Origin of the sequence: Vibrio sp. SBT000027 (genome assembly GCF_963894355.1) — a bacterium.
GTDB classification, from domain to species: Bacteria; Pseudomonadota; Gammaproteobacteria; order Enterobacterales; family Vibrionaceae; genus Vibrio; species Vibrio splendidus.
The window spans coordinates 1,038,090-1,153,432 of sequence record NZ_CAWQGD010000004.1 but is presented as its reverse complement, the minus strand read 5'-3'; the positions used below and the strand labels follow the sequence as shown (position 1 = coordinate 1,153,432).

The 115,343-nt window shown below is 44.3% G+C and carries 94 protein-coding genes (2 of these 94 cut by a window edge); 41 read left to right on the top strand and 53 right to left on the bottom strand.

The window, feature by feature from the left end:
• From AACU28_RS15025 to speA, 3 genes are all read right to left on the bottom strand, one after another.
• Nucleotides 1–2,535 carry the start of a retention module-containing protein gene (locus AACU28_RS15025; RefSeq protein WP_121603147.1) on the bottom strand. 22,788 nt of this gene lie to the left of the window's left edge, so only the first 2,535 of its 25,323 coding nucleotides appear in the window; it begins with the start codon at nucleotides 2,533–2,535; its stop codon lies beyond the left edge, outside the window.
• Nucleotides 2,536–3,200: 665 nt separating this feature from the next.
• Nucleotides 3,201–4,130, bottom strand: a complete 930-nt coding sequence (gene speB, locus AACU28_RS15020; protein ID WP_121603146.1) for an agmatinase — start codon at nucleotides 4,128–4,130, stop codon at nucleotides 3,201–3,203.
• Entirely contained in the window at nucleotides 4,130–6,037 is a 1,908-nt protein-coding gene (speA, locus tag AACU28_RS15015; protein ID WP_121603684.1) for an arginine decarboxylase, read from the bottom strand. Before speA ends, speB begins: the two co-directional genes overlap by 1 nt.
• 561 nt (nucleotides 6,038–6,598) lie before the next feature.
• Here speA and AACU28_RS15010 point away from each other — a divergent pair.
• The 4 genes from AACU28_RS15010 (at nucleotide 6,599) to AACU28_RS14995 (ending at nucleotide 11,982) form a co-directional block, all read left to right on the top strand.
• Nucleotides 6,599–8,035: a coniferyl aldehyde dehydrogenase gene (locus AACU28_RS15010; RefSeq protein ID WP_121603145.1), complete on the top strand. Its 1,437-nt coding sequence runs from the start codon at nucleotides 6,599–6,601 to the stop codon at nucleotides 8,033–8,035.
• Nucleotides 8,032–8,610: a TetR/AcrR family transcriptional regulator gene (locus AACU28_RS15005; RefSeq protein WP_108151148.1), complete on the top strand. Its 579-nt coding sequence runs from the start codon at nucleotides 8,032–8,034 to the stop codon at nucleotides 8,608–8,610. Before AACU28_RS15010 ends, AACU28_RS15005 begins: the two co-directional genes overlap by 4 nt.
• A 443-nt stretch (nucleotides 8,611–9,053) precedes the next feature.
• A complete protein-coding gene (locus tag AACU28_RS15000) occupies nucleotides 9,054–10,628 on the top strand; it encodes an ATP-binding cassette domain-containing protein (RefSeq protein ID WP_121603144.1) in 1,575 nt (524 codons plus the stop codon).
• Nucleotides 10,629–10,743: 115 nt separating this feature from the next.
• Nucleotides 10,744–11,982, top strand: a complete 1,239-nt coding sequence (locus AACU28_RS14995; protein ID WP_121603143.1) for a leucine-rich repeat-containing protein kinase family protein — start codon at nucleotides 10,744–10,746, stop codon at nucleotides 11,980–11,982.
• 140 nt (nucleotides 11,983–12,122) lie between these two features.
• Here the strand turns inward: AACU28_RS14995 and AACU28_RS14990 are convergent, their stop codons facing one another.
• The 7 genes from AACU28_RS14990 to AACU28_RS14960 all read right to left on the bottom strand — a co-directional run bounded on the left by AACU28_RS14990 (nucleotide 12,123) and on the right by AACU28_RS14960 (nucleotide 17,491).
• Entirely contained in the window at nucleotides 12,123–12,572 is a 450-nt protein-coding gene (locus tag AACU28_RS14990) for a hypothetical protein (RefSeq protein WP_121603142.1), read from the bottom strand.
• 69 nt (nucleotides 12,573–12,641) lie between these two features.
• A complete protein-coding gene (gene yqfB / locus AACU28_RS14985) occupies nucleotides 12,642–12,956 on the bottom strand; it encodes a N(4)-acetylcytidine aminohydrolase (RefSeq protein ID WP_017086672.1) in 315 nt (104 codons plus the stop codon).
• A 228-nt stretch (nucleotides 12,957–13,184) separates the two neighbouring features.
• On the bottom strand, nucleotides 13,185–13,538 hold the full coding sequence (gene rplT / locus AACU28_RS14980) for a 50S ribosomal protein L20 (protein WP_004733517.1): 354 nt from the start codon (nucleotides 13,536–13,538) through the stop codon (nucleotides 13,185–13,187).
• 42 nt (nucleotides 13,539–13,580) lie between these two features.
• Nucleotides 13,581–13,775, bottom strand: coding sequence for a 50S ribosomal protein L35 (rpmI, locus tag AACU28_RS14975; RefSeq protein ID WP_004733518.1), 195 nt, complete (start codon nucleotides 13,773–13,775; stop codon nucleotides 13,581–13,583).
• Between the two features lie 104 nt (nucleotides 13,776–13,879).
• Nucleotides 13,880–14,431, bottom strand: a complete 552-nt coding sequence (gene infC / locus AACU28_RS14970) for a translation initiation factor IF-3 (protein ID WP_076646145.1) — start codon at nucleotides 14,429–14,431, stop codon at nucleotides 13,880–13,882.
• Nucleotides 14,432–14,433: 2 nt separating this feature from the next.
• Nucleotides 14,434–16,362, bottom strand: a complete 1,929-nt coding sequence (gene thrS / locus AACU28_RS14965; protein ID WP_029222173.1) for a threonine--tRNA ligase — start codon at nucleotides 16,360–16,362, stop codon at nucleotides 14,434–14,436.
• A 385-nt stretch (nucleotides 16,363–16,747) separates the two neighbouring features.
• Complete coding sequence (locus AACU28_RS14960; protein ID WP_121603141.1) at nucleotides 16,748–17,491, bottom strand: sporulation protein; 744 nt, start codon at nucleotides 17,489–17,491, stop codon at nucleotides 16,748–16,750.
• Between the two features lie 181 nt (nucleotides 17,492–17,672).
• Here AACU28_RS14960 and hutC point away from each other — a divergent pair, with 181 nt between their 5' ends.
• From hutC to AACU28_RS14930, 6 genes are all read left to right on the top strand, one after another.
• Complete coding sequence (hutC, locus tag AACU28_RS14955) at nucleotides 17,673–18,386, top strand: histidine utilization repressor (protein ID WP_102488256.1); 714 nt, start codon at nucleotides 17,673–17,675, stop codon at nucleotides 18,384–18,386.
• A gap of 113 nt (nucleotides 18,387–18,499) precedes the next feature.
• Nucleotides 18,500–19,750: an imidazolonepropionase gene (gene hutI / locus AACU28_RS14950; RefSeq protein WP_121603140.1), complete on the top strand. Its 1,251-nt coding sequence runs from the start codon at nucleotides 18,500–18,502 to the stop codon at nucleotides 19,748–19,750.
• Nucleotides 19,737–20,783 carry a formimidoylglutamase gene (hutG, locus tag AACU28_RS14945; RefSeq protein WP_121603139.1) on the top strand — a complete coding sequence of 349 codons (1,047 nt, stop codon included), beginning with the start codon at nucleotides 19,737–19,739 and terminating at the stop codon, nucleotides 20,781–20,783. The genes hutI and hutG overlap by 14 nt, the downstream gene beginning before the upstream one ends.
• 84 nt (nucleotides 20,784–20,867) lie before the next feature.
• A complete protein-coding gene (gene hutU / locus AACU28_RS14940; RefSeq protein WP_102492569.1) occupies nucleotides 20,868–22,562 on the top strand; it encodes a urocanate hydratase in 1,695 nt (564 codons plus the stop codon).
• Between the two features lie 14 nt (nucleotides 22,563–22,576).
• A complete protein-coding gene (hutH, locus tag AACU28_RS14935) occupies nucleotides 22,577–24,109 on the top strand; it encodes a histidine ammonia-lyase (protein WP_017085756.1) in 1,533 nt (510 codons plus the stop codon).
• Between the two features lie 226 nt (nucleotides 24,110–24,335).
• Nucleotides 24,336–25,061 carry a DUF3581 domain-containing protein gene (locus tag AACU28_RS14930; protein WP_010438254.1) on the top strand — a complete coding sequence of 242 codons (726 nt, stop codon included), beginning with the start codon at nucleotides 24,336–24,338 and terminating at the stop codon, nucleotides 25,059–25,061.
• 128 nt (nucleotides 25,062–25,189) lie between these two features.
• On the opposite strand, the gene AACU28_RS14925 is transcribed toward AACU28_RS14930, so the two are convergent.
• A complete protein-coding gene (locus AACU28_RS14925) occupies nucleotides 25,190–25,651 on the bottom strand; it encodes a methyltransferase family protein (RefSeq protein ID WP_076646159.1) in 462 nt (153 codons plus the stop codon).
• 66 nt (nucleotides 25,652–25,717) lie between these two features.
• Nucleotides 25,718–28,753, bottom strand: coding sequence for a D-2-hydroxyglutarate dehydrogenase YdiJ (gene ydiJ, locus AACU28_RS14920; protein WP_102447706.1), 3,036 nt, complete (start codon nucleotides 28,751–28,753; stop codon nucleotides 25,718–25,720).
• A gap of 221 nt (nucleotides 28,754–28,974) precedes the next feature.
• Here ydiJ and AACU28_RS14915 point away from each other — a divergent pair, with 221 nt between their 5' ends.
• From AACU28_RS14915 to AACU28_RS14885, 7 genes are all read left to right on the top strand, one after another.
• Complete coding sequence (locus AACU28_RS14915; RefSeq protein ID WP_004733423.1) at nucleotides 28,975–29,658, top strand: DUF3334 family protein; 684 nt, start codon at nucleotides 28,975–28,977, stop codon at nucleotides 29,656–29,658.
• Between the two features lie 208 nt (nucleotides 29,659–29,866).
• Nucleotides 29,867–30,556, top strand: coding sequence for a DUF2786 domain-containing protein (locus AACU28_RS14910; RefSeq protein ID WP_004733422.1), 690 nt, complete (start codon nucleotides 29,867–29,869; stop codon nucleotides 30,554–30,556).
• A gap of 142 nt (nucleotides 30,557–30,698) precedes the next feature.
• A complete protein-coding gene (locus AACU28_RS14905; protein WP_004733421.1) occupies nucleotides 30,699–31,367 on the top strand; it encodes an OmpA family protein in 669 nt (222 codons plus the stop codon).
• Nucleotides 31,368–31,524: 157 nt separating this feature from the next.
• The gene (locus AACU28_RS14900; RefSeq protein ID WP_121603138.1) at nucleotides 31,525–32,610 is read left to right on the top strand and encodes a tetratricopeptide repeat protein; all 1,086 of its coding nucleotides are present in this window, start codon (nucleotides 31,525–31,527) and stop codon (nucleotides 32,608–32,610) included.
• 165 nt (nucleotides 32,611–32,775) lie between these two features.
• The gene (locus AACU28_RS14895) at nucleotides 32,776–32,964 is read left to right on the top strand and encodes a hypothetical protein (protein WP_004733419.1); all 189 of its coding nucleotides are present in this window, start codon (nucleotides 32,776–32,778) and stop codon (nucleotides 32,962–32,964) included.
• Between the two features lie 365 nt (nucleotides 32,965–33,329).
• Nucleotides 33,330–33,737, top strand: coding sequence for a SulA-like leucine-rich domain-containing protein (locus tag AACU28_RS14890; RefSeq protein WP_004733418.1), 408 nt, complete (start codon nucleotides 33,330–33,332; stop codon nucleotides 33,735–33,737).
• Between the two features lie 323 nt (nucleotides 33,738–34,060).
• Nucleotides 34,061–35,164: a phosphoribosylaminoimidazolesuccinocarboxamide synthase gene (locus AACU28_RS14885; RefSeq protein WP_121603137.1), complete on the top strand. Its 1,104-nt coding sequence runs from the start codon at nucleotides 34,061–34,063 to the stop codon at nucleotides 35,162–35,164.
• 191 nt (nucleotides 35,165–35,355) lie between these two features.
• Here the strand turns inward: AACU28_RS14885 and AACU28_RS14880 are convergent, their stop codons facing one another.
• On the bottom strand, nucleotides 35,356–35,733 hold the full coding sequence (locus AACU28_RS14880) for a hypothetical protein (protein ID WP_004733416.1): 378 nt from the start codon (nucleotides 35,731–35,733) through the stop codon (nucleotides 35,356–35,358).
• A gap of 203 nt (nucleotides 35,734–35,936) precedes the next feature.
• Nucleotides 35,937–38,315: a helicase-related protein gene (locus AACU28_RS14875; RefSeq protein ID WP_121603136.1), complete on the bottom strand. Its 2,379-nt coding sequence runs from the start codon at nucleotides 38,313–38,315 to the stop codon at nucleotides 35,937–35,939.
• 184 nt (nucleotides 38,316–38,499) lie between these two features.
• Here AACU28_RS14875 and AACU28_RS14870 point away from each other — a divergent pair, with 184 nt between their 5' ends.
• The 3 genes from AACU28_RS14870 to AACU28_RS14860 all read left to right on the top strand — a co-directional run bounded on the left by AACU28_RS14870 (nucleotide 38,500) and on the right by AACU28_RS14860 (nucleotide 42,771).
• Nucleotides 38,500–40,188, top strand: a complete 1,689-nt coding sequence (locus AACU28_RS14870; RefSeq protein ID WP_004733414.1) for an NAD-dependent malic enzyme — start codon at nucleotides 38,500–38,502, stop codon at nucleotides 40,186–40,188.
• 214 nt (nucleotides 40,189–40,402) lie between these two features.
• The gene (locus AACU28_RS14865; protein ID WP_029406252.1) at nucleotides 40,403–41,203 is read left to right on the top strand and encodes a SanA/YdcF family protein; all 801 of its coding nucleotides are present in this window, start codon (nucleotides 40,403–40,405) and stop codon (nucleotides 41,201–41,203) included.
• A 197-nt stretch (nucleotides 41,204–41,400) separates the two neighbouring features.
• A complete protein-coding gene (locus AACU28_RS14860) occupies nucleotides 41,401–42,771 on the top strand; it encodes an SLC13 family permease (protein ID WP_102450415.1) in 1,371 nt (456 codons plus the stop codon).
• 318 nt (nucleotides 42,772–43,089) lie between these two features.
• Here the strand turns inward: AACU28_RS14860 and AACU28_RS14855 are convergent, their stop codons facing one another.
• Both AACU28_RS14855 and AACU28_RS14850 read right to left on the bottom strand, forming a co-directional pair.
• The gene (locus AACU28_RS14855; protein ID WP_004733411.1) at nucleotides 43,090–43,440 is read right to left on the bottom strand and encodes a GlpM family protein; all 351 of its coding nucleotides are present in this window, start codon (nucleotides 43,438–43,440) and stop codon (nucleotides 43,090–43,092) included.
• Nucleotides 43,441–43,564: 124 nt separating this feature from the next.
• Nucleotides 43,565–44,860, bottom strand: coding sequence for a GGDEF domain-containing protein (locus AACU28_RS14850; protein WP_121603135.1), 1,296 nt, complete (start codon nucleotides 44,858–44,860; stop codon nucleotides 43,565–43,567).
• A gap of 304 nt (nucleotides 44,861–45,164) precedes the next feature.
• Here AACU28_RS14850 and AACU28_RS14845 point away from each other — a divergent pair, with 304 nt between their 5' ends.
• Complete coding sequence (locus AACU28_RS14845; RefSeq protein ID WP_017070245.1) at nucleotides 45,165–45,989, top strand: DUF2797 domain-containing protein; 825 nt, start codon at nucleotides 45,165–45,167, stop codon at nucleotides 45,987–45,989.
• Between the two features lie 245 nt (nucleotides 45,990–46,234).
• Here the strand turns inward: AACU28_RS14845 and AACU28_RS14840 are convergent, their stop codons facing one another.
• A complete protein-coding gene (locus AACU28_RS14840; RefSeq protein ID WP_121603683.1) occupies nucleotides 46,235–47,458 on the bottom strand; it encodes a sensor domain-containing diguanylate cyclase in 1,224 nt (407 codons plus the stop codon).
• Nucleotides 47,459–47,858: 400 nt separating this feature from the next.
• Complete coding sequence (locus AACU28_RS14835) at nucleotides 47,859–48,743, bottom strand: LysR family transcriptional regulator (RefSeq protein WP_121603134.1); 885 nt, start codon at nucleotides 48,741–48,743, stop codon at nucleotides 47,859–47,861.
• A gap of 234 nt (nucleotides 48,744–48,977) precedes the next feature.
• Here AACU28_RS14835 and AACU28_RS14830 point away from each other — a divergent pair, with 234 nt between their 5' ends.
• Complete coding sequence (locus AACU28_RS14830; RefSeq protein ID WP_121603133.1) at nucleotides 48,978–49,649, top strand: type 1 glutamine amidotransferase domain-containing protein; 672 nt, start codon at nucleotides 48,978–48,980, stop codon at nucleotides 49,647–49,649.
• A 193-nt stretch (nucleotides 49,650–49,842) separates the two neighbouring features.
• Here the strand turns inward: AACU28_RS14830 and AACU28_RS14825 are convergent, their stop codons facing one another.
• A complete protein-coding gene (locus AACU28_RS14825) occupies nucleotides 49,843–51,078 on the bottom strand; it encodes a cysteine desulfurase-like protein (protein ID WP_121603132.1) in 1,236 nt (411 codons plus the stop codon).
• Nucleotides 51,062–51,718 carry a 2OG-Fe dioxygenase family protein gene (locus AACU28_RS14820; protein ID WP_004733405.1) on the bottom strand — a complete coding sequence of 219 codons (657 nt, stop codon included), beginning with the start codon at nucleotides 51,716–51,718 and terminating at the stop codon, nucleotides 51,062–51,064. Before AACU28_RS14820 ends, AACU28_RS14825 begins: the two co-directional genes overlap by 17 nt.
• Nucleotides 51,719–52,834: 1,116 nt before the next feature.
• Between AACU28_RS14820 and AACU28_RS14815 the strand changes: the two genes are divergently transcribed.
• Nucleotides 52,835–53,731, top strand: a complete 897-nt coding sequence (locus AACU28_RS14815) for a hypothetical protein (RefSeq protein WP_102450586.1) — start codon at nucleotides 52,835–52,837, stop codon at nucleotides 53,729–53,731.
• Complete coding sequence (locus tag AACU28_RS14810) at nucleotides 53,731–55,407, top strand: RNA-directed DNA polymerase (RefSeq protein WP_121603131.1); 1,677 nt, start codon at nucleotides 53,731–53,733, stop codon at nucleotides 55,405–55,407. The genes AACU28_RS14815 and AACU28_RS14810 overlap by 1 nt, the downstream gene beginning before the upstream one ends.
• A 226-nt stretch (nucleotides 55,408–55,633) precedes the next feature.
• On the opposite strand, the gene AACU28_RS14805 is transcribed toward AACU28_RS14810, so the two are convergent.
• On the bottom strand, nucleotides 55,634–56,020 hold the full coding sequence (locus AACU28_RS14805; RefSeq protein ID WP_121603130.1) for a DUF6575 domain-containing protein: 387 nt from the start codon (nucleotides 56,018–56,020) through the stop codon (nucleotides 55,634–55,636).
• Between the two features lie 312 nt (nucleotides 56,021–56,332).
• Between AACU28_RS14805 and trxB the strand changes: the two genes are divergently transcribed.
• From trxB to AACU28_RS14785, 4 genes are all read left to right on the top strand, one after another.
• Nucleotides 56,333–57,292 (top strand): thioredoxin-disulfide reductase, encoded by a 960-nt coding sequence (trxB, locus tag AACU28_RS14800; RefSeq protein ID WP_012603688.1) that lies wholly within the window; start codon nucleotides 56,333–56,335, stop codon nucleotides 57,290–57,292.
• Nucleotides 57,293–57,453: 161 nt separating this feature from the next.
• Entirely contained in the window at nucleotides 57,454–59,238 is a 1,785-nt protein-coding gene (gene cydD / locus AACU28_RS14795) for a heme ABC transporter permease/ATP-binding protein CydD (RefSeq protein ID WP_121603129.1), read from the top strand.
• Entirely contained in the window at nucleotides 59,231–60,952 is a 1,722-nt protein-coding gene (cydC, locus tag AACU28_RS14790; RefSeq protein WP_121603128.1) for a heme ABC transporter ATP-binding protein/permease CydC, read from the top strand. The genes cydD and cydC overlap by 8 nt, the downstream gene beginning before the upstream one ends.
• A gap of 231 nt (nucleotides 60,953–61,183) precedes the next feature.
• A complete protein-coding gene (locus tag AACU28_RS14785) occupies nucleotides 61,184–62,587 on the top strand; it encodes a hypothetical protein (protein WP_121603127.1) in 1,404 nt (467 codons plus the stop codon).
• A gap of 91 nt (nucleotides 62,588–62,678) precedes the next feature.
• Here AACU28_RS14785 and AACU28_RS14780 read toward each other — a convergent pair whose 3' ends face one another.
• The 8 genes from AACU28_RS14780 to AACU28_RS14745 all read right to left on the bottom strand — a co-directional run bounded on the left by AACU28_RS14780 (nucleotide 62,679) and on the right by AACU28_RS14745 (nucleotide 73,773).
• Nucleotides 62,679–64,562 carry a methyl-accepting chemotaxis protein gene (locus AACU28_RS14780; RefSeq protein ID WP_121603126.1) on the bottom strand — a complete coding sequence of 628 codons (1,884 nt, stop codon included), beginning with the start codon at nucleotides 64,560–64,562 and terminating at the stop codon, nucleotides 62,679–62,681.
• Between the two features lie 322 nt (nucleotides 64,563–64,884).
• On the bottom strand, nucleotides 64,885–66,456 hold the full coding sequence (locus tag AACU28_RS14775) for a BCCT family transporter (protein WP_004733395.1): 1,572 nt from the start codon (nucleotides 66,454–66,456) through the stop codon (nucleotides 64,885–64,887).
• Between the two features lie 271 nt (nucleotides 66,457–66,727).
• Nucleotides 66,728–68,326 (bottom strand): BCCT family transporter, encoded by a 1,599-nt coding sequence (locus tag AACU28_RS14770; RefSeq protein WP_004733394.1) that lies wholly within the window; start codon nucleotides 68,324–68,326, stop codon nucleotides 66,728–66,730.
• A gap of 169 nt (nucleotides 68,327–68,495) precedes the next feature.
• On the bottom strand, nucleotides 68,496–69,134 hold the full coding sequence (locus tag AACU28_RS14765; RefSeq protein WP_004733393.1) for a response regulator transcription factor: 639 nt from the start codon (nucleotides 69,132–69,134) through the stop codon (nucleotides 68,496–68,498).
• A complete protein-coding gene (locus AACU28_RS14760; RefSeq protein ID WP_017078693.1) occupies nucleotides 69,127–70,482 on the bottom strand; it encodes a cache domain-containing protein in 1,356 nt (451 codons plus the stop codon). Before AACU28_RS14760 ends, AACU28_RS14765 begins: the two co-directional genes overlap by 8 nt.
• Nucleotides 70,483–70,586: 104 nt before the next feature.
• Entirely contained in the window at nucleotides 70,587–71,870 is a 1,284-nt protein-coding gene (locus tag AACU28_RS14755; protein ID WP_017083881.1) for a TRAP transporter large permease, read from the bottom strand.
• A 9-nt stretch (nucleotides 71,871–71,879) separates the two neighbouring features.
• A complete protein-coding gene (locus AACU28_RS14750) occupies nucleotides 71,880–72,467 on the bottom strand; it encodes a TRAP transporter small permease subunit (RefSeq protein WP_121603125.1) in 588 nt (195 codons plus the stop codon).
• 211 nt (nucleotides 72,468–72,678) lie between these two features.
• The gene (locus AACU28_RS14745) at nucleotides 72,679–73,773 is read right to left on the bottom strand and encodes a TRAP transporter substrate-binding protein (RefSeq protein WP_017070257.1); all 1,095 of its coding nucleotides are present in this window, start codon (nucleotides 73,771–73,773) and stop codon (nucleotides 72,679–72,681) included.
• Between the two features lie 435 nt (nucleotides 73,774–74,208).
• Here AACU28_RS14745 and AACU28_RS14740 point away from each other — a divergent pair, with 435 nt between their 5' ends.
• The gene (locus tag AACU28_RS14740) at nucleotides 74,209–74,379 is read left to right on the top strand and encodes a hypothetical protein (protein WP_183091195.1); all 171 of its coding nucleotides are present in this window, start codon (nucleotides 74,209–74,211) and stop codon (nucleotides 74,377–74,379) included.
• 24 nt (nucleotides 74,380–74,403) lie between these two features.
• Here AACU28_RS14740 and AACU28_RS14735 read toward each other — a convergent pair whose 3' ends face one another.
• On the bottom strand, nucleotides 74,404–74,796 hold the full coding sequence (locus AACU28_RS14735) for a hypothetical protein (RefSeq protein ID WP_004733388.1): 393 nt from the start codon (nucleotides 74,794–74,796) through the stop codon (nucleotides 74,404–74,406).
• A gap of 220 nt (nucleotides 74,797–75,016) precedes the next feature.
• Between AACU28_RS14735 and AACU28_RS14730 the strand changes: the two genes are divergently transcribed.
• Nucleotides 75,017–75,832, top strand: a complete 816-nt coding sequence (locus AACU28_RS14730; RefSeq protein WP_121603124.1) for a DUF2982 domain-containing protein — start codon at nucleotides 75,017–75,019, stop codon at nucleotides 75,830–75,832.
• A gap of 103 nt (nucleotides 75,833–75,935) precedes the next feature.
• Here the strand turns inward: AACU28_RS14730 and AACU28_RS14725 are convergent, their stop codons facing one another.
• The 15 genes from AACU28_RS14725 to nrfB form a co-directional block, all read right to left on the bottom strand.
• The gene (locus AACU28_RS14725) at nucleotides 75,936–76,589 is read right to left on the bottom strand and encodes an MBL fold metallo-hydrolase (RefSeq protein WP_004733386.1); all 654 of its coding nucleotides are present in this window, start codon (nucleotides 76,587–76,589) and stop codon (nucleotides 75,936–75,938) included.
• Between the two features lie 100 nt (nucleotides 76,590–76,689).
• Entirely contained in the window at nucleotides 76,690–77,238 is a 549-nt protein-coding gene (locus AACU28_RS14720) for a YcbK family protein (protein WP_004733385.1), read from the bottom strand.
• Between the two features lie 199 nt (nucleotides 77,239–77,437).
• Complete coding sequence (locus tag AACU28_RS14715) at nucleotides 77,438–78,976, bottom strand: L,D-transpeptidase family protein (RefSeq protein WP_121603123.1); 1,539 nt, start codon at nucleotides 78,974–78,976, stop codon at nucleotides 77,438–77,440.
• 80 nt (nucleotides 78,977–79,056) lie between these two features.
• Nucleotides 79,057–80,145: a DUF1513 domain-containing protein gene (locus AACU28_RS14710; RefSeq protein ID WP_004733383.1), complete on the bottom strand. Its 1,089-nt coding sequence runs from the start codon at nucleotides 80,143–80,145 to the stop codon at nucleotides 79,057–79,059.
• Nucleotides 80,135–81,196, bottom strand: coding sequence for an imelysin family protein (locus tag AACU28_RS14705; RefSeq protein ID WP_102442543.1), 1,062 nt, complete (start codon nucleotides 81,194–81,196; stop codon nucleotides 80,135–80,137). Before AACU28_RS14705 ends, AACU28_RS14710 begins: the two co-directional genes overlap by 11 nt.
• A gap of 158 nt (nucleotides 81,197–81,354) precedes the next feature.
• Nucleotides 81,355–82,743 (bottom strand): di-heme oxidoreductase family protein, encoded by a 1,389-nt coding sequence (locus tag AACU28_RS14700; RefSeq protein WP_029405782.1) that lies wholly within the window; start codon nucleotides 82,741–82,743, stop codon nucleotides 81,355–81,357.
• 112 nt (nucleotides 82,744–82,855) lie between these two features.
• Nucleotides 82,856–84,115, bottom strand: coding sequence for an imelysin family protein (locus AACU28_RS14695; protein ID WP_121603122.1), 1,260 nt, complete (start codon nucleotides 84,113–84,115; stop codon nucleotides 82,856–82,858).
• Nucleotides 84,116–84,291: 176 nt separating this feature from the next.
• Entirely contained in the window at nucleotides 84,292–84,888 is a 597-nt protein-coding gene (locus AACU28_RS14690) for a GTP cyclohydrolase II (RefSeq protein ID WP_121603121.1), read from the bottom strand.
• A 249-nt stretch (nucleotides 84,889–85,137) separates the two neighbouring features.
• A complete protein-coding gene (locus AACU28_RS14685) occupies nucleotides 85,138–85,314 on the bottom strand; it encodes a hypothetical protein (RefSeq protein WP_004733378.1) in 177 nt (58 codons plus the stop codon).
• An 89-nt stretch (nucleotides 85,315–85,403) separates the two neighbouring features.
• Nucleotides 85,404–85,844 carry a heme lyase NrfEFG subunit NrfF gene (gene nrfF, locus AACU28_RS14680; RefSeq protein ID WP_004733377.1) on the bottom strand — a complete coding sequence of 147 codons (441 nt, stop codon included), beginning with the start codon at nucleotides 85,842–85,844 and terminating at the stop codon, nucleotides 85,404–85,406.
• A complete protein-coding gene (locus AACU28_RS14675; protein ID WP_121603120.1) occupies nucleotides 85,841–86,395 on the bottom strand; it encodes a DsbE family thiol:disulfide interchange protein in 555 nt (184 codons plus the stop codon). The genes nrfF and AACU28_RS14675 overlap by 4 nt, the downstream gene beginning before the upstream one ends.
• Complete coding sequence (locus tag AACU28_RS14670; RefSeq protein WP_121603119.1) at nucleotides 86,376–88,292, bottom strand: heme lyase CcmF/NrfE family subunit; 1,917 nt, start codon at nucleotides 88,290–88,292, stop codon at nucleotides 86,376–86,378. The genes AACU28_RS14675 and AACU28_RS14670 overlap by 20 nt, the downstream gene beginning before the upstream one ends.
• Nucleotides 88,293–88,420: 128 nt before the next feature.
• Nucleotides 88,421–89,395, bottom strand: a complete 975-nt coding sequence (gene nrfD, locus AACU28_RS14665; protein WP_121603118.1) for a cytochrome c nitrite reductase subunit NrfD — start codon at nucleotides 89,393–89,395, stop codon at nucleotides 88,421–88,423.
• Nucleotides 89,396–89,397: 2 nt separating this feature from the next.
• A complete protein-coding gene (gene nrfC, locus AACU28_RS14660) occupies nucleotides 89,398–90,084 on the bottom strand; it encodes a cytochrome c nitrite reductase Fe-S protein (RefSeq protein WP_004733373.1) in 687 nt (228 codons plus the stop codon).
• A 3-nt stretch (nucleotides 90,085–90,087) separates the two neighbouring features.
• A complete protein-coding gene (nrfB, locus tag AACU28_RS14655) occupies nucleotides 90,088–90,672 on the bottom strand; it encodes a cytochrome c nitrite reductase pentaheme subunit (RefSeq protein ID WP_004733372.1) in 585 nt (194 codons plus the stop codon).
• Between the two features lie 481 nt (nucleotides 90,673–91,153).
• Between nrfB and nrfA the strand changes: the two genes are divergently transcribed.
• A complete protein-coding gene (gene nrfA / locus AACU28_RS14650; protein ID WP_017091593.1) occupies nucleotides 91,154–92,584 on the top strand; it encodes an ammonia-forming nitrite reductase cytochrome c552 subunit in 1,431 nt (476 codons plus the stop codon).
• 126 nt (nucleotides 92,585–92,710) lie between these two features.
• Nucleotides 92,711–93,055: a rhodanese-like domain-containing protein gene (locus AACU28_RS14645; protein ID WP_017078711.1), complete on the top strand. Its 345-nt coding sequence runs from the start codon at nucleotides 92,711–92,713 to the stop codon at nucleotides 93,053–93,055.
• Nucleotides 93,056–93,106: 51 nt separating this feature from the next.
• Here the strand turns inward: AACU28_RS14645 and AACU28_RS14640 are convergent, their stop codons facing one another.
• Together AACU28_RS14640 and gyrA are read right to left on the bottom strand one after the other, a co-directional pair.
• Complete coding sequence (locus tag AACU28_RS14640) at nucleotides 93,107–93,736, bottom strand: TPR domain-containing protein (RefSeq protein ID WP_121603117.1); 630 nt, start codon at nucleotides 93,734–93,736, stop codon at nucleotides 93,107–93,109.
• Between the two features lie 293 nt (nucleotides 93,737–94,029).
• Nucleotides 94,030–96,717, bottom strand: a complete 2,688-nt coding sequence (gene gyrA, locus AACU28_RS14635; protein ID WP_004733368.1) for a DNA topoisomerase (ATP-hydrolyzing) subunit A — start codon at nucleotides 96,715–96,717, stop codon at nucleotides 94,030–94,032.
• Nucleotides 96,718–96,975: 258 nt separating this feature from the next.
• Here gyrA and ubiG point away from each other — a divergent pair, with 258 nt between their 5' ends.
• From ubiG to yfaE, 4 genes are all read left to right on the top strand, one after another.
• On the top strand, nucleotides 96,976–97,719 hold the full coding sequence (gene ubiG / locus AACU28_RS14630; RefSeq protein WP_017078713.1) for a bifunctional 2-polyprenyl-6-hydroxyphenol methylase/3-demethylubiquinol 3-O-methyltransferase UbiG: 744 nt from the start codon (nucleotides 96,976–96,978) through the stop codon (nucleotides 97,717–97,719).
• Between the two features lie 508 nt (nucleotides 97,720–98,227).
• Complete coding sequence (nrdA, locus tag AACU28_RS14625; RefSeq protein WP_004733366.1) at nucleotides 98,228–100,510, top strand: class 1a ribonucleoside-diphosphate reductase subunit alpha; 2,283 nt, start codon at nucleotides 98,228–98,230, stop codon at nucleotides 100,508–100,510.
• Between the two features lie 101 nt (nucleotides 100,511–100,611).
• Nucleotides 100,612–101,745, top strand: a complete 1,134-nt coding sequence (gene nrdB / locus AACU28_RS14620; protein WP_004733365.1) for a class Ia ribonucleoside-diphosphate reductase subunit beta — start codon at nucleotides 100,612–100,614, stop codon at nucleotides 101,743–101,745.
• Nucleotides 101,745–102,023 carry a class I ribonucleotide reductase maintenance protein YfaE gene (yfaE, locus tag AACU28_RS14615; RefSeq protein WP_004733364.1) on the top strand — a complete coding sequence of 93 codons (279 nt, stop codon included), beginning with the start codon at nucleotides 101,745–101,747 and terminating at the stop codon, nucleotides 102,021–102,023. The genes nrdB and yfaE overlap by 1 nt, the downstream gene beginning before the upstream one ends.
• Before the next feature lie 179 nt (nucleotides 102,024–102,202).
• Here the strand turns inward: yfaE and napF are convergent, their stop codons facing one another.
• The gene (gene napF / locus AACU28_RS14610) at nucleotides 102,203–102,715 is read right to left on the bottom strand and encodes a ferredoxin-type protein NapF (RefSeq protein WP_121603116.1); all 513 of its coding nucleotides are present in this window, start codon (nucleotides 102,713–102,715) and stop codon (nucleotides 102,203–102,205) included.
• On the bottom strand, nucleotides 102,715–103,281 hold the full coding sequence (locus AACU28_RS14605; protein ID WP_121603115.1) for a molecular chaperone TorD family protein: 567 nt from the start codon (nucleotides 103,279–103,281) through the stop codon (nucleotides 102,715–102,717). The genes napF and AACU28_RS14605 overlap by 1 nt, the downstream gene beginning before the upstream one ends.
• 198 nt (nucleotides 103,282–103,479) lie before the next feature.
• On the opposite strand from AACU28_RS14605, the gene AACU28_RS14600 reads away from it, so the two are divergent.
• Genes AACU28_RS14600 through AACU28_RS14590 form a run of 3 tightly spaced genes read left to right on the top strand, consistent with a single transcriptional unit; the run spans nucleotide 103,480 to nucleotide 107,397 of the window.
• The gene (locus AACU28_RS14600; RefSeq protein ID WP_017089811.1) at nucleotides 103,480–105,918 is read left to right on the top strand and encodes a DmsA/YnfE/YnfF family dimethyl sulfoxide reductase; all 2,439 of its coding nucleotides are present in this window, start codon (nucleotides 103,480–103,482) and stop codon (nucleotides 105,916–105,918) included.
• A gap of 11 nt (nucleotides 105,919–105,929) precedes the next feature.
• Nucleotides 105,930–106,550: a DMSO/selenate family reductase complex B subunit gene (locus tag AACU28_RS14595; protein WP_004733360.1), complete on the top strand. Its 621-nt coding sequence runs from the start codon at nucleotides 105,930–105,932 to the stop codon at nucleotides 106,548–106,550.
• A gap of 1 nt (nucleotide 106,551) precedes the next feature.
• Complete coding sequence (locus AACU28_RS14590) at nucleotides 106,552–107,397, top strand: dimethyl sulfoxide reductase anchor subunit family protein (RefSeq protein ID WP_121603114.1); 846 nt, start codon at nucleotides 106,552–106,554, stop codon at nucleotides 107,395–107,397.
• 161 nt (nucleotides 107,398–107,558) lie between these two features.
• Here the strand turns inward: AACU28_RS14590 and AACU28_RS14585 are convergent, their stop codons facing one another.
• Complete coding sequence (locus tag AACU28_RS14585; RefSeq protein ID WP_004733358.1) at nucleotides 107,559–108,797, bottom strand: CinA family nicotinamide mononucleotide deamidase-related protein; 1,239 nt, start codon at nucleotides 108,795–108,797, stop codon at nucleotides 107,559–107,561.
• 209 nt (nucleotides 108,798–109,006) lie between these two features.
• On the opposite strand from AACU28_RS14585, the gene AACU28_RS14580 reads away from it, so the two are divergent.
• Nucleotides 109,007–109,918 (top strand): DUF3943 domain-containing protein, encoded by a 912-nt coding sequence (locus AACU28_RS14580; protein WP_004733357.1) that lies wholly within the window; start codon nucleotides 109,007–109,009, stop codon nucleotides 109,916–109,918.
• 254 nt (nucleotides 109,919–110,172) lie between these two features.
• Nucleotides 110,173–110,685 carry a glycine cleavage system protein R gene (locus AACU28_RS14575; protein ID WP_004733356.1) on the top strand — a complete coding sequence of 171 codons (513 nt, stop codon included), beginning with the start codon at nucleotides 110,173–110,175 and terminating at the stop codon, nucleotides 110,683–110,685.
• 111 nt (nucleotides 110,686–110,796) lie between these two features.
• On the opposite strand, the gene nspC is transcribed toward AACU28_RS14575, so the two are convergent.
• From nspC to AACU28_RS14560, 3 genes are all read right to left on the bottom strand, one after another.
• The gene (gene nspC / locus AACU28_RS14570) at nucleotides 110,797–111,930 is read right to left on the bottom strand and encodes a carboxynorspermidine decarboxylase (RefSeq protein WP_017085714.1); all 1,134 of its coding nucleotides are present in this window, start codon (nucleotides 111,928–111,930) and stop codon (nucleotides 110,797–110,799) included.
• Between the two features lie 211 nt (nucleotides 111,931–112,141).
• Nucleotides 112,142–113,392 (bottom strand): carboxynorspermidine synthase, encoded by a 1,251-nt coding sequence (locus AACU28_RS14565; protein ID WP_004733354.1) that lies wholly within the window; start codon nucleotides 113,390–113,392, stop codon nucleotides 112,142–112,144.
• An 8-nt stretch (nucleotides 113,393–113,400) separates the two neighbouring features.
• Nucleotides 113,401–115,343, bottom strand: partial view of a pyridoxal phosphate-dependent class III aminotransferase gene (locus AACU28_RS14560; RefSeq protein ID WP_183091194.1) — the 3' portion only. 1,009 nt of this gene lie beyond the right edge of the window; the window shows 1,943 of its 2,952 coding nt (coding positions 1,010–2,952); the start codon falls outside the window, past its right edge; the stop codon is at nucleotides 113,401–113,403.

The window sequence follows — 115,343 nt, the reverse complement described above, 5'->3', positions numbered from 1 at the left end:
GAAAGCAATCGTAAACACTGGGATTTCAGCGCCCGAACCGTTGGTAATAAAGCCAATGTAAGTACCCGGATTAGCCGAATCTTCTTTTATCTCAACCGCAAATCCATTCGATTTAAGTGCACCGCCCACATTAAACTCTGTTGGTTCAATACGGAAACTTGCTACATCGTCGCTGCCTGCGGTAAAGGTAATCGTCTCGGTTGCGCTAACTGTACTTCCGCTGGGAGCAGAGCCGTCATTAAGGTTGGTTTCAGAGATAGTCACAGGCGGGATCAAATCAATGATCGGATCTTGGCCATCGGTAATACTTAACTCAAGCGTCGAACTATCAGTATCCCCATCACCATCTTCGGCTAAAAATGAGAACTGTTTGACGATAGTTTCACTGCTTGAGTGGTCGATATCACGAGCGACTTCAAAACTGAAGTCACCGTTTAATGAGATAGTGACGACACCTTCAGTAAAACTGAAAGTCTGGGTAGCATCGGGGAGCAGGCTTTGATCGAGTGAGTAATCAACACCGTCATAATTAAATGACTGAATGGCTGAGCCATCAGCGCCTTCAAAATTAAATAGGTTGTACGAAACAACCGTATCACCAGCCAAAGTCGGTTCATCGACAGAAACAACATTATCGACTAATTCAACAACATCATCATTTACATTGACTAGGATCTCAGCGGCTTCTGGTGTACTTGAACCGCCAGATAGTGCAGAACGATCTCCATCCGCATCCACCGCATAAATTGGCAATGCAAAAGTTAGCAGCGCATCTTCAGCGCCTTGATGAGAAAGTTCTTCATAAAGATTAAACTCATAGTTGCCCAATGAAGGGCTATCAATTTTAACGTCAAAGACCGTAATTCTCGAACCATTGACCTCAACATAACCTTCGTAAGTTCTTACACCGTTGGTTTCATCAATCAACTCAAGTAGCACGGCCTCGCCATTTGAAACCAAGCTGCCACCAGTATTAAATTCTGCAGGTTCAAGTTCATAATGGTCAATGATGTCACTTTCAAAAATGTCCGCGGTGATACTGCCAGTGCCAGACACTGGCGCCGTGCCCTCTTGTGAGCCGCCAACAATACCCGCTTCATCAACATCAATACTGTCAACATTAGTGATAACAGGGCTATCGCCATCAGTAATGGCAATGTTGATCGTATTGGTTACAACATCTTGGTCAAAATCGGTAATCGTGATTGGCAAAGCGAACGTCAGTGAATCGGTACCCACTTGTTCTATTGGATTAGACTGCTCGAATTTATAGGTGCCACCGGTATCTAGAGAGATAGTGAGAACAACCTCACCTCGACCTTGGATGGACAGAGTAATCGTTGTTCCATCATCAGAAAGTCTCGCAAGCGTGTTTTGATTATCACTGAGCAACCCATCAAACTGGTCCAGTGCACTTGCATCAAATACGGCTGATTGAAGGTTATCACTACCAATATTTGAGAACGTCCCTTCGATTGCCGCGCTGCTAGTTTCAACGTTAGTGATATTGACACTTTCAACAGACGGATCTATCCCGTCAAACACTGAAACTTGTGCGTTAACGGGTGTTGCTAGCGGGTTCCCAGCGGTGTCTTCACCTTGAATATCAAAGGCAATATCTATTTGATCGCCAGTGTAAGAAACCTGACCACCGCCAACCGACGGTACATGATCAATCGGCTGGGAAATCGTTGTGGTTAGAGAAAGCTCAATGTTATTACCAACACTGACGGCATCAATATCGATGCTTAAAACTGTATCGGAGCCTTGGACACCAACGATAGAATTGGTCACCGCGTCATACGTGAAGGTGACGGGCAAACCACTTGACGTAATGTCGCTGTTTAATTCACTAAGCAGTGAAGCGAGGGATAGCGTTTCTGGAATGAAAGAGTCAGGGGCGAGAGCTAAACTACCAGCAATGATCGTTTCGGTAGTTGTTATAGATTGGGGATAGGTATTGCCAGATATGGAGCCTTCAGTCAGTGTTTCACTGATTGATTGACCACCGGATGAACGAGTAATTGACCTAAATTCTTCTCTGTCTTCATCAACGGTTTGTTCTGCTAGACCAGCGGTCTCAAAGAATGTCGATGGATGAGTTTCTGTGTAGTTATAATCTATCGTCACAAAGCCAGCGTTTGCAGAACCTTGTCCGCCACCAGCAGCTGTTGCCTCTAAAATTTGAGTCGGATCGGCACCACCTAAAATGGCTTCTTGAATAACAGCAAGATCGTCTTCGGTGAAGGTTTCTGCGTCTGCTTGCTGTAAATCAAAATTAACCTCACCGGCGATTGGAGCGTCTACCCATGCGGCAGTCTCATCAACACAGCCAACACAATTCTCTCCAACCGGTATCGAATCATTCTGAACGCCTAATACAAGCTCTGACTTGTTGCCCGTAATCACGATCTCATTTTCACGGATGATATCGCCAACTGAAATCTTTCTTGCGCTGCCGTCAGGCTTAACTACGACGACATCTCCACTAGTTGCTTCAACTACCGCAACCTGGCGCGAAACTTCGATATCCATATATCCCCCGTTGTCACAAAGCACTATTCTCTAGAGCTGTGAAAATTATTTGTAATAGCAATTTCAGGTTTTAATTAAACACATACTTAGCTCTCATCAATGGCAATCCATTGTTATGCCCAATCGGCTTGAAAAGAGAGAAGTATTTCACCTGTTTTTTTATAGTTTACGTACCCTTAAGCCTAGTCTTCCCCATAAAAAATGCCATGTCTGTGCGACGAGACGTCTTTTCAAAAATCTAGGGATTCTGGCTGGGGTTTGAAAATCTGAGTTAAAAGTTAGTAGGATGCTGATTTATATGCAAATAAACGCACAATGTAATTGCACCTCTTCGTTTTATAAATATATACAGTAATAAAGTTGATAAATCATTAGCGAATATGGGGCATTAATAGAGGTGAGATATGCGTTAACAGCAAAGCAGAGGTAAGTCCCATACTTGAGACAACAACCAGCGTAAAGATGATGTATTTCTACCCAGAATCAATTAAACGACTTGCATAAGGCACACCTGATAGCGCATTAATTCATAACAGGGAGAAGCTGCTCATTTCCAACGATGAGTTACTCTATTTGTCCACTACCAAAAATAAAAAAGCCCACTAAGTTGAACCTTAGTGGGCTTTAAAATCAGTATGTAGCGTTACGCTGTTAACAATCAAACACTATGATTTAGCGAGGCGATTTGCAGTCCAAACATAAAGCAGTTCAAGCGCAATCGTCGCGCCAGCCAATGCGGTAATCTCACTTTGGTCATACGCTGGAGACACTTCTACCACATCCATACCAACCATGTTGATACCTTGTAAGCCACGGATGATTTTGAGCACTTTATCTGAGTTCAAACCACCACACACTGGCGTGCCCGTACCCGGTGCAAACGCAGGATCCAGACAATCAATATCAAACGTTACATAAACAGGTTTGTCGCCAACAATATCTTTTACTTGAGCAATGATCTCATCCACGCTCATGTCATTCGCTTGCATCGCATTGATGACATTAAAGCCGTGACCTTCCTGCTTATACTCTGTACGAATACCAATTTGCACAGAATGCTCAGGCGATATTAAACCCTCATTTGGCGCATGGTAGAACATAGTGCCGTGATCGTAACGGCTGCCTTGACTGTAAGTATCAGTGTGCGCGTCAAAATGAATCAGAGCCATTTCACCGTACTTCTTGCCGTATGCTCTTAGCAAAGGCAATGTAATGAAGTGATCGCCACCTAATCCTAACAATGTTTTACCGCTGTTTAGAATCGCATCTGCGGCTGCTTCTAAACGTTGAGTTAAATCTTCAGCATCACCGCAATCAAACACAAGATCGCCAGCATCAATCACCGAGGTATGTTCAAATACATTGAAGTCCCAAGGAAACTTTTTGCCTTCCCACGCCAAGTTTACCGACGCACGACGAATCGCATCAGGCCCCATACGAGCGCCCGGACGACCCGAGGTCGCCATATCTAACGGCGCGCCCAACACAACCACATCAGCCTCGTTATCAATTGGGTTTTGTACCAATGGACGACGCATAAACGTCATCGCGTTGGAGTACAGCGAGTAATCTGGTTTGGTAAATAAATCGTTCATTAAAAATCCTCAAGATAGGTGTAACCCATCAAGCCTTGCTCTAACTCTTCAAGCACGCTTTGTTGCTCTTTTGCTGGTACTTTCGCCGTGACCAAATCTTTGTAGTTCTGACGAATCAGATCCGTATCGATGTGAACATAACGCATCATGTCTTCAACCGTATCGCCTTCGTTGATGTAGTCGATATTCGCTTGGCCACTTTCATCAACATTCACCACTACACTGTGGGTATCGCCAAATAGGTTATGCATATCACCCAAGATCTCTTGGTATGCGCCTACTAAGAAAAAGCCCATTAGGTAGGGTTCATCAGGGTTCCACGCAGGAACTGGCAGCGTTGTTTCAATACCTTGACCGTCAACATACTGGTCAATCGTACCGTCAGAATCACAGGTGATATCCAATACCACAGCGCGTCGCTCGTCCGCATTATCCAAACCACTTAGAGGCAATACAGGGAATACCTGATCGATACCCCAAGCATCTGGTAACGATTGGAACAGCGAGAAGTTCACGAAGAACTTGTCGGCTAAACGCTCGCTCAACTCGTCCAAAATAGGACGGTGGTAACGGTTTTTAGTACTCATACGAGAACTAAGTTCATAGTTAATTCGCAAAGACATCTGTTCTGCCCAAGCACGATGCTGAAGATTCAGCATGCCTGTGGCAAATTGATTGTGCGCTTCTGCGATATCACTCTGCGTGTCGTTGTAGATCTCGATCAACGCTCGATCATCGTTACCTGCATCTAATTCTAAGAAATTCTTCCACATGTTGTTTAGCAACATTGGTGCATCAGCTTCTGGAGCCGCCATGTCTTCCGGAGAATAGCTTTCTGTACCAATAACATTGGTTACAAGTACAGCATGATGCGCAGTCAATGAACGACCAGATTCAGAAATGATCACAGGTTGTGGCTGATTGTAGAGCTTACAGATATCCCCTACTGTCATCACAATGTTTCGAGCGTATTCAAGCAAGCCGTAGTTCATTGAGTTTGAAGACTGGCTACGTGTACCGTCGTAATCCACAGCCAAACCACCACCAACATCTAAGTACTTCAATTGAGCACCGATATCGCGCAGTTCACAGTAGAAACGTGCCGCTTCACTCACACCATTTCGCACATCACGAATATTGGCCATTTGTGAGCCAAGATGGAAATGCACTAACTCTAAAACATCCAGTTGGTCTTCTGCTTTTAAACGTTCAATAACGGTAAGCACTTGTGATGCAGACAAACCAAACTTCGACTTCTCCCCACCACTTGCTTGCCATTTACCTGCGCCTTGAGAAGCAAGACGAATACGTAAACCTAAACGAGGTTTCACGCCAAGCGCTTTCGCTTCAGAAAGAACAAGATCAAGCTCAGATAGCTTCTCTAGAACGATAAATACTTTATGACCCAGCTTTTCGCCAATAAGCGCAAGACGGATGTATTCTCTGTCTTTGTAACCGTTACACACGATCACCGAGCTCGCTTTTTGAGCCAGTGCCAATACCGCTAATAGTTCAGGCTTGCTGCCCGCCTCTAAACCAAGCTGCTTCTGCTCTAATTGAGCTTGGCTCGCTAAGATCTCGTCAACCACTTCTTTCTGTTGGTTAACTTTAATCGGGTAAACAAGTAGGTAACGGTTATCGTACTGATATTCGTCGATCGCTTGGTTGAATGCGTTACAGATATTGTGCACACGTTGGTGCACTATTTGAGGAAAACGCACAAGAGCAGGCAAACCAATATTTCGCTGCTCTAACTGTTTTACGATCTGACTAAGCGGAACTTGATGATCGGTTTCGCTCGGTGAAACATACACCTCGCCGTTATCATCAATTCCATAAAAACCTTGGCTCCAGTGCTTTACATTATACTCAGCACGGATGCGTTCCAAATTAACCGAATTTTCCAATTCTAGAGACCTCACACTATAGGGCCATCGACAGAAGATACCTCATTGGAATAGCGAGGTATAACCCAACAAAAAACGTTCGAAAACGATTTGTTGGCTGCATTAACCGATATTATTAAGAGTGAGTCCAACCATTGATATTTGTGGTTACGATTACGTTTTTTTATCGTCGATCCGACTTAAAGTGACAGGTAAGGTATTACAAGGTTTTAGACCAAAAAACAGGCTGAAGCGCATGAGATTTAAAGCACTTTCTAACAAAAAATCAGGTGAATAAAATACCAAAGACACATAAAATTCTTGGCTAATCAGGTCAAGTTAAGTCAGGGTTTTGACAAATATGACCACTTCCCAATCTGAACTCTCGCTATTACAAACACTACTTGTATCCCACGATTCGAGGCCTATAAACACTTCGTTCTTCCTACTAAAACTCGCTCACGTCAATGTTGTAACCGCTCAATTTTTGAACTTTTCTCGCGCATATCTTGTATTCGGTTCGATCTTCTTGTAATTTCAGCTGACCAACCAATCGGTCAGCTTTCGAATTTAGGGGATACTATGAGCCATAATCTAGACCTTGAACCAATCACGTCGAACATCAACGACATGGATAAAATATTCAACCGACAAAAAGATCACTACCGCAGTAATGTTAATCCAACGCTTGAGCAGAGAAGAAAAAACCTCTCGGAATTAAAAGCGTTGCTAATACACTACCAAGAGCAATTGATTGACGCAGTGTCTGAAGATTATGGTCATCGCGCAAAACACGACAGCTTGATTGCTGATATCACCCCTTCTCTTCACCAAATTAATTACAGTGATAAGAACCTTAAGAAGTGGTTGAAGCCATCACGCCGCAAAGCCGGTTTGATGCTGACGCCAGCAAAGATCACGGTTCATTATCAGCCTGTGGGCGTTGTAGGCATTATCGTTCCTTGGAACTTTCCTATAATGCTCTCTTTAGGTCCTCTCATCACTGCGTTAGCGGCGGGCAACACTGCAATGCTCAAGATGTCCGAGTTTACTCCTGCGACCAACCGAGTTTTAAAAGCCATGCTGGCCGAAGGCTTTAGTGAAGATCAAGTCGCGATTATCGAAGGTGAAGCGGATGTTTCCGCTAAATTTAGCCAGCTCCCGTTTGACCATATCCTTTTCACAGGCTCGACCTCTGTGGGTAAGCACGTCATGAGAGCAGCAGCCGACAACTTAACGCCAGTAACTTTGGAGTTAGGCGGCAAGTCTCCAACGATTATTGCTCCCGACTTTGATGTGGCTGACGCCGTTGAACGCATCCTGTTTGCAAAAAGCTTAAACGCTGGCCAGATTTGTGTGGCGCCCGATTACATCTTATTGCCACGAGAAAAAGTCGATGCGTTCATCACAGCTTATAAGCAATACTTCAAAAAGCTGTATAAAGCAGGCATTGAGAGCAAAGACTTAACTTCAGTGATCGATATGCGTCAATACAATCGTTTGAAGGGGGTGATTACAGATGCTCAATCTAAAGGCGCAGTCGTTCACACCGTCACCGAACAAGCGCAAGACGATGTAAACCACAGAATGACGCCGCACCTTCTCACCGAAGTGAACGACGACATGGTCGCAATGCAAGAAGAGTTGTTTGGCCCTATTCTGCCTATCGTGCCTTATGATTCTATTGAAGAAGCGATCAGCTACATCACAGCAAGAGAACGTCCACTTGCTTTGTACCTGATGAGTCATGATAAGCAGACTCAAGACCAGTTCTTATCGAATACGCATTCTGGCGGTGTTTGTATTAACGACTCGCTAGTGCATGTGGCAGCAGAAGACGCGCCGTTCGGTGGCATTGGCCCTTCAGGCATGGGACACTACCACGGCATTGAAGGCTTTAAGACCTTTAGCCATGCAAAAACTGTTCTAAGTAGAGGAAAAATTAACTTCACCAAGTTAATGCACCCTCCTTACAACAACCCAATTAAAAAGATTCTGTTCAAAGTACTAAATAGATGATTACGAAAAGGCAAAAAATCCTAGATGCTGCCCTCTTGCTCTTCTCTCAACAGGGGCTAGAGGGCACATCTACAGGACAAATAGCGAAAACAGCAGGCGTAGCAAAAGCGACACTGTTTCATCACTTTGAGAACAAATCTCTACTGATTGATGAACTGTTTCGTGAACTGAAAATAGAGCTATTTTCTACCCTTGACCAGCACACAGAAATCGCTGAACAAGATCGCTACCAAGCCTTTAAGTTCATGTGGATTACAGGGCTTGAATGGGCGTTAGAAAATCCAGTTGCGATGAAGTTCTTCACTAATGTTCATTTCGATCCGACGACTCAAACACGAGAAGTCATCGTCTCACAGATGTTCGCATCATTAGACGAGATCATTTTGAAAGGACAAGAAACTGGTGAACTGATGGTGTTAGACATCAACCTTGTTAGGCACTTCATCCACAGCCATTTTTTGATTTGTGCAAACTGGTTGATTGAACAGAATGAGTTACCACCAGAGCAGTCAGCCAAGTACATCAGCGATAGCTTTGATATGTGCTGGCGAGCTGTCGGCGGACAAAACCTGTAATTTCCACATTCGTTGAAGCACTTGCCTTCAAAGAACACTCTAAAGCGCCTCATGGTTATATCTATATAGGCATGAGGCGCTTTAATTATTTGGATACATTTTAATCACATCACCATATTGACTTTAAGCACCCTCTTTCAGTACCATCCCACCATCATTTCAAAAGAGAATAACGCCATAATGAAGTACTAACATCCTGACATCCGATTTATTTTTATAAAAATCATTTGGACACTCGGGGTTAGTGGGCGTTACTTCGTCATCTATTTTCGCGACAAATCAAACTCTTAAAGATCCGTTTTTTGACAAGCTACATCTTTAAGATCAGTACCTTAAAGACAGAAATCAGATCAGCGATCTATACATAGAATTCTGTGTAGGGTTCTATATAGAAAAAGCGCCTCACCCCTTTTACTCGTTTACACGTAAAGGGAGGTATTTTTATGCCTACTATATTAGCCAACAATCTCTCATTCCAACTCGATACTGGTGAGTGGTTATTCAAAGACATCACCTTTAATTTGAGCACTCGCCTCACCGGCCTAGTCGGAAGAAATGGGGCTGGAAAGTCACTACTTCTTTCGTTACTGATCGGGCAAAAACAGCCCACAACAGGCAGTGTTTCGCGACAAGGTTCAATAGGCTTTTACTCTCAGTTACCATCAACGCTACTGGGTTCCAACATCACCATCGCTGACTTCTTAGGGCTCACCGAAAAGTTAGATGCATTAAAAGCGATAGAGCAAGGTAGCTGCGAACTGCAGCACTTCAATATCGTTGGAGATGATTGGGATTTAGAGACACGTACCCAGCAGTTGCTAGGTACACTCAAGATCACTAGTGATTTGAACACGCTTTGTTGCTCTTTGAGTGGTGGGCAACTCGCCCTGTTACAGCTTCATCAGCTGTTCGTATCAAATAACGACATACTGATCCTCGATGAGCCTTCGAACCATTTGGATAACGATGGACGCAATTGGTTACTAGAACAATGCCAGTTGTTTGAAGGCAAGGTACTTGTCGTCAGCCATGATCGAAGCTTATTGAGACAAATGGACGGGATCTATCATCTAAACAGCTTGGGCGTACATTTCTATAAAGGAAATTATGATGATTACTTCAAACAAGTGTCTAGCCAAAGCGAAGCGCTAGACAAACAGATTGCGCATCATCAGTCCGAAAAGAAACGACTCGAGCGTCAAGCTCAAGCCAACAAGGAAAAGGCGCAGCAGCGAGAATCTCAGGGAAACCGACTCAGAAAGTCAGGTAGCCAACCCAAGATCTTATTGGATGCGATGAAAGATAAAGCAGGACAAAGCCAAGCCTCGTCTGCGACAAGCCAAAGGAACCTCATTGACCAAAACCAACATAAACTTCAGTCGCTTAAAGAACTGAAGGAACGGCTGAAACCACAAGCTTTGTATCTACAGCAAAGTAATAGCAGTAAAAAGAGCTCTTTGTTAACCGTTGAGAACTGCCGCCTTATTTACGGCTCAGGTGCGCCAATCAGTTTCTCTTTATCACAAGGGGAACGGTGTTATCTAACCGGTGCTAATGGGTGTGGAAAGTCGACACTGTTAAAAGCGATTCACGGTCAACACGCCAATTATAAAGGCTCGATCAAGCGCTTGGGGGCGACCGTCTATTTGGACCAACACTTTGGCCTGTTAGACACCAACGATACGATGTTCGATAGCTTGATGACACATAGCTTTGGGTTAACAGAGAGTGACGCACGAATCTTGTTGGCTGGAATAGGGTTCCGACGAGACTCCGTATACCGAAAAGTGGCACATTTAAGTGGTGGTGAAAAAATGAAACTGGCGATGTTGATCGTTAGCCACAAGCAAGACACCCCACTTCTATTGCTCGATGAACCAGACAATCACTTGGACATAGACTCACAACAAATATTGGCGTCCGCTTTGCGTGGATACAAAGGCGCATTTATCTTGGTCAGTCATGATGCTGATTTTGTTGAGGAGGTCGGCGTCAGCCAAAACCATATACGACTTTAACCTTCGTAGATTCGTTCACTTAGTTTAGTTAGGCGAGTATTCTTCCGGATACTCGCCTTTCTCGATTGAGACAAGTAAACTACGCGCCTCGAACATCTATTCATAAGGCTAAGGTTTGCATACTCTAGAACAATTAAAATCAGGGCAACTCAAAGGTATTAAGCGCTTAAAACTGTCAGAAGGTCTCACCGAATTTCCATTAGAGATCTTAGAACTCGCTGATTCTCTTGAGATTCTAGACCTTTCAGGCAATCAACTGTCAGATTTACCAGAAGAGTTATCGCAGCTGACTAACCTGCGAATTATCTTCGCGTCGAATAACCTGTTTACGCACCTTCCTGATGTTCTAGGTACTCTTCCTAAGCTCGAAATGGTTGGCTTCAAAACCAACCAAATCAAAACCGTTAGCGAGCAGTCTCTGCCTACTCAACTACGTTGGTTAATCCTGACCGACAATGAGATTGAGATTCTGCCAAGCTCACTAGGTGAAAGACCACGACTACAGAAACTGGCATTGGCGGGTAACAAGATTCGCGTGTTACCAGAAAGCATGGAAAACCTATCCAACCTTGAGCTAGTTCGCCTGTCTGCAAACCAACTGACTGAATTCCCTGAGTTCCTAATCAAGCTACCAAAATTGGCTTGGTTAGCGTTTGCGGGTAACCCGTTTTGCAAACACCCAAGCAGCTTAGATAGCGTGCCTGCTGTTAGTTCACAATGCTACTCACTGAATCAAGTACTTGGCCAAGGTGCGTCTGGCGTAATTTCACATGCTAACTGGTTAAACGGTGACTTTGATTTCCCACAAGAAGTGGCCGTTAAAGTATTCAAAGGCGAAGTGACCAGTGACGGTTACCCACATGATGAACTTGAAGCGTGTCTTCAAGCAGGCCAACATAGCAACCTAGTGAAGTCTATCGCTCAAGTCGACGAGTCAGACTACCTAGCGTTAGTCATGGAGCTTATCCCAAGCAACTATTACAACCTCGGTTTGCCCCCTACTCTTGAAAGCTGTACTCGCGATACGTTCAATGAAGGCTTTGAGCTTTCAATTGCTCAGATCAACAGTATTACAGATCAGATGATTGATGTGTTTGAACACCTTCATGCCAACAAGGTCTGTCATGGTGATTTATACGCACATAACACTTTGGTTAATGAACAAGGCCAAATGATCTTTGGTGACTTTGGCGCTGCGACTATCTACGGTTACCTAACTGAAGAACAGCAACAAGGCATTCGCCGAATTGAAGCGCGTGCATTGAAGTACTTTATTGAAGACCTACTGACGGTTTGTGCAAAGCAAGACCAAGACAGCGAGCTTTATACTCGATTGGCGAACTTCAAAGCTTAATGGTTTAACTTAATTGCTTAATAGCGCGTTGATTAGAAGTACTCGGTAGAATTGAAAACAACAAAGCCAACATCACTGTTGGCTTTTTATTCTTGGAACATCACTCATTTTAATGGGCAAGCAAGGTCGACTAAAAAGGATTAACGCTCAGCCTGCACCAATTTCAGATACGAATGCAGCTCACCATTTTTATATTCCACCGCAGAATGAATATTAAGATCAGCACGAGCCACAACAGCAAACTGGTAGCAGTTGTCACCCTTCAGAATCTCGACGAGTAACAAACCGTCAGCTAACTGCCACTGCCCTGTTGTTTCAAATCGATCGAACAAACGGTATTCAGTTAGAGAACCGTCAGCATTAAAGTGCACTTCAGTGATATAGCCGCCGGGGCAACTCTTCACCCACACTCGACTCTCGATATCACTGACAGTAAAGTCACGCTTGGTATCACGCCACGCTAGAAAGCCTTCGCTATCATAAAGAGCAATGTTGAGATCAGTTCTAGAAATTAACGGCTGCTCAGTTTGCTCACGACAATAAAGTTGAAGTAGGATTTTCTGAACTGTTTCGTTCTGTAATTCACTCATTGTGAATTCCCTTTCTTATTGCTCAGCAGTTAAACACTGTAGTGATCAACAAATTTCATTTAAAGCGGGTTACACAAGCTCGTAAGAAACCACATACAGCTCAGAGATACCGGGATAGATATCTTGAATCACGTCTTTGAGTACTTGCAGCGTCATGTTCTCTTGCTGAGCATGGAATTCACCTAAGTCATCAAACAAAATTGGCTCAACGCTGATGATCTTAAGATTACAGAACACACGTCCTTGCTCTAGCGTTGATACTTCCACAACACTGCCTGGTTGGTAGTCACGCTCAGATTCATCGCGAATAGTAATCGTCTTCTTGCCAGAAAGGATGTCAGTTTCAAAACGTTCGAAGAACGTCATAGTGGTAGGTGCGGTCATTTATTTCGGTCGCTTAACATTAAAAGGTTAGGTAGATGTTTATATACCAGAATGCGTGTTCAAGCGAATAAAAATTAGATGCGAAATTTCATCTCGTCATTCCCTAGACTGACGAAGGAAGGAAGGAAGGATGGAGGGAAGGAGGGAATCTCTAAAGAGCCAAATTACAGGCAATAAAAAAGGAGAACCGAAGTTCTCCTTTTCTTAAACCTTTAAGCTAACTCTAAATTATAGAGATGCTTTCGCTTTTTCAACTAGAACAGCAAATGCTGCTTTGTCGAATACTGCGATGTCAGCAAGAATCTTACGGTCGATCTCGATAGATGCTTTCTTAAGGCCATTGATGAAACGGCTGTAAGATAGACCATTTTGACGAGATGCCGCATTGATACGTGCAATCCAAAGTTGACGGAATTGACGTTTCTTGTTGCGACGGTCACGGTAAGCGTATTGACCAGCTTTGGTAACTGCTTGGAAAGCTACGCGGTAAACACGTGAACGTGCTCCGTAGTAACCTTTAGCTTGTTTTAGAACTTTCTTATGACGTGCACGAGCTTGTACACCACGTTTTACGCGAGGCATTATGCTTCTCCTAAACTAAACGAATTTATAAACTAAAAAGAATTAAGCGTATGGCATCATACGTAGAACTGCAGCCACTTCACATTTTGGAAGGATTGAGTTCGGACGAAGCTGACGCTTGTTCTTAGTAGTACGCTTAGTCAGGATGTGACGTTTACCAGCGTGCTTAAACTTAATACCACCAGCAGTTTTCTGGAAACGCTTAGCAGCACCTTTGTTGGTTTTCATCTTAGGCATGATGAATAACTCCGCATTGTTGAGTTGTTAATAACATAGTAATTAGGGCGAATAAAACCCTACAGCCTATGGCTGCAAGGTTTAATTACTTGTAAAGCCGTTAATTACTTCTTTTTAGGGGCCAACACCATGATCATCTGGCGACCTTCAATTCTCGTTGGGAAAGATTCGACAACTGCAAATTCTTCAGTATCGATTTTCAAACGATTAAGAACGTCAACACCGATTTCTTGGTGAGCCATTTCGCGGCCACGGAAGCGAATTGTTACCTTCACTTTGTTGCCGTCTTCAAGGAAACCAGTCAGGTTGCGTAGTTTTACCTGATAGTCTCCAATATCAGTTCCAGGTCGGAATTTAATTTCCTTGATCTGAACCTGCTTTTGCTTTTTCTTCTGCTCTTTCGCAGCTTTGCTCTTCTCGAAGAGGAACTTACCGTAGTCCATCACACGACAAACTGGCGGCTCGGCGTTAGGGCTGATCTCTACGAGATCCATACCAGCTTCATTTGCAGCTTCCATCGCTTCAGCGATTGTTACTACACCAACAGCTTCGCCGTCTGCGCCAGTTAGACGCACTTCACGAACGCCACGAATGTCACCGTTTAAACGGTGCTGGTTTTGTTTGGCCGGTTGTTGGCCACGTCTTCCGCCTTTAATAGCTATTCCTCCAGATTGAGCTTACGGTTTGAAACCTCGGCTTGGATGTATGAAATAAAGTCATCCACTTTAAATTTACCAAGGTCCTTACCTTTACGTGTACGTACTGCAATTTCGCCGGCTTCCATTTCTTGGTCACCACACACAAGCATGAACGGTACACGTTTCAAAGTATGTTCGCGGATTTTAAAGCCAATCTTCTCATTTCTCAAGTCTGCTTTGACTCTAAATCCACTTTTTTGCAGTTTTTTCGCAATTTCTTGTACATATTCAGACTGTTTGTCCGTAATGCCCATAACAATTGCTTGTTCTGGCGCCAACCACGTTGGGAAGAAGCCAGCGTATTCTTCAATAAGAATACCAATGAAGCGTTCTAGTGAACCTAAAATCGCGCGGTGGATCATAACTGGCGTGTGACGCTCGTTATCTTCACCTACGTAAGTTGCACCTAAACGTTCTGGTAATGCAAAATCGAGCTGCACTGTACCACATTGCCATGCGCGGTCCAAACAATCATGCAAAGTAAATTCAATCTTAGGTCCGTAGAACGCACCCTCGCCTTCTTGAATCTCGTATGCAATCTCCATCGCCTCAAGCGCTTGCTTAAGATCGGCCTCTGCACGGTCCCACATTTCGTCTGAACCTACGCGCTGTTCTGGACGAGTAGACAGCTTAACAACAATGTTTTCGAAACCGAAAGTTGTGTAAGTATCGTAAACCATTTCAATACAAGCTTTAACTTCTTGCTGAACTTGGTCTTCAGTACAGAATACGTGAGCATCATCTTGAGTGAAGCCACGAACACGCATAATGCCGTGAAGTGCGCCAGACGGCTCGTTACGGTGACATGAGCCGAACTCAGCCATACGTAGCGGTAGATCACGGTAAGATTTCAAACCTTGGTTGAAGATTTGAACGTGACCAGGACAGTTCATTGGCTTAATCGCGTATTCACGGTTCTCTGAAGAAGTAGTGAACATCGCTTCAGCGTACTTATCCCAGTGACCAGAACGTTCCCAAAGAACACGGTCCATCATTAATGGGCCTTTAACTTCTTGGTAATCGTACTCAGTCAGCTTCTGACGAATAAATACTTCTAGCTCACGGAAGATAGTCCAACCATTGTGATGCCAGAACACCATGCCTGGTGCTTCTTGCTGCATGTGGAATAGATCTAAGTGCTTACCGATTTTACGGTGATCACGCTTAGCCGCTTCTTCTAGGCGCACTAGGTGAGCCTTAAGCGCTTTCTTGTCGTGGAATGCAGTGCCGTAGATACGTTGAAGCATCTTGTTGTCACTGTTACCACGCCAGTAAGCACCCGCTACGTTAAGTAGCGTGAAGTGTTGGCAGAAGCCCATATGTGGAACGTGTGGACCACGACACATATCGATGTATTCTTCATGATGGTACAGGCCTGGACGATCGTCTTTAGAAACGTTCTCGTCCAAGATTTCGATTTTGTAAGTCTCGCCGCGAGCTTCGAATGCGTCACGCGCTTCCTGCCAGCTAACTTTCTTCTTAACAACCTGGTACTTGGTCTTCGCTAGCTCTTTCATACGCTTTTCAATCTTTTCTAGATCTTCTTGCGTTAGAGAGTGCTCAAGGTCGATATCGTAGTAGAAACCGTTATCGATGGTAGGACCGATCGCCATTTTCGCTTCTGGAAAAAGCTGCTTAATCGCGTGACCTAAAAGGTGAGCACAAGAGTGACGAACGATCTCAAGGCCATCGACTTCATCTTTAGCTGTGATGATTTCTAGGCTTGCATCGTTTTCGATAAGATCACAAGCATCAACACGCTCGCCGTCTACACGACCAGCAATGGTTGCTTTCGCAAGACCCGGACCGATTGATAGGGCAACATCTAGAGTTGATACAGGGTTGTCAAATTGACGCTGACTACCGTCAGGAAGAGTAATAATTGGCATTATTTGTCCTTTACAGTGGTGTTGCACACCAAGCAACACATGAAAATGTTTAATATATGTTTTTCAACCAACAAATATGTTGATCGGAGATATATGCATAATAAAGATACCCACATAGAAGCAAATACAGATGCCCCATTTGTGAGTAGCCGAACATTGTAACGAAATTATATGAAATGACAATGTTAGTCCCACAGCGCCACAAAAACTACATAACTTAAATGTCTCTTCTATATAGGACCTTCTAACACCCTAAGCTAACGTTCAATGATTGGTTCTTTGTCTTTATTTACAAACAAAAAAGCCGAACGGTTAAGTTCGGCTATAGAAATCGTACTGTCTTGTCTCTATTAATAGAAAGAGCATCTACTAACAGAGAGAGCGACTACGTACTCATGATTCTTGATACAGCGTTGCGAATGTCTGAATCGGCGGCGTTCGCAGGCAAGCTGAATGAGATGTATTGGTCGCCGCGGAAGCTCATTGAGCGGTCGATTTCTGCTAGGCAGTGAACCATTGAACCTTCAACGATGAATGACAGCTCGATCTCTTTATTATTCATGAAGCCGCCGCTGCGAAATTCAATCTCTTGGTAACAACCCGAACGAGAAGCAAAGCTGTTGCCTTTTAAGAAACCCTTCTCTACGTCTGCTTTCACCATTGCCATACCGGATGCTTCCACACCTTGGATGATTTTAGCAACCGTTGGCAGTGGGTGAACAGAGATAAAGTCACGGTCTTTAGGGTCAATCGCGAAGCCTATATCTAGGTTGGTTTCAACCCACACATGGCATTGGTTCATTTGTGCGTTCAACGCGGTGACTGGCGTTTCATCATGTAACTTAAGTCGGAATGGAACCAGTTTGGTTTCACCCGGTTGGATAACGAAAGGCTCTACCGCTTGAATACGACCCAGTGAAAAGGTTTCGTAGCTGGTACTGTCTTCCGTTTCTACTTTTACTTCTGTGTTGAGAACCAAGTTAATCAAGTCGATTTGTTGCTCAACGTCGCCACCAACAATGTGAACATTGCCAGACAACTCTCCACCTTGGAAAACTTCAATATTATCTAAGACAGTATCAACCTTTGCTGCACCGATGCCCAACGAGGCCTTTAATTTCTTAAACATATTATTTCCCTTTCTAATTATCTGATTTACGAATAGTTATTGCGTGACAATTTGCGACACTTGCCTCACAGAATCAAGCAATTTGCCCCATCTATGTTGAATAAGGTCACATTGCCCGAGGAAATGTTGAAATCGTGAAAAATTCCGTTACTCTATTTGTATAGTCAAATAAGGTTTCATTATGTCGAAAGCGCCGCTCTACCTTCAGATAAAACAGTTCATAGACGAGAATATCACCAGTGGTCACTGGCCAGTGGGTTACCAGATAACCACAGAGCTAGAACTCACTGAGCAGTTCAAAGTGAGCAGAATGACAGTCAATAAAGCCATTCGAGATCTGGTGTCTGAAGGCAAACTCATCAGGAAGCCAAGGCTAGGTACTTTTGTTTGTGAACCAGACGAAAAAGCGCAATCTCCGCTGCTTGATATCAACAACATCGCACAAGAGATCAAAGACCGAGGTCAAACGTATGCTAGCCAGGTTATCAAGCACAAGAGCATCAAAGCAGATGAAAGCACCGCGACACGGTTAGGTGTGATGATCAACGCAGAAGTGTTCTATAGTGAAATCATCCACTTTGCTGACAACACACCGATTCAATTGGAAGCGCGCTGGGTGAACTCGCAAGCCGCACCAAAATACCTAGAGCAAGACTTTTCAACCTCTACACCCAATGAATACCTTTCAAAAAGCTGCCCGTTGAGTGCAATCGAGCACACGGTTGAAGCCATTATTCCTGACTCTCAAATCAGAACGTCACTAAAGCTATCTGAATCAGAACCTTGCCTACTTTTGAATAGAAGAACATGGAGTAAAGAGCGCCTCATCAGCTTTGCATTGCTCTACCATCCTGGTTCTAAGTACAAATTAAGCTCCAAGATACTTCTAAATTAAAGAACATCATCCTGATCGCCGATCACATTTTTGCAACATCGACTTGATTCGGGTCAGCGTTTAGCCTATTTATTTGTATATACATTTAATGTTTAGCAAAGATCTAGGTGATTATGAATTTGATCCTCAAAAACGCACGAGTGGTCTCCATGAATTCGGGAGCCGATGGTTATCAGCCCTCCTCCCCTCAAGATATCGTTATCGAAAGCGGTAAAATCGTGTCCATCTCTTGTTCAAACCAAGGCGTACTTGCTTCTGAGTTAGAACAAGTAAGTATTGATGGTTCTTTGGATTACATCACCTATGATTGCAAGAACAAACTCGTCACCCCTGGGCTGATTGATTGCCACACTCACCTCGTATTTGCGGGTAATCGCGCCAACGAGTTTGAGCAGCGTTTGAATGGTGTCTCTTACACCGACATCGCCAAGCAAGGCGGCGGGATTCTCGCGACAGTCACAGCAACCCGCGCAGCCCAAGAATCTGAACTGGTTGAAATGGCGCTGCCTAGACTTGATGGCCTACTAAGAAGTGGCGTAACCAGCATCGAAGTAAAATCTGGCTATGGTTTAACACTTGATGATGAACTCAAGATGTTACGCGCAGCTAAAGCGTTAGAGAATCATCGCCGAATTAAGATCACCACCACTCTCCTTGCAGCGCATGCTGTGCCACCTGAATATAAAGAACAACCGGACAGCTATATCGATCTGGTTTGCCAAGAGATCATTCCTAAAGCCGCAGAGCAAGGGCTCGCCGATGCCGTTGACGTGTTCTGCGAATCTATCGGCTTCAACCTAGAACAAACCGAACGTGTCTTTGCAGCAGCCAAAGAACATGGGCTCGCGATTAAAGGCCACACTGAACAACTTTCGAATATGGGTGGTAGCGCACTTGCAGCAAAATACGGCGCACTCTCTGTTGACCATGTTGAGTACTTAGATGAAACCGGAGTAAAAGCACTGGCAGAATCAGGCACAATTGCCACCTTGCTACCCGGTGCTTTCTACTTCCTGAAAGAGACTCAACAGCCGCCTATCGCCCTACTTCGTGAACACAACATTCCAATGGCAATAGCGACCGACTTAAACCCCGGCACTTCTCCCTTTGCTGATTTAACGCTGATGATGAACATGAGCTGCACCCTGTTTGGTACAACGCCTGAAGAAGCGCTGCGCGGTGTAACTTGTAACGCAGCTTCTGCCATTGGCGACTCACAAACCAAAGGCAAAATTGAAATTGGTTATGCCGCTGATTTGGCTATCTGGAATATCGACCACCCTGCCGATCTAAGCTATCAAGTCGGTGTTCCTCATCTGCATAAACGCATTGTTAATGGCGAGGTATGTCATGACTCAATCTAATTCCAACAGCATTCAAAAGAACGCAACAACCGTGCATAACTTTGTGTGGACAGGGCGTAATGATCTTGAAGATGGCGCACTCGGCACACGCGTTCATCACATTACCAAGCAAGTGCAAAATAGTGAGTTAAATGACGAGCTGACTAGCAGTGCTATCGCCTTGGTTGGCTTCGCCAGCGATGCAGGTGTTGCAAGGAATAAAGGACGCGTGGGCGCGAAACAAGCACCTAACCTGATTCGCCAAGCGTTGGCTAATATGGCTTGGCACAGTGACGCTCACATCGCGGACCTTGGTGATATCGAATGCAATGATGGTCAACTCGAAGTCAGCCAAAAACAATGTGCTTCGGTTATTGCCAATGCTTTAGCAATCAACAAAGTGATTACCCTCGGCGGTGGTCACGAAGTAGCTTGGGCATCTTTCCAAGGCCTCGCTGATCATTTACATCAAATGGAACACCTTGATAAAGGTCAGCCAGAACGCAAACCTAAGATCGGTATCGTTAATTTTGATGCTCACTTTGATCTTCGCGAATTTGAAAGCAACATTGCCGATGTTAAACCGAGCTCAGGCACACCTTTCAACCAGATAAGTGATTACTGCCACACACATCAATGGCCGTTTCATTACGCTTGTCTTGGTGTGAGTGCGGCTAGTAATACCAAAGCGCTGTTTAACAAAGCCGACCAACTGGGTGTTTGGTATGAACACGACCGCAACATGACCCAAGTTAACCAAGTCGCTCAACTGGTTAAGTTACAAAAATTCATCGCTGAGTGTGATTACCTCTATCTCACTATCGATCTAGACGTATTTCCAGCAGCGACAGCGCCGGGCGTAAGTGCACCAGCGGCAAGAGGCGTGAGCTATGAAGCACTTGCTCCTTTTCTAGAACAGATTTTCCAACACAGTGAAAAACTCATTATCGCGGACATTGCGGAATACAACCCAGACTACGACGTCGATGGCCAAACGGCTCGATTGGCGGCACGTTTGTGTTGGGATATTGCCTCTGCAATGGCCAGCGACTAATCCAGCTATACCGATAACTACAACTACAACTACAACTACAACTACAACTACAACGATATAACGTGAAACAGAAGGAATTCCAAAATGACGGAACACCACAACAGTGACCCTCGTCTCGACACGACTCGCGAAATTCGCGCACCTCATGGTACCACTTTGCGCGCTAAATCTTGGTTAACAGAAGCACCGCTGCGTATGCTGATGAATAACCTAGACCCTGATGTGGCAGAACATCCACATGCACTGGTTGTGTATGGCGGTATCGGTCGCGCGGCACGTGATTGGAAATGTTATGACAAGATTGTTGAAGTATTAGAGCGTTTAGAAGACGACCAAACGTTACTTGTTCAATCAGGTAAGCCTGTAGGCGTGTTCCCGACTCATAAAAACGCACCCCGCGTACTGATCGCGAATTCTAACCTTGTTCCACACTGGGCGAATTGGGAACACTTCAACGAGCTCGATAAAGAAGGCTTGATGATGTACGGTCAAATGACAGCAGGTAGCTGGATTTACATTGGCTCTCAAGGCATCGTTCAAGGTACTTATGAAACGTTTGTCGCTATCGCGAAGAAGCATTTCCAAGGCGAAGCAAACGGTAAGTGGGTTCTAACGGGTGGTCTTGGCGGCATGGGTGGTGCTCAACCTCTCGCAGCTACAATGGCTGGCTTCTCGATGATTGCGGTTGAATGTGATGAATCACGAATCGATTACCGCTTGCGTACAGGCTATGTAGACAAAAAAGCCACCAGCATCGATGAAGCGATGGCAATGATTAAAGAATCAGACACACCAATCTCTGTTGGCTTGCTTGGTAACGCAGCAGACGTATTCCCAGAGCTTGTTGAACGCAATATCACGCCTGACGTAGTGACTGACCAAACCTCTGCCCACGATCCACTGAACGGCTACTTGCCACAAGGTTGGACAATGGAGAAAGCAGCGCAAGAACGAACCATTGATGAAGCTAAAGTAGTGAAAGCCGCTAAGCAGTCCATGGCCATTCAAGTTCAAGCTATGCTAGACCTGCAATACCGTGGTGCTGCGACCGTAGATTACGGCAACAACATTCGCCAAATGGCACTGGAAGAAGGTGTGGAAAACGCATTTGATTTCCCAGGCTTCGTTCCCGCCTATATACGACCTTTATTTTGTGAAGGCGTCGGTCCGTTCCGTTGGGCTGCCCTATCTGGCGACCCAGAAGACATCTACAAAACAGACCAAAAAGTAAAAGAACTGATTCCAGATAACCCACATCTACACAACTGGCTAGATATGGCGCGTGAACGCATTCAGTTCCAAGGCTTACCCGCTCGTATTTGTTGGGTTGGTTTGAAAGATCGTGAACGTTTAGGCCAAGCATTCAATGAAATGGTTAAAAGTGGCGAACTAAAAGCACCAGTTGTTATCGGTCGTGACCACCTAGATTCAGGCTCAGTAGCGAGCCCGAACCGCGAAACAGAAGGCATGATGGATGGATCTGATGCCGTATCAGATTGGCCACTATTGAACGCTCTGTTAAATACTGCAGGCGGCGCAACATGGGTTTCCCTGCACCATGGCGGTGGCGTTGGCATGGGCTTCTCGCAACACTCAGGAATGGTGATTTGTTGTGACGGCAGTGAAGATGCATCACAGCGCATTGCTCGTGTACTTCACAACGACCCAGCAACAGGCGTTATGCGTCATGCTGATGCGGGTTACGATATTGCCAAGCAGTGTGCTAAAGAGCAGAAGCTTGATTTGCCTATGCTAAACGAAGAACTTCGTCGCCTTTAATTTCTGGAGAAAACATGTTGAATTTATTACTTAAACCAGGACTTCTTGGCCTACCTGAACTGCGTAAGATTAGCCGTAGCCCTGTGAACTTATCACTTGATCCCGCAGCTATTCCTGATATTGAAGCGAGCATGCACGTTGTAGAACAAGTGATTGCTGAAGATCGCACTGTGTATGGCATCAATACGGGTTTTGGCTTATTGGCAAATACCAAAATTGCGCCTGAAGATTTAGAAGTATTACAGAAAAGTATCGTGCTTTCTCACGCGGCCGGCATTGGTAAATTCATGTCTGATGAAACCGTGCGCTTGATGATGGTGTTAAAGATTAACAGCTTGTCTCGTGGTTACTCGGGTATCCGACTCAAGGTCATCAATGCTCTTATCGATCTAGTGAACGCACAGGTTTACCCGTGTGTACCACAAAAAGGATCTGTGGGTGCTTCTGGAGACCTCGCTCCCCTCGCCCACATGAGTACGGTACTGCTTGGTGAAGGCCAAGCACGTCACAACGGCAAGATCATCACGGGCTTAGAAGCAATGCAGATCGCAGGCTTAGAGCCAATCACACTTGCTCCGAAAGAAGGCTTAGCTCTGTTAAACGGCACACAAGCATCAACTGCCTTTGCATTAGAAGGTCTGTTTGCAGCTGAAGACTTGTTTGCGTCTGCAACCGTGTGTGGTGCGATGTCTGTAGAAGCAGCGCTAGGTAGTCGTCGTCCGTTTGACCCTCGTATACACCGCGTTCGTGGTCATCGTGGCCAGATGGATGCAGCACTTGCTTACCGTCATATGCTTGATCAAAAGAGTGAGATTGGTGAATCACACACTTGTTGTGAAAAGGTTCAAGACCCTTACTCACTGCGTTGTCAGCCTCAAGTGATGGGGGCATGTTTACAGCAGATTCGTAATTCAGCAGAAACCTTAAACATTGAAGCAAATGCCGTATCCGACAACCCACTTGTTTTCGCTGACGATGGCGACATCATTTCAGGTGGTAACTTCCACGCAGAACCTGTCGCAATGGCAGCCGATAACCTTGCACTAGCGATAGCTGAAATCGGTAGCTTGTCAGAGCGAAGAATGGCGTTATTGATTGATAGCGCGCTAAGCAAACTACCGCCTTTCTTAGTCGATAACGGCGGCGTGAACTCAGGCTTTATGATTGCTCAAGTAACGTCTGCAGCACTCGCTAGTGAGAACAAAACATTGGCTCATCCTGCGTCAATAGACAGCCTACCTACTTCAGCAAACCAAGAAGACCACGTATCAATGGCTACCTTTGCCGCTCGTAGGCTTAGATACATGGCTGAAAACACCCGTGGGATATTGGCAGTAGAATATTTAGCAGCAGCACAAGGGCTAGACTTCCGTGCTCCGAATCTATCGTCTCCTCGTGTGGAAGAAGCGAAACAGATTCTGCGTGAAAAAGTCAGCTTCTACGACAAAGACAGATATTTTGCACCGGATATTGAACAAGCTAACCTGTTGCTCAAATTGTCCGTTCATAATCACCTAATGCCAGAAGGCACTTTGTGTAGCTTTTAAAGCAAAAACATTCTGAACAACACCCATTAGAGTGTCATATAAACAAGGGCTATTAATTGGCCCTTGTTGCATTGAGCCAAAGGCCATATCTCCCTTAAAATCGTCACATACCATCCAACGTATTTATCTAATTGACTGATACATAAGAAAAGTTAACTGGATAGACCATTAGAACGAAGTTAGTTAGCTATAATCCACCCCAGATTTGATGACTAATAGCGATACTATGTTTCTGACACCTTACTTTTCTACCGAAGACAATCAATTTCAATTCACTCGTGAACAGGCTAGCCACTTTGCTAAAAAAGTAGCCGCTGACTTTAACCCAATTCACGATGAAGACAACAAGCGCTTCTGCGTGCCTGGCGATCTTTTGTTTGCAGTACTGCTGCAAAAAGAAGGCATCAGCCAAAAAATGCGTTTTGATTTTTCAGGTATGGTGGGTAACGGTATTGCGCTAAGCGTTGACAACAAATGTGAGAAAGAAAGCTCACTGGTTGACGAGAAAGGCAAAGAGTACCTACACATGTCTTGTGAAGGTGAAAAGAGCCACGACCAAGCATTCATCGAACACGTAGTAACGAACTACGTTAAGTTCTCTGGTATGAACTTCCCACACATCATGGTTCCTCTTATGGAAGAACAGCAAATGATGATCAACTGCCAACGCCCTCTTGTGATTTACGAGAGCATGGAAGTTGAATTTACTCGCCTAGACCTATCTCACCCAGAAGTTGAATTCTCTGGCGCGACTTTTGACGTTGAAGGCAAGCGTGGCATCGTGACACTGAACTTCGATTTCAAAGAAGACGGCGAAGTAGTCGGTAAAGGCGTGAAGCGCATGGTAGCAAGTGGCCTTAAGCCATACGACCAAGCTTCTGTCGACGACCTAGTAAACCGCTTCAACGAGCGTAAAGAGATGTTTCTAGCTCAGTTCGCAGCCGCTGCATAATCAGCATTCTTATTTACATCAAGTGGTGTAAATAGCTCTAGAACAAGATCAATAAAGCCCAGCTTGATATCCTCAAGCTGGGCTTTTTTAGTACGATCTCTGACTACACGAAGACACTCAAGTCAAAACTAAATCCAGCGCCTAACCTTTTGTTTGTAATCAACATATTCCGCACCGAACAATTGCTCTAGAGCGCGTTCTTCTGGCTTAATTTGGAACTGATTCATGTAGATTACGAATACAAAACTGAGTAAGACACTGAACAGGTTTTGGAAGAAGTAGCCAAAGCAAAATAGCAGGATAAACAACCCTAGATACATTGGATTTCGCGTGTAGCCAAAGATTCCACTGTCCACGACTGCTGACGCGGTTTCGACTTTAATCGGGTTAACGGTGGTTTTCTGTTTTCGGAATTCCCATATGCCTGATATTCCAATCACACCACTCAATATGATCCCGACGCCTAGCACAACCATTCCATAAGGTAATGCCAGTGTCCCTTGGCTCGACTGCTGAGCGCAGAAGTATGATGCTGCGAATACAATAATAAACAGTGCAACGGGTGGTACTTTTAATTCTAGAAATTTCATACTTTTCCTTATTAACATTCCTTTGTTAGTTTAGAAAAAAGCCCAGCAATTGCTGGGCTAAATGTATTAAAGAATTTTTGCTAGCGCCTGTAATGGGTGAGCAAGCTTCTCACCTTCAAAACGCTTCACTTGGCTACGGCAAGAATAACCCGTCACCAAACAACGATCTTTTGGTAAGTCCTGCATTTGAGGTTTCCAGCTTAAACCGTATATATCTTTCGACATTTGAAGCTTATCCACTTCATGGCCGAAAGTACCCGCCATACCACAACAGCCGACAGGAACGCTGGTTAACGCAGCACCAAAGTGTTTGAAGATAGCGCCCCACTCTTTTTCAGCGTTCGGCATTTTGGTCTTCTCAGTACAGTGAGCGAACAAGTACCACATCTCTTCACTTGCTGAGCGCGCTTCGAACTCACCTAACGATGGCATTAACCATTCATGCACGGTGAGCACATCAAAGTCGCCACGCTTGTCACCTAAGATCTCGACATATTCATCGCGATAACAAAGTACCAGTGCAGGATCAACACCCACCAAAGGAATACCGATATCCGCCACCATAGACAAGAAATCCGATGTAGATTTCGCCTCACGAGCAAAACGATTTAAGAAGCCCTTAATGTGCAGCGCTTTTCCATTGGGTTTGAACGGCAGTAGTACCGGTGTTTTACCAAGCTTCTGAGCTAGAGTAACGAAATCTTCGACTACCTCTGCATCATAAAAGCTAGTAAACGGGTCTTGAACGATAAGTACATGCTGTTTCTTCTGCTCAGAAGACAAACCTTCTAAGTACTGTAAGTCGAAGAGTTGCAATTCTTTACTCGCCAAACGATTTTTTAGCGTAGGCACCGACATCAATGGTGCATCAACATAACCGACTGTTTTAGCCGTTGCGGTTTGTATCCACTTTTGACCCAACGCTGCGTTAACAACCTTTGGTGCTTTCGCCATTAGCGGCAGCATGGTTTCAATGTTGGCAACTAAATAGTCTTTTGCTGGGCGCTGATAACGCGAGTAATAGATGTTCAAGAATCGAGAACGGAAACTCGGCACATCGACTTTAATAGGACACTGGCTCGCACACGCTTTACATGCAAGACAACCGTTCATCGCTTCGTGAACTTCATGCGAGAAATCGTATTCATGGCGTTTGTTCATCGTGTTACGAACACGCTCAACCATGGTTTTAACCGGAGTATTGTCCTTCAGCGCTTCTTGCTCTAAATCGAGAATATCGACGCCTTGTTCCGTTAACTGACGCAACCACTCTCTTACCAAACCTGCGCGGCCTTTTGGTGAATGACGACGGTCAGCCGTAACTTTCATTGAAGGACACATTGGCGAGCTCGTATCGTAGTTGAAGCACAAGCCGTTACCGTTACATTCCATGGCTTGTTTGAAGCTATCACGAACTTGTACGTCGATCTGGCGGTCGTAGAAGCCGCGCTTGGTATCGGTGACTTTCACCAATTCAGCGTCGCTTTCTAACGGCGTACAGATCTTGCCTGGGTTCATCTTGTTGTGCGGGTCAAAGGCTGCTTTAACACGTCTTAACTCAGTAAACAGCTCTTCACCAAAGAAGTCAGGGCCATACTCAGAACGGAAACCTTTACCGTGCTCACCCCACATCAAGCCGCCGTATTTAGCCACCAGCTTAACCACTTCATCAGAGACTTCGTGCATCAGTGCTTCTTGCATCGGGTCACACAGATCAAGTGCCGGACGAACGTGTAATACGCCCGCATCCACGTGACCAAACATGCCGTAGTTCAGCTCTTTTGAATCGAGCAGCACTCTAAATTCAGAGATGAAGTCCGCCAAGTTTTCCGGTGGTACACAGGTATCTTCAGCAAAAGCGACTGGCTTAGCTCGGCCTTTCGCCGCACCTAACAGACCCACCGCTTTTTTACGCATGTTGTAGATTCGGCCAATGCTCGCTAAGTCGCTGCACACTTGGAAGCCAATCACACCCGCTTCTTCAGTTTCTAGCATGCTTTCAAGTTGTGCAGTCAGCGCTTGAACTTGTTGTTCAACTTCCGCTTCATCTTGGCCTGCAAACTCAACCATGTTGATACCAAGCATCTCTTTATTGGGAACATCCATAAGCAGGTCGCTCACGGTGTGCCAAACGATGTCTTGCTTCGCTAGGTTCAATACTCTTGAATCAACCGTTTCTACAGACAGTGCTTTCGCTTCTACCATAAACGGAGCATTGCGCAGCGCAGAATCGAACGTGTTGTATTTCACGTTAACCAGTGTGCGCGCTTTTGGAATCTTGGTTAGGTTTAACTTTGCTTCCGTGATGAAGGCTAATGAGCCCTCTGCACCACACAGGACGCGAGTCAGGTCGAAGCTGTCATCTTGTTCGTTGATTGCGTTCTTTAGGTCGTAACCTGTTAAGAAGCGATTCAAGGGTGGGAATTTATTAAGAATTTGAGCGCGCTTGTCTCGACAAACTGCCTCAGTAACCGCAAGGGCATGGTGAGCAAACTCTCCCTCAACTGGCAAGCCGTGTGATAAATCAGACTCTAGACACGAGCCATCCGCGAACACCGCTTGTAGCGACAACACATGGTCAGACGTTTTTCCGTACTTCAACGACCCTTGTCCCGAAGCATCGGTATTGATCATGCCACCTAATGTTGCTCGGTTACTGGTAGAAAGGTCTGGAGAGAAAAAATAACCGTAGGGACGTACCGCATCATTCAATTGGTCTTTAACGACACCAGACTGAACTCTTACCCAGCCCTCTTTCTCGTTAATCTCAAGAACCTTATTCATATGTCGTGAAAGGTCAACCACGACACCTTTTGTTAAGGATTGTCCGTTGGTTCCGGTACCGCCGCCACGAGGGGAAAAGGTCACGCGTTCGTAAGCGGATTTAGCACCCACCTGACCGAGCAACACAACGTCTTGAGTTGTTTTAGGAAGTATGACCGCCTGCGGCAATTGCTGATAGACACTGTTATCAGTCGCCACAGCCAAACGGCTAGAATATTGAGATTCAATGTCGCCAGTAAAGCCCGCTGTTTTTAGTTCATCTAAAAAGCGTACGACTACTGGATCGACATCAGCATTAAGTTGAAGTCTTGGTAACATTTGCTTCCTGCCCCTACTTCGCTGATCCAATCAGCATTGGGTTATCTGGGATTTTTAATAATTTTCTTTGAATTTCGTCACTTTACTACTATTAAGATCATATAAAAAGGTGATCAAATCAGAATCTCAGTGCAAGAATGGAGAAATAGTCACTTTCGTCTTAATTCAGTCCAATATACTGAATAACATTTTGTTTAAGACATCTCCATGAGCACATCACAATGAAAAAAAACAAAACAGTCACAACTGAAGATATTCTTCTTAAGCTATGCCAATCAGTCTCAAGCGTACTCACTTCAGCGACGGCTTCTCAGGTGTCCTATTCAGCTATGGTTCAAAAGATCAACAAGACAAGTCTGAAGCCAGACTTTGGTTGTTTCGTCTTATTTGACGGTGGCTTTTCTGGTCTTGTTGTCATCAATTTTACGTCTAAAGCCGCGCTAGAGATCTATACCAATTACATGCGTAACATGGGTATGCCAGAAGATGAGCTGGCGGTACTGCACACTTCAGACGAAGTGGGTGATGTTTTAGGTGAGTTAATGAACCAGTTAGTTGGTGATTTCACCAATAAGATCCGTAAAGAACTGCAAACCAACATCACACAGAACCAACCGAAAATGCTGGCATTGAACAAGCAAGTAAACCTTTCTGTTGATACTAACCTCGATCGTCCACAAGCCCGTCGTGTGACCTTCTCGACAGCAAACAACAACATCTTCTATCTAGAGCTTGCAATGGATAAGACAGAATTCATCCAATTGGAAGAATTTGAGATCGCTGAAGACGAATGCCCAGACAGTATTCTTGAGGCTACTCAGAAAAAAATGCAGGAAGCGAATAAGCCCGCTCAAAGTTCAGGTAATGATTCTGCAGCCGATCTACTCGATGAACTTGGTATCTAGTTTGCTAATGCTCTAGTTAATCCGGAAAATCGTGTCACTAACGCCATCAATACGCTTGATGGCGTTTTTGTATTACCCAGAAGCCGCCTCTTCCATCCTTCATAATGGCTCACCGCGTAATAACAAATGACTTTTGACTTTGCTGTTACCTGCCAAAACATGTAAAATGTCGGACTTTTCAAAATTTGCGGTAATGATTAAGTAGTCGATGGATAAGAAAAAAGCCCTAAAGAAAATTGCCAAGTGCCTTGAGCTTGGAAATTCTGCGAACGTCAATGAAGCGGCCAATGCGATAAAAATGGCGCATAACTTGATGCTGAAATATGGTCTCGAGAAAGACGATATTGAATTTATCAAGATGGGAAAAACTCAGTCCAGTCATCTGTTACCTGCAAATATCAGCTCTACACTGCTGCGTGTTATTCGCGGTATTAACACCAAGTTTGGCGTAGAAGCCGTGTTACTGAACCACAAAGGCCTTAAGCGTGTGGAGTTCATTGGTGAAGCTGATCGAGCGATCTTTGCTGCCTTTGCTTTCGATATTATTTATCGCGAATTAAACGAGCATACGGGTCAATTCAGAAACAGCTTTGCAGGATCTGGTACAGGAACTCTCGAAGTCACTCGTCGTGTAAATTCTTACGTCTCTGGTTGGGTAGAAGGTGCGCTTGAAAAGTTGCCTATCATTACCCCGGACGACGAGTCAAACAACAAAATCAATAACTACATTGATAAAGAATTTGAAAATATTGACCGTGAAACCTTCAAACAACAACTCAGAGAAGCGATGAAAAACCTCACCGCTGACTATGAAGTTGGTTTGAAGAAAGGTCGTAAGCTTTCAGTAAACCGCCCTGTTGGCGGAACTCAAGCGGCTAAAAAAATCACCAAATCGTAGAGCATGCCATTTAGCTAAATCATAATGCTTGCTCTTTACATTTCCTCAGCACATTGTTAAAACCATCAATAATACTTATAGGACTATATGTTTGTCATTCGCAGTCCATGCGTTTGACAGAAGTACATGATGGAGAAATACGTTGAAAAAAATCACACTAGCCCTAGCGCTTACTGTCGCTCTAACGGGTTGTCAGGCAACTCAACGCCAAAATGCTACAACAGGCGAATCTGAGACGAACTCTGCAACTCAAGGCGCTCTAATTGGTGCAATCGCTGGTGCCGTTGCTGGTGCTGCTACTGGTGACGATTCTAAAGATCGCCGTAAACGTGCACTCATCGGTGCTGCTGGTGGCGCCGCCGTTGGTGGTGGTATCGGTTACTACTTCGACCAACAAGAAGCTGCACTTCGTGAAGAACTCATGAACTCTGGTGTTCAAGTTGAACGCGTTGGTGAGAACCAGCTTCTACTTCGCCTAGAAAACGGCATTGGTTTTGGTTCTGGCTCTTACGCTTTAGAGTCTAGTATTCACAACACACTACGTGGTGTTGCTCGTATCTTAGTTGAATACCCAGACACTAGCCTAGTGATCGACGGTCACACTGACAGCACTGGCAGCGAGTCGTCTAACCAAATCCTTTCTGAGCGTCGTGCTGAATCTGTTCGTGCATTCTTGATCTCTCAAGACGTTGCTGCCGGTCGTGCCATTGCTCGTGGTAACGGTGAACGTTACCCTCTGTGTGACAACAACACCTCTCAAGGTCGTGCTTGTAACCGTCGCGTAGAAATTCAAATCTTGCCGCTTAAGTAGCACGATTAAAGCCCAGTTACCTTTATCTATTGAATTATCCACTATATAGTTGCTTGTCATTCGTATCGCTTATTTTAAGCGTTACGACTTAACACTCAGCCACATAGCGTATTCATCCTGATACATCGGGGCTGGGCTTTTTTACGAGACTTATCTTTTGCTTATCCTATCCAACTTCTGGTCATCGTCATTTCTTAGGCCTCTATTTCTAGCCCTCATCTTTTCCACGATACCGTTGTCCACCACACATTTCGTGCACGCAGAAAGCAGTGATGAATTTTCATTAGCTCAAGAATCACAACCTCAAGACCCAATTTCTCAATATCAACTAGCTCAAGCTTATGAATCGGGTGTCGACGTTCCTGTTAGCACTATTGATGCATTTTATTGGTACACGCAGTCAGCAGAAAATGGCAACCCAAACGCGCAATTTAGACTGGCTGAATTATATTTATCAGGGACAGGTGTAGAGCAAAGCAACAAGCTAGCTTTAGAATGGTTTATCAAATCAGCATTGCAAGGTAACAAACGCGCCTCAGTTGAGGTCGCAAAGATCTATGAGTCCTCACTTGAGAAGGATCTACTCCAACCATTAGATGCAGCACAGCTATGGTATGAAGCAGCCCTAAAAGACAACCCTGATGCAGAAGATGGTTACAATCGCGTTCTCGAAGCCCAATTCAACCAACAACGCGCCAAGCAGATCTCTTCGATTGAGCAGCTCAATGACAACGTCAATGCAGAAGCCAATACGAATCAACCAAGTACCTTCCCTTTGGCACTAACTTCTAGAGACCAAGCAACACGTTCTAACCTAACAAACTCTGACTATATGATCGGCGCAGTACTGGCCGTTTTAATTGCAATAGTGAGTATCAGCGCGACTCTGGTTGTATCGCGAAAGCGACAGACCCTGAAGTCTGGTGAGTTAAATCAGCAACAACAGACACTTGAAGCGCAGCTTAGCGCGAAAGACTTCACCATCAAACAGCAAAAGCGCCAACTTCAGACTATCTATAACGAACTGAAAAAGCAGAAAAACAACAAGAGCTTGAACAATTTTCAGGTAGCTTGTGCGCTATTTGGCTACACGCCTAGCTCAATTCCGGACCAGAAAAGCATCAAGATACGATACAAACAATTATCAAAGATCTACCATCCAGATGGTCACGGATGTGACGAAGAAATGAAACGTTTGAACAATGCGCTAAAAACCATTTTACAAAATGTTACAAAATCGTAAACAACTACACATATTAAATTTGCAAGGTCGCAAAGATATCGATTTTATTAGTGTTGCAATCGATCCCCCTCTCAAAAACGGGTAACAAACTATTAACTAATGGGTCTTACTTGTGTCATAATTTGCGCCGAAAATACACCTGACTTAAACAGGTGAGGAGAGAATATGTTCACAATAGAAGGCGTTTGTGATTGGTGCAAAAAGCCAAGCCTAGTTAAAAAGCACGACTACCTAGATGGTAAGTGTCATCATGCATGTAAAGAGTGCAATGATATTGCAACCATTGATGTTCGCCAGTTCAATATTGGTGAAATGGAAATGAGAGCAAAACTCTCCCAAGCGACATTGAGATAAGCAACACCGTTGAAATATAAGAAAGCGCCTAAGGCGCTTTTTTTGTGTCTGTGGTTTTAGATCTTCTCTCTTCTCTCTTCTCTCTTCTCTCTTCTCTCTTCTCTCTTCTCTCTTCTATACAGGTGTATACAGTACTTTTCTGTCAAAACCACTGTATACACCTGTATAAGGCTCACATTTTTTCAAATTATGAGACAAAACAGCAAATTCATTCAAATTTAATTTATCATTTAATTTCAACAACTTAACTATGTTCAATCTATAACTTAAGACAAAATCGTCCAATAATCCCGCAAAAAACGCTTGATCTTATAAGCAACTAAAACTACTGTATACACATACAGCATGTATATAAGGACAGCAAAATGATTCAAGCACACGTTAAAGCCCAACACTCTAGCCCGCTAGTTCACTGCGCATTTACATCAGTTTCTCGTAAAAGCAAAAATTCAAACGAGGAAGCGTTATTTGCAAGAATGGCGTTGCTGTCCAACCAACATCAGTGGCTACTGTTTACCGCTCAAACACCGAGACCATCCGCCAAGCAGCTGAAGCAACATAATGTGTGCTGCGACCGAGTTATTCATATGAAAGCCTCTCATCAAATGACTGAGGTAGAAACCGTCGAGAAAGCCATTCGCTCTAAGAATGCGAGTGCGATTGTGGCAAGTGCATCGATTGATCAATTCAGTCAGCAATACCTAAGAACATTAGGCATGCGCTTTCAGTGTGAAGTCTTCTTTATGGATGCGAATTCAGAGCGTATTCACTAAGCCACCTTGCTTAATATCATGTTGGCTTAATAACATTGTTGGCTCAAAAACATAGCCCATACACATAGCTTAATCTTTTAGCTAACAAAGTTAACTTAACAAACATAGCTCCAAAACACAGTCCAAATATACTGCCTTCCCCTGCCCTACGATTCGCCTATTTTTTGGCGAATTGTTAGGCGGGGGTTTTTATTTAAACAATAGATTTAGCAATCGTTTGCTTTTTATCTGGAAGGAAATAGTAGATTGAGTATAATGCCCGTCTAATCATGTGCACACCGCACTTCTCTGTATGACGTTTGATAAAAGATAGGAATGTCTAAATGAGCCTTGCTGATCAAGTTCTTGCCGTAAATGATGACCTACCAATCCGTACTGACAAACCTGTCCACAGTGGCAAAGTTCGCTCAGTCTACTGGTTAACTGAAGAAGATAGTCAACGACTAATCAAAGAGAAAGGCTACGATGTAGCACCAGATGCGCCTTTAGCAATCATGGTGATCAGTGACCGTATCTCTGCATTTGATTGCATCTGGCGTGGTAAAGGTAATCTTAAAGGTGTTCCAGGTAAGGGAGCGGCTCTGAATGCTATCTCTAACCACTGGTTCAAATTGTTTGAAGACAACGGACTTGCTGACAGTCATATTCTTGATATCCCTCACCCGTTCGTATGGATTGTACAAAAAGCTCGCCCAGTCATGATCGAAGCGATTTGTCGTCAATACATCACAGGTTCAATGTGGCGTGCATACGCAAACGGCGAACGTGAATTCTGTGGTATCGAGATGCCTGAAGGCCTCGAGAAAGACAAGAAGCTACCAGAGCTACTGATCACGCCTTCAACAAAAGGGATTTTGAAAGGTATCCCTGGTGTTCCAGAAGCTGACGATGTGAACATCTCGCGTAACAACATCGAAGATAACTTCGCAGCGTTCAACTTTACTCAAGCAAGCGATATTGCGCACTACGAGAAGTTGCTAAAAGAAGGCTTCAACGTTATCAGCCAAGCACTCGCGAAAGTCGACCAAACCTTTGTGGATACAAAGTTTGAATTTGGTTACGTCAACGATGCTCAAGGTAAAGAAAAGCTGATCTACATGGACGAAGTGGGCACGCCAGATTCATCTCGCATTTGGGATACTCAGGAATACAACAAAGGCAATATCGTTGAAAACTCTAAAGAGGGTTTCCGTCAGTTCTTGCTTAACTACTTCCCTGATGCAGACATTCTTTTGAACAAAGAACGCATGCCAGAACGTGAAGCATTAGCTCGTGACAATGAACTGCCTCTCGATTCACTGATGTCTCTGTCTCGTACTTATCTTGATATCGCAGCGAAAATCACAGGTGCAGAGATCGTACTGAGCGAGAATCCTAAGCAAGAAATCATCGATGTACTGCGTGCTGACTATGGTCTAGTTGACTGATTGACTGATTGACTGATTGCAGTCTAGAAAGCGAGTAAGCTCGTAAACACAAGTTTCAGATACTAAAAGGGCCTCATCATTATTGAGGCCCTTTTTACGTGTGCGATTTTTAATATTCTTTGAGCTCGCTTCTAAGCTGTATGCTCTAAGCTCTAAGCTCTAAGCTCTAAGCTCTAAGCAATAATGAGAGATTACAGCTTGATAGTAAACTCTTCTCCAGTATTCTCGGCGATCACCAAATGACTGCGCGTCTCGATGTACTCTATCTGCTCTTCTTCAAGAGAATATGGCATAACAACTTTGAGCTCATTGATCCCTTCCAGCCTAGCTAGCTTAAGTAAGGTAACAATGTTTGACTCATCACTTTTACGCGTCGACATTGATTTTAATGCCATCTGCCATAAACGATCTTCAGGGCTTGCTAGCTCTTTAATGCTATCTCGCCAGACGGTACTGAATACTGGCGCAATTGTGGTTAGTGCTTCCAGAAAAGTCCATTTTTTACTGCATGAGGCGCCAAGAAAGGTTGTGTAATCGAACTCTACACGCGTCTCTATCTGTTTTTCCATGATGTCCCCCGACACTTTGACAACACAATATACTCAATATCTATCAACTCTTTCTTTATAGCAATAGGATATAGAAGAATAGTCTTTTATGACCTTTTGATTGGTTAAAAAGGCATATAAAAATCAATTTTGTAACAAAATAAGCACTGAATAATCATATATGCACCTATTTGATTAATATTTTAGAGATAAAACTTATCTATCTATTTTATATCAATTATCCGGCTCGCTTTTTTGTATTGAATACGCCAGCCAGACCATGTTGGCAGCTCCCAGCGTTTTGGTGATAACTTTCGGCTACCCGATTGATAGTGCACGTAAATCAGCTTTCGTGCGGGCAAGTATTCTACATCGAGTTGTAAGTCGGCAAGGCTCAGTGCAAACGGGTATTTTTCAGAGAACTCTGAATAGAACCAACTTGGAATCCCATCGAAAGGTATGTCTGCATGGTCGAACATTTCCAATTCGCTCACATCAGTGACACCTAGCACCTCAAGCTGCTCTATCAACCATAGCTCAAAGTTAATATGCTCAATTTCTGGTGTGTCTTGGGTTTGTTCATCGAGACCGAGTTTCACATACAGCTGCCAGTGTTTGATTTCTTGAGTGCGAACCTTTGCAAAACCGGGAAGTTGGACGCCTTTTAACACAAGTTCGACGATTGGCTTTAATGATAACTGCCCTTCAGCCGCGACGAGCTTGGTCGTAATTGTACGGCCTGCGTACACCAAAGCCATTTCGGTAAAGACTCCATCATCATTTACTCTTGTTTCACCTTGCTCCCACTCTCCGAGTTCAGCTTCAATGATAAGCTCAAGAGGAATGGGTGCCGTGACCGTCGCTAAGGTCAGTGTTTGCTTAACACCTCTTCCCGGCAGGCTGTGCGTGTCCAGCACCAACATCGCTTGTGCATTGTCCGGGAAACGATTCTGACGGCCGAGTACTGCCTCTAACACTCCATTGGCAAAGGCTTCTTTCCTCTTCAGTCGGCGCACAAACACCAGCTCAGGATGCAAATTCACAATAGTCTTAAGCAGCTCAATACGTTGGAAACGTGACGCGACTTCTAACTGAGGAAGTTCAAACACCTCACGCATTTGCTTTGCCAGTCCTTGCGCTTCATTCAGTGCCTGTTGGTCTATTTCTAGATGCGGATAATCGCGACCACGAACAATCTGAATTAACAGGCTTAAGTCACACCCTTCTTTCTCTTGCTGAGCCAGCGCTTCCAAATGTTCTGCATTGTTTGGTAATTGGTACAAGCGAGCAGGAACGGACAACGCCGCGGTGAGATCGACCATCGCTTCTTTTAATGCTTTGGTTTTGATTCGAGTAACGATATCGGCATACAAAGCATCAATCGGCAATGGATACAGCTTTTTGCCATGCTCGGTAATTTGATGGTCGGCGTTAATCGCCTCCATCGTCAGCAAGGTTTGAGTCGCGCTGTTTAATGACTTCTCAGGAATAGGATCAAGGAAGGACAAGCTCTCAAACGGAGCACCACAACATGCCGCGGCCAACATAGGTTCAGTCAACTCTTCACGTTGCAATTCAGGCGGTGTGACTAACTCTAACGCCGCATGCTCGCCATATAGACGAACACAGACACCATCCATTACCCTACCCGCGCGGCCAGCTCGTTGTTTGGCACTCGCTCGTGATATGGACTTAAGCATCAGTGTGGTTCTTCCGTTTCGTTGAACGGTGCGTCTTTCTAATCCTGAATCTATCACCACACCAATATCAGGTATGGTGAGGGAGGTTTCAGCAACGTTGGTCGCAAGTATGACCTTTCTCAGGCCATTACCTTCAGTATCGATATTACGACCCGATAACGCTAAATCTCGTTCTTTTTCACTGACTGACGCATGCAACTTCACCACTTGGATATCTGGATTCTTTGCCAAGGCTTGCTCACATTGCACGATCTCTTTTTTACCCGGTAGGAAAACCAAGATATCGCCATGTGAAGCGATCAGTTGATGATTCACTTCTTCCGCAATGCGTTGCTCTAGATGTCGAATATCGGGCAATGCTCTGGATTCATTCGCCCTGTGTTCAATAGCAACTTGATAAGTTCGGCCTTCACAGCTAATTCGATTCGCATCCAAGTAATGAGCAAGACGCTCCCCTTCAATGGTTGCTGAAGTGATCACCAAGCGATGGCTCTCTTTTTGTTTGAGAATCGCCACCAGCAGATCAATGTCCCAGCGCCTCTCGTGAAACTCATCCACCACAATCACATCAAAACTGGCTAATCCGTCTTCTGATAACCAACGCAGCGCGATACCGGGAGTCACAAAAACAACGTTAGTTTGCTCGTTATACTCTGACTCAAGCTTAATCGCATAGCCAACCTTGCTACCAAGCTTCTCACCCGATTGCTGTGCGAGGTATTTAGCCAATGACGTACACGCGATGCGTCTTGGCTCCACCACCAACACTCGTCCATGCTGGGAAGCCCAAATTGGCAAACGCGTTGATTTACCCGATCCGGTTTCAGCTTCGACTACAAGGTGAGAATTGGCGATTTGCTCGTGGAATACGTTTTGATAAGAATCGATAGGAAGTAATGACATAAAAAGGAGGAGTCGCGAAAAAGTGTGAGCGAAGTATAACGAATTATGGCGCTAGAATTCGATAAGTGTGGGACATGGGTAAGAATATCATTTTGTTTGCAAAGATCGGAGGGAAACTATTTACAATTGAATAACTAAACCGTTATCATTTTTCGGTTACCCTTTCTCCCATATTAGGCATCCAATGAACAACGATAAACGCCCTCTATATATCCCTTATGCTGGTCCTGCTCTACTAAGTACCCCTCTTTTAAACAAAGGCAGCGCATTCTCTGCTGAAGAGCGCAGTTCTTTCAACCTTGAAGGCTTGTTACCGGAAACGACCGAAACAATCCAAGAGCAAGTAGGACGTGCATACAAGCAATATTGTAACTTCGAAAGTGATATGGATAAGCATATCTACCTTCGTAACATCCAAGACACTAATGAAACGCTTTTTTATCGTTTAGTTCAAAACCACATTTCTGAAATGATGCCTATCATTTACACGCCAACGGTTGGCGCAGCATGTGAGAACTTCTCAAATATTTACCGTCGTGGCCGTGGTCTGTTTATCTCATACCCGAACCGCGATCGTATCGATGACCTACTGAACAATGCGACAAACCACAACGTTAAAGTTATCGTGGTTACGGATGGTGAGCGTATTCTTGGTTTGGGAGACCAAGGTATCGGTGGCATGGGTATTCCAATTGGTAAGCTAGCACTGTACACAGCTTGTGGCGGTATCAGCCCAGCTTACATGCTACCTATCGTGCTCGATGTGGGTACAAACAACCCTCAACGTCTTGCAGACCCAATGTACATGGGCTGGCGTCACCCTCGTATCACAGGTGCTGACTATGATGCATTCGTTGAAGAGTTCATCCAAGCGGTTCAACGCCGTTGGCCTGATGCATTAGTTCAGTTCGAAGATTTCGCACAAAAGAACGCAATGCCACTGCTTGAGCGTTACAAAGATCGCCTCTGTTGTTTCAACGATGACATCCAAGGCACAGCAGCCGTAACGGTTGGTTCTCTACTTGCAGCATGTAAAGCAGCAAACAGCAAACTTTCAGATCAACGCATCACCTTCTTAGGTGCGGGTTCTGCAGGTTGTGGTATTGCTGAAGCTATCATTGCTCAAATGGTGTCTGAAGGTATCAGCGATGCACAAGCACGCTCTCAAGTTTACATGGTCGACCGTTGGGGTCTGCTACAGGAAGGCATGCAAAACCTGCTTGATTTCCAACAGCGTCTCGTTCAAACCAACGAAAACACCAAAGACTGGGAAAGCGACGGCACTGGCTTCTCTCTACTAGACGTTGTTCGCCACGCGAAACCAACCGTATTAGTTGGTGTATCTGGTGCTCCAGGTCTGTTCAGCAAAGAAGTCATCAAAGAGATGAACCTACACTGTGAACGCCCTATCGTGTTCCCACTGTCTAACCCAACAAGCCGTGTTGAAGCAACTCCAAACGACATTATTCGTTGGACTGATGGTCAAGCACTGGTTGCGACAGGTAGCCCATTTGAGCCAGTCACTCATAACGGCACCACTTACCCAATCGCTCAGTGTAACAACAGCTACATCTTCCCAGGCATTGGCCTTGGTGTATTGGCTGTGAATGCTTCACGTATCACTGATGAAATGCTGATGGAATCAAGCCGTGCGCTTGCTACGTGTTCTCCACTTGCTATCAATGGTTCAGGTGCGCTACTTCCACCATTGGAAGAGATTCACACCGTATCTAAGAAGATTGCTCTTGCCGTTGGTAAGAAAGCGATTGAGCAAGGTGTTGCACTAGAGATCACTGAAGAAGCACTGCAACAAGCGATTGACCAGCACTTCTGGCAGCCGGTTTACCGTCGCTACAAGCGTACTGCATTCTAATAAAGCGTGCTGTACTTTGAATAAAGTGCACTGCGCTTGGAATAAAGAGCACTGCGCTTGGAATAAAGAGCGTTAACTACTCTTATAAGAGCCTCTGCAACTGCAGGGGCTTTTTTCTTTACACTGTCTTGTCTTTTTAACTGATTTTTCTCATTTTTATTTGGTATTATCGAGCACTCAAAAATTAATGCTCAGTCAAAGGACCATACCGAGAGTGAAATTTGATTCTCACATTATCCGTAGCTACATAAAAAAAGCTTACAAAAAACTGCAAGGTTTTCTGTTTGGCGCTTTCCTCGTGTTCTTAGTTGGCAGCGCTGCGGTTATTGCGATCGATTATTGGGTTTCATGGCAAGCGGAAGATCGCATCATCTACGATATTGATGACGTGCCCGAGCTTGAGGTCGCGGTTGTGCTTGGCACAAGCAAATATCTGGGTCGAACACTCAACGACTATTATAAGCACCGAATCGAAGCCGCGATTGAGCTGTTCGATCGTGAGAAAGTTGACCAATTTCTACTGAGTGGCGATAACGCTCATCGCTCTTACAATGAACCGTGGACGATGAAACGCGACTTGTTGAAAGCGGGTGTCCCCGATGAACGCATCAATCTAGATTACGCAGGTTTTAGAACCTTGGACTCGATTGTTCGCGCTAAAAAGATATTCGATACTGATAATTTTCTGATCATCACTCAGAAATTCCACTGTGAAAGAGCGCTATTCATCGCCAATTCTTACGATATTCATGCGCAGTGTTTGGCGGTTTCAGGACCAACTCACCATTCGGGAACCTCAATACGTTTACGTGAAGTGTTTGCGCGCACCAAAGCATTCCTTGATCTGTATATTATGGGGACAACGCCAAAGTTCCTTGGACCTAAAGAGCCAATTCAACCCAGTCCAAAACCGGAATCATTTCCGATTCCAAACCCTATTACTGACCCCACTGTAAACCCTGTTGTAGACCCTACAGCAAGCCCTATTTTAGAACCAGCAGAGACCGATGTGTAGAAAACTACACATTTTGAATTTGTTGCCTCACACTTCCCCATTGTTAAGCAAAAACACACCAACACTCCTTTATTAACTTGAGTAACATTCTTCCAACAAAGTCTGACCCTACATCAAGCTATATACCTCGAAAATAATAAGCACGACTCAATGAAGGTCGTGCACCAATAAAACGAGGATAACAAAAGGAGCGTCTTATGACGGCACTTGTTACTACACTGAAACACTGGTTGTTTACCCGCAACAGCATGATCTTAATTGGTAATTTCACGTTATTTGCAGTTTTGCTCAATAATCTCCCTTTCGAATCACAAGTGAATACGGGGTTGAGTATTCTCGTGTTCGTTGCCATTTTATGGTTAACAGAAGCTATTCACGTCAGCATCACCGCTTTGCTCGTTCCCCTATTGGCTGTCTTGTTTGGTGTATTCAACACGCCCGCTGCGCTGGCTAACTTTTCGAACCCAATCATCTTCCTGTTCATGGGTGGCTTCGCATTGGCAGCCGCTCTGAACAAGCAAGAGTTAGATAAAGCGATTGCTGACAAAGTACTGTTGATTGCAAAAGGCAGAATGTCTGTCGCCGTGTTCATGCTGTTCGGTGTGAGTGCGGGCTTATCAATGTGGATCTCTAACACCGCAACCACAGCAATGATGCTTCCTCTTGTTCTTGGCATCATGAACAAGGTTGACCAAAGTGAAGACCGCAACACCTACGTGTTCGTACTATTGGGTATCGCTTACTGTGCTTCAATCGGTGGTATCGCAACCTTAGTGGGTAGCCCACCAAACGCAATTGCTGCCGCAGAAGTTGGTTTAAGTTTCACAGAATGGATGGCGCTAGGTCTACCTATCTCAATGATCTTATTGCCAATCACAATGGTTGTCCTGTACGTGATGACTAAGCCAAAGCTCGACCATAAATTTGAGCTAGACCACGCTCCTGTAGAGTGGACAAACAGCAAAAAAATCACACTGTCTATCTTCCTTTTAACCGTAACGCTTTGGATATTCGGAAAACCAATCAACGCAATGATTGGCGGATTCTCTAAGTTTGATAGCTTGGTAGCGATTGGTGCCATTGTACTGCTTGGCGCTTCTAGAGCGGTTGAATGGAAAGATGTCGAGAAGACAACGGATTGGGGTGTGCTTATCCTGTTCGGTGGCGGTATCTGTTTAAGTAACATTCTTAAAGCGACTGGAACCAGCGTATTCCTAGCACACTCACTAAGCGGATTTTTAGAAACAGCAGGTGTACTTCTTACGATTCTAGCCGTGGTAGCGTTCGTGGTATTCCTAACGGAGTTTGCGAGTAACACAGCGAGTGCGGCATTGCTTGTCCCTGTATTCGCAACCATTGCTGAAGCGCTGGGTATGTCACCTGTTATCTTATCTGCACTGATTGCGATTGCCGCATCTTGTGCCTTCATGCTACCAGTCGCGACACCACCTAATGCGATTGTATTTGGCTCTGGTCATATCAAACAAAAAGAAATGATGCGAGTCGGTATGGTGTTGAACCTAGTTTGTATCCTAGTACTAACACTGTTCGCTTGGATCTTCTGGTAAGCACTAACGCCCTATAGACTTATGTTTATAGGCAAGAGCTTAGATACACATATTTATAGGTAAATGCTTATAGATAAATGTTTACAGGAATGCCCCCCTAAAAAAATCTGGTTGCAGCTTCCCCCGGCTCAACCAGTACAAAAATACCCGCTCAGCTAACAAGATCAGTTTAACTAACAAAACCAGCTAAACGGGCATCTAAAAACAAGAAACGCTTTTCCCTTTTGGTGGCCCCGCGCCACCTTTTTTGTGTCAGCTTGTCACCTTTTTTGTATCAACTTGCCGCCAACCACTCATTACCGTTCTAAGATCTGGCTCTCACGCCACACTTGGCACCAAACGCGTCCAACCTAACAGCAGCATAGAAGCACACATAACCCAAACGACAGTGGCTAAAGAAAGCGTCGATACCAAATTGTAGCGATAACTGAACACATAAACCGCGCCAAGATAAGCCGCGTATGGCACAAGCGAGAACAAGCCAAAGAGTGCCGTGGTACGTAACTCCACCATGGTTTGTTCCGTGCCAACAATGTAGTGAGCAATCAGAGCAAAGGTTGGAAACAACGGCACTAACCCTGCGATGTAAAAGCTCTTACTTTTCGACAGCAGCGCAATCAACAAAACAGCCGCCGCACCAAGCAAACATTTAAAGAACAGTGAGATCATTTTTTATACGCTATCCAAGCAAATCAACAAAGGCTCTAGAGGGTAAACTCATATAGCGCCCATAAAAATGCCACACGTCACATATGCACGTGTGGCTTATAAACTAACCAAAACAATTTTCAGATTAGTGACTCAAGATCACCTGATTTCGGCCTGAATGCTTCGCTTGATATAGAGCTTCATCAGCGCGAGCAATGGTCTCTGTCACCCGCTCTTGTTTCATCTCAGCAATACCGATGCTGCAAGTGAGTGGATCGCCATGAACCCAAAGGTGTTGGCTGACCAACAGTCGTATTTTCTCAGCCTTTCTTTGAGCTTCACCAGCCTCAGTCTCCGGGCAAAAAACAATAAACTCTTCACCACCCCATCTCACCAACTTGTCGGAAGCGCTGATCGAACTGCCCACCACCATGCTGAATTCTCGTAAAATATGATCACCCATTTGGTGTCCGTATTTATCGTTGACGCTCTTGAAGTAGTCGATATCGAGATACAACATACTCAGCTTTCCATGCCCCTGCTTTACCTGCTGAGACTGCATTTTTAGCCAATCACGAATCGCGTGTCGGTTGAGAATCCCAGTCAGTTCATCACGATGAGCCTTTTCTGAAAACTCAAAGTTTTGCTCTCTCAGTGCTCGATTGACGTTCTTTAAATGATGATGTCTTTTCTCTGCAAGCACCATGCGTTTTCTTGAACGGTTTAACTCAGACAATAAGAATACGGTGCCTGTACCAACCCAAACAAACAGTAAGATAAGGAACAAGCTTTCGCCTGAAATATAAGATCCCTCGAACTCAATACTACGGATGACTATTCTGTGGTGACCCAGTTTCGCACCAGACGCAGTAGCAAACTCGACCATATTCACATTCGAATACTCAGGCGCTGAATGCTCTAGCGCAATCTCGTTATCCGCTAACCACCATGTCATTACTTGCAGGTTTTTGATCGGAATCTCAATCACACCACCATCCACGCCAGGAGAAAACTCCATTCCGTTGTACTTATGCGTGTACTCGTCATCAGGAACCGAATAAGCAGGATTATAATTACGCAGGTAAGTTCGCAAACGACCGCTAGAATCGGCCTCCGCATGGTAATCAATATTGACTCTAAAGGTGTGGTACTGAGAAAGGTCAAGGCCAGTGGTAATGTCTGGGTTGATACGAATCGATAGGCCGCAATAAGGCCACGGATACTCAGACCTTTTAAGCTCGCAGTCGAGAATATACTGGCCATTTTGATAAGATAATTGGGACGTACTGACACCCCTATCCACTTGATCGCTGGTCGCGATAAACTCATATTTATCCGGCGTAATTGCCGTTATCACACGATTTCCGCTCACACGGTAATACTGGACAATCGCCAGCGTCGTGATAACTAAAAAGATGACTATTTTATGGATCCACTTCACGTCTAAGCTTCCGGCTTAAGGTCCCTATAGTTGGGATTTCACGATAGAAAATAAGTTAGGTAAATTAGTGATCTTAATGCCAATAATTTACTAAAAAACGTTATATCACGCCTGAACAAAATGTCATACCATAATTTTGAACGAGCGTTTACTCATCAATTATCCATCGCAATAATCAAGTAATATTGCGTATTAAAACGGACTCTATTTGTTATACTCATCGCATAATCATCGTTAACCGTAGCGCCTGCTTACAGAGCGTCCGAGTCGACGAAATAATAATCAAAATACAACGAGTAATGTCATGTCTTTATTAGCAAAAGGAACACTCAAGAAAATGAGTGCTTCGCTCGATGGTGCGGTTACCTACCGTTTACCTGTCGGTGAAGAGTTTGTAGAGCTAAACCCTCTGATTGGTAAAACCATCAACCTCACTCACACCGGTAATATTTTTTGCTGCTCGTGTGGCAAGAAAACCAAGAAAAGCTACTCTCAAGGCCACTGCTTTGTGTGCATGAGAAAGCTAGCAAGCTGCGACATGTGCATCATGAAGCCAGAAACTTGCCACTACGATGAAGGTACTTGTCGTGAGCCTGAATGGGGCGAAGCGAACTGCATGGTTGATCACTTCGTTTACCTGTCGAACACATCAAGCCTAAAAGTGGGTATCACTCGTCACACTCAAATCCCTACTCGCTGGATTGACCAAGGTGCCACTCAAGGTCTACCGATCTTGAAGGTAAAAACACGTCAGATTTCTGGCCTGATTGAAGTTGAGTTAGCAAAGCATATTGCTGACAAAACCAACTGGCGCACGCTGCTTAAAGGCGACGGCGACGATATGGAGTTGGTAGAAAAAGCCAAAGAACTATTGCCGTTGGTTGAGGATAAAATCCAAGAGATCAGAGCGAAGTTTGGCGACGATGCAATCGAGATTCTTAGTGAGAACATCACTTCACTCAGCTACCCAGTTGAGCAGCACCCAGTGAAGATTGTTTCTCATAACTTTGACAAGAACCCTGAAGTATCTGGCGTGCTGCAAGGTATCAAAGGCCAATACCTTATCTTGGATACTGGTGTGATTAACATCCGTAAATTTGGCTCTTACGAAGTAGAAGTTTCTGCTTAGTAAGCCAACGGTTTTGAGATGTTCGCTGTTTTGATAAACCAAAGCTAAACGGTTTTGATCGGTGAAAGCTAAACGGCTTTGATGAGCTAAAACTAAAATGCCCTCAGCAATTGCTTGAGGGCATTTTTGTCTCATGACCAGACATTATAACGGGGTGACACCCTAGTTAGCTTTATTTTTTATGCTTCTAGATTTATTACTTATGCTGCTAAATTGATCGAGTTTACTCAATAGATTGAAGTCGTTTAGTGCGGTAATGCTTGGCTTATATCGTTGGCAAACACTTCTCCACACACGCAGTTCTTTCCATTCGCTTTGGCTCGATATAAAGATTGGTCTGTGAGGTTGACGAGTGCATCGATGGACACTTTTCCTTCGCAAGATCGACTATCACTCACTCCGATACTCACACTCACATTAAAACGAATCTGTTCGCCCACTTTGAACTCGACCTGATTAAATTTCTGTCGGATCTGATCAGAAACTTCTCGCGAAACGTTAGATGACGCATTGGGAATAAACAGAATAAACTCTTCTCCACCCCAGCGGCCTGCCACACCACCCACGCTCTCAACATTACGTTTAGTAATGTTAGCCAATGCGCAAATAACCTCATCGCCCACCATATGGCCGTAAGTATCATTGATCGATTTGAAGTCATCGATATCAAGCAGCATACTAACGACATGAGTATCAGAGGCAATATGTTCCCTTAACCACTCATAAATCGCTCTGCGATTGAGTAAGTCAGTCATTTCATCGTAATTCGCTTGATGAACCAATTGCTTTTCCAACATTACCTTTTGAGTTACATCTTCGAGCACAACCTGAACGGCCGGCTGACCTTGCCAAGTAATCGCATTATCGTAAATATTGAAGAATCGATGAATGCCATCGAACCCAATGTTTTCAACCACAGTGCTGGTTCCCGACAACTCACCCGACACGATCGCTTGATAGTGCTTACTGATGCCATCCGTATTCTGTTTTGGCACCAATGTAAGGATAGAGTCCAGCTTTAAAACCTCTTCTATGGAAGAACCACCCTGCATTTTAACCCACGATTGATTGACCATCAGCGGCTTGAACTCTCGATGAACCAAGATGCCCTGCCCTGATTGCATGATCATATCGTGATACATCTTATCTTGTTCACGCACCGCATTTTGTAGCTGAATCGCAGGGGAAAGATCGATCACCGTGACTTGCAGTGCTGGCCGACCTTGCCACTCTGTCACATGGTCAATAGAGAACACTGTGAACTCTCGACCATTGCGATCAACATTAACATAGGTGTGGACCTGCGGATCGCGTTGACCGCTGATCGTTTCAAGGTAATTTTGATAGGCTAAAACATGGTATTCTTCTGAGATTAGATCTAGGAAGCTATCTATATTAGTAAGTAGTTCTTCGGGTGATTGGTATCCATAGATGCGAGCATAATTAGCGTCAACACTAACTACATTCATATCTTGAATAGTTATTACACCGTACGTGGATTCGAAATTTATTGAAGACATTGCCAACTCCGCACTCTCGCTACACTCCACAAACTGGAGCATAACAACACATCCTGCCAACGCTTCCACACAATCTTTCACGCGTTAGGGGCATTAATATGGTATCTAGTATATCGTACTGCTACAGGCTTCTCTACAATTCTATCGCTAACACGAGTCACTAAAAGTAGACAAGTATCTCAATCCTATTACTCGCGTCAAAAAACAAAAAAAGATAACGTATATCTATGTAAGCATTAGCTTTTCTGTTTTCCGCTTTCAAATAGGTAGCTAGCGCTAATCACGACTCTTTTCAAATCCGTTCATTATTCACTTCTATCTTGTGGCTGTTAGCTTGAAACCTTGTCGGTTATTCATTCCAGTCCGAAAAGTAAGCGACTAAGAAGTCGATCGCTAGTCTTGCTCTCTGGGGTAAAAAACGGCGGTTTTGATATACGACCCAACTGCTGGTTCCTGCTCCCCAATACTCTTCAAGCACTGGGACAAGCTTTCCATTACTAAGGCCACCATTGAAGCTGCTTTTGGGTAGGTAGACAACACCAAGCCCCTCTTCACATGCTTTCAGTACTGCACTCGAATTGTTGCTGCGCCAGCGCCCATGCACTCGCACCGCATTTAACGGTTTACCCTCTTTCTCAAATAGCCACTGATCACTGTTGGCGATAATACAGCTGTGCATTTTTAACTGCTCTGGATGAGTCGGCGTACCAAATTGCTCTATGTAGTCTTTACTGGCTGCCGCCGCCATCGGGCGATCGACGAGCTTTCTTGCCACCAATCCTGAATCGTCCAATCGGCCATAACGAATCGCGAAATCGATGCCATCTTCGATGAAGTTAACCATCTTGGTATTGAAATTCATTTCTATGGTGAGCTCAGGATGATCTTTAGCAAATGCCATCAGCGCCGCCGCGACATGGTTTTCTGCAAACGCGCCTGCGGCACTCACACGCAAAGTACCGCTAAGCTGAGCCTGCTGAGAAGTCACTTGCTCGTTCGCTTGCTGAAGCCCAATGACCAAATCTCTACACTGCTGATAATAGGTGTGACCCGATTCGGTCAGGCTCACCATTCGTGTAGAGCGTGCAAGCAGTGCCACACCCACTCTCTCTTCTAACCTTGAAACTTGGCGGCTTACATGACTGGTACTGCAACCCAGTTGTTTTGCTGCTGCAGAAAAGCCGTGACATTCAGCTACCGCAACAAACTCATTAATACCTTCAAAGCTATCCATACTTCACCTGTTTACGTCTAACGAATTCACATTCGACTAATTCACATCCGACTATTGCTATATAGCAATAATGTTTTGCCTATTCGGCATATTATCACTCAAATGGTTTACTACTAGTATTACAGGTAACGAAACAGCGGCATCTCTATTAATAAAACCGAATGTCTGTCTTAAAAACGCGGATGTCTAAACAACGACGCTGAAACCAAACAAACGTGCTCAAAGGGACGAATCATGAAAAAAATACTAATACCTGTAACTAACCACGCAACACTAGGCGACACAGATCAAGCGAACGGTACTTACGCGCCTGAACTGACTCATGCTCTGAAAGAGATCATTGCTGCGGGTTTTGAGTACGACATCGCTTCTATCAAGGGTGGCAAAGGCCCATTGTACGGAACCGATATTGAAGGGGATTCAGTAAACGCTGAGATCTTGGCTGATGATGATTTCCAGAACCGTATCAACAACACGATTCCAGTAAGCCAAATTAACGTAGAAAGCTACGACGCTATCTTCTACCCAGGTGGTTTCGGTTTGCTTTCTGACTTAGCAACTGACGAGCAATTCGCAGCGATGGCGGCTAAGCACTATGAAGATGGCGGTGTGATCGCATCTGTATGTCACGGCCCAGCAGCCCTGCTTCCGATTGTTCTGAGCAACGGCGAGAAGTTACTGAGCTCTAAATCGGTGACTGGCTTTACTCGTGAAGAAGAGATCGACTTTGGCACCATCAATGACATTCCGTTCTTATTGGAAGAGTCTCTTGCTCGCAGCGCAGCGCGTTTCAACAAGGTTCAACCTTGGCAAGAGCTTGTGATTGTTGATGAGCGAGTGATTACTGGCCAAAACCCAACCAGCGCGCACGCTGTAGGTGCAACTCTGGTTAAGCACCTGTCTTAATTAAATCAAGGGCTTTTTCGATTAGCGATTAGCGATTAGCGGCTTTAGTCTTAGTGACCGTCCTAATAGAATAACTGCCGTTAAACAGATATAAGTTCAATCAAACAAAAAGAGCACACTTCCTACTCAATATTATTGAGAGAAGTATGCTCTTTTCTAATTTTGTAGCTATTAAAGTGCTAGTGGCTACTCGCTAGTGACTTCGTAAGATCCCTTCAAGCACATTAAACAACAAGTCGATCTCTTCAATCGAGTTGTAATGCATACACCCAATACGCACCACGCCCTGCTCTTCAATACCCAACTGCTTCACCAAACCTAATGCGTAGAAATGTCCGTTCCACACACAGATATTATGTTCACCTAACTTCTTAGCGATGAACTCTGGAGAGTGATTATCAAAGGTAATCGCAAACGTTGGGGTTCTTAGGTTCGAATCAAATTCGGTTTTCCCGTAAAGCTTTGCCCCTTCAAGATCGGACAAGCGTTTAAGGAAGTACTCACTGAGTTGGCTTTCATGCTTATTATAAAGCGCGTAGCTTTGCTCTAAACGAGAACGTAATGAATCGGCGGGATCACCTAACTGCGCCAAGTAATCCACCGCCGCAATCACACCGGCAAGGCCTTCGAAGCTTTGCGTACCTGTCTCAAATCGACCTGGGCCGATATTGGTTGCAGGCTCAACCTTGTAAGGCTTTAACGTGTGTAGCCATTGAGGCGCAACATAAGCAATGCCCACATGCGGGCCGAAGAACTTGTACGCTGAACACGCTAAGAAATCACAATTCAGCTGCTGAACATCAATCAAATGATGCGGTGCGTAATGCACGGCATCGACATAAACCTGCGCACCATGCTGATGTGCAAGCTCGATAACTTTCGCCATGTCGACAATCGAGCCTGTGGTGTTCGAAGCAAACGTCACCGCGACAAGTTTGGTTTTCTCGTTAAGCAGCGATTCAAAATGCGCCATATCCAAACTGCAATCCGACTCGTCTACACGAACTTGGCGAACAATCGCGCCTTTGTCGTCTGCCGCTTGCTGCCAGCTCGATACATTTGAGTAATGATCTAACGCCGTGACGATAACTTCATCGCCCTCTTTCCAATCGCGGCTGATCGCTCGGCTCAGTTGGAAGGTCAGAGATGTCATGTTCGCACCGAACACAACGTTGCCAGAAGACTCCGCATTAAGCAGTGCTTGCGCCGCTTCTCGCGCTTGCTGCATTAAGCTTGTGGTCTTTTGGCTAGAAAAATAGTGGCCGCCTAGGTTTGAATTGAAATGCCCTAGGTATTCGGTCATTGAAGCTAAAACATTCTCAGGCACCTGAGATCCACCCGGACCATCAAAAAAGGTCACCGGCTTGCCGTTATGATATTGGCCTAAAGCACTAAACTGTTGGCGCACATCATTAAGAGTGAAGGACATTGCGCGCATCCTTAGCTGTTAGAACAAACACATCCATGTAGCCCATCTCATCGTGGTCTATGGTGCGAATCGGTTGTGCATTGTGCCAAAGCTTACTGTCTGCCAGCATCGCAACCTCGCCATCGCCTAACACTTTTCTAAAGAATGGCGCTTCATGTGAGTCTTGATACAGCATGATTTCACCACCCACAATGTTATGTCGGTTCACGCCGATCAAAGCGATGTGGTCAAAACCATCTTGGTGAACCCCTTCAGGAGCAACCTGAGTTTCTTCAAAAATAGCGGCAATGCGGATCTGATGGATTTCGATTTCTTGCCCGTCTTCAAGCCCATTGGTTTCAATAAACAGTTCACACATTTCCTGCATGCCTTCACTGCTTAGAATCTTCGCTTCAATCGGCTCGAACTGACGAACAACGTCACCTTGAAAGTGATTAATGTTTTCAGACTGAACAAAGTTATGTTTGTCTTGCTCAACGACTTGTCCATTACTGAATTGAACCACCGAGTATCTTCTCAATCGGAACTGGCCATCCGCATGCTCTGTGCTTGGAAGCTTAGAGAATGATGGTGACAACTCCTCAACCGCGTGGTTACTGAGGTGGGTAATATGTAGGGTATTTTCGTGAGCATGTAACATCATCGACTCCTTAATGATTGTTAATTTACTTTCGATATTTAACGTTTTGTTTACATAAAGGATACTTGAAGATCTTGTCAAATCAACATTAAACAATCATTTATCCCGTCAGATTTAATAATTCAGACACTAAATCCAATTTGAAAATAAAAAGCAGTGTATAACACCAGAATAAAAGATGACCAACTCTTAAAACTAGCACACTCCACTAGCTAGTTATAAATCCCTACAAATTTAAATCTAACGATATTATTAACTGGCGAGCCATGTTTCATATTGTGTCAGCCCTTTCGCTTCAATACGCCAGCCTCCTTGCATGAACTCAAGTACCACGCTCGCCATCATTCATTTCTATGCTTTTACACAGCAAAATACGACCTACCTATCAATTGCCAAGCTATTGATTATTTACACAACAAACTGAAATTGGTTAATTTATGAGTACGCCAGAAACCAAACGCCTTTGCTTGCGCGTCTGGAACAGGTCGAGTTCGGGGGGAACTCGGCCGCCCTCAAATCAATTTACTTCCTTTTACACCGCAGCTTCACTGACCTTTCAGTCACGAAAACGTCTGTCTTCACTAAGCTCTAGCCTCAAACACCTATTGTTATGCTCAATAAAACAACTGAATGGCGACAATGCCAAGTTTCAAATGGCGCGTACCTAACTCGAATTGATAATGTGGTTTATGTGAATTGCTTGAAATGGAATATTGCGAGAGGAATTTACTTTGTAGTTTCTAACAACTAAGAGCATGAAGCTTTTGAAATCAGTCATAACAACGGACGTAACTTCAAGATCATCGGCAGGTATTCACCAATGTTAGACGTTCACAAATGTTAGGCGTTCATCGCTAACACGTTAATGCCTCATTCAAAGTTAAGCTTTTACTCATACGCATCATATTAATGTACATTTTTCATACTGAAACTTATCCCTTTAATACTGTTCACAGTGAATCCTCGTGATATATCACGGGTAAGTTCGACGTAACAACACGTTCTATAAACATTAAGGAACTGATTTTATATCCACATATTGACTATTTACTATCTTATTGATTTAGCAATAGTATAATGGCCGTAATCCCCCATTATTGAGTACTCAACTATCGTATGACAGCTCACCCACTAGTTAACGAACAAAAGCAATTGATCTTGCCTCCTGAGTTGGCACGAATATTTGTCGAAAAGCTAAAGGCCATGGACAAATATGAGGAAGCGTCAAAATATACCCGAAAAGAAGACGACGAAGGACCAATTGGAGGCGATACCCTTGAGGCAACAGAAGAGCACTTCTGTACTCGTTTTTCAAACTCTTGTGTTCGACTTCAATATGTAATGATTGACCCTGACAAAAAGTTTGTAGATGCCGCAAGTCAATTTAGTTCATCGTTTTACAATGGAGAAGTTTGCTTAGTTGATATCCCTTGCGGTACTGGAGCTGGGTCGCTATCTTTACTGCATACTTTGTGCGACTTACGTGACGCAGGTCTAGCGCCACCAACCAAGTTAAAAGTACATATTTACGCAGCGGACTACTCTAACCATGTTTCAGGTATTTTATCTCATATGATAGATGCTTCTCTTGCTCGATTTACTGCGTGCAATATACATGTGACCTATGAAATTCATCATTGGGACGCATTTGATATAACATCTACTTCTAACCTTGTTGATAATGTTAAAGCTATAAAATGTAATGAATATTTTATTTTGGTTTCTGCATTTAACGGTGTTGGCCATGACAATTATCAAGAGATCAAACCATCATTAGATCTGATCCAAGGTTCATTTGCTAACCAAAACTTCACTTTGATACATGTTGAACCTAGCTCAAATAAAGGTATGAAGTTTCTGAAAAGTATTGCAGGCGCTGTTACTACAATGTTTAAGGGCAAAATATTCAGTAAAATTTTAAATATAAAGCCACGATTTGAATGGGTTGACCCCGTTAATGATCGCGTTGTACAAAGCTCTGTTTCTGTTCATTTAAATACGAGGAATGAGTAATGAGCGTTGCAAAGAAAATTGCAGTTCGAGCAATCAATAACTATAAATTTGTCTCGCCGATTACCTGCCTCGGCATAAAATGTCTTTTAAATCAATTCGATGATGACAATATTGACTCATTACTTCCAAAAGTTTTAGACAGAAAACTCAAAGTCAGTGACTCTTTCGACAAACGAAAATATCAGATATACAAGGAAGGTTTAAAGGATAAGACATATCGTTCAATGTATGTACCGTCACCGACTAACGCCTTGATCGAATCAAGTTTTTTATATAAGTTGTCCGACAGTGATTACGACGTGTCTAAGTCAGTTTTTAGCTACCAATTACCGACAGCCGGAACTAAATCTTTTAGTAGTTTTGAAAATTACTTCAAGATGTATACCGAAATGAATGATGGAATCACCACATTCATGAATGATAATAAAAAAGAAGGCGTTTTAATCGTTGATATTAAAAAGTTTTATACTTCTATTGACGATAGTAAGGCGCTAGAGAAATTCTATAAACGCCACGGAAACGTAAGTTTATTACGCGATGCTGTAGTTGCAGATAATGGCGGTTTGACTATTGGAATAAACCTCTCACATATAGTCGCGCAAGAATATTTGCGAGACTTCGATAATCTTATGATTGCTCAATTTGGTCAAGGATACTTCAGGTATGTCGATGATATTTCTATCCCTTGCGATCGAGAAGAATTGGATACCATCGTCGCTTATGTTAAGACCCATCTACCTCAAGAACTCAGCGTAAATTTAGAAAAGTTAGACTTTATAACGCGTGAAAATTGGTCAAATTTAATGGTAAGTCAAAGTGGTCAAAACAATCACATTAAGTTTTTTGAAATAGTAAACCTTTTCATTTCAGGTAACTTAGACCGATTAGATGATATCGAGTCTCACTTGCGCAAAAAGAACATATTTCTGCCAATTAATCGAGTTCGAAGCGATGTAACAACTGATACCTTTGATAGATTTTTGAAGCACATAAGCAAAGCCAATTTTTTCAGAACAAATCCAAGACGTTGGACAATAGATCGTTTCGATAACTTTTTATTAGACCGTAAAAAATTCCATTTAACGAGCTTAAAAGGCGTGATAGACGGTTTTGGTATCAACCTAGGCTCCAAAGAAATTAAAACACGAATTTGTATTAGAAATATCAATTTCCATTTAAGTAATTTGTACTATTTACTAAACGATGAAGAGCTTTTAGAGGTCGCAAATCTATTACCAGAGCATGAAGGATTGTACCCAGCACAATGCATTATTTCTTGCTTGGTGGATCAATCGTTCGATAACTTGACAAAGCTTAGTGCCAAGCATGTAAGTTTATTGGCGGAGCTTTGGATATCTCGCACAAAAGCCCCTTTTCAGTTTACTTGCTCAAAATACGATTCTGACTTTATAGAAAATATTACTTACTTAAGGTTAATGAATGTTATTACTTTCAATTTAGACGATGCCAAATCTTGCCTTGAAAAGGAGTCTTCGGATTTTCTGTCGGCGGTATTTGACAAAGAGACTAGAATTGAAGCGCCATCCGATTATAACGAAGAACTGCAAAGCTTATTGTTTAGATATACAGAACAGGAATTAAAAGCACTAATACTTAAGCCTTTAGATGTTGCTGTAGAGGCTAACTATTCGTTAGAGAGTTACTCTCTATATTAGACTTTAGTTTGTTAAATTATTTCCAAATAAAAGCCGGACTGAACAAGCCCGGCTTTTTCTCCTTGATATAACCTAAAAGAAGGACTGGTTAATCTAACAAGGTATTTCTTTGCTCCAGTTAAAATTGTTTTATCTGCTTGAAGCATAGTTCTGCTGCCTCCTCTTTGGTCATTCGGCTCTCTAAACTCTTGCTCATTTCGCGACGCTTCACAGCAAATATAATTAACTAAAACACACAAGCTTCTTCAAGATCGATGTCAAAATCAACGGGCGGTAGGTTGACTAAGTGCTTGTTCGTTGCATTCAGTAATTCGACTTTCGCGGGCTTCCCTACTTCGTTTGTGTAGATAGTCGCTAGGTAAAGTTTGTCTGAACGGTAGAACGCATCGTGAAAACTCACTTCTTTGTTTAACAAGCTGGCCAGCAATGGTTTGGTTACCGGAATGTAAGCCCACTTAATGCATTGGCCGTTGTCGTAATCCCCACTCCAATACACCATAAACCTTTGGGTGTTTTCATTCTTAACCGTGAAGCACTTCGGCCCTAAGACGTCTTGATACACTTCCAGTAGTTCCAATTTACCTAGCTGTGTGCCTGTTGGGAGTAAGTTCATTGCTCGTTCCTCATCTTTCTAACGTTGCCTATCAAACGTGCGTGCAATCTTATAATCAAATACTGTTTTTATATACAGTTATTTGATCATATTTTGATATGGCGGTTCGAAATCAAAAAGACGGCAGCAACAATCCATGAGGAAGACGGTGGTTTCGCCGATCTTTAAGCCACGAAAACGTTTGTCTTCATTAAGTTCTAACCTATAACGATTAATTACACTTCTGCCCTTGTTTACACTTTTATTGCCTCCATATTTTCCATACAATCCTAAGCGATTATAAATAAAAACAATTTCAATTTCGGAGTCCTCATGAGCGACGTAAAGCACTGTAATTTATTGATTCTTGGTTCTGGCCCTGCTGGCTATACAGCTGCAGTTTACGCTGCTCGTGCAAACCTAAACCCAGTACTGGTTACCGGTATGCAGCAAGGTGGTCAGCTTACAACCACGACAGAAGTAGAAAACTGGCCGGGTGATCCTGAAGGTTTAACGGGCCCTGCTCTAATGGATCGCATGAAAGAGCACGCAGAGCGCTTTGAAACAGAGATCCTGTTCGACCACATTAACGAAGTAGACCTATCTAACCGCCCTTTCCGTCTTAAAGGCGATTCTGGCGAGTACACGTGTGATGCATTGATCATCTCAACGGGTGCATCAGCTAAGTACCTAGGTTTAGATTCTGAAGAAGCATTTAAAGGCCGTGGCGTTTCTGCTTGTGCAACGTGTGATGGTTTCTTCTACCGCAACCAGAAAGTTGCGGTTGTTGGTGGTGGTAACACGGCTGTTGAAGAAGCACTTTACCTATCGAACATCGCGTCTGAAGTTCACCTAGTTCACCGTCGTGACACGTTCCGCGCTGAAAAGATTCTAGTGAAGCGTTTAATGGACAAAGTAGAGAACGGCAACATTGTTCTTCACACTGATCGCACGCTAGACGAAGTTCTAGGCGACGATATGGGCGTAACTGGCGTTCGTATTAAAGATACTCAGTCTGATAAGACAGAAGACATCGAGGTAATGGGCGCGTTCATTGCTATCGGTCACCAACCAAACACTGAAATCTTCAAAGGCCAAGTCGACATGAAAGATGACTACATCATTGTTCAGTCTGGTCTTGAAGGTAACGCGACACAAACCAGCATCCCTGGCGTATTCGCTGCGGGTGACGTAATGGACCACAACTACCGCCAAGCAATCACTTCTGCTGGTACAGGTTGTATGGCTGCACTGGATGCTGAACGCTTCCTAGATGGCCTTAACGATAAGTAAATCTGAGATTGCAGATTTAAATATCGAAGCCCTCACCTCAGTAGATGCAGGGTGTCATCACATTTTGTTGTAAATCCCTAGAGCCCAGTGGTATATCCACTGGGCTTTCTTTTGTATACTAGCCGCCCTCAACAAATAATAATTATCATTAAGCCTTCATAATGGATAAGAAAAAACAACGCAGCTTGAACAAGTGGCTTAAGCAACAGAGTAAGTTAGCGAAACGCTGGCTTATGATTGCGATTAGCCTTGGCGTACTTTCAAGCGTGTTCCTAATTGCTCAAGCAGCTCTTCTCGCCTCTATTCTTCACCAGCTGATCATCGATAACGTCGATAAATCTGAACTGGTTGGTCATTTCGCAGGCTTGGCATTATCGGTCGTTGGCCGTGCTGGCTGTACATGGGGACGTGAAATCGCAGGTTATCGCTGTGGTGAACAGATCCGTGTCTACATCAGGCAACTCATCCTAGATAAATTACGTGAGTTAGGCCCTGCTTACATTAAAGGTAAACCTGCCGGTACGTGGGCAACGCTGTTGCTAGAACAAGTAGAAGACATGCAAGACTTCTTCTCTCGTTACTTACCTCAGATGTCTTTATCTGTAATGATTCCATTCATTATTTTGGTTGTGGTGTTCCCAGTAAACTGGGCAGCAGGACTGATCTTCTTGATTACTGCTCCACTGGTACCTATGTTCATGGCACTTGTTGGTATGAAAGCGGCCGATGCAAACCGTAAAAACTTCAAAGCGCTGCAGCGTCTTTCAGGTCACTTTTACGACCGTTTACAGTCAATGACAACCATTCGTCTATTTGATCGCACCAACGCTGAAACAGAGGTACTTAAAGGTGCATCTGAAGTGTTCAGAACGCGTACCATGGATGTGTTGAAAATCGCTTTCTTGTCTTCTGCGGTACTTGAGTTCTTCACGTCTATCTCTATCGCGATGACCGCGGTTTACTTTGGTTTCACCTACATCGGTGAGCTGAACTTTGGCCACTACGGTGCAGGCATTACGCTATTCGCTGGTTTGTTTATCCTTATCTTAGCGCCAGAGTTTTATCAACCTCTACGTGACTTAGGTACTTTCTACCACGCGAAGCAACAAGCGGTTGGCGCAGCCGAAAGTATTGTCGAGTTCCTAGAAACAGACATCACTAAGGTTAAATCAGGCGACACTCAACTCGACCCGGCTCAAGGCATCAATATTGAAGCTACCGACCTAAAAGTGTTAAGCCCTGAAGGTGTTCAATTGGTTGGTCCTATCTCGTTCGCATTGAACACTCGCCAATCAACTGCGTTAGTTGGCCCAAGTGGTGCGGGTAAAACAAGTTTGATCAACGCTATCCTTGGTTTCATGCCTTATGAAGGAAGCTTGAAAATCAATGGTATTGAACTCCGTGACCTCGACTTAGCCTCTTGGCGTAAAACCATTAGCTGGGTTGGTCAAAACCCGTTGCTATTGCACGGCAGCATTCGTGACAACGTCACTCTTGGTAAGCATGATATCGCTGACCAAGTTGTCGAGAATGCACTTGAGCAATCATTTGCTAGCGAATTTGTAAACGAGCACGGCTTGGATTACATGATTTCTGATCGCTCTGGCGGCCTGTCTGTTGGTCAATCTCAACGTTTGGCTCTGGCTCGCGCAATGATTCAAGACGGTCAGTTCTGGTTGTTAGATGAACCAACAGCCAGCCTAGATACTCGTAGCGAACAGTTAGTGATGAAAGGCATCAATAGCAACATTGAAAGCCGCACTGCCCTACTTGTGACGCACCAACTCGCTCCTCTTAAATCAGTCGATAATATTCTGGTTATGCGCGATGGTGGTCTGGTTGAACAAGGTCATTACTCTCAGCTTTCAACTGCGGGTGGTTTGTTTGAAGAGATGCTGAACGCGAACTTAGCTCAACAAGATAATAAGGGTAATTTAGATGCGTGATTTACTGCCTTACCTGAAACTCTATAAAAAGCATTGGTTTGGCCTATCGCTAGGCATGCTATTGGCTTTTGCTACTCTGTCAGCTTCTATCGGCTTGTTAACGCTATCAGGCTGGTTCATTTCAGCTTCTGCGGTTGCAGGCCTTACGATTGCACGAGAAACCTTCAACTACATGCTACCGGGTGGTGGTGTACGTGGTTTGGCAATGAGCCGTACTGCGGGTCGTTGGGGTGAACGTGTTGTCAGCCACAATGCAACATTTAGACTGTTAACTGATTTACGTATCTTCTTCTTCAAGAAGCTGGCTCCGCTGATCCCAGGTCGTATTTCAAACCTTCGTGATGCTGATCTTCTGAACCGTTTGGTTGCTGATGTCGACGCGATGGATCACGTGTACTTGCGCTTAGTAAGCCCTGTGACGGTGGGTGTGTTCGGGATCTTCTTCCTGACTCTGTTCTTGATGTGGTTCGATAGTTCGCTTGGTTTGATCTTGGGTTCTATCCTTCTGATCATGCTGTTGGTTTGGCCAATCTTGTTCTACAAGCTGGGCAAGCGTAACGGCGGTGAACTGACACAGAACAAAGCAGATCTTCGTGTGACAACGCTAGATTGGATTGAAGGCTACAGCGAACTGACTCTATTCGGTGCAGAAGAACGTTACCGTAATGCCATTCTAGAGACGCAACGAAAGTTGATGGCTAATCAGTTTGTAAACGCTAACCTAACCGGTATGGCTTCGGCTGCATTGATGCTGTTCAACGGTTTGACGCTGGTTCTTATGCTTTGGCTTGCGGCTGACGGCGTGGGTGGTAATGCACCAGACCCGTTCATCGCGCTAATGGCATTCGCAACCATGGCAAGCTTCGAGCTATTAATGCCAATTGCAGGTGCGTTCCAGCATTTAGGTCAAACTCTGTCTTCTGCTCGTCGCTTGAACGAAGTTATTCTGTCGGAGCCTGAAGTTCAGTTTGCTGAAGAGAAACTCGACATCAACAAGCCGCTTGATATTACGTTCTCAAACGTGACGTTTAACTACCCGGACTCTGAGCGCAGCGTTCTGAACGCTGTTGACCTAACGATCCCTGCCACGAACAAGGTTGCGATTGTTGGTCAAACGGGTTCTGGTAAATCGACTCTGATTCAGCTACTGACTCGCTACTGGGATCCTAAAAAGGGCTACATCTCTATCGCGGGCATTGAACTGACTCAGTGGAACGAATCACAGCTTCGTGAATCAATCAGTGTAGTAAGCCAACGTGTCGACATTCTAAATGGCACTTTGCGTGACAACTTGTTGATTGCAAGACCAGAAGCAACCGATGATCACTTAGCGAATATCCTAAAAAACGTTGGCCTAGAAAAGCTGCTTGAGAATAATGCACTTGATAGCTGGTTAGGTGACGGTGGTCGTCAACTGTCTGGTGGTGAGAAGCGCCGTATTGGTATCGCACGTGCCATTCTTCATGATGCCCCTATCCTGCTTCTAGATGAACCAACAGAAGGCTTAGATAAGCAAACAGAACACAGCATCATGACACTGTTCGAGAAGCACTTTGAAGGGAAGACGGTTATCTTCATTACACACCGTTTGATTGGTCTAGAGTCGATGGATTCTATCGTTCTGATTGAACAAGGCGAGATTGTTGAGCACGGCTCTCATGAGAAACTGTTAAACGAAGCAGGACGTTATTTCCAACTTCGTCAGGCAATCTAGCGCCTCATAAGTTATAAAGAAAACCATCCAAAGCCCGAGTTTATATTCGGGCTTTTTTGTGTCTTTAATTCTATTACCGAACAGCTCCTAACCGACAACCAATAGCTTCAATAAATAACAAGCTATTCATTTGTAAGCGTGATCAATACAAAACTTACAAAGGCTTACCAAGAGCAAATGCCATTTCTTGTAACATGCAGGCTTTATAGCTTGCAGATAACTTGGTTCCCTATGGTATACAAACTCACTATTCCAACTCTTGTTCTGACTACGATGCTCACTGCATGCGGTGGCGGCGACAGCAATAACACTAGCGCGTCAAAGAATGTCATCGATGCATCAAGCGCAAAATCCGTTGTTAGCTTAGGAAGCAATTACTCACTGCATTTCAGCGTGAAGTCGCTTACTGCGGGTACAGACAAAAACGTGAACATTGATATCACTCAGTATGGTAATAATCTAAAATCTAGCGGCAGCTTCGCACAAGTTCACGGCGTTCCTGAGCGCAATTACAAAACTCAAAGAGATGCCGATATCACCTTTTCAGTAACGGCAACAAACTCTGCAGGAAAAACGTTTAACGTTGAAAATTTCGATATTTACTACGAGAACTTTAACGCAACAAAGACACTTGCAAAGCTTGCTATCGCCAAGGTTGAAAACGACATAAACAACGTCATTCGATGGAAAAAATCGGACACCGTAACCATCAATAAGCCATTCATTCTTGATAATATTGGCGTCAAATTTAATATCGATCAAATGAGACCTATGAACCTCTATGTTCGTGTAGGCAATACATTAAGTAATGGCATTCAATTTGTTCCATCCTTCGCTCAAAGCGCCTCAGAGACATTCTCACGAGTGCCTACAGCTGACTGTTCTGTTATCTCAAATACAACGGGTGAGCTGCTTACAAATGGCATCAAGCAACGAACTTGCGTAGAAGCTCATGGCTATAAGATCCCACTATTAATTGAAGACAAATCTGCAAACAATTCGGAAGCAAAGGTCGCTCATGTTAAGAACATCATGGAGTACTACCTTGATAGCTTCCCTGCTGAAGTGACTAAGGCAATTTACGACAGTAAAGCTGCGATGGCATTCCTATCAGATCAAAACTGGGATAAGAGAGTTGGTGACTTCTTAGAAGAAAATTACCGCTTCCAAGATCTGTTCGCGACTGAAACTACTGACACGACAACAGGCGAGAATAAACCGGATCTAGTCACTCAAAGAGACGCTGCGTTTGAAGAGATCATTCACTTTGTTCACGATTACGGTGTGATGAACCTAGCGGTGCAATCATCTTCGTCGAAATGGGCTACGATGCAAAAAGAGTTAGATGTGCTCAATGAGAAAGCGATTCTTGCAGGTTCTTACTTTCCAAACGGAAAAGACTCGACTAAGGATGAAGCAGACTTAGATGCAGAATCTTATGACCAAGAGTACCTAGCCTATTCTCTGTATGCCTACTACGACCTGAACCATAAAGGTTACAGCGCTGATGAGTTAAGTTCTGCGACGTTCACTGAGCTGCAAGCGAACGACCCTGCGATGATTAAATTTATGGAGCAGCACTTCCCTAAGCGAGTTGCCTTTAAAGCTAAATTCCCAGGTTACCCGAACAACTAGTTTGGATTCATAACTCTAACTAGCACGCACAAAAAAGCCGAATGTGATATTCACATTCGGCTTTTAAATAATGCTATTACAGATTAATCACTTAAAGCTTGAAGCGGCTGATTTCACTTTCTAGCTCGTGAGACAGTTCAGACAGCTGAGCTGCTTGTTCTGCAGCTTGGTGCGCTTCGTCTGCTAGCTCGTTAGATACGTCACGGATTCCTTCAGTGTTACGAGTAATCTCAGACGTTACTGACGCTTGCTCTTCTGCAGCAGAAGCAATCTGTGTTGCCATGTCGCTGATGCGTTCAACAGCAGCATGGATTTGCGTTAGGCTTGCAGCCGCTGAGTTCGCGTCATCAACACTGGTTTCAGCAAGACTACGGCTATCGTTCATGATGCTAACCGCTTTGCCTGTTGTACCTTGTAGCAACTCAATCGTTTGCTGAATCTCTTGCGTTGAACCGTGTGTACGTTGGCTCAGAACTCGAACTTCATCCGCTACAACCGCGAAACCACGACCTTGTTCACCCGCACGTGCTGCTTCAATAGCGGCGTTAAGTGCAAGTAGGTTCGTTTGTTCTGCAATACCTTGAATGTTAGACAAGATAGCATTGATGCTGTTGCCGTGCTCTTCAAGCTCTAGAATCACGTTGGTTGCGATTTGAACTTCTTGAGCAAGGTTTTGGATAGAGCTTTGAGTCTGTGTTACTTGACCAGTACCATGCTCACACGCGCCAACTGCTTCAGATGAGTTCTGTGCAGTATGGTCAGCGTTACCCGCGATCTCTTGTGTTGCTGCAGCCATTTCGTTAACGGCTGTTGCTACCATGTTGATCTCGTCTTGTTGCATTTGGATACGAGCACTACGTTCTTCAGCTTGAGAAGCCGTTTGACGTGCTTGGTTACCTAGCGCAGCAGATACTTCGCTTAGCTTGATCACCATGGTGTGCATGTTGCCTACAAAACGGTTGAAGTTTTCAGCAAGCTTACCAATCTCGTCATCGCTCTTAGGCTCAAGACGTTGAGTAAGGTCGCCCTCACCTGAAGCAATTTCTTCAAGTGCCGCTGAAACACGGTTCAAATCACGGAATAGGAAGCTCACTAACCAAGACACTAATACGATTACAATTAACGTAATAATGACAGCCGTTGTGATCAACTGAGTAAGTAGTGTTGAGTGGTTCGCTTCTTCTGTTGCTTTGTCCATCTGAACCGCGAAGATCCAGTTAGTGTTAGGCACCTTCGTGAAGTAAAGCAGCTTCTCAGCGCCACGTTCTTTGATGATCTCGATGCTACCCGTACGCACTGCGTTTTCGATAATTGGCATAGAGATGTCGTTTGAAAGCTGGCTTACCGGCTTCAGGCTCAGTGCAGAATCTGGGTGTGCTAGGAATGTGCCGTCAGAGGCATCAATTAGCATTGCGTAAGCGTTGTCACCAACATCAAGGCTGATTACATCGTTAACCAATTGGTCGATAAGTACGTCTGCACCCACTACACCAACAAGTTTGCCGTTATGACGCACAGGTTCCGCAATCGTTACTAGCAATGCTTTGGTGATCGCATCTTGGTAAGCCGTTGTAATGATTTGCTTACCTGCAGCGTTTGCTTCTTGGTACCAAGGACGTTGACGAGGATCGTAATCTGCACGATTACGTTCAGGATGTGAACGGTACATTCCGCCTTCTGGAGTACCTAAAAAGATATCGTCAAAGCCACCCGCTACACGAGCTTGCTTAAGGAAAGGAACAACATCATCCTCTCGTGAAAAGTCATTAAATGCTGATGCGATATCGGTGCGGATATCAATCCAGTTTTTAATACCTTCAGATGCTGCTTCTGATACGCTTTCAGCTCGCAGGTATACGCCGTTACGAGTCTGTTCAAATAATTGGTTTGCTGATAACCAAGTTAACGCTGTTGCCATAACGACAACAGCAGATAGGCTAGCACCTATTAACTTCTGCTTAAGTGTTAGTTTCATGTCAAAGTTTCACGAGTAGTGGGAAATCTCGCGCATACTACCCAATATCAGTATTAAATTCGAGCGATTTTATAATTTAATATCGGAATATAATTTTAAGCAAACCATAAGCTTACCTAATGTCAATTCCTTGGCTTGTCGCCAAATTTAAGGCGGAATTATCTCTACGGTTATTAGTATTTTTATCGCACTTTACACGATAAAAATAGACAAAAAACACGGTAAAGAAGAAACAAAAAAGGCAGAAGAGTTTCCTCTTCTGCCTTCATATTATTTACCGTTCTACTGCGTATAAATTGCAGTAGATTTCAGCTTAAAAAGCCTAGCGTTTTTCTGTACGCATACCCATTAGCAAGCTCACACACATCAGTAATAGAATGATGGTGAATGGCAATGCCGTAGAGATTGCGCCCGCTTGTAGAGCTTGTACTGCTTCAGTACCGCCAACCCACAATAGAGCGACAGCAATCGCACCTTCTAGGAACGCCCAGAACACACGTTGAGGTACAGGCGTATCAACTTTACCACCAGCAGTGATGCTGTCGATAACTAGAGAGCCTGAGTCAGACGACGTAATGAAGAATACTAGAACTAAGATAACCGCAATGATTGATAGCAGCGTACCGAACGGTAGAGCATCAAACATTTGGAACATCGCTAGTGATACATCAGTCAAACCATCTTGGCCAAGGATACCAACGTTATTCACGATTTGGTCAATCGCCATGCCACCAAATACTGACATCCAAATGATAGTAACAGTCGTTGGAACAATCAGAACCGCTGTGATGAACTCACGAACCGTACGACCTTTTGAAACACGCGCGATGAACATGCCTACGAATGGTGACCATGAAATCCACCAAGCCCAGTAGAATACAGTCCAGCCGTGCATCCACGCTTCATCTTCACGACCATGAGGATTACTCAAAGGAATGATGTTTTCAACGTATGCCATAAAGGTTGTTGGGATAGAACCTAAACTCACCGCATAGCCGATTAGAGCCACTAAGATAAGCAGTAGGAAAGCAACCAACATGTTGATGTTACTGATAACTTTAACGCCGCCATCAATACCGCGAAGCACTGACACGACCGCTAATAACGTTACTACGGTTATAACAACAACTTGTAACCCTAAGCCAGCCTCGATTCCGAAGACATGTTGAATACCACTTGCTGCTTGTTGTGCACCTAAGCCCAGCGACGTCGCCAAACCAAACAGCGTTGCAAGAACCGCCAGAATATCAACAATGTGACCAGCCCAACCCCACGCTCTATCACCCAAGATTGGGTAGAAAATAGAACGAATAGAAAGAGGCAATCCCTTGTTGTAAGAGAAAAACGCAAGTGACAGTGCTACTACGCCATAAATCGCCCAAGGGTGTAGACCCCAGTGATACATGGTTGCACCTAGCGCTAACTTAGCAGCTTCTGGTGTATTTGGTTCAACACCTAACGGAGTTTCAAACCAACCCGTGAAGTAAGCCGCTGGCTCAGCAACACTCCAGAACATCAAGCCGATACCCATACCTGCGGCAAACAGCATCGATAGCCAAGAGAAGAATGAGTAATCTGCCGTCGCATCAACACCACCAAGGCGGATTTTACCATACGGAGAAACAATTAAGCCTAAGCAGAAAACAACAAAAACATTACCCGACCAGATGAAAAGCCAATCAAACGAATTGATGATCTGGCCTTTAACGCCATCTAGTGCTGCCTTTGCTGAAGCGGTATCTGTAATCAGAATACCGATCAGGAACAAAGCAATAAGTCCTGCACTGATACCAAATACTGGGTTATGAACATCAAAACCCCATTTTTGGACGTTATCTTGACCGACAGTGTAATCCGTACTGTCGATACTGTATTTATCTATACCTTTAGTCATTATCCCTCTCTACGGAATACTAATAGGGTCTATTGACCTCGTATTCCTTACTTACCTGTGACTTAATCACAAACTCGAACATACAATCCAAGTAGTACAAGCTGTTGTCACAATAATTCAAATACTTGGATGTCTGAAGTTTAGCAGGTTAACTTATTGTTTTCAGTAAACCAGAATCGGTTCGATTAATTTTCAAACAAAATTCACGAAATCACTTAAGTATATGACGAAAAAAAGGCCGACCCTGTCGACCTTTATTCAGAAAATACTTTTAGCTCAAAGCATTTTGCTGGTTAACTAATTGATTTTCAGTTCGTAAACCTAACAATAAGCTTAGGCACATAAGCAATAATATGAACGCAAATGGTAGCGCCATTGATACCGTTCCAGCTTGCAGTGCTTGAATGGATTCCGTACCGCCAACCCACAATAGAACGGCTGCAATCGCACCGCCCATCAACGCCCAAAATACACGTTGAGGAACAGGGGCATCCACTTTACCGCCAGAAGTAATGCTGTCGATAACTAATGAGCCTGAATCTGACGAGGTGATGAAGAACACCATAATCAAACCAATCGATACTACAGAAAGCATAGAACTCATTGGCAGCGCATCATAAGTGTGGAATAGAGAAAGCGTAATATCTTGCAAACCATTCACGCCTATCTCACCCACCTTGTTCGCCACTTGATCAATCGCGATACCACCGAAAATAGCCATCCAGATGATGATTACTGTCGTTGGGATGAACAATACAGCGACGATGAATTCACGAATAGTACGACCTTTAGAGATACGAGCGATGAACATACCAACGAATGGTGACCAAGACATCCACCAAGCCCAGTAGAATACCGTCCAGCCTTGCATCCAAGTTTCATCATCACGACCATGAGGATTACTTAGAGGAATAAAGTTTTCAATGTAGCCCATTAGTGCGGTTGGGATTGCTTTAATACCCGCCATACCACCAGCGATCGTCACAAAGATAAGTAAACCCAAAGCAACCAACATATTGATGTTACTCAGAACCTTTACACCACCGTTAATGCCGCGAATGACTGACATTGTTGCTAAGAAAGTAACCACTGCGATAACAACTAGCTGCATGCCAATACCACCATCGGTACCAAACACATGGTTAATACCACTGGTCGCTTGTTGTGCGCCTAGGCCCAATGATGTTGCAAGGCCAAATAGTGTTGCCAATACCGCAACGATATCAACAATATGACCAAACCAACCCCAAGTTCTATCACCTAATAGTGGGTAAAAGATTGAGCGAATTGAAAGCGGTAAGCCTTTATTGAATGTGAAGAAAGCGAGGGCTAGAGCAACAACAGCGTAAATCGACCAACCGTGAAGACCCCAGTTGTAGATGGTTGCACCTAATGCCAACTTAGCCGCTTCAGGAGAATAAGCTTCAACACCGAGCGGTGTTTCATACCAACCAGTAAAGTAAGCGACGGGTTCAGCTACACCCCAGAACATCAGGCCAATACCCATTCCTGCGGCGAATAACATCGACATCCAAGACAGGTTAGAGTGCTCTGCTTTGGCATCATTGCCACCAATACGTATCTTGCCATACGGGGAGACAATGAGGGCAAAACAGAAGATAACGAAGATGTTAGCTGCCCACATGAAGAAACCATCGAAGTTACCGATGACTTTCCATTTGATTCCATCCAGTGCCGCTTTTGCGGTTTCTGGGTCTGCGACTAGAAGTGCAACCAAGAAGACAATGATCGCTCCTGCACTGATTCCAAATACTGGGTTATGAACATCAAAACCCCATTTCTGAACGTTATCTTGTCCTACTGTATAATCGGTATTTTCAATACTATACCTATCTTTTACAGGCTCCATGCTTCCTCTCTAATTGGTAGCGCACAGTTTGCAACATTGCATTCTGCACCTAAATTTCGAAAAGAAGAATATCAACCTGTCGCAAAAATACTAAAAAAACCTCCAAAAAGCAGGGCTGAATTACACATTTAGTAATTAAATTACACATTTAGTGTCATTTAGCGTACGATTACTCCACAAGCCCCGAATTGACAGCGTACTTAGCAAGCTCTGCCGTAGAGTGAATATCCAGTTTATGCTTGATGTTTTGTCTGTGGGTTTCAACCGTTCGGTAACTGATATTCAAACCCTTCGCGATCTCTTTACTGCTCTCCCCTTTTGCGACTAATTTCAATACCGCTTCTTCACGCCTGCTCAATGGATTTTTCACAGATTGCGTGGGAGTAATCGGCTGAGTAAACAAATTCTGCGTCACTTTTTCACAAAAATAGGTCGAGCCTTGATTGACCGTTTTGATCGCTTGCACCATTTTTTCAGCCGAAATCTCTTTCAACATATAGCCGACTGCGCCCGATTGCATCACCTTCATGATGTATTCACGATTGTTATGCATGGTCAGCATCAACACTTTCGCTTCTGGGTCTTCTTCTTTAATCAGATGGGTCGCATCAATGCCGTTCATGATAGGCATGCTGATGTCCATCAACACCACATCAGGGCGCAGAGACTTAACGACCTCAACCGCTTCTAATCCATTACTGGCCGTACCTATCACGCTAATATCTGGCTCAAGTTCCAATCTCGCCATAAAGCCATCCAGTACCACTTGGTGATCGTCAGCGATCACAACTCGAATAACTTCACTCATTCATTAATCCCTCTAGTGTCAGTAACACTGTAATTTCCGTTCCAAGGCCAATCTCACTCATCAGCTCAAAATCACCACCAATGAATTCCACTCGCTCTCTCATGTTACGCAGACCGATCCCTCGTTTTTCCATCGCTTTATAGGTGTTGAAACCGACACCGTTGTCTTGGATTAGAAGCTGTAACACGTTGCCAATTTGCTGCGCGATAACCGTTACTTTGGTCGCTTGTGCGTGTTTCTCTATATTATTTAGGGACTCTTGCACCACTCGATATAAGGTCGTCGCAGCCTCTGATTTCAATTTCCCGGGCTGAGTACTAAACAAGGTTTCAACCTCAATACCCGAGTGCGCCTGAAAATCTAATAACAACGAAGACAGCGCCGCTTCTAAGCCGATATCATCCAAAGAACTTGGGCGAAGTTGATGCGAGATGTGCCTCACCTCTTCGATCGCTCGCATCAATGAATGCTGCGACTTATTCAAATGCGCTTTGAGGTCTTCATTTTGTAACTTATTACCAAGTAGTTCTAAGTGGCAACGACTTGATACTAATAATTGATTAATACCGTCATGTAGCTCTCGCGCTAAATGCTTCTTCTCGTCTTCTTGGAACATCACCGTTTTATGGGCGAGCTCTTTTAAATTGTTATCCGCGATTCGATGTTCATGCATGTTAATGGCCAACGTCAGCACGATAATAACCGCCACCGTCACGCTAAGAATCACCACAATCGAGAAGAACGTGGTTTCAATATTCTTGTTGATCGCAGCCTGCATCGAAGCCACTTCTTGGTGCACGTCTTCAATATACAAACCCGTGCCAATCATCCAATCCCAACGCTCTAACCAAGCGGCGTAACTCAGCTTAGAGACCACTTCCCCTGTTGAGGGCTTTTGCCACAAATACTGGTGGAATCCTCCTCCGGTTTGCGCCTCTCTTAGCAGAGCTTCTATCAGAAAGTCGCCATCTTCATCTTGCAATTGAAGCAGATTTTTTCCAATCAATTCCGGCTGTATTGGATGAACCAAATTGGTTCCGTGGCGATCATATGCGAAGAAATAACCATCAGAGCCATATCTAAGTTTAGACAATATGGTTCGAACTTCTTTTTTGGCTTGGGCTTCTTTGATATCGGGGTCGTTGTAGATATGTTCGATCGCATCGAATGCGAGGTCGACCGTGTCTTTGAGGGCGTTTTCACGCGACTTGATTAAGCTGTCTCTGAAGATCTCAACCTCTTTCGCACCCAACGTCTTGGTTTGGTGTAACGAGATCCAACTTATGCTCGCCGTGACCAGAAGCAACGGGAGTAGCGTCAGCAAAATCAGCTTAGCTTTTAGAGGCATTCCTTTCCCTCACAAAAAACGGCTTACTGAACATCAATAAGCCGTTTTACTTTAGCAATTTATAGATAGCCGTTGAAACATATCATTCACATTCTTGGCTTCACTCACATTCCATAGAAAGAAGGGAAAGCGAGAAGTGATCCAAGTACGAGGATTTGAATCAGAATGAACGGCATCACGCCTCGGTAGATGTCTTTTGTGGTGACGCCTTTCGGTGCAACCCCTTTCAAATAGAACAAACTAAAACCAAATGGCGGCGTTAAGAAGGAGGTTTGTAGGTTCATCGCGATAAGGATAGCGAACCAAGTCATGTTGATGCCCATCAGTTCAGCAACAGGCGCAATGATCGGCACGATAATGAAACAGATTTCTACGAAGTCGATGAAGAAACCAAGAATCAAAATCACCAACATGGTAATGATCAAGAAGCCCCATTTTTCACCCGGCAACTGCAGCATCCACTCTTCAACCAGATAATCACCGCCAGTATAAGTAAACGCCATCGAGAATGCCGTCGCACCAAGCAAGATAGCAAAGACCATTGCCGTGACTTTCACTGTTTCTTTGGACGCTTCATACACCATCGACCAACTGAATTGACCGTACAGCAAAGCAAGTACTAAGGCACCCGCGCCACCTAATGCAGCTGACTCTGTCGGCGTGGCAACACCCGCGAAGATAGAACCCAATACGACAATGATCAGCGCGAGTGGCGGTACGATAGCTTTCAGTGCATTGATGACTTCTTGTTTACGACTAATTGAGTCATCACGTTCAATTGGTTGAGCCGCTTCTGGGTTAAGTTTTGCGTATATCAAGATATAAACGATATACGCGCCCACCAACATTACACCCGGCCAAATCGCCGCTTGGAACAAGTCCCCTACTGGCACACCGAGTACATCACCTAATAAGATCAGTACGATAGAAGGCGGAATGATTTGCCCTAACGTGCCAGACGCACAAATAGTGCCGCAGGCTAAGCCTTTGTCGTAGTTGTACTTGAGCATAACTGGCAACGAGATAAGACCCATAGCAACCACAGAAGCACCTACTACGCCCGTTGAAGCAGCAAGCAGTGAACCCACAAGTACCGTCGAGATCGCAATACCACCACGAACACCACCAAACAGTCGTCCCATTGACTCAAGCAACTGCTCAGCAAGCTTGGTCTTTTGTAGAACAAGCCCCATGAAAACGAACAATGGAACGGCCATCAGCACCGTATTTTCCATGATCGATTGAATTCGATATGGCATGAAGGCGAACATTTCGATGCCTTCAGCCCAAACACCAAAGATTAACGCGATACCACCAAAGGTGAACGCGACCGGGAAGCCAAGTAAAAGTGCAAACAAGGCTACGAAAAACATTACTATTCCAATCATGTTCAGCCTCTACTTATTCTTTGTGTGAGTATTGTTTGTGTGAGTATTATTTGCATGCGTGTTATTTGCATGGATAAGGTGCGGATTAAAAATCTTGTTCAACGAATGCAGAATCAAACCAACACCACTGACAGCCATCAAGAAAAACGACAGTGGGATCATCGCTTTAATGATCCAACGATGCGGCAAGCCACCGGGATCGCCCGACGTTTCACCCAGGTTATAACTCTCTTTGGCAACATCGATACCAAACCAAGCCACCAGCAAACAGAAAGGAAGCAGGAAGACAACGGTACCTATTAGGTCAATAATCGCTTGTGCCTTGAAGCTGAGTTGTTCGTAAAAAACATCCACTCGCACGTGGCCACCCGCTTTGATGGCGTAAGGAACACCCAGCAAGAATACGGCTGAGAAAAGGTGCCATTCCATCTCTTGGAAGGCGATAGACACATCGTTAAAGGCGTATCGCATCACAACGTCATACACAACGTTCGCAACAAGAAGGATAAACAACATACTGGAAAGCCATCCCAGTGCATCACCGATACGATTAAATAGGCGTTCAATATAAATTAGACTTCGCATTCCCGACTCCATGGAATTTGAAAAGACATCGTGTATTAGAGTTAGGGCAACTAAAACAAGTAGCGCTAACAAGATGCACGACGTAGAAAGGGTTCTTGGGATCTTGTTACAGGATTTATCCTGCTTAATTATTATGGTTAAAATGAACCCGCCGCTTAGTCACTCTTAGTTACCTAACAAGAACAGCTTTGGGTTCATTTAGCTTCAGTTCAACAACTGTCGATTATTTCGCTTGGCTATTTAGATAAGCTCTGTGTGAAATATCCGTCCATGAGCGCACTTGCTCTAGGTAGCTTGCTTGTGAAGCTTGGATCTCTTTTGCCAACTCATCTTTCTCAGCATGTGCAGCAAGTAGGCGATCGTTCGCTTCTTTCAGTGCCGACATGACTTCAGGCGGGAAATCTTTAACTTGTACATCTGGGTATTCTGTTTTCATTGAAACCCAGTTCTTGCCACTTTCGTGCGTTGCTTGTGTGTACATGTCGTAAGCCGCTGTACGCATTGCAACACGCAAGATTTCTTGTAGGTCTTCAGGAAGCTTGTTCCATGTACGCTTATTCACTAGGAATTGAAGCTCTGAACCCGGCTCATGCCAACCTGTGTAGTAGTAAGGCGCGATTTTGTGGAAACCCATACGCAAATCAAGTGATGGACCCACCCACTCTAGTGCATCGATTGTGCGACGCTCTAAAGACGTGTAAAGCTCACCAGGGGCAATGTTAGTCGGCTTAGCACCTAGCTCCGCAAGGATCTCACCAGCAAAGCCTGGGATTCGCATTTTCAGACCTTTTAGATCTTCAACGCTGTTGATCTCTTTTTGAAACCAACCACCCATCTGAATATCCGTGTTACCACCTGGGAACGACATTAGGTTGTGTGGAGAGTAAACCTGCTCCATCAACTCCATACCGCCACCGTGATAGAACCACGCATATTGTTCAGCTGGCGTCATACCGAAAGGCATAGAAGTGAAGTAAAGAGTGTTTGGAACTTTACCTTTCCAGTAGTAAGAGCCTGAGTGACCCATGTCGTATTGACCAGACTTAACCATGTCAAAAACGCCAAGCGGTGCTTTGTGTTTGTTCGCTGAATCGATTCTGATTTGCAGTCGACCATTCGACATCTTCTCAGCCATCGCAGCCATGTTTTTGGTTGCATCACCGAAAACAGGGAAGTTTGGTCCCCATGTTTCAGCAAGCTTCAAGCGATAAACCTTATCAGCAGCTGTGGCGCCAGTTGCGACCAAAGCTAAACAAGCCGCTGCAGTAACCGCAACGTTTTTGAAAACTCGTGTGAGGGAGTTAGAAATGAGACTCATGTTCACGTCCTTTTGTTGGATTAACACTCTTTCTGTGAGTATTTTTTATGGTTCAACATAAGAGTGCACCTTGATGAGGCAACTAGATATCAGGGAGAGCACGCACGACAGGCCCACACAAACTGCGTATTAGACCAAAGGATTACGTAGAACTACGTAGGAGATAATTGAGTTATGTCGATTTTAAAGGACTTACTCCATTCATCAAGGGAATACTTATTGATAAGTACCTAAGTATTAATAATTAAATGCCGTTAACAATTGATTGCCATTTCGTGATGAGGCTCTATTCACACCACAGATCAAATACGCACCTAAATGCATTCAATCCATGAGAATCAAGGTTTCACAGAATCAGACGCCCTACTTTGGTGCTTACTGATTCGTAACATGGGACACGCGACAGACAGATGAATAACGAAAGAGATCAGCCGATTGGAAATAAGGCTGCTGGGGCTAGGTTCGAATGCTAGGTTTGAATATGAGTATGGGTTTAGGGGTTTTGGTTTTGGTTTTGGTTTTGGTTTTGGTTTTGGTTTTGGTTTTGGGATTAACATGATCCGCCAGATACAAAAAAGCCTCGAAAATCGAGGCTTAAAAACTTAACGAAGCGAATGTAATCCCACAGGATTAGATAGCTTTGTAGATAACCTTGTTACCTGCAAGTTGCTCTTTCGCTACTAGGTTTTCTTCAAGAAGTTTTTTCAATGCGCCTGTTGCCCATGAAGCTGCTTTCGCGTCTTCTTGACCAGCTGCTAGGCCGATACCTTTAGGGTTAATGCCTTCAGCATTGCTAACAACGATGTCTAGAACTTGTTGTTGCTTAGGAGTCAGTGCTACTGCAACTTCTTTAGTTGCTGCTACTGCTTTCTCTACCGCTGGTTTTGCTGCTACAGTTTTTTCTGCTACAACTTTCTCTGCGACAGGCTTCGCTTTTTTCGGCGTTGCCACTGCTTTAACTACAGCCGCTTTAGTGCGTTTCTGCAGTTTAGCCTGCACCTTACGCTTATGAGCAAGTCTCATTGAATATTTCTCCAGTTCACTGCTCTTTTCGCAGTGGTGAAAATTTGAAGCGCGATTTATACCAAAAAACAGGAGCTATTTGTAGAGTGAAGCGCCGAAAGTCGACGAAAAATACCGATATTGTCTACTAGCGTCTATTATTTAATCATCGACTTATCAATTCAGGGTCATATACACTGGTTATCCATCCAGACAAAAATATGAAAACTTGGTGTTGCCTATGGACACTCGTCACCTTACAAATTTCTCTTTGCCTTCGTTCACACGTTCGTACCGTATTCTGGCCGTTGTTTTAGGCTTCGTTTGCTTGATCGTTGCTCTGTACAGTGACAATCCAAAGTTACTGATCGTGGGTGCATTTTGCATTATTGCCCTACTCGGAACTGGTTATTATTTAATGTTGCGCAGCAGAGTGATGTTCACTCTCACACCGACGCATTTTCAGCAGCATTTTTATAAAGGTGGGTGGGTTTTAAAGTGGAGTAATATTGAAAAGATTGGCCTATGTACTTACGAACAAGATGGGTGGCATCAACCTCTTCCTTGGGTTGGTATCAAGGTTAAAGATTACTCGCCCTACCTCGATTCAATTTGCCCTAAAATCACTTGCGAGTTATTGCTGAGCCAGCGAGCACTTTTGTATCTGGGCGCCAAGCAAGCGGGTAAAGAGTCAAACTTTGAAGATATGGTGCTCGACTCATCGCATTACCATGCGCGCTGCACTGAGAGCGGCTGTGTGGAACTGAACAGATATAAAGAGTCACAAAATACTGACGAGGTTATCTTCAACGATAGCCAAACACAGACTAGCCCAGATTCACCCCATGAATCGAAATCCCATAAATCGAATGCGAAAAACGCAGTGATTAAAGACTATTCCGGGTTACAGGCGATGCTTGCGAACAGGATGAAATATCAGAGGGGTTTCCACGGTTACGATATTTTCATATCAACTCAAGATTTGAATATGAGTGGAGAAGAGTTTATTGGACTTGCTCGACGCTACTTGGCGGCTGCCGAGCGTCTTTCTGATTAAAATTAAACAGGTTTAAAAATAAACTCGCACGCAATAAAAAAGCTTAGCTTTCATAGGAAAAGCTAAGCTTCATTTTAAATCGTTCTTCTATTAAATCAAAGGCCTAGTACAGAGGCATTTCATCTGCTACGAATGGGTTTGATGCGCGTTCGCGGCCAAATGTCGATTCAGGGCCATGACCCGGAACGAATGTTACGTCGCTGCCTAGTGGCCAAAGCTTAGTCTTGATTGAAGCAATCAGCGTGTTGAAATCGCCTTGTGGGAAATCCGTACGACCAATAGCACCGTTAAATAAAACATCACCAACAAACGCCATGCGCGCTTGCTCGCTGAACAGTACAACGTGACCAGGTGTGTGGCCCGGAGTATGGATCACATCAATCACTTGGTTACCAAAAGTAACTTTGTCGCCCTCTTCCAACCATGTGTTTGGTTCAAAAGCTTTGCACAGTGGGAAACCAAACATCTGGCTTTGATTCTCTAGACCTTGAAGCCAAAAGTTATCGGCTTTATGCGGGCCAACAATGTTCACGTTCAAGATCTCAGCAAGCGGTACAGTGCCACCCACATGGTCTAAGTGACCGTGCGTCAGGACCAAGTTCACCACTTTAACACCTAGCTCTTCGATGATCGCAGCCAGCTGTTGAACGTCTCCGCCCGGATCGACAACGATGCCTTCCATTGTCTCATCACACCACACAATTGAGCAGTTTTGAGAGAAAGAGGTAACAGGGACAACTTGATACTTGAGAGACATATACAAACCTTAGAGGGCAAACTGAAATTTGGGCAAACTATGACATTGGATGTCTACTTTGACAAGTCCCTACCGTTTCGCTCGTAATCTAAGCCTAGCGCTACCAGCTACGTACTGGGCCAGTATCGATATGGATAAAGTTGCTACGTGCATAATAACCTACACCACCCGCATTCAGGCTTTTGGCTACGTCTCTTAATTCTTTTAGGTTGACGCCATCAATACGGAAATCAATCGCTTTACCCAACATGTGGTAGCTCTTCTTAGCTACGCCACTCGACTTAGAGCGCAATGCTTCATTGGTCGCAGGAGAACGGTAACCAGAGATGATTTGAACTTCTTTTTGAATACCTAAGACATTTTGAATCTGAGTGATCTGATCAAACAGGTTCTTATCCATTGGGTGAATTTCATTACGGCGGAAATCGCGACATAGTTTGCTGAGGCGTGCCATCTCATCACCAACATAGTTAGTGCCATCGAAATAACAGGTCTCTAATCGTTCACCAGTGTGAAGATTGTTCATGCTAATCGTTCTTGGTTGATCAGGGTATGAAGCAAAAGCGATAGAAGGAGTAATTGAGGCGACAACAGCGGTACCACCAGCGTAAGTCAGAAACTGACGGCGTGAAAATAAACTTTGAGACATACAGCAAAAAAACCAATTAGATCGAACGAAAAATGCACGATACATAATGGTAATTGCTGCGTCAACGTACAAAAACCGCCCAAAAGGTTAGTATTTGTAACCTTTGCACGGTTAGTTATTGATCCACATTATAATTTTATCAATAGAAGCTTAGTTGTCATTTTTTGGTCAAGATCACCCTTATTGGCTTCATTGATAATTAACCACCCTCTTTATCATATTGATAGATGTCACCACGATACTGTATGCCCCCTTCTTCAAACAATACGGTTTGATAAATGATATGTACGGGGATTCGCTTCTTGAGTCGCACCTTAGTATTCGGAGCAAGATCATCATTTTGGTTCGGTACTTTCCTTACCTGGGTAGCAAACAACAACTCAGCCAATTCCTCTGCATGTTCAACACGTATGCAGCCGGAGCTATAAGCACGGAAGTCGTCATTAAACAGACCTTTGCTTGGCGTATCGTGCAGATAGATCGCTCGCTTGTTAGGTGTGTTGAACTTGTACAAACCTAATGCATTACGCGACCCGGCCTGCTGACGCATTCGATATGGGAAAGAATTGAAATTGATGGTCTGCCAATCGATCTCAGTGGTGTCGACCGTCTCCATAGTGCGCCAACCGTCAATCACTTGGAAGTTGTGTGTATCTAGATAGCTTTCGTCCGCTTTCACCTTAGGCAAGATGTCTTTGACCATGATTTTCCATGGCACATTCCAAGTCGGGTTTAGGATGACCGAATCGAGGTTTATCTCTAAAAGCGGCGTTTTTCGCGACTTTCTGCCCACCACGACTTTGGACTCAAAGACCTCTTCGCCATCTTCCCAATACTTCATATCAAAACTAGGGACATTGACGACGATGAGAGAGTCTCTGTCTCTTGGCCACAAACGAACACGTTCGGCATTCAGAGCCAATGAAGTCAATCGATCATCAAAGCTCATGTTGATCCATTTGATCGTATCTGGCCCGACGATCCCATCGTCTGTAAGGCCGTGCATGCGCTGAAAAGATTTAATTGCCGTTTGCAGATCTCGATCGAACTCGGGAAAATCGACCGCGATCATCGAGGTATCAACACCAACCAAGGCAATGCGCTCAACAAGAACCGTTTTGTCTGAAAGCTCGTCACCCAAGCGCTTCAAACCTTTCTGTCTATATCGTTCAATATTGAGTTCAGAGGCGGTTTCTAACACCGAATAGGTTGCTTTGAATTGGTCAAAATCCCCAACAGGCGGCGCGTAAGACAACACCATCTCCAATAAGTAATCATTGGCAACGCTGCTTTTTAATCTCATCAGAATATGCGGAGAAGGCGCAGGTAATTTGGAATGCAGCTTGCCCGAGAAGTACCACTCTTTACCGGCAAGCGGCGCATTTTCAACGTAGCTCAGGTAGTAGATAAAAGTATCGGTGAGTAATATGTCCAACTCTTGCCATTGAGCATGGGATTGATAGTGACGAATTTGCTTGAGTTGTCGATCGAAGAGTGGTGCCATTTGAGCTTGTTCGAGAAGCGACAATTGAAATTCAAACGCCTTAACCAGTTCAGGTGAATCCCAAAGAACAGGCAGAGATGAGTCTTGATAAATACTCTGGGTAAGCTCTGGATAAATCAGCATAAAAGAGAGCTCTGAATCAGCCGGAATAAATCGGCTCTCGTCAGAACTCGTATAGCTCCATGCGTGCACAGAAACTAGAACTAATAATCCACAGAAGTATTTTGCGAACATGCTTAACTCCATCACCAACCATCTCATAAGTATGGCAAAGAAATGGGAGTAAGCATGTTATTTTTAAGAGGCTTTATAAATCAGATTGAACTCCAATGGTTATCCCACTGGACCGATGATTGCTGAGTTGACTTCTCATAAGGCTTGCTCTGGCTTACCACACTTCCCGCCCCAGAGCTTAATCGAAACTCACCATCAAGCAGCACAGCACCAGAAGCATCAGATAATGCAGAGAGTTCTACTAACTCTTTGGTTTCTTTAGACCAAATACCGTAGCAGTTGCCTCTTGGTGAAGTCGCAATAATCCAATCATCTGACGCCGCAATACTTGCGATATAGTGATTGAATCTTGCCCATTGCTCAGGCTCTGCGTTCAGTGATTCAAACTGGCCTCCTTTAGTATGCATCGCCAATAGCGAAGGATACTCATCTGGTTCGCCACGATATTGCTGGCCACAAAGCACGGTTTCAGCACCATCATGGGCTAAGTGTCGAATGCTCAGCTTCTTATCCAACAATTCAACCTGATCAAGTAACACACCTTCAGGAGAAACATAACTCAAGCTCGGCTGCATCGAATCGAGGTTTTTCGGTGTTCTACCATCAGTATGAACGCCACCAACGCCGATCGCGAGATTACCATCCGGCATGATGATCACTTCATGAGGCCCAATACCAAAACCGCTGAACTCTTCGACCTTACGATAGCCTTGCGCGACATCGTAAACGCCAATCACACCTTGGCTGCTGTCCGTTTTCCCTTCAGTGGCATACAGTAACTTGCCATCTAATGAGTAAACGCCATGACCATAGAAGTGACGGTTGTTACCTTTCACGACCATTTTGATCTGCTGACCGTTTTTATAGTCAAACACCATAAAATAGTCACCAGGACGACGAGCAAAAACCACCGCATGTGATGAGGTAGGGCAAATCGCGACGCCATGACCACGATCTGGGATCGGCAGTTGACTCAATGGCATTCCATATTCGTCAGCCACAACCGCTGAATATTGACCTCGCCCATTCAGCGCACAACCGATTAATTGAGGCTCACTAGATGAGCTCACAGCACCAGAGCGACTAGCGCAGCCAAACGGAAGCAATGGAACAGCTGCACAACCCAGTGCAGCCTTGAGTAGCGTTCTTCGCGTAGTATCAGTCACCATCGGTAGCATTAAATCCTATTACCACGCCAAGCTCTATCGCCACTTCTTCATGAATGAGGTACTTCAAACGTTCTAGTTTGTTGTATTGAGTCAGCACATCTCTATAGCCCTCTTTGCTCTGCAATAACTCAAATAAGCTTGAGTCTGTAGGCCAAGTATCTAGCGTCAATGTGAACTGGTCAGCAACGCGATCAGCTAGGTCGTTTAAGCCCTTCTCTCTCAACAAGCCGTCTAGGCCATTGCCATCGGCAAGGTACAAATTCTGAAGTGCTGCTACATTCGCTTTTAGTTGAGTCATCGAGGTTTGTGCACGCCATGATTCTGAGAAGTAAGGGCGCGGATGACCAATTTTCGCCATCGGGCGACTCAGCTTTTTCATGCTGTAATCAAGTTGGTTGGTCAATAAAGCGATGTATTCCGACTCCCAGCGAGTCTCGTCTAGCGCTAACCAAGGGTTAACCTGCCATGCCTGTGCAATCGAAGATGACTTAATCGCTAAGTTTTCAGTAATCGCTTGTGATGATTGGCAACCTAGCGCTTTGTCTTGAAGCAGTGGCGATTGCTCGTCATAAAGCGACCATTCCAACGCACCTAGCCCTTGAACAGTCACACTCTGCTGTGCGATTTCGTCTTGAGTCCAAGCTTTGTTCTGCTGAGTTAACTGACGCATCTTAAGACCCGTCGTGTTCTTTTTGTCTGGCCAGAATTGAACATTCCAGCTCTCTTCAAGCGCTGCTGTTGGGCCTCTTTCTTGGCCTTGTAGTGCCATCCAGCTGTTCATGGTGAGCTGCCACTGATTTTTCAACGCATCTAGTTCTACATTGTTGGTTTGGCAATAACCCTGCATCAAGACTTCTAGCTCGTTGGCTTGCTTGGCGAATAGGACTGCAGAATCAAACTCTTGTTGATAGACACTGCGACTGATGTGGTCGGTCGTGTCTGCTTGATAAGACACACCGTTAACCTCAGATGAAGCAGCTTGCTCACCCGATGATTGGCAGCCTGCCATGATTAATACCGACAAAGGCATTAACAAAAATTTATGTGTCATGCTGTTACCTTACTTCCTAATTTTTCTTTTAATTATATGAGTTCATTAAATACGAAACGACCGCTGGACTCGTATTCCTACAAGTTCAGCGGTGCTAAGTGGTTTGATAGCGGCTTTCTTAAGTCATTAGCCGTTAACTAAACTGAATTCAACTCAGCCTATAACGAGTTTAAGAACGCCAATAACGCTTCACGCTCGCTGCTACTAAGAGCTAAAACGTTTTGTTTCGCCATTTCGGCTTCACCGCCATGCCAAAGCACAGCTTCCATAACATTTCTCGCACGACCGTCATGAAGTAAGAACGTGTGACCATTCACTTCTTTGGTATAGCCTAATCCCCATAAAGGTGTTGTGCGCCATTCTTGGCCATTCGCAAGATACTCAGGACGGTTATCCGCTAAGCCTTCACCCATATCGTGCAGCAACATATCGGTATATGGGCTAATTAACTGCTTAGACAGTGCCGGTAAGCCTTCACGCTCTGCCGTGCGGAATTCAGCTTGGTGACAACTTTGACAACCCGCGTCTTTAAACAGCTTTTTACCCTGAACAACGACTGGATTGTCGACATTACGACGAATAGGTACCGCTAGATGCTGCGAATAGAACTCAACAAAATCTAAGATGTTGTCGCTGACTTCTGGTTTGCCACCATTTGGAAAATCATCACAAGTGGATTGCGCTGATGTGCAGTTTTCATTCGGGAATAAACGACTCGTTAAGCCCAAATCACCGTTAAACGCCGCCGCATTTTGCTGCATTAGGTTTGGCTGTCCAGCTTTCCAACCAAAACGACCTAGAGCCATTTCGTTGGTTTGAACATCGAGAACATAGTTAGCTTTACCTGAAATACCTTGTTTGTCGGCCAATTGCTGATCAGCAAATCCAAGAATCGTTTCTTTTGAAATGCTCTCCAGCAGACCAAGGCCAATCATTGGCGGCGCAACGCGCGCAGAAAACTCTGTTTTAGGGTGCATCTCGCCAAAAGCAAGATCAGTAATCTTTAGGGTTGGTTTACGCAGAGTCACGACTGTGCCGTCTTTGAATTCAACCGGAACATCTGTGTAGCTGATGTTCACTTTACCCTCTGGTTTCACACCTTGAAGCGCGAAATCTTGTAACTGGCCGCCGTAAGTCGGTTCTGGAATACCACCATCGCGAATGAAAGCTTGTCTCTGCTCTGGCGTTTCGGCTGGGATACTTAAGCGAACCAACATTGAAACCGCGTTCTCATCGCCTTTTTCAGGCGCATGACCACGACCATCTTTAATATGGCAGTTTTGACAACCGTTGGTGTTGAATAGTGGGCCTAACCCATCACGCGCATCGGTTGATGAGGGTGCAGGTACCCAAGGATTTCTAAAGAAGCTGTTACCAACACTGAAATCCAAGCGTTTGCTCATTGGTAAGTTGGCTGCAGGAAGAGAAAAAGCATTCGCTCCCTCTTTCTTCACAGTCGTTTTACCACCAGAGTAAGTTTCATGGGCATGTAATGGCGATAAGAAAAACAGTGCGGTTAATAGTGAGGCTGATAGATACGACTTCATACATTGCCTTGCTGTGTTTTTGATTTTAGTTTTTATTTGGGAGTAACTTTCATGAGTAACAAACAATTAAGGGCTCAATGAGAGCCCTTACATTAGTTTTGGCCTCGGGTTCTTAGAACTCGTGATCAGCCGTGTCTGGGTTAAGGCTATCAATACCAATAACACCAGCAGCACGCTCGATTGCAGCAGTTTGAGACACTAGAGCAACAATTGTTTTGTTTACTAGTGCATTACCTGCAGCGTTGTCAGCAGCAATTAGCTGATCGAAGTGCTGGTTATTTGTCTCTGCAGAAACAACAAGCTGACCAACTTGTGCACGTGCTAGATCAAACTGCTTTTGAATCTCTTTCGCAGCTTGCTCGTCTTTTTGTTCAACTAGGTCAAACAGGCTAGGGCCTGAAAGTAGAGAACCATCTTCACGCTTGTACAAGCCAGTGTATACGTTGTAGATACCTTGCTCGTTGTAGTAGTGAGAGTTGTGCGTGTTATCAGAGAAACAATCGTGCTCGTCTTCAGTAGAGTTTGCTTCTAGTGCAACCTTCATACGCTCACCCGCTAGTTCACCTAGAGACAGTGAACCCATGCCAAATAGCATTTTACGTAGGCCGTTGTCGCTAGATTCAGAAAGAAGCTCTTGACGGTAGTTACCTTTCTCGCCTTCAGCCCACTGTTTTTCCATCCATTCTAGATCTTGGATAAGCAATTCAGCTGATGCTTTTAGGTATGCGCCACGACGGTCACAGTTACCGTTAGTACACTCAGCGCCAACAACGAAGTCAGTGTAAGCACGCTCACCTGCACCGCTGTTTGTGCCGTTTAAATCTTGACCCCAAAGTAGGAATTCAATCGCGTGGTAGCCAGACGCTACGTTTGCTTCAGAGCCACCGATCTCGTTGAGATCTGCAATTAGTTCTGGAGTAATGTTGGTTGCGTCTACCGTTGTCTGACCAATTTGGAAAGTTTTATTAGCAACGATGTTTGCGCTAGCGCCTTCGTTACCAAGCTCATATTGGTAATCAGTCGAAACGTAATCGATTAGGCCTTCATCAAGTGGCCATGCGTTCAATTGGCCTTCCCAATCGTCAACAACAACGTTACCAAAGCGGAATACTTCTGACTGTTGGTAAGGTACGCGAGACTCAAGCCAAGCTTGTTTTACTTGTTCGAAGTTGCCAGCAGAAGGAGAAGCTAAGAAGGTATCAATAGAAGAGTTCAACGCTTTTGCTGTAATTACGGAATCTGCAAACACGGCATGAGCAATATCTGCGTAATGTTCTACAACTTGATCTTGAGTTACTGCTGCGAAAGAAGAAGCAGAGGCAAAAAGGAGTGACGAAGTTACGGCTTTTGTCACTAAAGATTTAATAGTCATGAAGCATCCTTGTTGAGCTTTAAATTATTATTCGTAGTAATAGTGCAAACCATTATCATTTGCACTACGGATTGGAATAATACAAACTTACAATTTTATTGCAAGATAAATACAAAAAAACCTCACATATGTGAGGTCTTTAAACATTTTTATGTTAAGCGCAACAAAGAGACTAATCAGATATCCAGATTATGCTTACCGTGTGAGACTTTTGCCTTCAGGTAGCTTTCATTACCCGACTTAACATGAGCAGAGGTGTTCACCACTTCTTCAATCTCAATACCAAAAGATTTCAGCTCATTGATTTTCTTGGGGTTGTTAGTGACTAGGCGAATTTTTGTGGTTCCTAAAGCACGAAGCATTTCTGCCGCTTCAGTAAAATCACGCAAATCATCACCGAAACCTAGATGGTTATTGGCTTCGTAAGTGTTCATACCTTCACTTTGCAGGCGGTATGCATCGATTTTATTGTACAAACCAATACCACGACCTTCTTGGCGTAAGTAAAGAATCACTCCACCCATCTCACCCATAATTCTAATGGTTTCGTCTAGCTGCTCGCCACAGTCACAGCGAGAGGAATGGAAAACATCACCAGTCAAGCACTCAGAGTGCATACGAACAAGAGGTATGTCTTGTGTCTTGTCTGCTGATTTAAATATCACAGCAACATGCTCTTTATCTGTTTTCAATCCATGAAAAGACAGAAGTTCAGCATCAATACTGCTTGTTACCCCTACTTTGAAATCTATTCTGGCACGCACTTCCGCCATAGCTATACTCACTTGAAAATTCGATGTATTTAACAACACTACATTATATGTCTAGGCAATATTTTGTAGCTAACTATCTAATGATAGACACTATGAGGCTGTTAACAATTTTTTTCAAGGTCGACCATGCACTAATTGTTATATTATAACAATAATTTTTCAGGTAAGAAAAAACCCCACATTGGAATGACCAACATGGGGTTATAAATTAATCAGTTGCGGCTAAGGCTACGATTTTTTACAGAACGATCAACTTACTTGAGTTTGCTTCCAGATGACAAGCTGAACCCAAGCGTTCTCTAATTCGTTTAACTCTTCTTGAGTAAGCGTAGAAATGCTCGACTTTGCACTGTATTTTTCTGCCCATTTGTCAGATCGGACACGAGTATGGAACTCTTTCTTTAAATTTGAGATTACGTTATCCACAGATACATCCTTATATAACAGTGCTTAGCCTTTATAATCCTTTAATGTTACAAAATACAGGTCAATTGGTAAACAGTAATACATAATTTTTATGAGCTCTTTCTAACACTTTTTACTGATAAATATATAAATAAGAGAAATAATACGCTCGGAAGTAGCCAAAGTAATAAGTTTGAAACACTCATTGCTGGTTTATAGAGCACAAATTCACCGAACCTTTCCGTCATATATTGAGTAATTTCATTATTACTCTTCCCTGCTTTCACCATATTGAATACAACGAGGCGTAAGTCTTTTGCAATTGGAGAGTTCGACTCAATCAGATTTTGATTCTGGCATTGCGGGCAACGTAGGGTTTTTGCCAATGTAATAGCGCGCTGCTGCTGTTCTGGGTTTTCAAACTCAAACAGTTCAACTTGAATACTCGTGTCCTTATTACTGGCTGTAAACAGATCTTCTGCCAAAGTCGGAAAACTAATAACCATAAGCGTAGACAGCACAACGAGTGCTTGTATTAAAGGCTTCATCATCCATTCGCACCATCAAAATACATCGCAAGTTCTTCTTGCCACACTGATTCGTTGATCACGCCCAGTAACTTCTTAATGATTTGGCCGTCAGCGTCGACCAGATACGTTTCAGGAGTACCGATTACGCCGAGTTCTAACGCTAGCTTACCTTGAGGATCACTGATCACCGTTGAGTACGGATTGCCATCGCTCGATAACACATTGATCGCTGCCCCGGAGTTATCTCGATAATTGAGCCCAACAATTGGAATACCTTTATCATGAAGTTTGAGCAAAAAAGCGTGCTCAGCTTTACATATACCGCACCACGAAGCCCATACATTAACCAGTTGATAAGGATGCTGAGTGACATCAGCCAACGTAATTTCCTGTTTACTACTGATGCCTTCACTATTCGCTAACGCAGTAGATATGAATTCTGGGAATGCCCTTTCTTGCTCCGACACAATCGTCGATTGCTGCTTATTATTGAGCGCAAAGGCAAAACCCAACACCACCATTAATGCCAAGATAATTAACGTGATGAGCTTGTTACGAACGCTGGTATGCATACTGTGACGCCTTAACGGTTTTCTTTTTACGATGAGTCAATGAGAGTAAAGCGCCAAGAATGGAAAACAACCCACCAAACCAGATCCAGCGCGCATACGCCTTGTATTGCACTCGAAACGCATAAGCGGTGGAATCTACTTTCTCGCCCATGGTGATATAAACATCGCCATGCCAGAACCACTTCATTGCAGGCTCACTCATGTTCATGACTCGAACTTGGTAGTGTCTTCTTTCTGGCGCGATGGTAAAGCTTTTATCGTCGGCATCTAAGTTTAGTATCGCCTTCTCTGCGGTAAAATTTGAGGCGACATAAAGCTCAGTATCACGATGAGAAAGCGTCCAATCCATGAACTCTACTTGTGCGCCCGGGCTTAGTTTATAGCTGCGCTCAAATGAGTGATAGCTATTCATTGCAGCACCTACAGCGAGTACTGCAACCCCGACATGAGCAAAGGTCATCACCCAGACTTTGCGTTGGAACTTAGAACTTCGGGTAACCACTAAGCCGTAAATATGCGTCAGTAACACCCAGAATGCGAGGCCCCAAGTCAGCAGTGCCATCACTTGGGTCTGCTCGACTTGCAAAGCGTAACAGGCGAACCCTAGACCAATAGATACTAGAGCGATCAGCGTAATAACACCTTTAGTCGCTTGAGGTTTAATACTCAGTAAAGGGGCTAAGCCGACGACGGCTAACGCAAGCAAAGCCAAAGGAGCAATCAACAGATTAAAGTAAGGCGCACCTACCGATATGTTCCCCAACCCAAGCAGTTCAAAGACCATTGGATAAAACGTACCAAACACCACAACAGCGGTCGCCAGTACAAAAATGAGCACCGCGACTAGGCTTAAAAAGCTCTTACTCGCGAAGCTAGTAATCGGGTTAGATTCAAAAGACTCTCCTCTGATGATAAGCAGAGAAAATGAGCTCACCAGTACCAACACTAATATAAGTAGCAGTGCGATACCTTTGGTTGGGTCAACAGCAAAAGCATGCACCGACGTTAATACGCCAGAACGAACAATAAAGGTGCCTAAGATACTCAAACAAAACGTAATGAAAGCAAGGCTGAGAGACCACTTCAGAAGCTGTTGTTTGCCCTTGGCAACGCCTAAGCTGTGCAGTAAAGCTGTTGAAGTAAGCCACGGCAACAAGCTTGCATTTTCAACAGGATCCCAGAACCACCAGCCGCCCCAGCCTAATTCGTAATACGCCCACCAAGAGCCAAGAATGATCCCTGCGGTTAAAAAGATCCAAGCGACTAGACACCAACTGCGACAATGGGCAACCCAATCAAACTCAATAGGATCAACCAGCAAAGCGGCAACTGCAAATGCCAGCACCACAGAAAAGCCGACATAGCCAAGGTAAAGTAATGGAGGGTGAAAAATCAGGCCGACATCTTGCAACATTGGGTTAAGGTCACGCCCTTCTAGCGGCAAGATCGAGTTCATTTCAAATGGATTTGATGCGAATAACGTGAACCAAGCAAATATCGCGAGCAATAGATTCATTACCCACAACACACGGCTTTGGTATTCATTCGAATAGTGTTTTTGTAAGGCAATAACGCCAGACCAGACGCTGATCGTCAGTACCCAAAACAACAAGGAACCTTCATGGCCTGCCCATACGGCTGCAAGCTTAAAAAATGAGGGTAATTGAGTATTTGAATGTTCAGCGACATAGAGGATAGAGAAGTCATCACTGACAAAGGCATAGCCAAGCAATGCGACAGAAGTGAGAGAAAACAATGCACTTGAAAGAGAGAAACTGCGGACTAAACCTATATTTTGCGTCCGTTTGTTTAGCATTTGATAAAACGAATGCACACCAATAATGCTACTGAGTACAGCAACCAACACTAAACTAAACAGCCCCAAAGAACCGACCATATCACCTCAATAAGGCTCCGCTTGAGCAGAGCCGATCTGAACACGCATCTCATGTTTGTTTAAAGCATGTTCATTAATAAGCAGATATTTAGTATCCAACATCTGCTCACTAATAAACTTGAGCAAAATTAAGCTATCGTTAACTGCCCTGCATAAAGAACAAAAGTTCGTAGCATCAATACGCCCATTAGGCTTAGCGAAGTCACGGAGAAAATATACACCGAGCTATGGCGGATTGAGGTTGGTGTAACGGCATTCAGCAGCAACGGTAAAACCATACCGACACCGATGACACCATACCAGAACCAACTCGCCCAGAAACCACTGCCTATTGCGTTCCATACTGCTTGCTCACTTTGACCACCAGCGAAGATAAGCCCAGTAAAGAAAGTAATTAGAACAAACAATTCAAACATCACGACTGGACGTTCGAATCCGTGAATCCATGAAATAGTCGGGCTATGAGGTGATTCTTTAAAGACCAGCACACCAAATAAAATACACGCCGCCGCTCCCGAAGATAAGCTCGAGAATAAGAACAAAATCGGCAGCACTGGGTTATTCAATAGTGGGAAAGTATTTAAAGCTGAAAGCAAGAATCCGGTATAAGCAGCAAGCATAAGAGCAAGAACAGCTAAGAATATTTCCAGAGCATTCTCAAACACTTCTAATTTGGCAATCCAATTACCGACAAAATCAAGTCGCCCTTTTAGCCATGCTTGATCATTCAAGAACACGACTATTTGGTCTCTAAATATAATGCCGATCCAAAGGAATAAGATCACCATATATACTTGGAATAAGATCACACCCATCGACATCACAGACGTTGGATTATAGAAGATCATGATCTTCCAAAAGGATAACGGTTTTGTCAGGTGGAAAACCAAGATAAGCAGACCTGAAATGATCCCAAATGGCGCAAGAAAAGCCGTGGCCTTTAACACACCATTATGAGCAGGATCGCCTTCAATAACCTTACGCTTTAGGTAAATGGAGATCATTACGGCACCCGCCGACATCCCCGCGAGAAATAGATAGATTGCTATAATCCAGTCCCATACCACCGTACCAGACTGAAAAGCTGCGTCCCATGCACTCATAATCAAATCTCCCCTTTTTGGTGTGGCACTTTATAGAGTTTTGGCTGAGTACCTAGATAAGCTTTATCTCTGTAAACCACCTCAGATTGAAGCACCTGGTTTATCTCACTCTCAGGGTCATTTAGATCGCCAAAGACCAGCGCATTGGTCGGGCAAGATTCGACACAAGCAGGCAACTTCCCTTGTGCAAGATTGGTATCACGACAGAAGTTACATTTATCTGCGGACTTGTTCTCAGGATGGAAAAAGCGCACTTGATATGGGCAAGCCAATAGACAATAACCACAACCGACACACTTCTCTTGATGAACGTCGACAATGCCGGTTTTTTCATCTTTGTAGGCCGCGCCTGTTGGGCAAACCATCACACAAGGTGCGTTATCACAATGCTGGCAAGAGTTACGAGTAAAACGGTAATCAACATTGGGATATTCGCCTTGGGGCTCACTCTTAATAATTTCTAAGCGCGATACACCTTCAGGTACTTTATTTACTTCACGACATGCTTCGGTACAGGCGGTACAACCAATACAAGCGGTTTCGTCATGAATCATTCCATAACGTTTAGTGCCATCTTCTTGAACATTAGCTAGCGTCTTGCGACTTGTTACTGCCGCAGTTCCCGCTACACCTGTGGTAAAAATAACGGCACCAGCGCCTGCTAAAAAGTTTCTTCTTGAGCAGCTCATAGATTACTCCTCTTCTTTCTTCTGGTTGAAGTCTGAATGGCAATCCACACACAGCTTGATGGTTTGCTTCTTATCTAAGCCCAACACCTTTGCTTCAGTCGCATGAACATCATGGCAGTTTGAACACGTTAAGTTTTGCGCGTGAACATCGTGAGTCCAACTCGCTTCACGCAGATCATCAGGCTTGTGACAATCGATACATTGGCTATTGGCATCTAAAATTAAGCTAGGGTCTAGGAAAACCTTTTCAGTTCCCGGTTGTGATTGAGCCTCGCGATACTTCACCACTTCAGGCGCACCTTCACGGTGATCGGGGCTAATAGAACTATGACAGTCGGTACAATTTACTTCGCGGCCAAGCAAAGCGTGTGCACTTTCACCATGTGAACCCAATACCGTTTCTTTTGAATCTTTATGGCATTGAACACACTTGTAGTCTTTGTCGCGGATTAATTCGACTTCATGTCTTGTTGATTCTCCTACTGGCGTAACAGCAGGCTCAGCAACAGCATGAATGGAATAACCATAGAGGCAGAATGCTAGAAGGGATTTAAGCATTATGACTATGGCCAATTTAATATTGCCCATTTTATCCTTTCCTTATACCGGCATTATTTAACTCTCAACTAAATAATATTCCGGTTAAACAAAAGTACCCTTAAACGATATTATTACCGCTTAAATGATATCAATTCTTATTTTGGATAAGCCACAACGCTTTCTATAGTTAGAATATACCTCTAATTGGGTAATACGAAATTTGGATGGGTTAATCTGTGAACGCAATCACCCTATTTATATCATGGTCAATTTAGGTAATTGATTGTTATATATGATAATAATTCTCAATTAAATTTTAATAACACTGCCCACCAATACCCCTTTAGGGGTATATAAACTTCAACGTGATTGAAGTCACTACCATTAATTGATCTAAGACAAGCTATATCCAACACGTAACAAAATGTGTTTGTTTATGAATTAATATAAACAGGAATTCTCCAGTTCTTAATTTGAATAGCAAACTCACAACGCTTGGTATAAGAATCAGTATATTGGAGATATCACTGTGAAAAAGCATTGGATACGTAATTCGGTCACAGCACTATTAATGGTTAGCGCATCACTAGCAAGCGCGACCAGTTTTGCTGCGTCTGAACAAAAAGAAATTGGCGATCCTCGTAACGACCAGTTCGAGCAAAACCACCCAGATCAATATCATTCATGGAGACAGACTTCAGAAAGCGAAGTTATTGAAGACGCACTAAAAGAAGATCCCAACATGGTTATCATGTGGGCTGGCTACGGCTTCGCAAAAGATTACAACAAGGCACGTGGTCACTTTTATGCGATTGACGATGTACGACAAACGCTTCGTACTGGCGGCCCAACAGACGAAAGCTCAGGCCCAATGCCAATGGCATGTTGGAGCTGTAAGAGCCCAGACGTAGCACGTGTTATTGAAGAACGTGGCGAAGATGGTTACTTCGAAGGTAAGTGGGCGCGTCTTGGCAACGAGATCATTAACCCTATCGGCTGTTCAGACTGTCACGATACCAAAAGCGAAGGCTTTAAAAATGGTGAACCAGCACTTAAGGTGACTCGTCCTTACGTTGAACGTGCATTTGAAACGATTGGTAAAAAGTTTGATGAACAAAGCCGCTTAGACCAACAAGCTTCTGTTTGTGCTCAGTGCCACGTGGAATACTACTTCACAGGGCCAACCAAAGGTGTGAAATTCCCTTGGGACCAAGGTACAACCGTTGGTGACATGGAACGCTACTATGATGCAATCAACTTTAAAGATTGGACGCATAAAGTATCGAAAGCACCCATGCTGAAAGCACAGCACCCAGGTTTCGAAACATGGCGCGAAGGCATCCATGGTAAGAACAAAGTCGTTTGTGCTGACTGTCATATGCCGAAAGTGACCAAAGAAGATGGCACTGTTTATACCGACCATAAAGTGGGTAACCCATTCGACCGCTTCGAAGATACGTGTGCAAACTGTCACACTCAATCGAAAGAAACCATGCGTAACATCGTTTCAAGCCGTAAAGCACAAGTTCTGAACATGAAGCTAACTGCTGAGAAACAAATCGTAGCCGCTCACTTTGAAGCAGGCGCGGCATGGGAAGCGGGTGCGACAGAGCAAGAGATGGAGCCTATCCTACTGGATATCCGTCACGCTCAATGGCGTTGGGACTACGCTATCGCGTCTCACGGCATTCATATGCATGCACCTGAAATCGCTCTAGAAGTGCTAGGTACTGCCGTTGACCGCGCCGCGGATGCTCGTACTAAGATTGTTCGTCTACTGGCGAAGAAAGGCATCACCGATCCAATCGAGATTCCAGATATCTCGACAAAAGAAGCGGCTCAAAAAGCGCTTGGAATGGACATGGATAAGATGAACGCTGAGAAACAACACTTCTTAGACACGGTTGTTCCTAAATGGGAAGAGCAAGCTGAAAAGCGTGAAGCCAACTACGAATACTAGTTTCTTCAATTAGACCATTACGTAAAAACCAGTCACACTATTGTTGTGTGGCTGGTTTTTTTAGGTTTTGGGGGAATACACATCAATATCGCCCCCCGATCCACTCGCCAATTCAAGGGATAAACAATGAAAATCTTACTTTCGCTTTCGGCATTATGTATTGCACTACTCAGTTCAGGCGTTCACGCATCTGAGCGTGCTGAGACAGGGTGGGAATTAATAGAGAAAGGTGCATTAGTGGTTGATGTCAGAACACCTGCAGAGTTCGAACAAGGGCATCTAGATAACGCCATCAACTACCCTCTTTCTGAAGTGGCTACTCACTTTGCTAAGATAGATAAAGACCAACCCATCGTGTTGTATTGCCGCAGTGGCAATCGTTCAGGGCAAGCTTATCAATTCTTGCGCGCTCAAGGGTTTACTCAAATCCACAATGCTGGTGGCTTAATCGAAATGCAGGAAAACCAATAGTCTTCGAAATGATCTCTTAAGTACAATCGCCTCTTTAGCAGTTAGCCAAGCTTAGCGGATCATCTGTTTGGCTTGGTTGATCGAATGAATAATAGAGACACGATCAATGCCCTTTTGATTGGAATCGAGAATTTGAGTCCACGCATCAATCGCTTGTTGATAGCGCATACTAATGAAGTGATCGGTCGCAATCAGCATCAATGCCGTACGATCATTGGGATCAAGCTGCATTGAGTGATCCAGTAACGCATTCACGTCATCGCTCATAGCTTGAGAACGAAGATAGTAAAGTGCCGTTGCTTTGGCTGCATAGAGGCCAGAAGGTGCTTGAGGGTCTAATCGAATCGCGTAGTCGTAACAGGTAAACGCAGCATCAAACTCCCCTTTCTGCATATACACACCACCAAGCTTAAACCACAAATCGGATTGATTCGGGTCTTGCTCAAGGCTCTGCTGAAGCTCATCTTCGAAATCTGTTGCCGTGTAGTTATTATTATCATCTAAAGGCAGTTGAGGTAACTCTTGTTTAAGTTGAGACCAGACAAGCACACTCAAAGCCACAGCAGTAAGTGAAATCATCACATTGCCTTTTAGATGACTGCCATTGTTGTTCGCGGCAATAACGATCACAATCAAAAACAGACTCATCAGTAGTAACGCAACCAACAACCAGATATCCATTCCACATCCCTTTTATTTAGCTCTATCTCCTACTCTATCGTTTTCGCCGTGCCTCGTTATTGATCAAAGTTTAGCGTTCGAGATTTAGTGCTCTAACTTTCGCATAAAAGCACGGATTAAGGTTGGCGCTTAGACCCAAGCGATAAGCCATAAGCCATAAGCCATAAGCGAAATGAGAAGTGAGAAGTGAGAAGTGAGAAGTGAGAAAAATAGTGGAATGACAGGCAATAAAAAACCGAGCACTTAGGCTCGGTTTTTTCATTGGTAAGCTAAATTACTTAACGTAATCGAGATTACTCAGTGTCTTGCTCGCTATCACTTTCAGAGTCAGAAGCATCTGATGCTTGCTCTTCACTTGATTCAGAAACGACCGTTCCTTCTGCATTAACTGTTTCTGCGTTTACTGCGTCAGCATTTGCTTCTTCAGTTTCTTCGCCTTCAACAATCTCAGCTTCTTCTACTTCGTCGATACGTTGTAGACCTACAACATTCTCGTCTTCAGCAGTACGAATCAGTGTCACACCTTGAGTGTTACGACCAACTTGGCTTACTTCCGCTACGCGAGTACGTACTAGTGTACCTGCGTCGGTGATCATCATCATTTCATCGCCTTCTTCAACCTGAACAGCACCAACTACTGGGCCATTACGATCAGAGACTTTGATAGATACTACACCTTGCGTTGCACGGCCTTTCGTTGGGTATTCAGCCAGCTCGGTACGCTTACCGTAACCGTTTTGAGTCACAGTTAGGATATCGCCTTCGTTTGAAGGAACAATCAGTGAAACCACTTGATCGTCTTCTGGGAGCTTCATACCACGAACACCAGAGGCAGTACGACCCATTGGACGTACTTTGTCCTCGTTAAAGCGAACAACTTTGCCCGATTTAGAGAACAGCATGATGTCGCTATTACCATCAGTAATATCAACGCCAATCAGTGAATCATCGTCACGTAGGTTAACTGCGATTAGGCCGTTAGCACGTACGTTTGCGAATTGATCCAGTGATGTCTTCTTAACGGTACCGTCGCCTGTTGCCATGAAGATGAATTTCTCGTTTGAGAATTCAGAAACAGGCAGGATAGCCGTAATACGCTCACCTTCTTCTAGAGGAAGAATGTTAACGATAGGCTTACCACGAGCTGTACGGCTCGCTTGCGGCAATTGGTAAACTTTCAGGCGGTACGTTTTACCACGAGTAGAGAAACATAAGATGTTATCGTGAGTATTAGCAACAAGCAGACGCTCAATGTAATCCTCATCTTTCATCTTAGTTGCACTCTTACCTTTACCACCACGACGCTGAGCTTCGTAGTCGCTTAGGATTTGGTACTTAACGTAACCTGCGTTAGAAAGCGTTACTACAACGTCTTCTTGAGCAATTAGCTCTTCCATGTCGATGTCATGAACCGCTGCTGTGATTTCTGTACGACGCTCGTCGCCATAGATATCACGTACCGCTTCAAGTTCTTCACGGATCACTTCCATCAAACGCTCAGTGCTTGCAAGAATATGCATTAGCTCAGCGATCTCTTCTAGAAGTGCTTTGTACTCGTCTAGAATCTTCTCGTGCTCAAGGCCAGTTAGGCGGTGAAGACGAAGTTCTAGAATAGCTTGCGCTTGAGTTTCCGTTAGGAAGTATTGACCATCACGGATACCGTATTGGTCTTCAAGCCAATCTGGACGAGCTGCATCAGTACCAGCACGTTCAAGCATTGATGCAACGTTACCAAGATCCCAACCACGAGATACTAGACCAACTTTAGCTTCTGCTGGTGTTGGTGCGTTCTTGATCAGTTCAATGATTTCATCAATGTTTGCAAGCGCTAAAGATAGAGCTTCCAAGATATGTGCACGGTCGCGTGCTTTCTTCAATTCGAAGATAGTACGACGTGTCACAACTTCACGACGGTGATCAACAAAACACTTCAACATATCTTTAATGTTGAAAAGTTGTGGTTGGCCGTTGTTCAGAGCAACCATGTTGATGCCGAAAGTTGTTTGCAGTTGAGTTTGTGAGTAAAGGTTGTTTAGTACAACTTCACCGACAGCATCACGCTTACATTCAATAACAATACGCATACCATCTTTATCAGATTCGTCACGCAGTGCACTGATGCCTTCAACTTTCTTGTCTTTTACAAGTTCTGCAATCTTCTCGATCAGACGAGCTTTGTTCACTTGATATGGAATTTCAGTAACGATAATTGTTTCTTTACCGTTCTTTTCCATTTCAATATTCGCGCGCGAGCGCATGTAAACTTTGCCACGACCAGTCTTATATGCATCAACAATGCCCTTACGGCCACTGATTAATGCTGCTGTCGGGAAGTCTGGACCCGGGATGTAGTCCATTAGCTCATCAATAGTGATGTCTTCATTATTGATAAATGCTAAACAGCCATCAACAACTTCGCCAAGGTTATGTGGCGGGATGTTGGTAGCCATACCTACTGCGATACCAGAAGCACCGTTAACCAATAGGTTTGGTATTTTTGTTGGTAAAACTGCTGGTATTTGCTCGGTTCCATCATAGTTAGGAACGAAGTCAACCGTATCTTTATCAAGATCCGTTAATAGCTCACCAGCTATTTTTGACATACGAACTTCGGTATAACGCATTGCCGCAGCTGAATCGCCGTCAACCGAACCAAAGTTACCTTGGCCATCGACTAACATATAGCGTAGTGAAAACGGCTGAGCCATACGAACAATTGACTCGTATACCGCACTATCACCGTGTGGGTGATATTTACCGATTACATCGCCTACTACACGAGCAGACTTTTTATATGCTTTGTTCCAATCATTACCTAGTACATTCATCGCGAATAAAACGCGGCGGTGTACTGGTTTTAGGCCATCACGCACATCTGGAAGGGCACGACCAACGATGACGGACATCGCGTAGTCTAGGTATGAACCTCTAAGCTCATCTTCAATATTTACGGGCGTGATCTCTTTCGCTAGATCGCTCATAGAGCCATTTTCCCTCTATAGTCAGATCGTATTTTTGAATACGTATAAGACCGAAAAATATAACACAAATTTACCTACGGAGGCATCACTTTCCCTCTCCTTTTACCATCTTGTGACCCTCGTAGCCAATCTATTGATGAGAAATTGCACCTCAGCGTCATATCTTGCTGAAACATGGTCACTTTACACCCAATAAACTAGCAAAATTGTAGATCTTCTGGTCAGCAGGAAAAGGCAAGTTATAATGCCTGCAATTTCATGGATGCATTATTTAACTTGGAAATGCCGATTATGACTAAATCACAGAACGTAGACCCAGCAGAAATCAAAAAATTCGAAGACATGGCGTCACGCTGGTGGGATCTAGAAGGCGAGTTTAAGCCACTACATCAAATCAATCCGTTGCGCTTAAATTACGTGCTAGAGAAAACCGAAGGCCTTTTTGGTAAGAAAGTTCTCGATGTTGGCTGCGGCGGCGGTATTCTGGCTGAAAGCATGGCTGTAGAGGGTGCGGTAGTCACCGGACTAGATATGGGTAAAGAACCGCTAGAAGTCGCTCGTCTGCACGCATTAGAAACTGGCACCAAGCTCGATTACATCCAAAGCACCATTGAAGACCATGCAGAGCAAAACCCACACACTTACGATGTGGTGACGTGCATGGAAATGCTAGAGCACGTTCCTGACCCACAATCAGTTATCTCGGCTTGTTCAAAATTAGTGAAACCGGGCGGCCATGTGTTCTTCTCAACATTGAACCGTAACTTTAAGTCTTACCTGTTCGCTATTGTTGGTGCAGAGAAGTTACTTAAGATTGTGCCAGAAGGTACTCACGACCACGAAAAGTTCATTCGCCCTGCTGAGCTTATCAAAATGGTTGATAACACTCCGCTTCAAGAACTAGGGATTACAGGGCTGCACTATAACCCGTTAACGAACACCTACCGTTTAGGCCAAAAAGTCGATGTGAACTACATCGTTCACACTCAAAACTTGGGCTAAAAAATATCGGTAGCCCTACCGTAAAATATTTTGTAAAAAAGACGAATGAAAAGAGTTGCAATTACCATAAGTTTGCGACTTTTTTCAGTCTAAATTTCGTGCGCTAGCTTCCATTTTGACCACCTCGATTTAAATTTAATCGTCCAAAATCCATTGCCTATTTTACCCAAAGATCAAGGGATTTTTTTTTATGGGCGTGCAAAAATAAAGCATCCTTAAAAGGCGACTTTTGTACAATCAAGTCTCGTCTAACGTCATCAGTTAGTGGTCACTTACAGTTTTTTTTCAATCCACCACTTATCCACAAGCAACCCCATTTCTTTACCTTGAAAAATATCAGTTGTAGCACTATCTTGTAACCCAACAAACAAATGACCCCTATATGTTGTGTTTGAACTACAATATATGGGTAGACCAAGATCACAAAGCCGAAACGTAATTTACAAAAATTACACAGAAATACACAAAAACACGGCCTTGTTCAGTTTTGTTAGGGAAATTAAGCAGAATGAACCAACAACTTACTGTTACCAAGCGTAACGGGCGCAAAGAAACGATCGATTTAGAGAAAATCCATCGAGTGATCACATGGGCAGCTGAAGGCTTGCACAATGTTTCTGTATCACAAGTAGAATTGAAAGCTCACATTCAGTTTTACGATGGCATTACCACGACTGACATTCATGAGACAATCATCAAGTCAGCAGCGGATTTAATCTCTGAAGAGACTCCTGATTACCAATATCTAGCAGCACGTCTGTCAGTGTTCCACCTACGTAAAAAAGCGTACGGTGAATACGAGCCGCCTGCACTTTATGACCACGTTGCAAAACTGGTTGATATGGGTAAATACGATAGCCACCTAATGGAAGACTACACGAAAGCTGAATTCGAAGAGCTTGACGCGTACATCGACCACAAGCGTGACTTGAACTTTTCTTACGCGGCGGTTAAGCAGCTTGAAGGTAAATACTTCGTGCAGAACCGTGTAACAAAAGAAATCTACGAGAGTGCTCAGTTCCTTTACATTTTAGTTGCTGCGTGTTTATTCGGTAAATACCCGAAATCAACTCGTCTTGACTATATCAAACGTTTTTACGACGCCTCGTCTACGTTTAAGATTTCTCTACCTACACCAATTATGTCTGGTGTACGTACGCCTACTCGTCAATTCAGTTCATGTGTACTGATTGAGTGTGGTGACAGCCTTGATTCTATCAACGCAACAGCAAGCTCTATTGTTCGTTACGTATCTCAACGTGCTGGTATTGGTATCAACGCAGGTCGTATCCGTGCGCTTGGTTCTGAAATCCGTAATGGTGAAGCGTTCCACACTGGCTGTATCCCTTTCTACAAATACTTCCAAACAGCAGTAAAATGTTGTTCTCAAGGTGGTGTTCGTGGCGGCGCAGCAACGGTGTTCTACCCATTATGGCACGGTGAAGTTCAGTCTCTATTAGTACTGAAAAACAACCGCGGCGTTGAAGAGAACCGTGTTCGTCACATGGATTACGGCGTACAGCTGAACAAGCTTATGTACTCTCGTCTTGTTCAAGGTGGCAACATCAGCCTGTTCTCACCTTCTGACGTACCTGGCCTTTACGACGCGTTCTTCGAAAACCAAGAGCGTTTTGAAGCACTTTACGTGAAGTACGAAAACGATCCTTCAGTGAAGCGTGAAACGGTTAAAGCCGTTGAGCTATTCTCTCTGCTAATGCAAGAGCGTGCTTCTACTGGTCGTATCTACATTCAGAACGTTGACCACTGTAATACACACAGCCCGTTTGATTCTGAAGTAGCACCTGTTCGTCAATCGAACCTATGTCTAGAAATCGCGCTACCAACTAAGCCGCTTTCTAACGTAGAAGATGACGAAGGTGAGATTGCACTATGTACGCTTTCTGCGTTCAACCTAGGCGCAATCAACGAGCTAGACGATCTGGCTGAACTTTCTGAACTGGTTGTTCGTGCTCTAGATGCACTACTTGATTACCAAGACTACCCGCTTCCAGCAGCTCGTAAGTCAACAATGAACCGTCGTACTCTAGGTGTGGGTGTAATCAACTACGCATACTACCTAGCGAAGAATGGTGTTAAGTACTCTGATGGCAGCGCAAATGGCCTGACTCACCGTACTTTTGAAGCAATTCAATACCACTTGTTAAAAGCGTCCGTTGAACTAGCGAAAGAGCAAGGCCGTTGCCCATCTTTCCACGAGACCAACTACGCGAAAGGCCTACTGCCAATCGATACTTACAAAAAAGATATCGACTTAGTATGTGAAGAGCCGCTGCACTACGATTGGGACACGCTACGTGAAGAAATCATGGAACACGGTCTGCGTAACTCTACGCTAACAGCGCTTATGCCTTCTGAGACTTCGTCTCAAATCTCGAACGCGACTAACGGTATCGAGCCACCACGTGGTTATGTATCAGTTAAAGCGTCGAAAGACGGCATCCTGAAGCAAGTTGTTCCAGATTTCCTAAATCTTAAAGACAACTACGAGCTACTTTGGAACATTGGTACTAACGACGGTTACCTGCACTTAGTGGGTATCATGCAAAAATTCGTTGACCAAGCTATCTCTGCAAACACTAACTATGATCCAAGTGTTTACGACAGCGGTAAGGTACCAATGAAGCAGCTGCTTAAAGACTTGCTAACAGCGTACAAGTACGGTGTTAAGACGCTTTACTACCATAACACTCGTGATGGTGCTAAAGACGACCAAGGCGATGCAGTTCAAGTGCCGGAAGAAGATTGTGAAGGCGGCGGTTGTAAGATCTAAACCGCAATAAACATTAAGACCCCAGAGAAGTTATCTTCTCTGGGTTTAAAGCATTAACAGGGTCCGTTTTATTGCGGGTCTTTAAAGGATTTGAGGCATTTATGGCTTACAGTACTTTTTCTCAACAAAAAAATGACCAACTAAAAGAACCAATGTTCTTGGGTCAGTCGGTAAACGTTGCACGTTACGACCAACAGAAATTCGAAATCTTCGAAAAGTTGATCGAAAAGCAGCTTTCTTTCTTCTGGCGTCCAGAAGAAGTAGACGTGTCTAGCGACCGTATCGATTACAACAAGCTTCCAGAGCATGAAAAGCACATCTTCATCTCTAACCTGAAGTACCAAACGCTTCTAGATTCTATTCAAGGCCGCAGCCCTAACGTTGCCCTACTTCCTTTGGTATCACTGCCAGAAGTTGAAACTTGGATTGAGACTTGGTCATTCTCTGAAACGATTCACTCTCGTTCATACACGCACATCATCCGTAACATTGTGAATGATCCAGGCGTAGTATTTGACGACATCGTTGAAAACGAAGAGATCCTGAAACGTGCGAAAGACATCGCGTTTTACTACGATGATTTGATCAAGCTGACGGCTGACTACCACCGCTACGGTGAAGGCAACCACAACATCAACGGCGAAGACGTTAAGATTTCACTTCACGACCTGAAGAAGAAGCTTTACGTATGTCTAATGTCTGTAAATGCACTGGAAGCGATTCGTTTCTACGTAAGTTTCGCATGTTCATTCGCATTCGCTGAGCGTGAGTTAATGGAAGGTAACGCGAAGATCATCAAGCTAATCGCTCGTGATGAAGCACTTCACCTTACTGGTACACAGCACATGATCAACTTGCTACGTAATGGCCAAGATGACTTCGAATTCATGCAGATCGCTGAAGAGTGTAAGCAAGAGTGTTTCGACCTATTCAAAGAAGCGGCTGAGCAAGAAAAAGAGTGGGCAGAATACCTATTCAAAGATGGTTCTATGATTGGTCTGAACAAAGACATTCTTTGCCAATACGTTGAATACATTACCAACATCCGTATGCAAGCGGTTGGTCTAGGTACTGCTTACCCAGAAGCAACATCGAACCCAATCCCATGGATCAACGCATGGTTATCTTCAGATAACGTACAAGTTGCTCCACAAGAAGCTGAAATCAGTTCTTACCTAGTTGGCCAAATCGACAACGAAGTAAAAGCTGACGACTTTGAAGGGTTTGAGCTGTAATGCCAACAATCAAAATCAACAAGCTGACTTCTATTGAATCTAACCCTTCAAATACTCTATTGGAAACAATGGAACAAGCAGGGTTAGAACCAGAATACAACTGCCGAGATGGCCACTGTGGCGCTTGCCGCTGTACGTTGGATTCTGGTGAAGTCGAGTACGTTGGTTTTGCTATGGCTTACACACAAGCCAATGAAATTTTGCCATGCATCTGTAAAGCAAAGACTGAGCTATCGCTGAGTAACGTTATTCATAGAAGCAAGCAAAAACGCGCATAAGCCAACTGGATTTAGGTCGCTTTGCTCGAATAACTTCAATAAGAATTAAAAAGGGTCCGCTTCTTTTAGGAATGCGGACCCTTTTTTATTTATGTCTTTAGGTATCTGAGACGACTCGCCACTCACTCAACCAAAGCCTTTCTGCTAGCTCGCTGCCACAAAGCCAAACCAGACGTTTACTACTGAATAAGATTCAAAGTCACTGAGCCAATGTAACAAGCGCTTCGGCACTCTCCGCAGCCGTTACACTTATCTTTGTCCACCGTAGGCAACTCCCCTGCTTCGATTTGAATCGCACTTGCTGAACAAGCAGCTTGGCATGCTGAACAGTCCATTTGCATGTAGTTATTACAGCTATCAGCAAAGCTAGGCTTGAGGTCGATATAAGGCGTGACCGTTGGATGAAGTGCGCCAGTCGGACACACTTCACTGCACTTGTTACACATAGAACAACTGTTGTAATCCAAATTCAGCAGCGCACTGCCCTCTAGCATCTCTATAACGCTATTCGGACACGCTTGCTCACACAATCCACAACCGTCGCAAAGACGCTCAAACAGCACCTCATCGACCGCTCTTGGCGGCCTTGCATACGAGCGCTGTGATATCTCTTCATAATTCGCGGCAGCTTTAACCGGTTTAGAAAGTCGAGTTAAGAAACCGCGTCTATTTGAATTTATTTGTTCAGACATTAATCGATATATAACTTTTTAGGAACAACGTTTATTTTATATTCAGATGTTAGGTATTTAAGCCAATCTATTACATCAGTTGATAGCTTCTTATAAAAAGATAGTTCTGATGCTGAATTTAATTTTTCCAAATAAACAGGAGACCAAGTTAATAAATGGAACCCCAATAATTCACACGCTGAATTAATGTTATTATTCTCTAACAAATACGCATGGGCGAATAACATTAAACCAAATTGATCTTCCGGTTCTCTTAAGCCCGTGTCTAATTCAATCTGATTCAATTCTAAAAACTGTCGATACTCTACAGTAGAAGCACCGAACACAACTCGATCTTTATCTAGGTAAACAGACCCCCAAGGCGGAGCTGGCATGTCGCCAACGCCTTCAAACAGGCGGCTAAACTCCGATGAGAGTGCATCTTCGTCTTCACTTCTCAATGCGAGCAAACATTCTTCGGAGAGCACTTCACTCTCCACCAAAGCTTCGACAATGGTGATCAACTGTTCTTTACTTGTCGCTTGATAAAATAGCGAACCCAATAATTTATGCGTATCGATAATCATTATTATTTATACCGTTATAGGTTTAAAGATAATTATATTAATAAATACATTTCATTCTTTGATCCATTTTATACATTCGATTCATAACATTTAAATTTCGACCTTATTTGATGCCAATCAATCAATATTTAAAAATTAAAAGACAAAAACAAAACTACCTATAAAGTGCTAGTCATCAATAACAATAGGCATCTTAGAATGACGAATAAGAAAGAATCTGGGGTAATGAATCTTACTCGAAGAGGCTTCATGAAGGCTTCTTCTGCAGTAGGCAGCGCAGCTGCACTCGCAGGCGGTATTGCGTTACCTTTCAAATCCAAACCCGTAGCGGCTGCGGTTGCTGAGAATGTGGATGAGAAAATCGTATGGAGTGCATGTACAGTAAACTGTGGCTCTCGCTGCCCATTACGTATGCATGTACAAAACGGTGAAATCAAATACGTAGAAACAGACAACACAGGTACTGACGAATACGGTCATCACCAAGTTCGTGCTTGTCTACGTGGTCGCTCTATGCGCCGCCGTGTTTACAACCCAGATCGCCTGAAATACCCAATGAAACGTGTTGGTAAACGTGGTGAAGGCAAGTTTAAACGTATTAGTTGGGAAGAGGCTTACGACGAAGTCGCTGGCACCATGCAACGTCTTATCAAAGACTACGGTAACGACACCATCTACCTAAATTACGGCACAGGTACGCTGGGCGGTACGGTAACTAAGTCTTGGCCACCAGCACAAACGCTGATTGCTCGTCTAATGAACTTAAGTGGTGGTTACCTAAACCATTACGGTGATTACTCAACGGCGCAAATCGCGAAAGGCTTGAGCTACACCTACGGTGGTTGGGCAAACAACAACTCTTTCTCTGACCTAGAGAACACCAAGCTTAACATCCAATTTGGTAACAACCCGGCCGAGACACGTATGTCTGGCGGCGGTCTGATCCACCACTATGTAGAAAGCAAAAACAAGTCGAACGCAAGAACAATCATCATCGACCCTCGCTATACCGATACTGCCGGTGGCCGTGAAGATCAATGGATCCCAATCCGTCCTTCTACAGATGCTGCATTGGTAGCGGGTCTTGCGCACGTGATGATCACTGAAGACCTTGTCGACCAACCGTTCCTAGATAAATACTGCGTAGGTTACGACGAGAAGACACTGCCGGCATCGGCGCCTAAAAACAGCGACTACAAATCTTACATCCTTGGTTTAGGTGAAGATGGCGTAGAGAAGACACCAGAATGGGCTTCTAAGATCACCGGTATTCCCGTTGATACCATCGTTAAGCTTGGTCGCGAGATGGGTACGGCGAAACCATGTGCGATTCACCAAGGCTGGGGCTTACAGCGCACAGCGAATGGTGAGCTAGCGTGTCGTGCAATCGCAATGCTGTCATTACTCACCGGTTCTGTGGGTGTGTCTGGCGGTTCAACAGGCGCTCGTGAAAGTGACATCAACATTCCGTTTGTTCGCTTCCCTACTGTGCCAAACCCAGTTGAAACTTCAATTTCAATGTTCATGTGGACAGACGCAATTTACCGTCACCATGAAATGACTGACATCACTGATGGTGTTCGTGGTGCAGAGCGCCTTAAGAACCCAATCAAGATGATCTGGAACTACGCAGGTAACTGCATCATCAACCAACACTCAGACATCAACAAGACTCACGCGATTCTTCAAGATGAAAGTGCGTGTGAAATGATTGTCGTGGTTGATAACCATATGACTTCTTCAGCGAAATACGCCGATATCATCCTGCCAGACTTAACAACGTCTGAGCAAGACGACTGGTGTATGGATGGTAAAGCAGCGAATATGCCTTACTTCATCTACGCGCAGAAAGCGATCGAACCTCAATTCGAAGCGAAATCTATCTATGAAATGTGCTCTCAGTTAGCTAAGCGTATGGGCGTCGAAAAAGAGTTCACAGAAGGCCGAACTCAAGAGCAATGGATTGAGCATCTTTACGCTGAAACTCGTAAGAACGATCCAACACTGCCAACCTTCGAAGAGATGAAAGATCTAGGTATCTACAAACGTAGCTACGACCACCACTACATTGCTTACGAAGACTTCCGCAAAGATCCAGAAGCGAATCCACTGACCACACCAAGTGGCAAGATCGAGATCTACTCGGAGCAACTGGCTGATATCGCGAAGACTTGGAAGCTGAAAGAAGACGAAGTGATTCACCCACTTCCGATTTACGCGGACTCTTTTGAAGGTCATAACGATCCACTAGCAGAGAAGTACCCACTTCAGCTAACCGGTTTCCACTATAAGGCTCGTACTCACTCGACTTACGGCAACGTTGCTGAAATCAAAGCAGCAGCACCGCAAGAATTGTGGATCAACCCGATTGATGCTCAAGAGCGCGGTATTAAAAATGGCGACATGGTGAGTATTTTCAACGACCGTGGCGAAGTACACATTCCAGCAAAAGTGACACCTAGGATTCTTCCTCGAGTTGTCGCACTAGGCGAAGGTGCATGGTACGCACCAGATGGTCAGAAGATCGACCATGCAGGCTCTATTAACGTGCTGACGACTCAGCGCCCGAGCCCACTTGCTAAGGGTAACCCTCAGCATACAAACCTAGTTCAAATCAAAACGCTAAACAAAGCATAAGGTAGGTTGGAATGAAACAATACGGCTTTTACATTGATTCAAGTAAATGCACGGGTTGTAAAACCTGTCAGCTTGCTTGTAAAGATTATAACGATCTAGACATCAAAACGAACTACCGTCGCGTATACGAATACGCTGGTGGTGGCTTCACTCAAGATGGTGATACCTGGGTTCAGAAAGATGTCTTTTCTTACTACCTTTCTATCGCTTGTAACCACTGTACTAACCCAGCGTGTGTGAAAGTGTGTCCTTCGGGCGCGATGCACAAACGTGATGAAGACGGTTTGGTTGTGGTTGATGAGAGCGTATGTATTGGTTGTCAGCACTGTAGCAATGCCTGTCCTTACGGCGCACCACAATACAATGCTAAGAAAGGTCACATGACGAAATGCGATGGTTGTTACCAACGTGTTTCTGAAGGCAAACAGCCTATCTGTGTTGAGTCTTGCCCACTTCGTGCATTGGAGTTTGGCGAAATCAATACACTTCGCGAGAAGTACGGCTCTGGTGCGGATGTGGCTCCACTGCCATCTTCAACAGAAACGCTACCGAACATCGTGATTAAGCTGAACAAAAACGCGAAGCCGACTGGCGATACCAGTGGTCACCTAGCAAACCCGAAGGAGGTTTAAGATGATTTTTCATGAGTGGTCTTTAATCTTCTTTACGGTGCTGGCGCAAACTGCGGTTGGTGGTTACTTACTGATTGGTGCTCGTGCACTGGTACTTGGTCATGACGAAGAGAAACTGAACAGCTACAAGGTTCCAATGTTCATTCTGTGGGCATTAATGGGTCTTGGTTTTATGTTCTCGACAACTCACCTAGGTTCTCCACTGCGCGCGTTCAATGCTTTTAACCAACTAGGTTCTGCTTGGTTGTCTAACGAAGTGTTCTTCGGTGCAGCATTCTTCGCTGTCGGCGGCCTGCAATGGCTACTGTCTGTGGTTAAGAAAAGTGGCGTAGCTATCCAGAAAGCACTGATGGTTGGCGCTATGGTGTTGGGTGTTATCTTCATGTACGCGATGATTAACGTATACATGATCAATACAGTACCGACGTGGGACAACATCTACACACCATTGAGCTTCATCATGACGATGGTTGTGGGCGGCTTGCTGCTATCTCAGTTTGTGATTGTATTCGCAAACGACAGTCGCTTTACGGTTGACCGTAACATCACCATGCTGGCTGTTATCGCAGTTGCTATCAGCTTGCTTGTGACCGTAGGAAAACTGAACCTAATCGGTGACATCCAAACTTCAGCGGCAAAAGCGTCTGAGTTAGTCGATGGTTTAGGTAACTATGTGATTCTTCAAGTGGCACTGCTAATGGCAAGCTTGTTGATTTGGATTCTACCTATGCTGAACAAAGCAAAAGTGAACCCAGTAAACCTTAGCTTAGCACTAGTATTGTTCTTGGCTTCAGAGTTAATCGGCCGTGGTTTGTTCTATAGTCTACATATGACAAGCGGTTTGTAATCAAGTTCTTACAGACATGAGTTACGTGTAAACAACGCTGCTTGTTTGGTTATCTAGAAGGCTAGATAAACAAAAGGCCCAACACCTATTTAGATGTTGGGCCTTTTTATTTCATTTTTTCTAGCGTTTTTAGTACAGACTTGGTTAGCTCACCTAAATACTTATTTAATAATAGCCGCTGGAATAAACATGTCTTTCAATCGCTTAACCGAAGAATAAGTGCCAAACATCGGTTTGTTGTCTAAATGCCTTCTCAGCATATCGGCAGCAACGGTCTTAATCACGTTACGTTGGTCTTCGCGTGAGTATTGACGATAAAATTCAAGCACCTGGCCCCACTCTCCCGCTTCGGTCGACAATGCAACGCTGAATGTGTTGCCTTCTAACTTGCCAGTCACCAAAGCTAGCTCAGTACCGCACTTCTCTCTTGTTGCGCCAGCCAGAGCAAAGGTTGCCGCTAATGGATCGCTCTTCTCAAGTTCACTCTCTTTTGGCTCAGCCATCACCCACGAATGCCCGAAGCAATCTTCAACCTGCTCATTCAATTGCAGCCACGCTGACAATGCGCCTTTGGTCGACACTTCAGAGACAGATAACGTCTTCTTTTTCTCAGCCATGATGTGGCCAATATGATCAACCATAGGCTCATCAACACTGACGACATTACTTTCTAGCAGCTTGTAAACCATTTGCAGCAACTTAACGCGAGTTTCTAAGTCTGCCTTAGGACCAAACAGTTTGACCTCAATGAACGGCAGATAAGAACGGTAACCCAACTCATAACCTTCAGGCAGCTTTAATTGGTCCAAAACATCAGAGATACCCGACTCAGACAAACCAAACGTAAACAATCGACTGCATTCAGAGGCAACCACTTGAGGATAGGTACGTGACAGATCAGGAATGATCTCAAACGTGACCATGCGTTTGAATTCACTAGGGACACCCGGAGTGAAATAGAAAGTCGCATCGTTGATTTTCAGTTTGAAGCCGCAAGCCGTGCCCACAGGGTTATCGACAATCTCTGAACTCGCTGGCAACAAAGCTTGTTTAAGGTTGCTGTCCGGCATCGGCATGCCACGTCCAGAAAACATCTCTTCCATACGAGTTAGCCATTCAGGGAACATGACGAGTTTCTGCTCTGAAGCCGCCGCAGCAGCAGCAGCACTCATATCATCAGTTGTCGGTCCTAAACCACCATTAACGATAACCACATCATAGTTAAAACTCAGCATCAGCAGTTCTTCAACTAGAGCATTCATTTGGTCACCCACAGTCGAACGTTTCGCTAGGGCAAAACCGTGCTGATAAAACTCAGCAGACATCCAAGCTGCGTTTGTGTCTACAATGTCCCCATGAAGAACTTCTTCACCAGTGCTTAACATTGCGATTTTCGTCATATTTCTATCCTTTGTAGTCATAAAAAGACACTGCATTATTTACAAACTGGTCTATGGTTGAGTTTGAGACATTTCATCTTTTCACAAATATTAATAATGTTAAATCTAAGGTTTTCTTAGGAAAAGCAATAAATTATTAGTTCCCTAAATCAGGCATTTAATAGATAATTGTGACTCTGATCAATTCTTAACTTCTCATGGAGACCCTTGTGGCCAAATCACCGTTACTAACGAAGGTTACTGCTGCATTTTCAATGCTAATGTCAGTTAACTCGGTTGCAAGCCAATACGACTTCGACCAGCCAATCAACCTTTCTTACTCGGATGAATGTGCTCAAGATTACTGTGTTAATGAAAGCTTGTACACCTACAAGCCTAGCAAGAACTATGCACTAAGCGAATCAAGTGATCAGTACGATCTAACTATCGATAAGCAACCAATCTACCTTACTGTCAGCGATGGCAAAGATTGGGATTACTTAATGGGTCAAACCTACACAATTCTTGGCCTAAGTGTCGCAACCGTTGGTCTAATGACTCTTTTACCTGAAAGTATCACTAAGTGGGATGATGACCAACGTGATATCAGCGCACTGGGTAAAAAATGGAAAGATAACGTTTCCGAAGGCCCAGTATGGGACCGTGACGAACACTTCCTAAACTACGTGATGCACCCTTATTTCGGTGGTGTTTACTACACCGCAGCGCGACATGCTGGTTACGACGAGTTTGAGTCTTTCTTATACTCTTGGACAATGTCGACCTTCTTCTGGGAATATGGCGTAGAAGCGTTTGCTGAAGTACCGTCATGGCAAGATCTCTTCATCACACCTTTCTTCGGTGCGGTTGTGGGTGAAATAATGCTAGAAACCGAGCAAGATATCATTGCTTCCGGTGGCGAAGTGATGGGCTCTCAAACCATGGGTGATGTTTCGTTATTCTTCCTTAACCCTGTTGGCCATATCCACTACTGGGTAAGTGATGCATGGGGTGGTGACGCAGAAGTTAATCTGAATACTAACCCTTGGTGGGATAACCAAGACGCCGCTCGATTCGCCTACGATGCTGGCGCACGATACGATTCTCAATTTGTTGGTATGAACTTTAAAGTAACGTTCTAAATCGTCTTTCAGTCTATGAAATTCAAGTTACTGCATTCCTAATAAAAGCGACAACTCTTCTAAAAAGCGGCTCTCTAGCCGCTTTTTTTGTGCCCTACTCTTCATTCTCTTTTTTTACATCACAGCTTAGTTTCAAAAATTGACATAGGTCAAACATTGTTCGATGTAAACTTCTACACTGAAATTAAAGAACTTTATCGCGTGATATCAAACATTTAATTAGCAACGAATCATTGAAACTTTTGGGGGCTGATATGAACAGTACATTTATCGTAAACTTTATCGGAAAAGCATCACCAGCAACAATCAAACAACTTGCTGCGGTTACTCACGAAAACGACGGCAAATGGCTCATCAGTAAAGTGAATTTTATTGAAGACCAAGTCGCAGGCGTACTTAAGGTTCAACTTCCAGCCATCAACGAATCGATTGTCAAAGAAGCTTTCAGCGCCAATCCAGATCTCATCGTACAGTTTGTCGATTCAGATCATACGCACAATGCTCAAGACACAATCCATCACCTAAGACTCGACTCTAACGACAGAGCGGGTATCGTCAACGAAGTGACACATGTATTGGACAGACAAGGGATCAGCATTCTTGATATGGATTGCCACCGAGTTTTCATCGCTGGCGGCGGTGGTGTTAGCTCAAGCTTATTTACTTCCAAGATTGCCGTTAAGCTACCAATCGAAGTTTTGATTGATGACGTAGTGAATGAACTAGAAACACTCAGCGAAGATACTCGAGTGATGATTGAGAGCTAACGGATAGCACTTCACTTCTATCCTTACTCTTTTCTCTGGTAACAGTTATCTAAAAACAAAAAGAGCAGCTCACCGGCTGCTCTTTTTATTGTTCTGAAGCTTATGACTCAGTTACTTAACTGACCACTGTGACAGAGAACGTTTAAAGTCTTCATAGCCAAACTCATTAAGCTTTTGAACGTCGCCATTGCTGCGCTCGCAGTAGATTGAAGGCATTTTAAGGCCGTTGAACCAGTTCAGTTTCACCATAGTGTAACCAGCACTGTCTAGCAGATGCAGCTTTTGACCAATTTTCAGCGGCTCATCAAAACTCGCTTCGCAGAACTGGTCGCCAGCCAAGCATGAACATGAGCCAATCACATAGTCATGACTACCATTTTCAGACGCTTCTAATACCGATGCTGGTTCATTATAGATAAGCGTATCAAGGCGGTGTGCCTCGGTAGCTGAATCCACAATAGCGGTTTTCTTCACGTTCTCTACGATATCAACCACTGTCACAACCAAGTCAGTTGTTTTAGTGATGATGGCTTCACCCGGCTCAAGGTACATCTGCACGCCGTGCTTTTCAGAGAAGGCTTTTAGCGCAAGACCAAGCTTTTCAATGTCATAGCCCGGCCATGTGAAGAACACACCACCGCCCATGCTCACCCAGTCCAATTTATCTAAATGCTCACCAAACTGTTCTGAGATTGAATCAAGTAGGCCGATAAACGCATCAACGTCTTTGTTCTCACAGTTCATGTGGAACATTACACCATTAATCTCATCGAAGATTTCTGGTTTGATGTGGTCAGCTTGCACACCCAAACGCGAGAATTGACGCGCAGGGTTTGCCAAGTCTTGCCCTGCGTAGCTTACACCCGGATTCAGACGTAAACCCAGCGACGCTTTGCCTTCAACAATATGACGGTACGCTGCGAATTGGCTTTGCGAGTTGAAGATCATCTTGTCGCAGATATCGGCAACTTCTCTCACGTCATCTTCGCTGTAACCGACACTGTAAGCGTGCGTTTCACCACCAAAGGTTTCGTGACCAAGCTTCACTTCGTATGGACCAGAGCTTGTCGTGCCATCGAGGTAAGGTTTGATGATGTCAAACACACCCCATGTCGAGAAACACTTGAGTGCCAATACCAGCTTCACACCTGAAATCTCTTTCAGCTGTTTAGCTATCTCTAAATTCGCAATCAACTTCTCTTCGTTGATCATGAAATAAGGCGTTTTTAGTTCGTTGTTTTGCATGTTAATACCTTGCGGCCCTCGAGTTCACGAAGGCACATGATAATCGAACAAAGCCGACGCAACAGCATCGGCTTGTAATTATACGTTCTCGTCAATCATATGACTTTGAATGGAATTCGCAGAGCTTTGACCTTGTCGCTAGGACATCGCGCGGAGTTTACGAACGTAAATGAGCACGATGGACAACGCGACAAGGGCAAAGAGCCAGAAATTACTTCAAAGTATGGATTAGAGGTAGACCGGCTGTAGGCTCTAGCTCTTGAACGTGCCAATCTAGACCGATTTCAGGCATAGTTGCTAGGAACGGGTCTGGGTTTAGCTGTTCCATGTTGAACACGCCTTTATCAGCCCATTCGCCACGGAAGAACTGAAGTGCAGCGGTAATTGCTGGAACACCTGTAGTGTAAGAGATCGCTTGGTGCTCTACGTCTTCGTAAGCCACTTCGTGATCTGCGTTATTGTAGATGAATACGCTGCGCTCTTTACCGTCTTTCTTACCTTGAACCCAAGTACCGATACACGTTAAACCTGTGTAACCCGGAGCTAGAGATGTTGGATCTGGTAGTAGTGCTTTAAGAACATGCAGAGGCTGAACCACAGTGCCATCGTGCAGTGTTAGCGGATCTGGGCTAAGAAGACCGATATCACGCATGCAGTTGAAGTAGTTCAGGTATGCATCACCAAAGCCCATCCAAAATTCGATACGCTTAGCTGGGATGAACTCTTTCATTGAACGAACTTCATCGTGCGCCATTGAGTAAACTTTGTGAGAACCACAGTTCGGGAATTCAAACTCAAGCATACGAGAGTGGCAAGGTACTTGTTTCCACTCTTCATTTTCCCAGTAGAAAGAATCGCCTTGGATCTCAAGCATGTTGGTTTCTGGGTCAAAGTTTGTCGCAAACTTCTTACCGTGGTCGCCAGCATTCACGTCCATTACGTCAATTGAGTCAATCTCATCGAACAAGTGCTTAACCGCGTACGCAGCAAAGATTGATACCACACCTGGATCGAAACCAGCACCAAGAATACCTGTGATGCCCGCTTCAGCGAACTTCTCACGGTAGCCCCACTGCCAATCGTAAGCTTGTGGTACTTGTTGGCCTTCAGAACATAGGTCAACCGCTACCGATGTATCTAAGTAAGATACTTTAGATTGGTAACACGCTTCCATGATCGCCATGTTTACCCAAGGAGGACCAGCGTTGATCACTAGATCCGGCTTAACTTCTTTAATCAAAGCAACAAGCGCATCAACATCGTCAGCGTCTACTGAACGTGCTTCTAGTTTCTTAGTTGAATCTTTAAGGTTGTTTTTGCCCTTGATAGATTCGATGATTTTTTCACACTTCGCGATTGTGCGAGAAGCGATTGTGATATCACCCAGTACTTCGTTATTTTGTGCTGCTTTGTGTGCAACAACCCAACCAACGCCGCCTGCACCAATTTGTAGAATAGCCATAGTTTTAATTACCCTTGTTGTTCTGCTAGCTCAATAGCTAAAGTTTGAATTTTGTTAATTAGAGATTTGAAATCTGATGTCGTTAAGCACGGATTCAAGATAGTGAATTTCAGCGCACTTTTACCATCAACGACCGTTTCGCCAAGCACGGCAACACCACGAGTCAGCGCTTCCAGCCTTAACGTTTGATTCAGTTTGTCCAAATCCATAGCGCTGTTTGCTGATTGCCCATTGCTAGGCACCGAACGGAACAGCACAGTCGACAGTGACGGCTCAGCAAGAAGTTCAAAATCATCATGCTTCTGAATCAGGTCGGCAACCTCAAGCGTCTGCTCTAGGAGATGATCGTACATATCACCCAGTTGCTTTGGCCCAACGCTTTGCATCGTCATGAAGACTTTCAGTGCATCGAAACGCTTGGTGGTAGCGATAGACTTATCGACTAGATTCGGCAGCTCATCGTGTTCACGATTTAAGTAGTCTGCGTGATGCAGTAGGTACTTAAAGTTTGCTTTATCTTTCAGAAGCACAGCACCACAACTGATTGTTTGGAAGAACAACTTGTGGAAATCAACGCTCACAGAGTCCGCTTTCTCGATGCCTTTTAGACGAGCTTTATGGCTACTTAAAATAAGTGCGCCACCGTATGCACTGTCGACATGGAACCAAAGATCTTGCTGGCTTGCGATTTCTGCAATCGCATCAAGGTCATCAATAGCACCGTGATCGGTTGTACCCGCAGTGCCAACCACAGCAAAAGGAATCAGACCTTGTGCTTTAAGCGCTTTCACTTCTGCGTCTAGCAAATCAGCTTTGATGGTGCCGTTTGCATTGGTATCAACACAACACACTGCAGCTTCGCCTAAACCCATTAAAGAGGCCGATTTTTGAACCGTGAAGTGAGATTTTTTTGAACACAAAATACGTAATTTGCTCGCGTACTCTGGCAAACCAAGCTTTTGAATCGAGTGGCCATCGTGCTTATCGGCAACCCAGTCTCTCGCTAGCAATAAACCCATTAGGTTACTTTGCGTGCCGCCGCTTGTAAAAACACCATCAGCTTGATCGCCAAGTTGGTATTTCTCACACATCCAATCCACGACTCGTTGTTCAACATAAGTCGCTGCAGATGCTTGGTCCCATGAATCCATTGATTGATTCAACGCCGCGATAATGGATTCCGCAGCAACAGAAGCCATAAGAGGAGGAGTGTGAAGGTGTGCAATACAGTCTGGGTGCTGCACGAAGATGGAGTTTGCAGCGACAAGGTCTGCAGTGCTATCTACAACATCAACCAGAGCGTGCTGGTTGTTATCGAGATCGACAGCTTTGATGGCTGCTTCTAGCACTTTAGGGTCTAAACCTGAGTAAGGGGCTTCAACCTGTTCAAAAACCGCTTTCATCGCTTGAGTAGTTTGGTTCATCACGTTAGCAAATTCGTTGCTACCGCCTAAACCCGTCTGGATGAAATGCTTGTTCCATTCTTGATTTGATTGTTCGCTTTGTGTTTGGTCTTGTTTTAAAGCACCACCCGCTGCGATGATGGCTTCTTCCATCACTCGCAATGCAAAGTCGATTTGTTCGAAAGAGATAATCATTGGTGGAAGGAAACGAATAACCGAACCATCACGACCACCCTTTTCAACCATCAAGCCGCGCTCTAATGCTGCTCGTTGAATCGCTAGGGTTAATTCGCCGTCTGATTGTGGTTCGCCAAACTTGTTAAGCTCACCATTTGGTTGCTTGATCTCAGCGCCAAGCATTAAGCCTTTACCACGAACTTCAGCAATACAGTTCACGCGAGATTGAATCTTCTCAAGCCCGTGACGTAAATATTGGCCTGCAATGCTTGCGTGCTCAACTAAGCCATCTCGCTCGATGATTTCCAACGCCTTAGCGCCAGATACCATTGCCAACTGGTTTCCACGGAATGTACCGGTATGCTCACCCG

What these genes read in the sequence shown, in the direction of transcription:
- speB (WP_121603146.1), bottom strand. Translation starts at nt 4,130, where the DNA reads ATGAACGATTTATTTACCAAACCAGATTACTCGCTGTACTCCAACGCG.
- AACU28_RS15010 (WP_121603145.1), top strand. Translation starts at nt 6,599, where the DNA reads ATGAGCCATAATCTAGACCTTGAACCAATCACGTCGAACATCAACGAC.
- AACU28_RS15005 (WP_108151148.1), top strand. Translation starts at nt 8,032, where the DNA reads ATGATTACGAAAAGGCAAAAAATCCTAGATGCTGCCCTCTTGCTCTTC.
- AACU28_RS15000 (WP_121603144.1), top strand. Translation starts at nt 9,054, where the DNA reads ATGCCTACTATATTAGCCAACAATCTCTCATTCCAACTCGATACTGGT.
- AACU28_RS14990 (WP_121603142.1), bottom strand. Translation starts at nt 12,572, where the DNA reads ATGAGTGAATTACAGAACGAAACAGTTCAGAAAATCCTACTTCAACTT.
- yqfB (WP_017086672.1), bottom strand. Translation starts at nt 12,956, where the DNA reads ATGACCGCACCTACCACTATGACGTTCTTCGAACGTTTTGAAACTGAC.
- rplT (WP_004733517.1), bottom strand. Translation starts at nt 13,538, where the DNA reads ATGCCTCGCGTAAAACGTGGTGTACAAGCTCGTGCACGTCATAAGAAA.
- rpmI (WP_004733518.1), bottom strand. Translation starts at nt 13,775, where the DNA reads ATGCCTAAGATGAAAACCAACAAAGGTGCTGCTAAGCGTTTCCAGAAA.
- thrS (WP_029222173.1), bottom strand. Translation starts at nt 16,362, where the DNA reads ATGCCAATTATTACTCTTCCTGACGGTAGTCAGCGTCAATTTGACAAC.
- AACU28_RS14960 (WP_121603141.1), bottom strand. Translation starts at nt 17,491, where the DNA reads ATGTTTAAGAAATTAAAGGCCTCGTTGGGCATCGGTGCAGCAAAGGTT.
- hutC (WP_102488256.1), top strand. Translation starts at nt 17,673, where the DNA reads ATGTCGAAAGCGCCGCTCTACCTTCAGATAAAACAGTTCATAGACGAG.
- hutI (WP_121603140.1), top strand. Translation starts at nt 18,500, where the DNA reads ATGAATTTGATCCTCAAAAACGCACGAGTGGTCTCCATGAATTCGGGA.
- hutG (WP_121603139.1), top strand. Translation starts at nt 19,737, where the DNA reads ATGACTCAATCTAATTCCAACAGCATTCAAAAGAACGCAACAACCGTG.
- hutU (WP_102492569.1), top strand. Translation starts at nt 20,868, where the DNA reads ATGACGGAACACCACAACAGTGACCCTCGTCTCGACACGACTCGCGAA.
- hutH (WP_017085756.1), top strand. Translation starts at nt 22,577, where the DNA reads ATGTTGAATTTATTACTTAAACCAGGACTTCTTGGCCTACCTGAACTG.
- AACU28_RS14930 (WP_010438254.1), top strand. Translation starts at nt 24,336, where the DNA reads ATGTTTCTGACACCTTACTTTTCTACCGAAGACAATCAATTTCAATTC.
- AACU28_RS14925 (WP_076646159.1), bottom strand. Translation starts at nt 25,651, where the DNA reads ATGAAATTTCTAGAATTAAAAGTACCACCCGTTGCACTGTTTATTATT.
- ydiJ (WP_102447706.1), bottom strand. Translation starts at nt 28,753, where the DNA reads ATGTTACCAAGACTTCAACTTAATGCTGATGTCGATCCAGTAGTCGTA.
- AACU28_RS14915 (WP_004733423.1), top strand. Translation starts at nt 28,975, where the DNA reads ATGAAAAAAAACAAAACAGTCACAACTGAAGATATTCTTCTTAAGCTA.
- AACU28_RS14910 (WP_004733422.1), top strand. Translation starts at nt 29,867, where the DNA reads ATGGATAAGAAAAAAGCCCTAAAGAAAATTGCCAAGTGCCTTGAGCTT.
- AACU28_RS14895 (WP_004733419.1), top strand. Translation starts at nt 32,776, where the DNA reads ATGTTCACAATAGAAGGCGTTTGTGATTGGTGCAAAAAGCCAAGCCTA.
- AACU28_RS14890 (WP_004733418.1), top strand. Translation starts at nt 33,330, where the DNA reads ATGATTCAAGCACACGTTAAAGCCCAACACTCTAGCCCGCTAGTTCAC.
- AACU28_RS14885 (WP_121603137.1), top strand. Translation starts at nt 34,061, where the DNA reads ATGAGCCTTGCTGATCAAGTTCTTGCCGTAAATGATGACCTACCAATC.
- AACU28_RS14880 (WP_004733416.1), bottom strand. Translation starts at nt 35,733, where the DNA reads ATGGAAAAACAGATAGAGACGCGTGTAGAGTTCGATTACACAACCTTT.
- AACU28_RS14875 (WP_121603136.1), bottom strand. Translation starts at nt 38,315, where the DNA reads ATGTCATTACTTCCTATCGATTCTTATCAAAACGTATTCCACGAGCAA.
- AACU28_RS14870 (WP_004733414.1), top strand. Translation starts at nt 38,500, where the DNA reads ATGAACAACGATAAACGCCCTCTATATATCCCTTATGCTGGTCCTGCT.
- AACU28_RS14860 (WP_102450415.1), top strand. Translation starts at nt 41,401, where the DNA reads ATGACGGCACTTGTTACTACACTGAAACACTGGTTGTTTACCCGCAAC.
- AACU28_RS14855 (WP_004733411.1), bottom strand. Translation starts at nt 43,440, where the DNA reads ATGATCTCACTGTTCTTTAAATGTTTGCTTGGTGCGGCGGCTGTTTTG.
- AACU28_RS14845 (WP_017070245.1), top strand. Translation starts at nt 45,165, where the DNA reads ATGTCTTTATTAGCAAAAGGAACACTCAAGAAAATGAGTGCTTCGCTC.
- AACU28_RS14840 (WP_121603683.1), bottom strand. Translation starts at nt 47,458, where the DNA reads ATGAATGTAGTTAGTGTTGACGCTAATTATGCTCGCATCTATGGATAC.
- AACU28_RS14835 (WP_121603134.1), bottom strand. Translation starts at nt 48,743, where the DNA reads ATGGATAGCTTTGAAGGTATTAATGAGTTTGTTGCGGTAGCTGAATGT.
- AACU28_RS14830 (WP_121603133.1), top strand. Translation starts at nt 48,978, where the DNA reads ATGAAAAAAATACTAATACCTGTAACTAACCACGCAACACTAGGCGAC.
- AACU28_RS14825 (WP_121603132.1), bottom strand. Translation starts at nt 51,078, where the DNA reads ATGTCCTTCACTCTTAATGATGTGCGCCAACAGTTTAGTGCTTTAGGC.
- AACU28_RS14820 (WP_004733405.1), bottom strand. Translation starts at nt 51,718, where the DNA reads ATGTTACATGCTCACGAAAATACCCTACATATTACCCACCTCAGTAAC.
- AACU28_RS14815 (WP_102450586.1), top strand. Translation starts at nt 52,835, where the DNA reads ATGACAGCTCACCCACTAGTTAACGAACAAAAGCAATTGATCTTGCCT.
- AACU28_RS14810 (WP_121603131.1), top strand. Translation starts at nt 53,731, where the DNA reads ATGAGCGTTGCAAAGAAAATTGCAGTTCGAGCAATCAATAACTATAAA.
- AACU28_RS14805 (WP_121603130.1), bottom strand. Translation starts at nt 56,020, where the DNA reads ATGAACTTACTCCCAACAGGCACACAGCTAGGTAAATTGGAACTACTG.
- trxB (WP_012603688.1), top strand. Translation starts at nt 56,333, where the DNA reads ATGAGCGACGTAAAGCACTGTAATTTATTGATTCTTGGTTCTGGCCCT.
- cydD (WP_121603129.1), top strand. Translation starts at nt 57,454, where the DNA reads ATGGATAAGAAAAAACAACGCAGCTTGAACAAGTGGCTTAAGCAACAG.
- cydC (WP_121603128.1), top strand. Translation starts at nt 59,231, where the DNA reads ATGCGTGATTTACTGCCTTACCTGAAACTCTATAAAAAGCATTGGTTT.
- AACU28_RS14785 (WP_121603127.1), top strand. Translation starts at nt 61,184, where the DNA reads ATGGTATACAAACTCACTATTCCAACTCTTGTTCTGACTACGATGCTC.
- AACU28_RS14780 (WP_121603126.1), bottom strand. Translation starts at nt 64,562, where the DNA reads ATGAAACTAACACTTAAGCAGAAGTTAATAGGTGCTAGCCTATCTGCT.
- AACU28_RS14775 (WP_004733395.1), bottom strand. Translation starts at nt 66,456, where the DNA reads ATGACTAAAGGTATAGATAAATACAGTATCGACAGTACGGATTACACT.
- AACU28_RS14770 (WP_004733394.1), bottom strand. Translation starts at nt 68,326, where the DNA reads ATGGAGCCTGTAAAAGATAGGTATAGTATTGAAAATACCGATTATACA.
- AACU28_RS14765 (WP_004733393.1), bottom strand. Translation starts at nt 69,134, where the DNA reads ATGAGTGAAGTTATTCGAGTTGTGATCGCTGACGATCACCAAGTGGTA.
- AACU28_RS14760 (WP_017078693.1), bottom strand. Translation starts at nt 70,482, where the DNA reads ATGCCTCTAAAAGCTAAGCTGATTTTGCTGACGCTACTCCCGTTGCTT.
- AACU28_RS14755 (WP_017083881.1), bottom strand. Translation starts at nt 71,870, where the DNA reads ATGATTGGAATAGTAATGTTTTTCGTAGCCTTGTTTGCACTTTTACTT.
- AACU28_RS14750 (WP_121603125.1), bottom strand. Translation starts at nt 72,467, where the DNA reads ATGGAGTCGGGAATGCGAAGTCTAATTTATATTGAACGCCTATTTAAT.
- AACU28_RS14745 (WP_017070257.1), bottom strand. Translation starts at nt 73,773, where the DNA reads ATGAGTCTCATTTCTAACTCCCTCACACGAGTTTTCAAAAACGTTGCG.
- AACU28_RS14735 (WP_004733388.1), bottom strand. Translation starts at nt 74,796, where the DNA reads ATGAGACTTGCTCATAAGCGTAAGGTGCAGGCTAAACTGCAGAAACGC.
- AACU28_RS14730 (WP_121603124.1), top strand. Translation starts at nt 75,017, where the DNA reads ATGGACACTCGTCACCTTACAAATTTCTCTTTGCCTTCGTTCACACGT.
- AACU28_RS14725 (WP_004733386.1), bottom strand. Translation starts at nt 76,589, where the DNA reads ATGTCTCTCAAGTATCAAGTTGTCCCTGTTACCTCTTTCTCTCAAAAC.
- AACU28_RS14720 (WP_004733385.1), bottom strand. Translation starts at nt 77,238, where the DNA reads ATGTCTCAAAGTTTATTTTCACGCCGTCAGTTTCTGACTTACGCTGGT.
- AACU28_RS14715 (WP_121603123.1), bottom strand. Translation starts at nt 78,976, where the DNA reads ATGTTCGCAAAATACTTCTGTGGATTATTAGTTCTAGTTTCTGTGCAC.
- AACU28_RS14710 (WP_004733383.1), bottom strand. Translation starts at nt 80,145, where the DNA reads ATGGTGACTGATACTACGCGAAGAACGCTACTCAAGGCTGCACTGGGT.
- AACU28_RS14705 (WP_102442543.1), bottom strand. Translation starts at nt 81,196, where the DNA reads ATGACACATAAATTTTTGTTAATGCCTTTGTCGGTATTAATCATGGCA.
- AACU28_RS14700 (WP_029405782.1), bottom strand. Translation starts at nt 82,743, where the DNA reads ATGAAGTCGTATCTATCAGCCTCACTATTAACCGCACTGTTTTTCTTA.
- AACU28_RS14695 (WP_121603122.1), bottom strand. Translation starts at nt 84,115, where the DNA reads ATGACTATTAAATCTTTAGTGACAAAAGCCGTAACTTCGTCACTCCTT.
- AACU28_RS14690 (WP_121603121.1), bottom strand. Translation starts at nt 84,888, where the DNA reads ATGGCGGAAGTGCGTGCCAGAATAGATTTCAAAGTAGGGGTAACAAGC.
- nrfF (WP_004733377.1), bottom strand. Translation starts at nt 85,844, where the DNA reads ATGATGAAGCCTTTAATACAAGCACTCGTTGTGCTGTCTACGCTTATG.
- AACU28_RS14675 (WP_121603120.1), bottom strand. Translation starts at nt 86,395, where the DNA reads ATGCATACCAGCGTTCGTAACAAGCTCATCACGTTAATTATCTTGGCA.
- AACU28_RS14670 (WP_121603119.1), bottom strand. Translation starts at nt 88,292, where the DNA reads ATGGTCGGTTCTTTGGGGCTGTTTAGTTTAGTGTTGGTTGCTGTACTC.
- nrfD (WP_121603118.1), bottom strand. Translation starts at nt 89,395, where the DNA reads ATGAGTGCATGGGACGCAGCTTTTCAGTCTGGTACGGTGGTATGGGAC.
- nrfC (WP_004733373.1), bottom strand. Translation starts at nt 90,084, where the DNA reads ATGAGCTGCTCAAGAAGAAACTTTTTAGCAGGCGCTGGTGCCGTTATT.
- nrfB (WP_004733372.1), bottom strand. Translation starts at nt 90,672, where the DNA reads ATGGGCAATATTAAATTGGCCATAGTCATAATGCTTAAATCCCTTCTA.
- AACU28_RS14645 (WP_017078711.1), top strand. Translation starts at nt 92,711, where the DNA reads ATGAAAATCTTACTTTCGCTTTCGGCATTATGTATTGCACTACTCAGT.
- AACU28_RS14640 (WP_121603117.1), bottom strand. Translation starts at nt 93,736, where the DNA reads ATGGATATCTGGTTGTTGGTTGCGTTACTACTGATGAGTCTGTTTTTG.
- gyrA (WP_004733368.1), bottom strand. Translation starts at nt 96,717, where the DNA reads ATGAGCGATCTAGCGAAAGAGATCACGCCCGTAAATATTGAAGATGAG.
- ubiG (WP_017078713.1), top strand. Translation starts at nt 96,976, where the DNA reads ATGGATGCATTATTTAACTTGGAAATGCCGATTATGACTAAATCACAG.
- nrdA (WP_004733366.1), top strand. Translation starts at nt 98,228, where the DNA reads ATGAACCAACAACTTACTGTTACCAAGCGTAACGGGCGCAAAGAAACG.
- nrdB (WP_004733365.1), top strand. Translation starts at nt 100,612, where the DNA reads ATGGCTTACAGTACTTTTTCTCAACAAAAAAATGACCAACTAAAAGAA.
- yfaE (WP_004733364.1), top strand. Translation starts at nt 101,745, where the DNA reads ATGCCAACAATCAAAATCAACAAGCTGACTTCTATTGAATCTAACCCT.
- napF (WP_121603116.1), bottom strand. Translation starts at nt 102,715, where the DNA reads ATGTCTGAACAAATAAATTCAAATAGACGCGGTTTCTTAACTCGACTT.
- AACU28_RS14605 (WP_121603115.1), bottom strand. Translation starts at nt 103,281, where the DNA reads ATGATTATCGATACGCATAAATTATTGGGTTCGCTATTTTATCAAGCG.
- AACU28_RS14600 (WP_017089811.1), top strand. Translation starts at nt 103,480, where the DNA reads ATGACGAATAAGAAAGAATCTGGGGTAATGAATCTTACTCGAAGAGGC.
- AACU28_RS14595 (WP_004733360.1), top strand. Translation starts at nt 105,930, where the DNA reads ATGAAACAATACGGCTTTTACATTGATTCAAGTAAATGCACGGGTTGT.
- AACU28_RS14590 (WP_121603114.1), top strand. Translation starts at nt 106,552, where the DNA reads ATGATTTTTCATGAGTGGTCTTTAATCTTCTTTACGGTGCTGGCGCAA.
- AACU28_RS14585 (WP_004733358.1), bottom strand. Translation starts at nt 108,797, where the DNA reads ATGACGAAAATCGCAATGTTAAGCACTGGTGAAGAAGTTCTTCATGGG.
- AACU28_RS14575 (WP_004733356.1), top strand. Translation starts at nt 110,173, where the DNA reads ATGAACAGTACATTTATCGTAAACTTTATCGGAAAAGCATCACCAGCA.
- nspC (WP_017085714.1), bottom strand. Translation starts at nt 111,930, where the DNA reads ATGCAAAACAACGAACTAAAAACGCCTTATTTCATGATCAACGAAGAG.
- AACU28_RS14565 (WP_004733354.1), bottom strand. Translation starts at nt 113,392, where the DNA reads ATGGCTATTCTACAAATTGGTGCAGGCGGCGTTGGTTGGGTTGTTGCA.